We start from the raw sequence: 115,343 nt of genomic DNA, 5'->3' as shown, positions 1-115,343 counted from the left end.
AGCGGGTATGGTCGTAGCCTTGGCATTAATACCAGAAGCTATTGCTTTTTCTATTATAGCCGGAGTTGATCCGATGGTAGGGCTATATGCGTCATTTTCTATTTCCGTGGTAATTGCTTTTGTTGGCGGTAGGCCTGGAATGATTTCCGCTGCAACTGGTGCAATGGCATTACTAATGATAACCCTCGTAGCGGATTACGGGCTAGAATACCTACTCGCTACCACTATTTTAACTGGTATACTTCAAGTGATTTTTGGACTTTGTAATTTGGCCAGATTCATGAAGTTTATCCCACGCTCAGTGATGGTAGGCTTTGTAAATGCATTAGCGATTTTAATCTTTACCTCTCAATTAGACCATTTCGTTGATGAAACATGGATTATGTATACATTAGTAGCATTAACTTTAGCTATTATTTACCTTTTACCTTTGTTAACTAAAATTGTCCCATCGACTCTAATAGCAATTATTGCAGTAACTGCTATTGCAATTTCAATGAATGCGGGAGTACGAACAGTTGGAGATATGGGAGAGCTAACACGTACGCTTCCAACCTTTTTACTTCCTAATATTCCATTGAATTTCGAAACGTTAACAATTATTTTTCCTTATGCGCTAGCATTAACAATCGTTGGCTTATTAGAATCCCTATTAACTGCTTCTATTGTTGATGATGCAACAAACACGGAAAGTAATAAAAACAAAGAAAGTCGTGGTCAAGGAATCGCAAACATAATAACTGGTTTTTTTGGTGGAATGGCAGGCTGCGCTATGATTGGACAATCTGTTATTAATGTCAAATCAGGTGGTAGCGGTCGGTTGTCGTCATTAGTTGCTGGTGTTTTTCTAATGTTCCTTATCATTGTACTCGGAGATGTTGTCGTACAAATACCAATGGCTGCACTTGCTGGTGTTATGATAATGGTTTCGATTGGAACATTTGATTGGAGTTCTATTAAACACATAACTAAAATACCTCTTACCGATACCGCAGTAATGGTTGTTACAGTTGGTACAGTCCTTTTTACACATAACTTAGCATACGGTGTGTTAACAGGAGTCGTCTTGAGTGCAATCATTTTTGCAGCTAAAATATCCAAGATAGAAGTCTTTTCTGCAACATCTGGCGATGACCAAAGCCGTGTCTATTTTGTATATGGGCAATTGTTTTTTGCTTCTGTAACTGAATTTATTACACACTTTGAATTTAAGGAAGATCTTAAAGAAGTAACTATTGACCTAACCCACTCTCATCTGTGGGATGACTCCGCAGTTGGGGCGTTAGATAAAGTAAAAGCAAAATTCGAACAAAATGGAACTAAAGTTCAATATAAAGGTTTAAATAGAGAAAGCTCTGAATTGTTCGACAAAATTGGTGGCTTAGGATCAGGACATTAGAACATCACATGAACAAATTAACATTAATAAGGAGAGTATCTAAATGTTTAAACAATTGTTAGTAGCAACAGATGGCTCTGAACACTCTAAACGGTCACTTGAAAAGACTGTTGAAATGGTTTCAAATTATAAAGAACAGGTAACGATTGATTTATTGTATGTTGTCGGGGGTCAAGTATCAAAAGCTGATGTGTTAAAGTATGGAGATTCCGATGTTGCAAGCTTAAAACGTAAAGAGCTAATGAAGGACACAGAAGACTATTTGAAAGCAGAAGGAATAGCAACAAAAAGTATTGTACTACACGGTGAACCAGCCCCTACCATTATTGAGTATGCAAATGATCACAATTATGATTGCGTAATTGTAGGAAGTCGTGGTAAAAATCAATTACAAACAATGGTTTTAGGCAGTGTAAGTCACAAGGTCGTTAAATATGCTAAAGCACCGGTTTTAGTCGTTAAATAAACATGCAACACCAGCCACCACTATGGTGTACAACAAATCATATGTAAAGAGGTTCGAAGACAGTTATGACTTCGAACCTCTTTTTTACATGTAAATGATACATAATTAATTAAAAGTCAACATAATTTTACATTTTTAGCATATATGGTAAAATCTTTAATTATACTCTGGAGGAATTACGCCATGAATATCTATCACGCGCAAATAGAATCAAGTCCTATATTAAAATTCATAATGAAGTATCGTTGGTTACTATATGCTTGTATGGCTCTTTCTATATATTTGGATAGCATTCTTTATTATGAAAGAAGCTTATTAATTATTTATACAATAGTCATGTTACTCTTGGGATTGATTTATAACAATAAATGGATCCTCTTACTCCAAAGTGGATTAGTTACTACTACGCGACTTATCGTCATTCCCGAAAGCCTACCATTTTTTGAGTCTTTCTTCTTATTATGGTTTACCTATTTCATGATTGGTATTGCTACCTCAACACTTGTATCTAATTATGTGAGCCAACAAAATTCAAATATTCAATTAACTACAACCCTTGCTAAACTATTAGATTCAAGAGATCCCTATACCGCAACACATTCGGAAAATGTAGCATCCTATTCACAAATTATTGCAAAAGAATTAAATTTACGTAAAAAAACACAAGAAACAATTTATATCGGTGGCCTATTACACGATATTGGTAAAATTGTAATACCCGAGATAATTTTAAACAAGCCAGCAAAACTAACGAAAGATGAGTTTAATGTAATAAAACAACATCCACAAATCGGATATGAAACTTTAAAACATATAGAAACATTCAAAGATAATGGCATACTAGATATGGTTTTGTATCACCATGAACGTTATGATGGCAACGGATATCCTCATAAGCTAAAAGGAAACGAAATACCACTAGTTGCTAGAATAATGGCAGTTGCTGACGCTTTTGATGCTATGACATCACGAAGAGTATATCGGGATGAACGTGAATTTAGCAGAGTAATTGAAGAATTAAAAAACAACAAAGGCAAACAATTCGACCCGAATATCGTAGATGTGTTCCTTTCTTTTATTCATAATAATCGAGAATCATTTAATAAATCTAAAACGATAAGTTGATTTTAACTCCTTCGCATATTAGTAAATGGGTAGGGTAGTTCTTGTCTTATTTAAGGAAATACATATCACAGTTTTATCTTATAATTATCCTTTGATTCTTCTTTCAAGTTATACGTTCAAATTACGTTAGAAAATGTTTATGTTTAATCACAACAAATCCTTGTCATAAGTAAGAACTGTTGCATGTTAAAATATTCCAATAGGTAGAAAATTAAAAAACCCTTGCTGTAAGCAAGGGTTCGTTTGTTTTGCATCATACCTGAAATCTTAAAGCTTGAATCTTTTTATTAGTTCATTTAAGTCTTCAGCTAATTTAGACAACTCACTAGAGTTATCTGCGACTTCTTGCATAGAACGGCTTGTCTGTTCTGATGCTGCTGACGTCTCTTCTACTCCAGCAGCTGATTCTTCGGAAATAGATGCTATTTCTTGAATAGAAGCATTCATTTCTTGACTACTAGATGTAATCGTTGATAGTTTACCAGTTATCGTTTGAATCTTATCTGCCATATCTTTTACAGAACTATTTATTTCTGCGAAAGTCTCACCTGTTGACTGAATTTGAGAAGTACCTTCTTCCACTTCTTTATAACCATCTTTCAGTGACTCAGTAACTAAACTTGATTCACTTTTTATATTCCCAACAATCGTTGTAATGTCAGTCACTGATAAAGAAACCTGTTCGGCAAGCTTACGAACTTCATCGGCTACTACTGCAAATCCTTTACCATGTTCTCCAGCTCGAGCAGCTTCAATTGCAGCATTCAACGCCAAAAGATTTGTCTGATCAGCGATATCCTTAATTACACTTACCAACTTAGAAATTTCCTGTGATTTAGTATCTAATCCCTGTACCTTTTCAACTGCAGTTTTCACAATTTGATCAACTTTGTTCATCTGACTAATCGAGGTCTCCATAAGTTGACTACCTTGTTTTGTCATACCAAGAACCTGATTGGATGAATGATATACTTGCTCGCCATTATCATTAGCATCACTTACATCATCAGCAAAAGTTCCCATTATTTCTGAAAGCTCTCCCGCACTGTTTGCTTGAGATTCTGCACCAGATGCTAACTCTTGCATTGTAGACGCTACTTGATCTGATCCTAATTTAACTTCATTTGCAGATTGTGTTAACTCTTCGCTTTGACTACTTACCGTGTCTGATATAGCCGATATATTTTGAATCATTGAACGAAGACTTTCAGTCATCTTGTTCATCGCAAAGGCAATTTGTCCAATTTCATCCTTTGAATCATAATTAATTTTATTAACTGCAAGGTTACCAACAGCTATTTGATTACTTACTAGAACTACTTCCTTTAAGTTTTTAGAGACTTTCCTACTAATAAGATATACTAGCAATCCACCTATGATAATCGATATAACCATAGAGACAAGCAAAATGACAAGGGTGAACTTTTGATTCTCTTCTGCTTCGTTTATAGAAGCTGTTCGCTGTTGTAAAACTAGTGTACGCAGTTCATTTAATAATGCTACTGCCTCAGTTTGGGCCTTATTGGCCTTCAAAGCCCCGACAGCTAAATCGCCCAAATCACCTTTGTCATCCGCTTCTACCATATCTTGTAAAAATAACTCATTTAATTGATTATCTATTTCCACTATTTGTTCAAAAAGAGACTTTAACTCTTCTGTATTCATATCTTCTTCCACTTCTGTTACTAATTGATCAAACTTAGCTTCGTCTTCTTCATATTCACCAACTAATCTGGATAGTCGATCTTTTGAAAAACTAAATACTTTGTTACCTTTCGATTGAAGTAAAGAGCCCATCTCGGTTACCTTAACTGCATTATCTCCACCGTTTTCCATATTTTCAATACCATGTCCAACATCAACAATAAGTTTAGAAACTACTGCAGTAGATATACCAAATAAAATAAACACAATTAGTAATGTAACACCGTATTTCTTACCGATACTAAGATTGTTCATTTTCAAGTCGTTAATATTAAGATTTTTCAGTTTTTTTAATTTCAACTTTTTCAACACACTAACTCCCCCTCATATCTTTATCTATATTACTAACCCTTGCATTACTTTTATTATGAATCATCTCCTGCTAAGTTTTGACATCAATTAAAAACGGCTATCCATAATATAGGATAGCCAACAAGATTAATAGTTCATTAAACTCAGTTTGGTAGCTAGGCAGTCATAGCATAATGGATGCAACATCCAACCTTAGACCCTGAGCTTTGCGTCCTACTTTTTCAAATAGTTTGCCTTTTCAACCATAATTTATGAAATTTTATGTATCTTTTTTACCATTTTTTTATAATACACTAAAAGGAAAAATCTTTCAATAACATATCAGAATATGTAAAGTTACTTATCATCAATTACGAAGTTATCTGTTTGAAAACTCTTTGCTAATCCTATGACCACCCTATGCATATCTACAGCCAAAATCGGGAAATGAATTATAACAAAGCACATATTGGGGGTTTTTATTATGAAAAAAATACTTTTTATTTCTTTGTTGCTATTGGGCACTATTGTCTTATCTAGTTGTGGGATGTCAGAAAGTGAAGATGAAGTAGAAACTAACAATAATCAAACTGAAGAACAGCAAGATGAACTACAAAATAATCAAGAAGAAAATAATGAATCTACTGAAAATACTAGCAACGAGAAAGAAGATGGTAATAGCAATCGACATGAAAATACCGATAATACATCAGAAGAACAACCGAATCTAAATTCTAATCATTCAGACGAGCAAAACACAAACTTGTTTGATAAAGAAAGAGCTGAAGTTGTACTAACTGATTATAAGGAAGCTTTTAACAAAATAATTAACAACACAACTGATAATCAAATGTTACTGGAATTTGGAACAAAACAAGATCTTGTTGAACACTTTAAAGACTTTATGTCGGAGGATTTAGCACAATCTATGACAGACACGTATTTCCAAGAAAAACAGGATGGATTGTATATAGTACCAATGGATGCGCCAATATTTCTACAGGAAGAAGAACCGTTTGCCCTCAGTAAACCTGATGATGAGACAGCAACGGTAGTGCAGGAACGGAAAAATGAATTAATGGGGCATGTAAAAGTCGAGTACACATTAACTAAAAATAATGATTCCTGGGTTATTGATGATATTAAGACAACCGAATTAGACTAAATATAATAAAAAGTCTCCTAGATTAACAGGAGACTTTTTTAGATAGAGCACAATAGCTGAATCGAACTATTTTAAAACCATATCATTATTTACAGCTATGGAACTGTACATATAAAAACCAGTAATTCACAGTAACTAATTTAATTTTAACGGAACTTTAAATACTGCGCCCTCTAATTCTACTACTAAGGTATTTATGTTGTTATTAATTTCTTCTTCACTAAAAGAAAATACTATATTCCCTTGAATATTTCCCTTAGAAGAATTATTAAAATCTATTATATTTTGATCTTCGCGGTACACCACATCCGAAGATAAAGCCTCATATGGAGTTATGTCTTCAGATGTTTCACTTTCAATAAGAAAATTAGTATGATCTACTTCAGCATCTCCTATATTCATTGATATGTCTACGGTGATAGCTTTATGTCCATCTTCAAAGGTTAAATCCATTTCCTCGCCATTTTCCACCAATACTAAGCGATCATAAATTTCAAATCCTTTTACTGTGAGGGAAGTTTCTTCAACCTTTAGTTCCTCATTAATTTTGCCACTAACAGCTTCCTCACCACATCCTGCCAATACTAAACTAGTAAAAAATAAAAATACCATTAACCAAGCAACATTCTTTTTCATTGAATTGATCCTCATTCTTTTATTAAATTTTTAATACTGCCAAAAAAATAATAGTTAACTTAGAAACTAACTATTATTGTATAGCCTTCAATAGTACTACGTTAGAATGTAATTTTTACTACAGTTTATTTGGACAGAAAATAAATTAATATAACCAGTATGGATATTAAGTGTTCGTCGTTACTAACCAATTAGGTAAGAATCAATATGAAACAATATGGTAGAGTCTACTTCTACTTATATATGGAGCATAGCGGGATCGAACCGCTGACCTCTTGCGTGCCACGCAAGCGCTCTCCCAGCTGAGCTAATGCCCCGAGTATATTTCTAATAACTTGTTAACTTGAATATTATAATTTAATAATATTATTTAGACAATATTATTTAAAAATAAACATCGGGATCACATTCTAAAAATAGATCCCGATGTTTTTTGATTAGTTAGCCATTTCTTTACCGCGAAAACTAAACAAAGAAGCAATTATTAATAATATAATTACCTCTATAGTAACAAATGCTGTTCCCCATAGATCACCAGAGACATGATTACCGTCAAGCATGCCTCCAATATGTGAACTCATATTATTAGGAAACCAGATAAGTACATGTGAAAATACTTGATTAATAATACTCATCATAATAATTGTTGCAATTGTGACAAACAGCACTAAACCAGGAACCTTAAATAATGTATTAAAAAAGATAGTAATGGTTACTACCAAACTGAGCCACAACCCATAAAAGAATAGTACTTGTAAAAACGCACTAAAGGATATCTCTCCAAATAATAAGTTCACATAATACCAGCTTGCAAACATACCAATGATAAATGAGATCCACACTAATACAAGTTTTTCTGCCCATTTACTCGTAATATAAGTAAGATAACTAACAGGTTTTACTAGGACAAGTTCTGCCACTCCACTTCTTCTTTCCCCTGCTATTACCCCCATCGTAATCGCAACAATGACAACCACGCCAAACATACTCATTTCACTTAGACTCATCATCATTGCAGCAACCGGTGAAACATCTGGTATTTCAAAGACCGTTCCATCAGGAAGACCACCAACAGCATCTAAAATTTTTGGCATATAATATGTTGTAAGGGGATCCATAATAGCAATTAGAATAAACACAAGTGGTACCCAAATCCATTTAAAATTTCGCCAATCTTCCAGCATTTCTTTAACGAATATTGTTTTCCATTGCATTAGTTTTTCACCACTTTCATAAACAAGTCTTCGAGAGACGTTCGACTTATCTCAAATTTCGTAAGTGGCAAGTTTTCTTGACTTACCTTTAATAATATATCTTTTCTAGCTTGATCGATGTCATCCACAAGCAGTTGAATCTCATTACGCTCTATCAAGCTTTCATTCACAGAAGGAATAGATTTTAGGCTACTCAAATAATTATCATTGCTATCACCGAACGTCAAATTTATTTTTGCAGTTTGATGCTTCGTACGCAAGGATTCTATTGAACCCGACTCTACAATTTCTCCTTGGTGCATGAGCAGCAAATCGTCACTGACCTCTTCCGCATCACTTAAAATATGTGTAGAGAATAGAATAGTTGTTTGTTCCTTTAACTCTTCCATCAAATTCAAAACTTCTCTTCGGCCAATTGGATCTAGTGATGAAACTGGTTCATCTAATATGATTAAGTTTGGTTTATGAATCATTGCCTGAGCAATTCCAAGACGTTGTTTCATCCCACCTGAGTATTTTCCAATTCGACGATTACCCGCATCTGCAATCCCTACACGTTTTAATAACGAATTCGCTTGGTCAGAGGCTTGCTTTTTTGGTAAATTAGCTAGTTGACCCACATAAATTAAAAATTCCTTGCCTGACATCCAATTATGAAATACTGGATACTGTGGTAAATAGCCAATATGCTCTCTAATGTCACCATTTTCTTTCATTCCTTCAAAGGTGACAGATCCTCTTGAAGGGTTTAATAGGCCTGATAACATTCGCAATGTTGTTGTTTTCCCTGCTCCATTTGGTCCAAGTAATGCAACACACTTACCTGGATTCAATTCAAAATTTAACGCTTTGACTACATCTTTCTTGTCAAAAGTCTTTGTAAGCTCATTTACTTTAATGACCGACATCCTAGTTTTGCCTCCTCCCAATGATAAAAAATAATATTGGACCTATGATACTAATAAAGATAATTAATAGTAGCCATAACCATTTTGGGCCGTTTGTTTCATCCGTTTTGAACCAAGCAATAATAGCAACAATTGCTAAAATTGCCTCAATAATAAGAAGTGGTGCAATAATTGCTAAATCAATACCTAAAAGCTCCATTTCTTCACCTCCATATTTAGAATGGCCTACTTGTGTATGAATGTAGAAAAAATTTAATGATTTCTTTATGATTTGTTTTCTATGATAATTATCAAACCTTCTTCAACCATCACTTTTGTTCTACAACTACTATAACAGTTCATTATACATATACTATAACAAATCTGTTATACTTTGTATATAACAATAATATGTTTTTGAAATCCTTAATTAGTTGAGTCAATTTCATAATCACCTTATTCAGTCATCTATGACAATATTGTTGGAGGTGACGACAAAATTTGTTTTATGAAATTGATTTAGTAGCAATAGAAATCTATAAAGCGCACATAAAAAAGGCTTCACTTTTATAAAAAAGTAAAGCCGATTCAATCTATGAAGCACGCGCTGATTTTGCAGGTACATTGTATAGTAATAACCAGGAGGCTAGATATATTATAATCCCAATTACAAAAGCAATAAGATAATGGTTCACACTTGGGTTAAGAGCTAAATTTCTAATCAAGTCAAATAAATCACCAGTAGCTACTGTAATAATCATCGTTAATGCCAACAAACCAATCATTATATAACCGCCAATTAAATCATATTTATGAAAAACTAGCCCAATAAAATAAAGGCAACTTATTAACAAAAAGATAATGAAGACATCGATGACAAAACGATAAATAATAGAGCTATCTTCACCTAAAATCATTGCCGGGTGGAGAAGTGTAAAATTACTTAGGTTTAACCATTTAGTAAAAGCCATAATAATGGCATGAACAATTGTTTCAAGAAAAGCCATAATGAATGATACTACAAGGAAATAGACTCCCGTTGCAACAAAATAGTTTTTTCTCGTCCCTCCCATTTTTAGCGAAAATGATAAACTTTCCCGAACCGTCAAGAAACCTAAAATAGCACAATAGATATAGATCGCTCCTGAAACAGCTAAATAAAATTTTCCATTTTCAACATTTTGTAAATAATAAGTGGCAATTAAAGAAACAACAATAACTAGGCTCATTATCGTCCAAAATATGAAAAATGAATATCGTGAATCTGTAGCAAAGAAATATAACATCGCTTTTACTTGTCGTTTCACTTTACTCCTCCTCCTTGTTTAGAAGTAAGATAGATCATTAGCTTTTGAATTGGTACACCTTCTACGTCAAATCCTTGTTCACGTGCCGCTTGTTTGTTTGCATTTAATACGGTTGCCGTTAACATACCTGCAAACTCCTGTTTGTTTACTACCTTTTTGTTAGCGATATAGGCTTCCACTTTAGCCACAGGTCCAGAAACTGAAAAACAACTTTCCCTTAATTCATCCGTATCATCTTTAACAATTAATTTTCCACCTTCAAAAATCAGTACTTCTTCAAAAAGTAGACTGACCTCATCAATTAAATGGGTAGAAAAAATGATTGTTCGTTTGTGCTCTTGATATTGTTCCACCAATACCTCATAAAACCTGTTTCGTGCAGATGCATCTAAACCAATATATGGTTCATCAAACATCGTAATTGGCGCTTTGCTTGCGAGTCCAACAATGATTCCTAAAGCAGACTCCATTCCCTTAGATAAGGTTTTTACCTTAACATTTAAATCGAGTGAAAATTCATCTATTAATTGAAAAGCCAATTGATTATCCCATGTAGGATAAAACATGGAAGCAATCGTCAGTACATTTTTAACTTTTAAATCTTTTTTGAAGTTGTCTCCTTCTTTAATTAGACAAATCGACTCTGTTATTTTTTGATTATCAAAAGGTGTCTGACCATTTACTAAAACACTGCCATTAGTTGGCAATAATAAGCCAGCTAATACCTGCATAAACGTCGTTTTGCCAGCGCCATTTCTTCCTAATAATCCGTATATCTTTGGTTCTTCCAATGAAAAACTAATGTCATTCAAAGCTATTTTATTCTTATATGTTTTCGTGAGGTTATTTGCTTCAATTATCATCAGATTTCTCCTCCTTCATTAACATTTCATTTAACTCTTCCTTCGTTAAATTAAGTTTTTTCGCCTCTGTTTTAAGTGGAATTATATAATTGAAATAAAAAGCATCCTTTCTTTTCTGATATAAAATTGTTTTCGCTTTTTCTGACACAAACATACCAACACCTCTTTTTTTATAAATAACACCTTCGTCAACAAGTTGGTTAATACCCTTTGCGGCAGTCGCTGGATTTATTTTGTAATAGTTAGCAAACTCATTCGTTGATGGAACGCGTTCACCTTCAAGAATAGAGTGATTAATAATCATATCTTCTATTTGTTCTTTGATTTGTTGAAAAATCGGTTTACTGTCATCTAATGAACTGTTCATCTTTACCACCTAACTTCATTGGTTAATTACTTATGTAACTAACTATATAACCAAGTGAATTTCAAGTCAATATATATTTTTAGATAATACAAAAAAGAACGTGTGATAAGTTTACTATCACACGTTCTTTAAATTTTTGATTATGGTTCATTTTTACCTTCAGTTGCTATTGAACTGACATTTTCACCCACGTAGTATTGGTAATGTGCAACAACGAAATGACCCACCAGATTTAATGATTTCATTGAATTCCACTTCAATGATATCAAAACCTAACTTTTCCATTTCTTTATTAACTTTCTTATTTTCTGGCATACTTATTATCTTCTTATTACCAATGGAAAGTACATTGGTTCCCAAGGTGAATTGTTCTTCCTCATTCACTTCAATTAAATCATATTCTCGTGACAATATATCCATGTCTTCTTTTGTTAAGGCTTCTGGGTAAACGAGACCGACATTTGGGCCGATAACATTAAAACAGCAATCTAAGTGTAATATTCTTTCTGCTATCGGAAGAAGTTTCACTTGATGGCTTGGTAATAACGCTTTTAATGCATCAACAGCTTCAAATGTTGTTCGATTACTAATTCCTACCCAAACTGTATTATTATCGACAATAACATCTCCACCCTCAATCGACTTTTGAACTAAGTCTTTATAAGGAAAGTCATGTTGTTTTAAAACAGCTCTAAGTTCTCCTATCTCTGGTACTCGAACGTCGCTTCCCATCGAAGCAGTGAAGAGTTGATCCCCAAGACAAAAGCCAATATCTCTAGTAAAGACTTGTTCATGTAAATCAGGTTGAGATCTAATTCCAATCACGTCAACGCCATTATTCTGCATTACATTTACAAATTCATTATGTTGCTCTGTTGCAATATTTTCATCGATATTTTCATTCTGATAATGTTTTTGTGTTTCATTGATAATCTTCCCTATTTTCATATATTCTGGAGAACAGACAATTACTTTTTGTAAGGTATCATACTCATTTTGACAAGATACTTCTTGTAGACTTTCCCGCGGTTCTATTGACACGGAAAAAAACCTCCCTTTAACTTGTACAATTTCTATCTTCTTCTATTATAGCAAAGGCTGGTAATAAAGGCATAATTAACTGATTTCCCTTGATATAATCCGGTCTTTACCAGCTACATCAACGTGATAAAAGTAACCATCTGTACGAATAACAATATCACCTGATTTAGCTGTTGAATATATTGTTGCACCAACATCTAATAGCTTATCTATCGTTGTTTTAACTGGATGGCCATAATCATTATTTATACTGTAAGACAATATTGCTTTTTCAGGTTTAACTTCTTTTAAAAATGAAAGCGAACTAGATGTATCGGAACCATGGTGGCCCACCTTTAATATTTCTGCATGTATGTCATAATCCTCTATCATTTCTAATTCCTGTTTATTTTCGACATCGCTCATTAACAAAAAATCAATTTGTTTATAGTTTAATAAGAATACCAGAGAAGATTCATTATTGTTTTTTAAAAAACCAAAGCTATTCAGTACTTTTAATGTAATATCCTTATCCAATTGTTTGACATCATTTTTCCGGGCAATTTTCACAGGTATATTTTGTTGTTTGATTTGTTGTAAATATCGGAAATACGTTTCGGTATGATGTAATTTACCACTATCCAAAATCAAATCTACTTCAAAGCTTTCGAGCACCTCCACCAGACCACCAATATGGTCAATATCTGGATGTGTGGCAACTACTAAGTCAATATCTCTAATCCCCTCTTGTTTTAGATACTTAACTAACTTATCTGATGAAGATGGTGGCCCGCCATCAATTAAAACTTTCTTCCCATTTGGTGTTTCCACTAACATACTGTCCCCTTGTCCAACATCAATAAAATGAACTTGTAATTGTTGCCCATTCTCAGTATTAGAACCATGTACTTCACGTAGTGGTGAGAATACTACTAAAACCACTAAAAATATCCAGGCGAGTACTTTAATTGTTATATTACCTTCTAACACGAGACACCCGCTCCCATTTCCATAAGAATCTGCTACAACTCTTTTCACAGTTTTTCTTTAGCTTCTCATTTTAATGTTGAATTATGAATACGTACTATTAGAAATTGTTGACAGTTCGATTTAATCTTATATAATATCCTTTAAAAGTTGAGGAGGAAGCCGCATTTGTTTATACATCGTATTGATCAACATCTCTATTTAAAAATATTAGATATAAGTGATGCTAATGATTTATTTGAATTAACAAGCCGCTCAAGAGCACACTTGAGAACCTGGTTACCATGGGTGGATGAAACAAAAGATGTCGAAGATTCGAAAATCTTTATTCAATCATCACTAGAAAGATTACCAAAAAATAATGGTTTCACTACAGGAATCTGGTACAAGAATGAGCTTGCTGGAGTTATTAGCTTTCACGAAATCAATTGGAAAAATCATTCCACAAGTATTGGCTACTGGCTTGGAGAAGGTTTTACTGGAAATGGAATTATGCTTAGATCAACAAAAGCACTAATAAAATACGCTTTTAATGAACTTAAATTAAACCGAATTGAAATACGTTGTGCTACAGACAATATCAAAAGCAAAGCAATCCCAGAAAAATTAGGTTTTGTCAAAGAAGGTGTACTTCGTCAAAGTGAAAATTTACCTAGTGGATTTGTTGACCATTTCGTCTATGCCATTCTTAAAGAGGATTGGGAAAATAGAAAAAACCCTTGATTATACAAACATAATCAAGGGTTAACTTTTATACTTTTTTAACTACTATATCATCATTCATTACATCTACGTGAATCGTTACAATATCTTCCTCATCCAAAATTAAATCGGTAATTCCGTCTTCTACTTTGTCTTGAATCACACGACGTAATGGACGTGCACCGAATCTTGGGTCATAGCCTTTATCTGCCAAGTATTGTTTGGCTGGCTCAGAGACTGTAATACTATATCCCTCTTCTTTTAAATTCATCTCAAGTTCAGTTAGCATAATTCCCACAATTTTAATTAGATCATTTTGTTCCAATTCATTAAATGGGATAATCGCATCAAAACGGTTCAAGAATTCAGGTTTAAAATAAGCACTTAATGTCTCAAGTGTTGATATTGCATCATTTTTGCTACTATTAAATCCTACAGTTATTTGCTTATCTCCAGTACCAGCATTACTTGTCATAATAATAACAGTTTCTTTAAAGCTAACCATTCTACCATGACTATCCGTTAAATGCCCATCTTCCATGATTTGCAAGAACATGTTTTGCACATCTGGATGTGCTTTTTCAATCTCATCTAAAAGTATTAAACTATATGGGTTACGACGAACTCGTTCTGTTAATTGGCCAGCTTCTTCATGACCTACATAACCTGGAGGTGAACCAATAATTTTGGAAACGGAGTGTTTTTCCATATATTCACTCATATCCAGCCTTATCAATGATTCTTTTGTTCCGAATACCTCTTCTGCTAAGGATTTAGTTAACTCTGTTTTACCAACACCTGTTGGACCTACAAACAAGAATGAACCGATTGGACGGTGTTTCGATTTTAGTCCTGCGCGACTACGACGTACTGCTTTTGATACTTTTCCTACCGCATTGTCTTGACCAATAACCTTAGCTGACAGATTACTTGCTAAGTTTTTCATTTTTGATTGTTCATCGGATTGAATCTTTCTTACTGGAATACCCGTTTTTTCTTCGATAATTAGTTGGATATCTTCTAATCCTACAGATACTGATGGCTGTTCACTTGTATCATTTAATTTCTTTTCAAGCATTAATTCTTGATGTCTAAGATTGGCTGCACGCTCATAATCTTCTTTCTCTGCAGCTTCTTGTTTTTCTTTTGCAATTTCATCTAATCGTTGTTGTAAACTATCGGTATCATTTTCGGATTGAATTAAATTCAATCTTGAACCCGCTTCATCCATTAAATCAATTGCTTTATCTGGTAAGAAGCGGTCTTGCAAATAGCGTTTCGATAAAGTTACAGCACCTTCAATAGCTTCTTCTGTATAGGATACTTTGTGATATGCTTCATACCTTTCTTGTAATCCTTGTAAGATTAAGATTGCTTCATCTAATGAAGGTTCCTTAACCATTATTGGTTGAAAGCGTCGTTCTAGTGCTGCGTCTTTTTCAATTTGACGATATTCTTTTAATGTTGTAGCACCAACTAACTGTAATTCACCTCTAGCTAACGCTGGTTTAAGAATATTACCTGCATCCATTTGTGAACCTTCTGCAGTTCCAGCTCCAACTAATAAGTGGATTTCATCTACAAAAAGAATCACATTTTTTCTTTCTTGTAGCTCAGTGACAAGCTGCTTCATTCGCTCCTCGAATTGTCCTCTTATGCCTGTATTTGCAACGAGTGAAGCAACATCTAAAATATAAATTTCCTTATTTAGTAACTTCGATGGTGCATTTCCTTCTACTATTCTTAATGCTAAGCCCTCCGCTATAGCTGTTTTACCAACACCAGGTTCACCAATTAGAACTGGGTTGTTTTTATTTCTTCTATTTAACGTCTCAATTACACGTTTCACTTCTTTTTCGCGACCAATTACTGGATCTACTAGACCTGCTTTAGCAGCATGTGTTAGATTTCTACCTAACTCGTCCAGCAAACCACCATTACCTTTTGATGCTTGTTTATTACCATTGGCTTCTTGAAATCCTGCTGGACCACCAGCACCAGTAAAGAAGTTATTAAAGTCCATTGGTCCTTGCTGATTTGAAAAGAACCCTGATGGATTTTTAGTATGCTTTTGTATTTCTTCAAAACATGTATCACATACATGTAATTGTTGAGTTTTTTGATTAAATCGAAGGGTAACATTAACATTAGCTTCACGAACACCACACTGTTGACATTTCATATTCGCTTCCTCCTTCTTCAATAATGTATATGTTATAAGATCAATTTTGACTTTGACTATATTTGACCTTTGACTACATTATAATTTGACTATCTTTGACTTTCAAGTATTTTGATTAATTTTTTTGAATCTAGTATATTTTTTTATAACTTCGCTTACTACCAAGTCTCTATGAAAAAGCCTAGTTTCACTTATACTATCGAAAAAGAAAGTTAATCATTTTTGATAGTATAAAAAAATACCAATTCATGAAAATCACTCGTCATGAATTGGTATTTTATATTGGCTGATTTCTGCGCTAACGACTTCAAAAGGTATCAGTACTAATGCTAACAAAATAACTAAAATCCAGGCTAGTTCCTTTAACACGAACTACTCCCCCTAATGAATTCTTTTAATCTATCATAACATATGATTAGCTTAAAAGACGAAAAAAGGCAAATTCCCTCTCATTTCCATTACTTTGTTATTTGTTCTTTTTGTCTCAATTCAATTCTACGAATTTTTCCTGAGGATGTTTTTGGTAATTCCTCTATAAACTCTATTACTCTCGGATATTTATATGGTGCAGTTGTTTGTTTTACATGATTTTGTAATTCTTTTATTAAATTATCTTTGCTTGAATCAATTGTTTCCTGCAGTACAATGTAAGCTTTCACTACATTACCTCGTATTTCATCTGGACTTGCTACGACTGCACATTCTTTTACTGCTGGATGTTTTACTAGAGCATCTTCCACTTCAAATGGTCCAATCGTATAGCCAGAGCTAACAATAATATCATCACTTCTACCCTCGAACCAAAAATATCCTTCTTCATCCATGGACGCTTGATCACCAGTAACATAATAGTTTCCACGTTGCGCCTTTTTCGTACGTTCTGGATCTTTATAATATTCTTTAAATAGAGCCGGTGTATCTAGAGGAATTGCAATGTCTCCTACTTCACCAGTAACTACTGGATTACATTGATCGTCAATAAGATGAACTTCGTTACCCGGAGTCGGCTTACCCATCGAGCCTGGTTTCACTTTCATCCCTTTTAAGAATCCTAACAATAAAGTGTTTTCCGTTTGTCCATAACCATCTCTTACCGTAACATTAAAATGATTCATAAACGTATCGATTACTTCCCTATTTAAAGGCTCTCCCGCAGATACTGCACTATGTAGTTCGGGGAGTTTATATTCATTAAGATTGTCCACCTTAGCCATTAGACGATATTCTGTTGGCGTACAACACAGTACATTAATTTTATTGGACTCGAGTAAACTTAAGTATCTTTTCGGATCAAATTTACCATGGTAAATAAATCCGGTTGCCCCTGAACCCAATACAGAAAGGAGTGGACTCCATACCCATTTTTGCCAACCAGGCGCAGCAGTTGCCCAAACTTTGTCCCCTTCACTTATACTCAACCAATTTGCGGGAGCAGTTCTTAGATGTGCATAACCCCAAGCATGTGTATGTACGACACCTTTAGGGTGACCAGTGGTACCGGATGTATATGGTAAAAAGGCCGTATCACTACTTTTTGTTTGAACAGTTTCTAATTGATCCGAACTATTTGCCATTTGTTCATCTAAATCGTTCCAACCATCAACTTTTTTCCCGACAGAAAATGTAATCAATTCATCTAATTGCTCAATTTCATTAAACTGGTTCGCGAATGGATAGTAACTAATAATTCCACTTACTTCCCCATGTGTTATTCGGTATTGTAAGTCTTTTGTCCGTAACATTTCGGAACTTGGAATTAATACAATTCCTGCTTTTAGTGCAGCAATATACACTTGATAGGTTTCGATTAGCCTAGGCATCATCACCAAGACTTTATCACCTTTTTTTAACCCATTCTGTTTAAAAACATTGCCTATTTTATTTGCGTTCTTAATCAATCTCTCATACGTTATTTCTTCTGAATTACCTTGATCATCCTGCCAAATTAAAGCTTTTCTGTTAGGGTCTTTAGCGAATTCTTCCATTTCCATTACAATATTATAATTTTCAGGGGCAATTAAATCCTCTTTTTTCAATGTGATCACCCTTTTACAAGTTAGTAATAGGTCCCAACTTTTAGTATCAGGTCCTAATTACGTAATTATAACAGGTTTATAATCATCAGTGAAGAAATCTGCAAGTAATCCTATTACAATAGAAGTTAGAAACAAAAACTATTATAAATTCGGAAAGCATATTTTTTATTAGTATGTTATGATAAAACCAAATAAGGAGGGATTAATGATGAAACAAAATCAACTCCATGTGACTTTAAACAAAAAAAAGCTTACATTAACTGCACAACAGATGACCTTTTATAAACAGAGCAAGATAGTCGAGGCTAGAGATTCTAATCATAATTATTATTATTTGTTTTTCTATAAAAATGATTATATAAATGGAACAAGCTCCAATCAGATAGGAATTAATTCATACGTACACCGTGCCTTTACACATGGTATTCATATGGATGGAGAGCATCCATTAACAGTCGCGCTAATACGTCAACATGACTCCTTCCATTTACAAACCTTTAATCAACTATTCAAAAAGTTACAACAAAAGTACACTGAGTTAGAGACCGCGTTAATCTTCACTTTTTTTGATTCCTTCACCGCGCAAGATTCCATAAAGAAACTTCTAAAAAAAACCTATTATCAGTACCGCAGAAATGGGCAAATGCTTGCAGCCTTTCAATTATTACTTATATACATACATCATGATAAAAAAGATAGCTTTGCACAAGACATGATCAATAATATGCAATTCCGTTCCTACCACCAATCCTATGAAAACTTAAATCAAGTATATATAAAAGACCCTTTACAATTTGAAATAGTTAGCTTTGATAATTTAAAAAATAAGAAGCATGTAAACTTACTTCTTGAGTTATATAAAAAACAACAGCGCTGGATTGATGAACTTGCATTAAGAATTCACTTACTCAACATTGACTATTCATCTGAAAATTTTGCGATTATTCAAGAGATGATTACATTATTTAACGAGGAGGAGCAAACAGATCTATTACAATTGTTATCAAAGCAAGCGGATAATAATCCAAACTTACAAGAAACCGTCTTAAACCATTTAATTCACTCAGGTAGACATAATGAAGCGGTTGACCTTGTAATGACATCTGATTATCAACCAAACAAACAACAGCTTGAAAGTATTAAGATAAGTATAGAGAAGGCAGACCCCTCAAACCTTACGCCGTTAATCAATAATTCAAACGAGCGGTTGCTTCAATTAGTTTCTAACGATCATAAAACACTAGAATCTTTAACAACAGTTTTTGTCTCATCTTTTTTGCGAGAGCATAGTTTAGATACTATCCTCCAATGGTTTTCTCCATATCGCAAGGCAAAAATCCATCTTCCTATTGAGCAAAAGTTATTAAAAATGCAAACGCTCGAAGATGATCCCGATCAACAGTATGCGCTTGGGCAATTATATCTAGAATTTCATCAATTCGAAAAGTCCGTTGACTGCTTTAAATGGGAAATGGAATTAAATCCAAGTGATCCAAAACCAGTCCAGTCATTAACAAAAGCGCTTAACGAAATTGGCAATAAAGAAGAAGCATCTGCTTATCAACAGTTGCTAATTCAAATGCAAAAAACATCATAAAATTATTAACTCCATTACTTCTTCAATTAGGAATGGGGTTTTTTTGTGTATTTCCTGAGCAATGGATTATCCTTATCAAATGAGGAATGCAAATTTATTCCTCAATACGTTTCATAATAAAATCAATCATTAAAACTAAATCATAGCTATGATATACTATGTGCAATCTATTAAGAAGATGGACAGGTGATATAATGGACAAGAAATTTTATGCGATTATTGATATTGGCTCCAACACAATGCGATTAGTAGTATATCTCCAAGAAAAAGCAGGTCGGTTACGAGAAGTAGAGAATGTTAAAGCAGTAGCACGATTACGGAACCATCTTGACGATGATGGTAAGCTCTCTGCCCAAGGAATCCGCACCTTAACTCAATTCTTACATGGTTTTAAACAAGTGACAGACACTTATCAGTTAGAACAAATCGTTTGTGTAGCAACTGCAACGATTCGCCAAGCAACAAATCAAGATGAAATAAAGTTGGTTTTAAATAAAGAAGTCGGCTTTACCATGCGCATACTTTCTGAACACGAAGAAGCATTTTATGGTTATCTAGCAGTAGTTAACTCCACCTCCATTACAGAAGGAATTACCGTTGATATTGGTGGCGGGAGTACTGAACTCACTTATTTCAAAGATAGAAAACTAATTCACTCCCACAGTTTTCCTTTTGGTGCACTGACATTAAAGGAATTTTTTACAAACGAAAAACCGAAGGAAGATGAATGTGTAAAATTAAATCTGTTTTTACGAGAACAATTTGATTCACTTCCTTGGATTAAAAATAAAAACATACCACTAATTGGTATTGGAGGAAGTGCCCGTAATTTGGTTCAGATCGATCAAAACATTAAAAAATATCCATTAGCGGGGCTTCATCAATATAAAATGCAAGCAAGTGATATTATCCAGATAGGTAACTATTTAGCTAGCTTACCTTTTAGTAAGTTACAAAAAGTAGAGGGACTTTCAAAAGACCGGGCTGATATTATCATCCCTGCTATTGAAGTATTTCAGTGTTTATATCAAACCATGCAAGCCGATAGCTTCATTTTAAGTAGAAAGGGATTAAGAGATGGCGTCTTTTATGAACAATTATCTAAAGACTTAGGATCTTTTATATTCCCTAACGTTCTTGAAGATAGTATTCAAGAGTTAATTAACGACTACGACTTAAATCCTAGCCAGATAATTCACGTTCAATATCTTACGAGAAAAATGTTTGCTTATCTTGAAGAACAAGGAATTGGTTCTTTAACTTCAAAAGACTGGACTTTACTAAAACGAGCAAGCTATGTATTCAACCTTGGAAATTATATTGATTCAGAATCAAGTGCTCAACATACCTTCTATCTATTAGCTAATCGCACAATAGATGGTTTATTGCACATGGAAAGGTTAAAGTTAGCACTGATTGCATCCTTTAAGAATAAAACGGTTTTTAAACAATTTATATATCCATACAAATCTTGGTTCTTAAAAGAAGAACGAAAAAAGATACGTTTTTTAGGTTCCTTACTAAAATTCGTTTATTGCTTAGATGCAACAAAAAGACAAGTTGTTCAAGATTTTGAATGTGAATCCACACAAGACAATATAAAGATAACGTTGTATTGTAATCAAGATTGGATGCCAGAAGCATATCAAGCAGAAAAACAAAAAAAACATTTTGAAAAAACGGTTAAAAAGAATATTGAGCTTCAGTTTGTAGATAACAGACAAAAATTTACAAAAACTTAACATAAAAAGTATAGACTTGAATAGTATACCTAGTAAGATAGATAAGAGAGACTATCGACAAAGGATGATAGGGGATGTCAATATTAGACAAGGCAAAGGATTTAGACAATCCTTTATATTACAATAATCGTGAAATTAGCTGGTTAGACTTTAATAAACGCGTATTAGAAGAGGCATTTGATAACAATAATCCACTGTTAGAAAGATTTCGATTTTTAGCTATATTTACTTCCAACTTAGATGAATTTTTCATGGTACGCGTTGCCGGACTAAAAGATCAGGTTAAAGCTGGTTTTAATAAAATGGACAACAAATCTGGATTAACTCCAAAACAACAACTCGAAAGAATTTCTCAGCTTAATCATCAATTAGTTGAAGAACAATATAATGCGTTCGATCAAATGCAAGACCCTTTAAATCGTGAAGGTATATCGATTTTATCTATTGATAGTTTATCGCACCATGAACTAGCTAAACTAGAAGAGTATTTTGATGAACATATATTTCCGGTATTAACACCAATGGCTATTGATGCCTATCGACCTTTTCCTATGCTTTTAAACAAATCACTTAACATTGCAGTAGTGTTAGAAAAACAAGATGATTACATTGATTTAAAGCGAAAAACAGCAATTGTACAAGTACCAGCCCTTTTAGATAGATATATTAACATTAATGATAATAACGAATACGTTTTCCTAGAGGACCTTATCGGTTTTTTCATTCATAAGTTTTTTAAAGGATATCAGGTACTTTCTATAACTGAATTTCGGATTACAAGAAATGCCGATATGACTATTCACGAAGAAGGAGCAAGAGATCTTTTAAAAGAAATTGAAAAAGAACTTAAAAAAAGAAAATGGGGTAGCGCTGTTCGCTTAGAAGTACGAAAGGAAAAGTATGATCAGAACATTGTTGAGTTTTTACTACATGTTTTGGAAATCCATAAAGGAGATCTATACTACATTAAAGGCCCCTTAGATTTGAGTTTTCTTTTTAAATTTTACAATGATTTATTTATTGATCATGACCACCTCGTATTTCAAACGTTAATACCCCAGGCACCACGTGATATAGAGCCCAAGGAAAGTGTATTTGAAGCAGCCAAAAAAAGAGATATTTTCTTACATCATCCATATGAATCGTTTGTACCTGTCATTGATTTGGTGGTAGAAGCAGCTGATGACCCTGATGTATTAGCAATTAAACAAACATTATATCGTGTGAGTGGGGATTCTCCTATTATTGCAGGATTAAAACGCGCGGCAGAAAAAGGTAAACAAGTAACCGTTCTTGTGGAATTAAAAGCTCGGTTTGACGAAGAAAAGAATGTTCAGTGGGCTAAAGAGTTAGAAAAGTCTGGTTGCCACGTAATCTACGGAATGAACGCTTTAAAAACACATAGCAAAATTACCCTGATTGTGCGGAGGCGCTTTGGTAAGATAGAACGGTTTGTTCATCTAGGTACCGGAAACTATAATGACCAAACAGCCAACTTTTACACGGACATGTCCTTAATTACTACCAAACGTAAATTTGGTGTAGATGCAACTAACTTTTTTAATTATTTAAGTGGGTATACCGAAACACCTAAGTTTCATCATATAGCAATGGCTCCTTTTGATATTCGAAGTAATCTAATAAAATATATCAATGATGAAATTCAGTTCCATAAAACCAATGGAAATGGGCGAATTATTGCCAAAATGAATTCATTAACTGACAAACCCTTAATTAAGAAGTTTTATGAAGCTTCTCAAGCTGGCGTTAAGGTAGATTTAATCATCCGTGGTATCTGCTGTTTGCGACCAGGAATAAAAGATATTAGTGATAATATCCGCGTTCATAGTATTGTAGGCAGATTTTTAGAGCACAGTCGAATATATTATTTTCATCACAATGGCGAAGAAAAAATCTTTTTATCATCAGCAGATTTAATGACAAGAAACATGGTGAAACGAGTCGAGATATTGTTTCCTATTTATGAAGGTGCTATTAAAAGTCGTATTAAAAAGACACTGTTAATTATGCTTCAGGATAACGTGAAGACCCGAGTTCAACTTAACAATGGGAACTATCGTCATATCTATCCCGAATCTGATAATGAAGTGATTGATAGTCAGATGGTTTTATATAACATGGCCTATCGCTTATTAGATGACGAGGAATAGTAATACACTCTAACATTGAGTAAAGCCTTTGCCGAAATAACGGGCAAAGGCTTTTTACATTTACATACCAAATATTGATTTTGGAATCATATCTTTTAATACTAACTCGTCAATACTTCTAAAGGAATAGCCTTGTTTACGGAGGTCATCAATAAGGTTTTCTAGAGCTTCTGCATTATCTTTTGACACCGTGTGTAAAAGAATTACAGCACCTGGATGTATTTGATCTATAACTTGTTGATAAGCTTGTTGCCAACCTTTTTGACTGTTCGTATTCCAGTCTACAAATGCCAACGACCAGAACATGTGAATGTAGCCTAATTCATTAGCCCATTGGATTGTATCTTCATTAAAGGCACCTTTTGGTGGACGAACATATTTCATTGAATCCTGTTCCGTAATGGAAGCTACCTTTTCTTCTAAGGAAGCTAACTCTTTTTCTAATTTTTGCTTCGTTAAAGACGTAAAATCAGGATGATGATTCGAGTGGTTTCCAACAATATGCCCCTCATTTACCATTCGTTTTACTAAGTCAGGTTGGTCATTAACGTAATGTCCCGTTACGAAAAATGTAGCAGGAACTTTCTTTTTCTGTAATACGTCGAGTACTTTTTCAGTGTATCCTTCTTCATAGCCATTATCAAAAGTTAAGTAAACAACCTTATCACCTGACTTATCTAAATAAAAGCCACCATTTTCTTCAAGAATATTACCATACTTACCGACTTCAGGCGGTTGATGATTGGTGCCTTTTTTAAATCCCCATCCATAGCTTTCTGCTTGAACTGCAAACGGAAAGGATACCAATATCAATAACAGTATTAACACATAAACAAAATGTTTCTTCATCATATTATCACCCAATTTTTTCTCTTATTTTCTCTGAGTGAAGATGATAATATGCAAAAACAATACAATAAATTAAAGAATTAAAGCAGCAACCCAACCGAATAAGAATAATGGAATATTAAAATGCAGAAAAGTTGGTACACATGTATCCCAGATGTGATGATGTTTTCCGTCTGCATTAAGACCTGAGGTTGGACCTAACGTACTATCTGATGCCGGTGAACCAGCATCACCCAAAGCACCAGCTGTTCCAATTAAAGCAGCAGTAGCTAACGGTGAGAATCCTGCAGCAATACAAATAGGAACATATAAAGCAGCCAAAATTGGTACGGTACCAAATGAAGAGCCAATTCCCATTGTAATAACTAAACCAATAAGCAGTAACGTAAAAGCAATAAGTGGCTTGTTAGTACCTAATATATTCATAGACATTCCGACCAACTCATTTACAGCACCAGTTTCTTTAATAATGTGGCCAAATCCTGAAGCTACTAACATAACAAATGCTATAGTTCCCATCATCGCCACACCTTCACTTATGACGGTGTCACCTTTTTTAAACGGTACAACAACAAATATAAACATAAGTATAAGTCCTGTTAAAGCACCTAAAATTAAATTTTCTGTAATTATTTGTACTACTAAAGCAGCGATAATCGCTACAATTGTTAGCAAGTGCTTCACATTAAACTTCGGAGTAACACTACCTTCCTTCATGTTAACCACTTCATGGTCGGTGTTACTTATTGCTTTATCTTTACGATACGTGATAAAAACAGCAATCAATAGACCGACAATCATTCCTGAACCAGGAATCAAAAGCGACAAAGCTATTTCATTGACCGTAATACTCATTCCATTATTCTTCATACCTTCTAAAATCGTCTCATGAAACAATAATCCAAATCCAGCAGAAATCATTATATAAGGCGCTTTTAGTCCAAATGTCAATGCACTAGCAACTGCTCGTCGATCCAATTTCATTTCATCAAATATTTTAAGTAACGGTGGAATTAAGATTGGAATAAATGCAATATGCACCGGTACAAGGTTTTGCGACAACGATGCAATCCCTGCAATTGCTAATACTAACATCGCCTTTTTACCTGTCAGGATCTTGACAAGTGAATGCACCAGTAAAGTGGTAATTCCTGTATAACTGATTGCAACTGCAAAAGCACCTAATAGGATGTAGCTAAGTGCTGTACTAGATTGTCCACCCATACCAGCTACAAACAAATCCACGGAATCAATCAAGGATAAACCGGACATCAATCCTGCAGATAATGCTGCGATAGTAATAGCAACAATTACATTAACGCGTAACAAACTTAATACTGTCATAATAAGAACAGATATAATAACTACCCAAGCCATTTTATGTTGCTCCCCTTCAAAGTTTTATCTATGTTTTACCTCTATAACACTTTACCATGATAAAGTAGTGTTATAAAAAAATCAACCGGTAATTTCTTACCGGTTTTATAATCGAAGAAGAAGTGACCGAGAAACATTTTTGACTACATGAAGCACGTGGGTTTTCTTTAAATACTATGAGAAATATTCATCAATAATGTCTCTTTTTCAATGTAAATCTGCTTCTAATTTCTCAATTATTTCGATTAAGCTGTCTATATCTTCCACAGATGTCTTGCTTGGGTCCAGGCTCTCTAATTGTTCTAGAAATCCTGATAATTGCACTTTTAATTGGTCTATTTTCGCTTGTTGTGTCATCGGTTTACCCCTTTAATTAAATGATTGTATGAATAGTTTAACTCTAACGATAACAGTCTATCTAAGACACTAATCTACAAGAGAATAATACAAATAATACACTATTCATCCTATAAGAATTTATGATCTATGTCTAGGCTTCCCATACTCTGATTATTTTTATCATATTTAGAAATACGGATTTTCTATTCTTATATTAAATCATAACTGCCCGTTAATTCGATGAATAATGCTATAATAGGCACTCAGTATTTCTTTTTAGGAGGACAAAAATGACAGTAAATGAAGTTATGGAGCAATATGTTAATCCAATTTTCACTAACAAAGTATCCCTCATTATTATAGGAGCATTAATAGCCTTTTTATTTGTTATCTTTTCTAAAAAGGTGATTAGTACTTTTTTTGGAAGAACTAATTTCATTGATGAAAAGAAAGAACGAACAATCGAATCTATGCTTAATTCAATTATAAAATATATAGCTACGTTCGGATTCATCATCTATCTATTAGGTATATTAGGAATAGAGGTCGGAAAAATACTGGCTGGTGCCGGGGTACTTGGTATCATTCTAGGATTTGGTGCACAGAGTCTAATTAAAGACTTATTGGCTGGTATTTTCCTTTTGTACGAAAAACAACTCCACCAAGGTGACTGGATAAAGGTGAACAATACATATGAGGGTGTTGTAGAAGATATTGGTCTGCGATTCCTAAAAATTCGCGAGTGGTCTGGAGTATTAGTTACATTAAGCAATGGGCAGATTACAGCGATTGAGAATTACAATATGGACAAGATGCGTGTAATCGAAAATATCACTGTAAGTTTTTATGAAGATCCAAAAAAGGTTTTCTATTTATTAGAGAAAGTTTGCGTTCGGTTAAATGATGAGTTAGGTCATTATTTATTAACGGACTTAGATGGGAAACCACTTGAGCCTTTCGCCCTTTTTGGAGTATCTTCGCTGAATAATCAATTCCGCGGGTATCAATATACAGTCACTGGTTTTTGTGTTGACCATTTCTATTTTACTGCTGCTAAAGAAACAAGGAGAATTATTGCCGAAACCTTATTTGAAGAAAAAATTCAAATGGCAGAACAACATATCGATATGAGACAATCAGAATCTAAATGATGAATAAGAAAAAGCCCAAAAGGGGCTTTTTTAATTACTTTAGGTTAAAAGAAAAAGAAACATGATCTTGAATAGGTATCCAAGCTCCAATACCCTGTTTTGTAACATTTCTTATTTCAATCTCTTTCTTGGATCCTTTTAATTTTATATATACTTCACCAAATGTGACTTGACCTTTTTCACTAACTGCTGGAGCGTATGCATCTAAGTAACCCATTTTCTTAACCGGTATGGCATATGTGTTATCTTTTTTTGTATTTTTTCCTACAACTGTTTGAAAAGATAACGGTAAATCTGTATTTTCTTTTGCATTTAAAATTAACATCTTTTTAATTTGATCAGGGCTATCTATTTTTGCTGTTAATCCACCTTTTACATGCTTCTCTTCTTCTTGATTATAGCTCATCGTTTTTTGATTATTACCACCAATGTTGTTCAATTGATTTGTATTAATTTTTTGGTATTCCCAATTTATATTTGTTTCATCTGATTTGTAACTTAACGGCCAATGGCCCATATAAATCATACCACGGTAACCAATGGCAATTGGTGAAGGCTTCAAAGATGTTTCGTTCAACATTTTTATCAAATCAGGATTTTCAATTTCAATATCTGCCTCTTCAATTAATTCTTCAACTAAATCACTTGCTTCTAGAATTATTTCATCCTTTGTAGAATTTGGATACGTATTTTCTTTTGAAATATTAAGTACATGACTTGGTATTTTATTATGATCCTTTTCTTTAGGCTTAGCTTCTTTAGCACTTATTAATAAAGGAGCATTCATACAAAGTATAATAGTCATAACTATTGCAACCATTTTTTTCATGTGTCCCAATCCCTTCCTAATTTTTTATTAGTATTTTCGGGACGTTAGAAAGTTATTCAACACAATAGATATTAATCATTTTGTATAGCTTCAACTGGCGTAAATTTATTTAACATTTTTTTAGCAAATGGTTCAAACAACTGAATAACAGGCCCTATACATAGTAAGATGATAAATGTACCTATACCAATTGGTCCACCAAGTAAAATAGCAAGTAATAAAGCAAATACCTCTGTAATAGTTTTGGCTGTTAGCAAGTTTATTTTAAACCTTTTTTGAAGAGCAACCATTAAACCATCAACTGGGTTTAACGATAGTTTTGGCTGCAAATATAGTGAAACTCCAAAACCTAAAATTACTATTCCGACCATAAGTGAAAGCCCTTGAATCAAGAAGCCTTCTAAGTGCCAGTTCGTCATTACAATCAATAGCCAAAAATCGATCATAAAACCAATAACAAATATGGTAATTAAAGAAAATAAGTCTGGACGTTCTTTACCAATTAGTGCATTAACAACCATCAAGATAACACCCATGATTATAACCCAATTTCCCACAGTGAGGCCCGTTAACGAGGATAGACCAACATTTAATGCATCCCAAGCCCCAGCCCCTAAATCTGCTTTTATTGTCAATGAAATACCAAAAGAAAGTACAATCAAGCCTGTTACAAAAAATAAAATTTTCGTTTTAAAATTAATCATATTCCAATCTCCCCCACTTCAAATCATTACACTCTTTTGTAAAACTGCACAATTATCTCTAATCTTGTATTATGTACTTGGATCACCCAACTACTTAATAAAAGGCACTTGCCACTTGCCGTATACTTTGTTGCTATTATGTCACCTTTGATACAAAGTTTGCACTAAGTTTATCGTAACTTCCTTGCACCCTTTCTGAGATGAGTGCAAAATCTAACGCCACGGAAAAACAGTCCCTTTCCGGGGGCAGCACCTTAGCCTCTTCGCTAACAAAGACCATTTCCTTGAAAAAGAACAATACTTTTTCTGCGTGCGATGTCATTTCACTGGAGCTTTCCTTACCCTGTGGGGTTTTCGGAAGCTGCTCTTACCCCAGGACAAATGTTTTCGCTGGGGCGAGTAATCGCAGTCCCAGGAGCTGAAGATCCACTCAGAAGCGGTTTTTTTCTGAGTTAGTTTAAGCTGTGTCTGCGGAAAGAGAGTCGATTTTGCTTGAGGAGCGGGGCAAGTGCTCTAGTACAGACTTTATATTAATTTATGTCTAAAAGTTTTTTAACAACAATAAAAAAGAGCCACCTTATCCAAAAAGAATGGCTCTTTCATTTTATCGACTAAGCTCTATGGATTCAAGACTTTCCTCAATTAGAATGCTCTTTTCCACCGATCTAATCATTGAACAGTTTTTTCTTGCCACCGCCAAATTTTTGTAAAGCTTATCATCATCTAAGTGTCTTCCTTTAACTACATAATGCAAACGAATTTTTTCAATTCGATTAGCCTCTTCCGCGTTTCTTTCCACTTCAGCTGTTAAAGTAAAATCATCAAGGTCTACTTGTTGCTTGTTTAGGATTTTTCTAAATACAGAAGCACTACAACCAGCAATGGACGCGACCATCAGTTGATAAGGACGAAATCCGTCATCTTCATTCCCTGATATTTCTAACAAACCATACGGAAGTGATGTACGAACACCAGATTCATTTAAAACAAATTCCATTTTATCTACTCCCTTTTTAAGTATCTACTATCAATCTTACCACTTTTCGTTAAGGTCTAACCTAATGTTTAAGTAGCAAGCATGGTACGCTTTATGTTTGACCTTTTTCACCTGTCATATTACATTGTTATTATTGTTTAAAAGTAAAAGTTAAATTTGGTAAAAAGTGTAACACAATATAAAAGAATGTTGGAGATACATATGAAAAATTTTAGATTTTGGATTTTAGTTAGTATTGTCGCAATATCTGGTTTTAGTCAAGGAATGTTACTTCCATTAATTGCAGTTATATTTGAAAATAGTGGTGTATCATCCTCATTAAATGGGATTAATGCTACTGCATTATATATCGGTATAATAATTGCTTCACCTTTTATGGAACAACCTTTACGTAAATTTGGTTATCGGTCCATTATTATATATGGAGGACTTATTGTTGTCGTATCCTTAGCATTATTCCCTATTTGGAAATCCTTTTGGTTTTGGTTTGTTCTAAGGCTTTTGATAGGAATTGGTGACAATGCATTACATTTTGCCACACAGACATGGATTACTTCTTTTTCACCAGAAAATAAGCGAGGTAGAAATATTTCGTTATATGGTTTATTTTTTGGTATAGGTTTTGCTATGGGTCCATTGATGACCCCTTTAGTTAATATTAATGAATCGATACCATTCATCGCTTCCTCCATACTATGTTTTATTGGTTGGGTTTTCTTATTTTTCCTTAAAAATGAATTCCCTGATAATGAACAAGGGATTGAAATCAATTCTTTCATGAGAACTGCAAGTCGTTTTAAACAAGCATTAAAATTTGGTTGGATTGCCTTTTTACCACCCATGGCTTACGGTTTTTTAGAGTCTTCACTAAATGGCAGCTTTCCAATATACGCCTTACGTATTGGTGTTGAAGTTGGAAATGTTTCGTTACTGTTAACGACATTTGCTGTTGGTGGAATCATTACTCAACTACCGCTTGGAATGTTAAGTGATAAATATGGTCGCAAAGCCATCCTAAAACTCGTATTATCAATTGGATTTACTAGCTTTTTCATCGCAAGTTTCATGGAACAATCGTTCCTAGTACTTTTTATATGTATTCTTATTGCAGGAATGGCAGTTGGCTCAACATTTTCACTCGGAATTTCTTATATGACAGATTTAATGCCTAGAAATTTATTGCCAACAGGAAATCTATTATGTGGGATTGCGTTTAGTTTCGGAAGTTTAGGAGGGCCATTTTTTGGCGGTTTCTTTATTCAATATTTTGAAAAGGTCAGTTTCTTTCACATTCTCAGCACTTTACTATTTGTTGTGCTTGTCATTCTGTTATGTAAGCGAGGGGACGGTCCGAGCACTTCTTTTTTAAAATAAAAGAGCAGGCGCCTTGCACACCACTATGGAAAGTACTGAATCTGTACATAGCTGTTTCTGCATTGCTATCCACACCTAAAAGATTTTATAATTTCCTGTTTATAAAAAAAGGAAGCATAGACCTATGCTTCCTCTACTTCTTGCTTTGTCGGCATTCCTTCTTGCGCTCCGAACTTTGTTACTGCAAGTGCTGATCCGGTGACCGCAAATGCCACTATGTTGGCAATCGGCCAATCTTGTGATAAACCATATGCTAAAGCAGCATTAAATGCGTCTCCGGCGCCAGTCGTGTCCACAACTTGATTCACTTTATAAGCAGGAACTATCATTAATTGATCTTCACACCAATAAGCACAGCCTTTTTCTCCTAACGTTACAATTAACTTCGTTTGATGCTTATCATGCCACTTTTCAAATACCTTTTCTAAGTTCTTCTTATCGAAACTAACCTTCGAACCAACAAGGACTTCTAATTCGGTCTCATTAGGAGTAATATAATCTACTAATTCTAAAAGCTCATCACTTAACTGTGTTGCTGGTGCAGGGTTTAAAATTGTTTCCACTTGATTCTTCTTGGCAATCTTCAGTGCAAAAGCAACTGTCTCAAGCGGTATTTCTAACTGCATGAGTAAAATATCCGCTTGTTCCACTAATTGTTCTAAAGATTGTAACTGGTTAGGTGTACATTCTCCATTTGCCCCTGGAATAACGATAATACTATTATCATTAGGTAAATGAACTATATTAGCTATTCCAGTAGGAACAGTTGAAACAGTACTGATATAATTCGTGTCTAGATTATATCGCTTGAGTTGCTCAGTGATTTGGTTACCGAACATGTCATTGCCAACAGCACCAACCATCTGGACTTTGCCACCTAACTTCTTAATTCCAACAGCTTTATTCGCACCCTTACCTCCTGGTAAATATAAAACATGCTTTCCATGAATCGTTTCACCTGGAAGCGGAGCTCTATCTGCGGAAACAACAACATCCATATTTAGGCTACCAAGAACAACAATCTTCTTTCCCATCCAAGCACACCACTTTTCTTCATATTTATACCTAGCTTACATAACGGCTAAACCTTTTTTCAAGTCTTTCTTGGAATGCAGCAATTACAATACACAAAGGCCAGTAGATAAAAGCAATCAATAAATACATCGTCATATAATCAAACGTACTTCCACCAACAATTTGTGCTTTTTGAAATAACTCTGGTACCGTAATCACGGCAGCAAGTGACGTGGCTTTTACGACATCTAAAAATACGTTTGTTAATGGAGGTAAAGCAATTCTAGTTGCTTGAGGCAAAACTATCCGTATTAGCGTGTTCCAGTAATTAAACCCTAACGCTTTAGCTGACTCCCATTGCCCACTCGGCACACTATTTAATGACGCTCGGTTAATTTCAGCTATATAAGCAGCGCTATTTAAACCAAAGCCCATGACAGCTGCTGTGTACCCACTTAGTTCAATACCAACGACAGGCAAGCCATTATAAAGAATAAAAAGGAAAACTAAGATTGGCGTTCCTCTCATGAACGATATATATAATCGAGACGGCCAACGTAATAAACGATTTTTTGAACTACGCCCTAAAGCTAGAAATATCCCCAAGGTTAAACCCATGAACATCGCTACAAATGAAACAGCAATGGTCATCGGTAAGCCACCTAATACAAATGGAAGACTCCTAATTGCAAGCTCTACATCAAAAAGGTTTCCAAAATCAAAACCATTAACATCGATCTCAAACATCTCTTCTCACCTACAGCTCAAGTCCTTCAATTTCAACCACTTCTTCTTCTGGCTGCTTAGAAGCATCTTTCCCACCAAAAAATTGTTCTGATAGTTCCGTCAACGTTCCATCTTCGCGCATTTCATTTAGAACTTCGTTGACTTTCTCTGTAAGTGTATCAGAACCTTCAGGCATTACTATTGCTTGTTCTGTAGGATGAAATCTTAAGTCTGGGTGAAGTACGATATTAAACTCTGGAAAAGCTTCTAATGCAAGGCTTTGTAAATAGTAATCATTGATAACTGTGTCCGTTCTACCATTATCCACATCTCGTAGGTACGTATCATTTGTTGCATTTCCGTATGTCACCACTTCAGCTCCATAGTGTTCAGCAATTTGACTAAATACGGTCGTTGCTCCTCCACCTGCTTTTTTACCCTCTAAATCTTCAAGCGAATCAATACCTGAATGATCTTCTTCCCTTACAATCATCGTAGTGTAAGAATATTTATATGGATCGCTAAAAGAAAACTGTTCTTTTCGTTCCTCTGTTACTTCGATATCGTTAATAATTAAATCCACTCGTCCATTTTTCAAAGACGCAAACATCGTGTCTATACCCATTGTTTCAAAAGAAAGTTCTAAATCTAAACGGTTAGCTATTTCTTTCATTATCTCAACATCATAACCTGTTAATTCTTTTTTTTCTTCATCATTATAAAAAGAAGTCGGATACAATGTTCCAGATGTGCCAACCACTATTTCACCAGCCTCTTTAATTTCATCCCAATATTGTGATGATACATTATCAGTTGATTGTTCTTCCTGACTATCTTCCCCAGTACCACATGCCGCTAATACAATCAAACCAATGAACAGTAGTAATAAAAACCCCTTTTGCTTCATTATATACCCACCTTATTTTTATTGTTATATATTTTATACCCTCTAAAAGATAACAGTTTACAGTTATCATTTCAACACTATTACTCACTGTTACTAAATTATTTACTAACTGTTATATAAATAAGGATTGTAAATATAACAGTAAATTCATTATTTATATTCCTTTTAAGATGGTTTTATTTTCCCCAAAAAAAATTATGCTTATAGAGCCTAATAAGATGACTAAGTATTGACGGATATAAATACTATGATAATATAATATTTAATACTAGATTATAATAACTATAAATAAATAATAATGATTATTATTCTCAAATCAGCTAATAAACCTGAAAGAAAAGATTTTACGCGAATGATTAACATTATCAATTAATAAAGGAGGTTGATTTACTTGTCCACACTTTTAAGAATTATTACAAAGAATGATTTTCAATTACCAAAATTTCCAATTATATATATCAAACTATTATCTAAACATAGCGAACTGATAGCTGCCATCTTAAGCGGAGTTCTCATACTCATCGCTTGGATTTTAGAAGGGAAAATACACGATACATCTTGGGTAGCCCTAAACCTTACCGCATTTACAATTGGTGGTTTCGCAAAAGCAAAAGAAGGTTTAGAAGACACCATTGTTAACAAACAACTTAATGTCGAATTGCTTATGATTTTTGCAGCAATCGGATCAGCATCCATCGGCTATTGGACGGAAGGCGCTATTTTAATCTTTATATTTGCCTTGTCTGGAGCTCTTGAAACCTATACCATCAATAAAAGCGAACGAGAAATATCTTCCCTGATGAACTTGCAACCAGAAAAAGCATTACGTGTCTCTGGCCAAAAAGAAGCATGGGTTGATGTTACTTCATTAATAATTGGAGATCGAATTTTAATTAAAGCAGGAGAACGTGTTCCAGCTGACGGAATAATAACCAAGGGTAGTTCTTCTATTGATGAAAGTGCAATAACTGGAGAATCTATTCCGGTTGAAAAAAACAAACACGATGAAGTTTTTGCCGGAACAGTCAACATAAATGGTAGCTTAACTGCAGAAATAACAAAATTATCGAGTGAATCATTGTTCCAAAAAATCATTAACCTTGTACAAACTGCCCAGAGTGAGAAGTCACCATCCCAACTGTTCATTGAAAGATTTGAAAGCAGCTATGTCAAAATTGTTTTAATAACTGTTGGATTGATGATGTTCTTACCTCATTTCTTATTTGGATGGAGCTGGACGGATACTATTTACCGAGCAATGATTCTTCTAGTGGTCGCTTCACCTTGTGCCCTAGTTGCGTCTATAATGCCAGCAACACTATCCGCTATTTCTAATGGTGCAAAAAATGGTGTTTTATTCAAAGGCGGAGTTCACATTGAAAATCTGAGCAACATCAAAGCAATCGCCCTAGATAAAACAGGAACTCTAACTATCGGTAAACCAGAAGTTACTGATACTTATATTCATCCTGATCATCATGAAAGTGATATTTTAGGGGTCGTAAGAGTAATGGAAAAAGAATCAAATCACCCTTTAGCTCAGGCAATTGTAAAGTTTTGCAACGAAAAAAATATAAAAGAACCGTTTGAGATTAACGAGATGAAAGACGTAAGTGGTAAAGGTATAACCGCTATTATTAATGATGAGGACTGGAAAATAGGTAAAGCTGACTTTATTGGCGAGCATGCATATCAATTTGCTGGTAACCTCCCATCACAATTGGCTAGAGAAGCAAAAACACTCGTTTTTATCGCTAAAAAAAATGAAGTTGTGGGTTTAATTGCCCTTAAGGATTCATTACGTGAAGATACAATTGAAGCGATTAAAACCTTAAACAATTATGGGATCCATACCATTATGCTATCTGGAGATAACTCAGATACTGCTAAAGCAATAGCTAAAGAAGCAAATATTGATCACTATATAGCAAATTGTATGCCAGAAGATAAGGTAACTCACATTAAAGAATTACGAAAAAAGTATCAAAATGTAGCCATGGTTGGAGATGGCATTAACGATGCACCTGCACTAGCTACAGCCAATATCGGTATCGCTATGGGTGCAGGATCTGATGTAGCACTTGAGACTGCAGACATTGTACTCATGAAAAATAAATTAACAAAAATCGCGAACGCAATTAAATTGTCCACTAAAATGAATAAGATTGTTAAGTATAATATTATTTTCTCTATTAGTGTTATTGCAGTTTTAATTGCAACAAACTTTATTCAAGTATTAGACCTTCCATTAGGTGTTATTGGACACGAAGGAAGTACAATTCTTGTTATACTAAACAGCTTACGCTTGTTAAAGTCCTAAATATTTTGTAGACACAGAAAAACAGCTGACCTCTTATTGTCAGCTGTTTCTTTCGATTCTGCGCAGTTTCATGAGTGCATTTATTTCTCCACCTGTAATAATGATAATTCCTGAAATAAAAAACCATATCATTAATATAATCACACCACCAAGACTTCCATATGTCGCGGAATAGTTCCCGATCGTGTTTACATATTGAGAAAATGCCAGGGATACTAATTGCCAACAAATTGTAGCAAAAATTGCTCCAATAGCAACATCTTTTATATGGACCTTTTTGTTTGGAGCCAATATATATAAGGCTAATAATACAATAAAGAATACAACCGATGAAATTACCCATCTTAATGTGTCCCAAACACTCATAAACCCTTCTGATAATCCAATAAATGAAAATAAATAAACTCCTATCATTTTTCCGAATATTGGTAATAAAAAGGCAATAATTATTACAATAAGCATGGCAACAGTAAGAACAATTGCTATCAGTCTCGATACAATAAACGATCGATCTTCCTCCACATTATATGCTTTGTTAAAGGAACGCATAATGGCATTAATTCCATTCGATGCTGACCATAATGTTCCTATAATGCCTATCGATAATAATCCGCCATTCCGCTCATTCGTAATTTGGGTTACATTTTCATTAATCAACTGCACTATTTCTTGAGGAGCATAGGTTTGAATGAATTCAATTACATTTATTTCCTCGATTGGGAGGTAACCAATTAAAGTAAATAAAAAAATCATAAATGGAAAAAGTGATAATAAAAAGAAATAGGCTAATTGAGCAGCTAGACCAAAAACATCATCGTCCATCGTTCTCTTAAAAAGGTGCTTTAAAAAATCTAAGACGTTCCTCATAGCCTCTCCTCCCCTTTATTCGATACGACTACTCTTCACAACAGTTATATTTTCCTCTTCGTCTACATTACCATAAGCATCAATTATTTCTTGAAGCTGAACTAGAACATCTACTGTACTATTAATTGCTTTGGATAATGACCCAGACAACTCTTCATAACCATTGCGCACAAAATGAACTCCTTCAGATGGATGTTTCATGTAATAACTTGTAGAACTACAGGTTGTTTGTAGTTTATTCCATACTTGAGTTCTCGTGTTTCGGTCTAATAACGTTGCCAACCCTCCAACTGCAGCACCAATTACTATTCCTTTTAGGAATTTACTATCATTACTCATGTGTCCACTCCTACCTAGATTAAATTGTTTTTCTGCTTTATTTCTTTCATTAATTGTTGACATCCCTCATGGATCAGCTCATATGTATAGCTGAAATTGTTTGTGAAATATGGATCAGGAACATTAGTTTCTTTAGGATTGGTTACAAAGTCCATCAATCTTGCAACAACAACACCATCATATGTGTCTCTAACCTTTTTTAGGTCATTAATATTCTTTTCATCCATCGCAATAATATAATCAAAACCATCCCAATCTTTTTTATCGACTTGACGCGCCTTCATTCCTTGATATGATATTTCCTTCTCATCAAGTAAATTTCTTGTTCCTTCATGTGGAGGATTCCCAACATGCCATCGACCTATTCCTGCTGAATCAATCATGAATTCACTTTCAAGTCCCTGTTTTTTTACTAAATCTCGAAAGATAGCTTCTGCCATCGGAGATCTACAAATATTGCCTAAACAAATAAATAAAACTTTAATCACGTTTTAACCACCCACCAATTTTTACTATTATAATGTTACAACCATTATACAAGACATATAAGAAATTATTAAAAGAAATGAATTATATAAAATTAGTGACACAATAAGCTATAATTTGTCATTGACTTTTCAGTAAAATTTTCGGAAAATTAAAACAATACATGAAGGGGGTAATGCAATGGGAAAAGATAGTAAATTAATGGAAATAATTAGTCAGATAAGTGGGTACGTCTGGGGTCCACCACTATTAATTTTATTAGTAGGTACAGGTATTTACTTAACGATAAGGCTTGGATTTCTACAATTTCGCATGTTGCCCTATGCGTTGAAGCTAGCATTCAGTCCAGCTAAACAAGATAAAAAGGCGGAAGGTGACATCAGTCATTACCAAGCATTATCGACCGCAATGGCTGCAACAATAGGTACTGGTAACATTGTAGGTGTAGCTACAGCTGTTGTGGTAGGTGGACCGGGTGCCGTTTTTTGGATGTGGATTACTGCCCTGGTCGGAATGGCTACAAAATATGCGGAAGCTATTCTAGCAGTAAAATATCGTGTAAAAAACAGCAAAGGTGAAATGTCTGGCGGTCCCATGTATTATCTTGAAAAAGGGCTTAATGCAAAATGGTTGGGTGTTTTGTTTGCCATTTTTGGTTCCATTGCAGCATTTGGAATAGGTAATATGGTACAAGCCAACTCCGTTTCTGATGTAGCGAATAGTTCCTTTAACATCCCTACATGGGTTACAGGCGTGGCATTATCAGTAATTGCTGCATTAGTTATCCTTGGTGGTATTAAAAGTATCGGTAAGGTCACAGCCTTCTTTGTACCTATAATGGCAGCTTTCTATGTCATTGGTGGACTTATTATTATTATTCTAAATTTTGATTTAGTACCAACTGCTTTTAGCACTATCTTCTCTGATGCTTTTACAGGAAGTGCTGTTGGTGGAGGACTATTGGGAACGGCTATCCGATATGGTGTGGCACGCGGTGTATTCTCCAATGAAGCAGGTTTAGGATCTGCTCCAATTGCCGCCGCTGCAGCAAGAACAGATTATCCAGGTCGTCAAGCACTTGTATCAATGACACAAGTTTTCATTGATACCATTATTGTGTGTACCATAACAGGCCTTACTATTGTAATGGGTAACCTTTATGCAGGGGGCTTAAATGGTGGAGAATTAACTTCTGCATCGTTTGAAATGTTTTTAGGTGGCACGGGACAATACGTGGTAACCATCGGAATTATACTTTTTGCCTTTTCAACACTTGTTGGTTGGTCTTATTATGGCGAAAAATGCTTTAGTTACTTATTTAAAGACAATGCCATCATCTATTACAGACTTGCGTTTATCTTATTTATTTTCGTTGGATCTATCGCAAGTTTAGATGTCGTGTTTGGCTTTGCAGATATCATGAACGGTTTAATGGCATTCCCGAACTTAATTGGCCTTCTTGGTCTATCCGGAGTAGTTGTCGCTGAGACAAAACGGTTCATGAAAGTGGCACAAGAAGAAAAAAGACAAGAAAAATTACAAAAAGCTGCAAGTTAGATAATAAAAAGAATACTATATAATCAAAGACAGAGGCTTATCTAAATTCCTTTTTATTAAGGATGATTTAGATAAGCCTCTTTCTCTTTAATAATTATAATTTTCTAATTTCACTATCGCTAACAATTAACGCTTCAATTTCATCCGGCGGTACCGGTTTACTAAAATAATACCCCTGATAATAATCACAACTCTGTTCTTCGATGAATTTTAATATGTGTGGTTCTTCAACGCCTTCCGCCACAACTTTCAATCCAAAAGTATGAGCTATCTGAATCATTGCCTTAATAATTTCAGCGTTACTAGATTCAATCAAAGAATTTTTGATAAAAGATTGATCAATTTTCAAGTGATTTATTGGAAACTTCCGTAAGTAGCCTAATGAAGAATAGCCTGTACCAAAATCATCAATAGACAAAGATATCCCCATTAATCTCAGTTGATTCATCGTACGGATACAGTCTTCTGTATTTTGCATGACACTATTTTCTGTTATTTCTATTTCTAAATATTCAGGATTCATTCCTGTTTCATAAACAATAGTCTTCACTTTTTCTGCAAAATCAGACCGTTGAAGTTCGATTGCAGAGACATTGACAGCAATATTAAAAGGTTTTAGTCCTTTTTCCACCCACCTAACATGTTGCCTGCATGCTTCTGTAATCACCCATTCACCAAGCTGAATAATTAACCCCGTCTCTTCAGCAAGAGGAATAAACTCACTAGGTGGAATATACCCTTTTTCTTTGTGGAACCACCGAATCAAGGCTTCGAATCCTATTATATCGCCTGTTATTACATTAATTTTAGGTTGATAATGTAATACAAATTCATTTTTATTAAGGGCCCTATTTACTTCCCCTTCTAATAAAAGCAAGCTATTATACATTTTGTTCATTTTAGGTGTATAGAATAATTTACTATTCCTTCCATTTACCTTCCCATAGTGGACTGCAATACTTGCATGATTAATTAATTCATCTGTTAGAATACCATCTTGATAAAAATTACTAATCCCGATAGAGGATGTAATAAAAAATTCCTTTCCCGCCACAGAGATAGGTTTTTTTATAGCGTTTATCATTTTGTCACTAAGTTCATCAACTTCTTGATAGGACCCTTTAATGATTGCGATAAATTCATCGCCACCATAGCGATATAAACTACCTTTATCATGAATTACTCGTTGTAAACGTTCGGCTATCACCTTGATTACTTTGTCACCTGCAAATTCACCTAATGAATCATTAATATATTTTAACCTGTCTAAATCACACAATAAAATAGAAAAAGGGTTATTTCGGGTAGATGTTTCGGTTAATTTTTCGATATCTTCCCGAAATTTAGTACGATTCGCTAAATTGGTTAACGGATCATTATGGGACAAATACTCTACTTGCTCTTCAGCTTGTTTCAATGAAGTGATATCTACAGCAGACCCAATAACTTCCACAACCGTTCCATTTTCCATTATCGGTGAAAGCATTACATATAGATACAAATCAGCAGTCTTAAAATTAAATGTTACTTCCTCACCCTGATAAACCATATCGAGTCTTTCTTTCGCATATAATGATTTAATTGGTTGATCAAGTAAATAATCAGTCGTCAAACCAATTTTTTCGGCTAATTTGCCTTCCACCATTGTAAAAATATATCCATCATCGCTTGTCTTTTTTACTCGAAAAACAAGGTTCATTAGTTCTTTCAATACACGATGATAGTCGTTCTGCAAAGCTTCCACTAACTGAATCTCCATTAGCTTCTTTTCGGTAATATCTGTTCGAAAGGCAATAAAAGAAAAAGGAGCTCCTTCATTATTTAAAATAGGGACAATAGTTGTTTGCAACCAAATTAACACGCCATCTTTACGTTTGTTTTTCACTTCTCCATTCCAAACCTTACCAGAAAGGATGGTATTCCATATGTTTTCAAAAAATTGTTGGTCATGATATCCCGAATTTAGTACACTATGGTTTCGATTCAACAATTCATCTTTAGAAAAGCCAGTCAATTCACAAAAATGATCATCAACATATGTGATAGCTCCATTTAAGTCCGAGACTGTAATTGTAGTCGATTGACTAACCGCATAGTTTAGATCTTTATATATTTTGAATTGTTCATCTAAGTAGGTTTTCAAATTGGCAAACGCTTGATCCATACCTTCGTTTTTATCTGTTTGTTTAAGTTGAAAAAACAAATGATCCAACTTGTTTTGATCGAAAATATTTTCTAAATTAAATAGTGTCATATGCTATTCACCTTTAGCTAGTATTAGAAAGCTTTTTTAACAGTATAACTAAATATATAGATAATAAAAAGATAATATTATTTATATCGACAATTATCGCAAGCTTTCAAATGTAAAGAATAGAGATTTCTTTTACACATTTTAATTTAGTAGTGGTTCTATACATTCTTTACAATCATTTTTGGCAGAGTTTACTATATCACTAACATTATAAGCATCTAATTCTTCTATTTGTAAATTTTCAATAAAATCATGCATGTAAGAAGGTTCTCTTTTAATAGGGGTAATCCAATCATCTTGTTTTTCTTTTGGTAATATTACCGGCATTCGTTCGTGAATTTTTCCCATGAAATTATTTGCTTTTCTAGTAAGAATGGTACATGTGAACAATTGTTGATCATCCAATTGCCATTTATCCCATAACCCAGCAAATGCAAATACTTTTCTGTTCTTCAAATAAATTCGTTTCGGTTGCTTACTACTTTCTTGCTTTTTCCATTCATAAAAACTATCTGCAAGGATAAGACATCGCTTACTAGCTAATAACTTTTTAAAGCTTGGCTTCTCATGTGCGCTTTCACTTCTTGCATTGATTATTTTATATCCTATTTTAGTGTCCTTTGCCCATGATGGAACTAAACCCCACTTCAAATAACCAATTCTTTTTGTATTTCCATCATGTATAATCGTTAACACTTTTTGTCCAGGAGCTATGTTAAATCTTGGTTGGAAATCAGGGATTTCACCTTCGATTCCGAATTCTTGTAATATTTCTAATTCACTCACACTCATTGCAAATCTGCCGCACATAGTAATTCACCTTCCATCTCAAAACTTGATACTCCCATTCAAAGAGAATAATGCATTGCAAACTCTGAACTCATTAAAAAACTCTTCTCATAAACATCATTGCTTCAAAGCCGTCGAACTGGATAGAAACTTTGCACTAAGTATTCTTAACTTTTATGCAATGATAACTGAGTGGTAAAAGTCCGTTCCGGCAGAATACTACGCTTTCCACGGACACGGCTTCAGCTCGTGGGACTGCAATTACTCGCCCCACCCTAAAACATTTGCTGTTTCCGGACAAGGAAAGCGAGTGTTTTTTCATAGCTCTAGACCAATACTCATCTTGTAAAGACAGAAGAAAATCATACTAAAGTTAGTGCAGACTTTATATTTTATCTGTCGTAAACAACAATCTTTTAGAAGACAGCCATATTAAAAAGCTTACACACTTAATTTGCTAAGTCTTTTCACTAATGATTTGCGTAGAGAATTTGCTATTGTATCTACTTTCAATATTTGTTGAATTCGGTTAATATCTGCTTTTTTATGAAATAACGTCCCAAAAATAAAAGCTATACTTATTTTGTTAGGTTCTTCTTCTAACAGTTTAAGAGTATCATCATTTGACACATAGCCCTCCTTAAGAACACGGAAATAGTAACCGCTATAACCGGTTTCGGTTACAACGGCAGGTATATCCTTCACACGATGTATTTCAGCAATTTTATAGCATGGTTGCCTAGGTTGTGATACCTGTACAATAGCTTCTCCAAGTGAATATATATTACCAGCAAATACAGCATGTTCCAAAAGCCCTACAATAGTAATATTTTCACCAAATGCAGGTACCGAAAAATTCTTATTGTACCGATTATTCCAATAAGAGTAGTGTTCAAATGGATACATTAAAAGTGCTTTTTCTTCACCACCATGGTTTTTTAAATCTGCCTGTCCATCCCCCTCGAACCCATGTTTAGATAACCAAACTGAATCCGTTACAGCATGTTTAACAAATCCTGTGTTTAGTTCTCTGTTATTTATTTGATATGTTTTAGGCTGACCAATATTCAGTGATAATACCTGGTATTCCATATAAAATACACTCCTCAGTAAGAACTTTTTATGTAAAATATTATTTAATGACAATTCTTGTGTAACATCTATAAATCATATTATATATATTAGTAAGAGTTATTAAAACTTTATAGTTTAAATGAATTTATAGAGATGTTACAATTGCATCTGCATAAAAGATATAATCAGAAAGGATGATAGGGATGCATGTAGGAAGTAAAGGTTGGTATGTGGAAGAATTAAAGAATATCGGTGTTCGTCAAATCGAGGGACACAAAATTGAAAAGTATAAAATTCACGTGCTTGCAAACCTATTAGAAGAAAAACAAAATTAAATAATAATTTCAAAAGCGGGGAGTGAGCTTCCTGCTTTTTTTAAAGCAAAGATTTTTCTCACCACTACTTCTTATATATAACATCCTACTCAAATAATATCTTAAAATTTGCAATAAACAACTAATCCTTTGTATTATTTAATAATTGAATAGAGAATTTAGGTTATCTTAATAATAGAATTACTTTATGATTATCTGGTTCCATTTATTACTATTTACTCTACCCCCATAAATACAATGCATAATGAGAAAAGCTATAAATAAAGTAGAAATTTTACACCGATGGAGGAACTATCATGTTTTCAAACGCAGAGATCGGAATTGATTTAGGAACTGCAAATATTTTAGTCTACACAAAAAACAAAGGTATTGTACTTAATGAACCTTCTGTTGTTGCGATAGATTTAAGAACCAACCAAGTTGTCGCAGTTGGAACAGAAGCTAAGGAAATGGTTGGTAAGACCCCAAGACACATTGCACCCATACGGCCCTTAAAAGATGGTGTAATAGCTGACTATGATATCACAGCACAGATGTTGAAAGAAATATTAAAAAAAGTAAGTAAGAAGATTGGCTCATCAATGAGAAAACCGACTGTGGTTGTTTGTACCCCTTCAGGAAGTACATCTGTCGAAAGGCGAGCAATTCATAATGCTGTTAAAAGCTTTGGTGCTAAAGAAGTTCACTTGATTGAGGAACCAATAGCTGCAGCGATTGGTTCCGACTTACCGGTAGAAGAACCAATTGCCAATGTAATTGTTGATATTGGAGGCGGTACAAGTGAAGTTGCCATTATTTCATTCGGCGGAGTTGTTACATGCCATTCGGTAAGAACTGGTGGCGACAAAATGGATGAAGAAATCATTCAATACATTCGCAAAAACTTCAATATTCTCATCGGGGTACGTACTGCTGAAAATATTAAAATGGAAATCGGATATGCTTTAATCGAACATGATGAAGCTTCCATGGAGGTGCGCGGGAGAGACCTTTTAACTGGATTGCCTAAAGTAATCACAGTAACTTCTACTCAAATTCAACAAGCTATTAGAGAATCTTTGGAGTCAATTTTAGAAACAGTTCATACTACATTGGAGAGTTGTCCACCTGAATTAAGTGGAGATATCGTTGATCACGGCATTACTTTAACAGGTGGTGGTGCATTACTTAAGGGAATGCAAGAATGGTTAGCTAATGAGATTTATGTTCCTGTACATTTAGCACCAAACCCATTAGAGTCTGTAGCTATTGGTACTGGCCGTTCTTTAAAAATGATTCATAAATTACAAAAAGCAGTAAAATAAAATCAGAAACCTTACTCTATTTTCCGAGTAGGGTTTTCTTGAATTGGGTTGGATTTTGCTTTCAAAAAACATAACAGATTAATGTATCAGGTAAATCATGCACGTTTTTGAGCGGACATAGTGTCTTGAACAAAAGCGCAGGGCGCCTTGCTCACCCTAGGGCAATTAAGACAGACATCTATGTGGTGCTCTTTACCACAAAGATGTCTGTCTCGGGTAGGCGCTGTAGCTGGACGTGTCACATGCAATAGTCAGTTATCCACAGGACACTAAATCTATAATTTCCTGCTTCAAAAAAGGTGAATATTAATGTATTTGTATTCACCTTACACACAGGGAACAAGGAAATGTTTTTTCAATATAAAACAAAGAATTATAGATATCATAACAAGTTATGGTACATTGGAGGATGAGTTATATCATACCTTTTTGAACAAATAGACACGACTTGAATCAAATTAGCGACAAAATAAATCACATTCTTAAGAAGTTGTGAAGAAAGTAAGTACCATTTAGAATGGAAACAACTAAACCAAGAAATAATACACAATTGATTACAAAAAAGAAAATATATCAGTTTTTTTGCTCCACACAATATATATTTAGGTTTAACGCTCAGCAGGAGTGGAATCATTAATTAAATCACCTTTTTTGTGTTACAAACTTAAAAAATGGACAAATTATAAAGAGAATTCAAACTAGTAAATGTGAGGATTGAACATATGAAGACTGCCACACTATTCACATACTTTAAAATAGTAAATTTTATCGGTACCCTACCTGAGAATATAAACCAAATACATGTTGATTCAAGAGATGTTAAACCTAACAGTATGTTCATTTGTACGCGTGGATTTACAGTTGATAGCCATGACTTCTATCAAGAAGCTATTGATAATGGTGCTACTGTAATAGTAGCGGAAAAACCGCTTGACATCGACTTAGATAAAACAGCTTTAGTAATCGTTAAAGATACATATAAAGCAATGGCCCACATTGCTAATAAGTTTTACAAAAACCCTTCCTCTCAATTAAACGTAATCGGTGTAACAGGGACAAATGGAAAAACAACGGTGACAACACTTATTCACTCCATGTTACAGAAAGCAGGCCAAGCAGCAGCACTTTCTGGAACAATAGGATTAGAAATGCATGGTGAAAAATACACGAGTGAAAATACAACATGCGATATTTTAACAAATCAAAAATTTTTAAATAAAACATTAGCAGAGAATGTGCCTAATATGGTCATGGAGGTTTCCTCACATGGTCTTTGTCAAGGAAGGTTGTGGGGGATTGATTTCGATATAGTTGTTTTTACAAACCTAAGTCAAGATCATCTTGATTACCATGATTCCATTGAAGAATATGGTTATGTAAAAGGATTGCTTTTTGCCCAATTGGGACAAGATTTAAATATGGATAAATATGTTGTGCTCAATCAAGACGACCCTTGGTTTGAAACATACAGCTATTGGTCCCCCTTCGAAGTAATTTCTTATGGTATACACTCAGATGCTGATTTCTCGGCAAAGAATATTCGTTATCAAGAAGATAGTACATTATATACCTTGCTGTCCCCAGAGGGCGAGTATGAAGTCCAAACACAATTACTTGGGGAATTTAATGTTTATAATTCTTTAGCTGCAATTGCTTCGTTATTCGCAAAAGGATTACATGTAGCTCAATTAGTTGAATATTTAGTAGATATTGGACCAATCAACGGAAGAATGGAAAAAGTTGAGCTTGATGTTCCAGTAACATTATATATTGACTACGCTCATACTTCTGACGCAATAGAAAAATCAATTGATGCCGTGCTTCCCTTTAAGAAAAGGAAATTGATTTTCCTAGTTGGAACAGGCGGGGACCGCGATTCTTTCAAAAGGCCCGACATGGCTGAGAAAGCATCTGTTGCAGATTATGTGATTCTTACCATCAATGACCCAAGAACAGAAAATCCAGAGAAAATACTTGCGGATATGGAAAAAGGAATGTTGCATGATAACTACAGAGCGATTGCCAATAGAAGTGAAGCTATTGCGCATGCTTTAGATATAAGTGAACCTGGTGATATCATTGTTTTTGCTGGTAAAGGTCAAGAAGATTATCAAATTATCGGTAACAAAAAACTACCGTATAGTGATTTCGAGACTGTTTGTGAAAATGCTATTAAAAAATATAAAAATTAGAATCAATGTTCTTTTATTGATTCTAATTTTTTTCTTATCCTTATTTACTTATCAAACGTTTGATTAATCATATTTTTCAACATTACTTTTATATTTCTAGCTTTTTTAACAGAGTTTTCAAAGCGGTTACTTCCTCAGTTGTTAACGTTATACCTTTCCCCATTTTCTCATGATCTGGTGCCCAATCTCGTAAATCATATTTGGGGTCACGGCCGTTCCAACTGACTAAATTCAGCTCTTTGTTCCAACCTTTTGCAGATTCCGATATAATACCTAAATGTTCCACTATTTCATACTTAAGTTCCGCCATATTATTAACCTCCTGGTATTAATTTATTTCCTTATTCATTACAAGGCATCACATTCTTTCCTAGTTAAGACATATAGGAATAAATCTCTCCCCCTCTTTTTTATTATTTTCTCTCTACTCATCCCAATCCTAGTGGCAACTTTAAGAGAAGAATTATTTTGGGGATCAATTAAGGAAACCATTTTTTCTACTCTCAACGTGTATAGGCCATAATCTCTGCATGCTTTAGCAGCTTCGGTGGCATAGCCTTTTCCCCATTCTTTTTTAACAAATAAATATCCTATTTCCATTTCAACACGTTCATCGACTTTTTGCGGAACTAATCCACATTGACCTAGAAAATCCCCAGTTATCTTATTTTCAACAACCCACATTCCAACTCCAAAACGCCTATAGTTATTTAGTGTCCACACAATCCACCGGATAGTTTCCTCTTCATTCTTCACTTCTGGATAGAATTTCATGGCAATTGGGTCGGAAAAAATCATCATAAGATTTTCTACATCGCCCATATGCATCTCTCTAAATAAAAGTCTCGGAGTCTCTAAAATTTTCTCCATAGGTCCCTCCCGAATTATAAAGGATTGAAAGCACTACTTCCCTCATTCAATATGTTTCACTTGGAGAACATACCTTAAGTAGATTTTCAAACTTTTAACTTGGTCTTTCACCCTTGCTTTATCGGCACCTACTGTCATTGATAACAAATAAACAGCATCATTTGTATTTATAATCATTAGTGCTATCGCTTCTGAACTTTGAACTGGATGAAACTCTTCTCTTTTAACTCCAGATTCAATCAAACCTGCAAACAATTTAATGTACTGGTCCACTCGGTCTTTAAAAAACTGAATTCTCTCTTTTTCTCTCCATGTCATGACCAAGTATTCGTAGGCTACAATTCCAAACCCTTCACGCACATCGTCATAAGCACTTCTCTCGAGATCATCAAGATATATCAATAGTGCATTCCAGTACGATTTCATTTGCATAAGATTTTGAAAATACGCTTCAAATGATTGATCATTTTCTGCAATAATCGCCTTATACATTTCATCTGTCGTAGAAAAATAGGAGTAAACCCCACCACGACTCATGTTTGAAGCGGAAACAATATCACTCATTGTTGTCGCTTGAAATCCTTGTTTAATGAATACTTTTTTTGCTACATCTAAAATTTCACGGCGCCGTTTTTTTTTGTGCTCCTCCGTTACTTTCGGCAAAAACATCCCTACTTTCCAAATGTTGCTTTCTGAATAGTGCTCCGAAGCCAACAATGATTAATGACCCGCCAGAAATGAAAAAAGTAGCCTGAACTCCTATTATTTCCGATAGTATCCCACCACTGACCATTCCTATAATCGTCGCAAGCATCGTTATACTATTTATTGTTCCGAAAACTCTTCCACTTAATTGTACAGGAGTTTCCTTTTGTACCGCAATATTAAATGGAAGAATCACTGCTGTGAAAGCAATGCCAATGATACAAAACAAAATAGGTAATACAATTGTTATTGCTAACTGTGATAATTCCACTATAATTGCCGCTCCTACAATCCCAACACCAACAATGGATACCCCTAATCCCATTGTGGTAGGTAAAGAAATATTTAAATTTCGTTTACTTAATATAGCTGACATAATAAACATCCCCGCACCACTAGACGCCATCGCATAACCAGCAATACGTACTGGGTCACCCTCAATCCCACGTAATAATATCATTATTTGACTATCAGCAATTTGTAAAACCAATAGACCACAACTTAACCCAATTAAACCAAAAGTTAATGAAGGAATTTGTTTTAAATGAACATAACCTTCTATTATTTGATGGAAGATTGATCGCCTGCTATATTGTTCTTTCTTTTCTGCTTGCTGATACGTACTATTAGTTACTCCTAATAGGAATACTGCTGAAATAACAAATGTTGCAGCATCGATAAAAAATGCAATGTTTACTCCAATAAATGATACTAAAATACCACTTAGCGTTGGTCCAATAATTTTACTGCTATTATCAATCATCCCACTAATCCCCATTGCTTGTTGTATATCTTTTTCATGAACAATCTCTTTCAGCTTTCCATTTTTGGCTGGTACAAACAATGATGCAAACGCACTTTTAATTAAGAGTAATAAATAAATCTGCCAAAGCGAACTTGCTACAACAAATCCCAGTACCACCAAACACCGAATTAAATCAGAGATAATCATGATTCTTTTTCGATCAAATTTATCAGATATAGCCCCAGCAAATGGCCCTAATGTAATCATTGGGATTGCAATACAAACCATCACTCCAGAGACCCCAATCGGTGTTGTATCCCATTTGATAGCAACTAATGCGAGCAGCGCAAGTATATCCAACCAATCTCCTAAACTCGAAACAATTTGCGCACCGATTAAATGCATATACTGTTTATTCTTCCATAACTTATTTTCGGATTCTTTACCCATCAATCATTCCCCCTCCAACATTTTATTACGCGAATAAAAAACGACACTGTTGTCATTTAATATAAATGACAACAGTGTCGTTTTCAAGTTAAATTTGAATTTTTATGAGAAGTCTTTTAGTTTGCGATGAAAGCTGGATACATTGTAAGATGTACAATGCTACTATTTACAATCATGAAATCACTAAGAAACAGGAGGGATAGGATGAAGAACCCTTACTTTTTACTAATATTTGCAATGATGCTGTATGCTGGAAACCTACTCGTTGGGAAACCTGTATCAAATGAGATTCCACCGATTACCTTAACTTTATTTCGGTATCTTATAGCTTTATTAGTAATTATCCCTTTTGGTTATCGGGAATGGAAAAAAAATAGAGTGCTATGGCGAAGAGAATGGAAGGCTTTAATCAGCTTAGCAGCAACCGGACTCGTTTTATTTAATATACTCGTCTATCTAGCATTAAATTACACAACATCTGTCAATGCTGCCATTGTTGAGTCCTCAACACCTGTCTTTGCTCTACTGATAGGTTTTTTCGTTTTTAAAGAGTATTTTACAAAAGTACAATTAACTGGAGTTATACTGTCTCTTACTGGGGTATTTATTGTTATTACTAAGGGGATCGATTGAAGTAATCTTAGGGCTTTCTTTTAATCCTGGGGATATCATCATGCTCTTAGCTATGCTTACTTGGTCTATCTACTCCATTTTAATCAAAAAACATACATGGAAGTTCCCAACCTATGGTGGTTTACTTATTATGTCCGTCATTGCCATTGTCATATTGATTCCACTTGCCGCTACGGAATCATCACAACTAAGCGCAATTACCTGGTCACCTACTATTATCATTGGGCTTATCTATTTGGGAATATTTCCTTCATTAATTGCCTTAATGGCATACAATAAAGGTATTAGTGAAATCGGACCATCTAGAGCATCGATATTTCTGAACTTAATTCCAGTTTTCACAATGCTAGGAGCAGTCTTATTTTTAGGGGAAAAAGTTACATTATTACAATTTGCAGGTTCATTTCTCGTAATCACAGGGGTTATTATTACAAATAGAAAGAGAGCCGCTGCACTTGTTGGAACACATCGCGAGGCTAAACAAGTTAAGTGAACTCAATATAGATGACAACTAAATGCGAACTGAAAACCTTGGCTTGTCAGGGGCTAGGTTCGCGTATTTCTCCCCTACATCCGTTACGTTGAATTGTATCTGATTATAGAAAGTTTCCGAGGCAGACACTTTTAAATCACTAATATCTTTCCGACAAATAGAGCATATCCAAAGGCCCTTTCTGTGACAACTAAAAGATAACTGATAGCAATTGTTACATGTTTTTTTATACATCCTTTTTCCCCTCCTACTAAATTCCGAATAGCCATAATCCATGTAAAACAAATGTAATCGTATATAAAACAGAGGCAGACAATACTAATCCTTTGATTAATTTCGTATTAGGAATTCTTGCCCATATAACTAACATGACAAGAAACATGGAAAGTAGAATCTTTACAGTTATAAATAATTTAGGGCTCAGTTGATACAAGTTGCCCATTAAAGGGTTTAACTCCGATACATACGAATATTTCAAACCATAGAATGTGAAAATTCCATCCATTAAATTTAGAATGGCTAAGTAAACAAATAATCGAAGCAAATTCACACACCGCCATCATTCTCAATAAAGAACTATAATATAAAAAAACTCTTGATACTACCATGAGAGTTTAGAAGATTTTTTATCAAAAATGTTTAAAACAAACGTGTGAATATGAAAGCATTCTTATATGAAATATATACCAAAATAATCAGTATTAAAACCTCCAAATCCGTCCGAATTTCTTAATTGAGAACAACATGCGCATTTTTACTTGTTTTTGCACTCTTTTACTTAAAATATTGTATTTTTTAAAGAACTAATTGTTTTATATAATGAACAAATAACCCTATTGGAAATAATATAAGTTAAAGTAAGGAGCAGAGGATGATTGGAGAAAGAATCAGAAATACGAGAAGAAAAAAAGGTTATTCAATTACCAAATTAGCCACCTTAGCTGGTATATCAAAATCATATTTAAGTTACATCGAACGTGATATCCAGCAAAATCCATCTCTACAAGTGTTATCCAAAATAGCCGACACACTAGATACGTCTATTGAATACCTGTTAGGTGAACAACATGAACAATACACCTCCTTACCCAAACAAGATCCCCCCATAATGGACGAAGAATGGGAGTTGCTATTTAAAAAGGCAATTGATCAAGGAATGAGCAAAAAAGATTTTCTTGAGATCCATGATTTCATTAAATATAAAAATTGGATGTCTTCTAAAAAATAACTATAGGAGGATAAAATGGAACGCACGAACAATACAGGGCAGTATATAGACAAAGAATGGATACTGTTAATTGCATTAGCAAAGCACATGGGGATGACAATTGAGGAAATCCGCTTTTTTTTGAAAGAAATGGAATCACACATGTAAACACACATAAAAACATGCATAAAATGGCGGTTTAGTACAGGTTAGTTTCTAGTGTACAAACATTGAGTTTCGCAATGTTTGTACACTAGAATTTAAGTCCATTTGAGTAAATCTTTTTTCTCAATACTATTCTTAAGTAATGCTTATTTTTCAGTATTAACTTTCTTTAAAAATCCATTCAGCTAGTGTCTCAATCGAGTAAGTAGGCTGTATATCTATAGAAGTTAATTGTTCTTTCGTTGTTACACCTGTAAAAACTAATACAGAGTCAATTCCAGCATTAATTCCAGCGAGAATATCTGTATGATAATTATCCCCAACCATAAGCGTGTCTTCTTTTGCTGTGCCTAAAACATCTAGTGCCTGTTCAACAATTATAGACTCCGGTTTACCAATAAACTTAGGCTCTACTCCTGTAGTTACTGAAAGTACAGAAATTAAAGAGCCAGCTCCAGGTAAAAAACCTCTTTCTGTTGGTAAAGCAATATCACCATTGGTAGCCACAAATCTTGCACCGTTTCTAATATTTAGCGCTCCACCTGCTAACTTTTCATAATTTATTGTTCGATCAAGTCCCATTACAACAAAGTCAGCACCCGTTTCTACTAGCTCTAAACCACTTTCCTCTAATGCAGATAACAAACCTTCTTCCCCGATTGGATAGACACGAGCTCCTGGCTTTAAATCAGCTATGTATTTAGCTGTTGCCATACTTGTAGTAAATACATGTTCAGTAGTAGACGGTACTCCCATATTATTTAATGTTTCTGATACTTTACTTGGATGTTTTGTTGAATTATTTGTTAGAAACAAATAAGGTAACTTTCTTTTCTCTAATTCTTTAACAAATGTTATTGCTTCTTCAATCTTTTCCGTCCCTCGATAAACGGTTCCATCTAAATCAATTAAAAAACCACTGTATGCTCTCACTTTATTACCTCCAAATATCAAGTTTTACTTGTATTTCATTTGTTATTTTTTGAACAAATGGTACTATAGTAAATACAATCATTAATAAAAATTATAAACTTTTTGGACATATGATGTAAAACAGTTTATCAACTAGTGCTCTCATGATATTGTATAGTAAGTACAAAAACTTTCATGAATATTCATAAGAAACTATGTTTTTAGAATAAACTGAATAATTATGTCCCTATTAAAACAGAGAAAGGTAGTTAAGCTTAATGACAACAAATAGTCCTAAATCAATTATTGTTATTTTTGGTGCCACAGGTGACTTAGCAAACCGTAAATTATATCCTTCCATTTATAGACTTTATCGGAACGGTAAGCTGTCCGAAAATTTTGCAGTAGTAGGTGTTGCTAGACGTCCACTTACGAATGAAGATTTTAGAAATAATGTTAAAAAATCTATCAGCCACTTTGAAGACAAAAGTATCGATCCTGATGCATTTGCTTCACATTTTCATTATCACCCGTTTGACGTGCAGGATTTAAGTTACTATCAAAGTTTAAACAAACTTCTAAATACGTTAGATGAAAAACATGAAACAGAAGGCAATAGAATCTTTTATTTAGCAATGGCTCCTAATTTCTTCGGTACACTTGCAACAAATTTAAAGTCTGAAGGATTAACATCAACGAATGGTTGGACAAGACTAGTAATCGAAAAGCCATTCGGACATAACTTTAAATCTGCAAAAGAGCTAAACGACCAAATACGTGAAGCCTTTACTGAAGACCAGATATATCGTATTGACCACTACTTAGGTAAAGAAATGGTTCAAAATATTGAAGTTATTCGTTTTGCTAATGCCATGTTTGAACCACTATGGAACAATCAACACATCTCTAATATCCAGATAACATCAAGTGAAGTCCTTGGTGTGGAAGACCGCGGCAGATACTATGAATCTTCTGGTGCTCTTCGAGACATGGTACAAAATCACATGTTGCAAATGATGGCATTATTAGCAATGGAACCACCAATTAAGTTAACGCCAGAAGAAATTCGAAGTGAAAAAGTAAAAGTGCTACGCGCATTAAAGCCAATTACAGAAGAAGATGTTGAAAAATACTTTGTTCGAGGTCAATATGACAGAGGTATTTTAAATGGTGAAGAAATAAATGGTTATCGCGAAGGTAATTCAGTGGATCCAGAATCAAATACAGAAACATTTGTCTCTGGTAAGCTTCTAATTGAAAATTTCCGTTGGGCTGGTGTTCCTTTTTATATTCGTACTGGGAAAAGAATGAAGAAAAAGTCTACAGAAATCGTTATTCAATTTAAAGACTTGCCTATGAACTTATATTACGATAAAGAAGAAAATATTCACCCTAACCTATTAGTTATTCATATCCAACCTTATGAAGGGATAACCTTGCATTTAAATGCAAAAAAGGGAGAATATGGTTCTACGTCTACCCCGATTACCTTAAATTATAATAATAATGGAAGCAACGATAAAATGAATACACCGGAAGCATATGAAGTATTGTTAAATGATTGTATGCGTGGTGATTCCACTAACTTCACACATTGGGATGAAGTTGCACTATCTTGGAAATTCGTTGATATTATATCTAATGCATGGGAGAACACGAAAGCTGAACAGTTCCCTAATTATGAGTCTGGATCTAACGGCCCTAAAGAATCTGAGGCATTACTTGAAAATGACGGGTTTAATTGGTGGTCTGTTACACCGGAAGAGGAATAAAACCTAAATAAAGGAGGAAATATGTATATGAAAATGTATGATATTTCTTCATCCGTGTATGAAGGAATGGCTGTATGGGAAAACCTACCTGAAGGACAGCCTACCTTCACTCGAAATACAAATGAACATATAACAACAACAGATATGAACTTTAATCTTCATACGGGTACTCATATTGATGCACCGCTACACATGATTAATGATGGTGAAACTTTTGAAACGATACCATTAGAAAAACTAGTAGGGCATGTAAAGGTATGTGATTTAACAGCCGTAGAAGATGGAATTGGTAGAGAAGATTTAGAAGGCCTTGATATCCAAGCGAATGACTTTGTACTCTTTAAAACAAAGAATTCATATCACTCTATGGATTCATTTGATATTAATTTCATCTATCTTAAAGAAGATGGCGCAGATTTATTGGTCGAACGTGGTATTAATGGGGTTGGAATAGATACGCTTGGCATCGAGCGTAGCCAACCCAAAAACCCTACGCATAGAAAATTATTTAACAACAACATCATTATTGTCGAGGGGCTTCGTTTAAAAGAAATCAATCCTAATGTTTATTATATGGTCGCTGCACCAATGAAGCTTGTCGGAACAGAAGCAGCCCCAGCACGTGTTATACTCTTTGATGATAAGCCGTTTTAACCTAAAAAAAGCGCCCCGCAAAATTAGCGGGGCGCTTTTTTCTTCACTTATTTTATTTCATCCATTCTGTATGGAAAGTACCTTCTTTATCTATACGTTGATACGTATGGGCACCAAAGTAATCACGTTGTGCCTGAAGAAGATTCGCAGGTAAAGTCTCTGTGCGGTAGCTATCATAATAAGCTAGTGCACTAGAGAATGACGGCACTGGAATTCCACGCTCAATTGCTATAGCAAGTACCTTACGTAAAGAAGTTTGGTAGCTCTCTACAATCTCCTGGAAATAAGGATCTAATAAAAGATTTGTTAAACCAGGGTCACGGTCATATGCCTCTTTAATATTTTGTAAGTATTGTGCACGAATAATACATCCACCACGGAAAATCATTGCGATATCACCATAGCGAAGATTCCAATCATACTCATCAGAAGCTGCACGCATTTGCGCGAAACCTTGTGCATAAGAGCAAATTTTACTCATATAAAGCGCTTGTCTTATCGCTTCAATTAATTCGTCCTTATCACCTTCAAATGGTGTTTGTTGAGCAGAAGGCCCCTGTAGTATTTTACTTGCTTTTACACGTTCTTCTTTCATTGCTGAAATGAATCTCGCAAAAACAGATTCTGTAATAATTGGAAGAGGTACACCTAAATCTAATGAACTTTGACTTGTCCATTTTCCAGTACCTTTTTGTCCTGCTGTATCTAAAATAACATCTACCATAGGTTTTCCAGTTTCTTCATCTTTCTTTGTGAAGATATCTGCTGTGATTTCAATTAAATAACTATCTAATTCACCTTTATTCCACTCTGCAAATACTTCGTGTAACTCTTCTGCACTTAACCCTAGTACGTGTTTCATAATAAAATATGCTTCAGAGATTAATTGCATATCACCATATTCAATCCCGTTATGGACCATCTTGACGTAGTGTCCAGCTCCATCAGGACCAATATATGTAGTACATGCTTCCCCATCTACTTGAGCTGCTATGGATTGCAATATCGGTTCAACAAGGTCATATGCCTCTTTTTGTCCACCAGGCATAATAGAAGGTCCTTTAAGAGCTCCTTCTTCCCCACCTGATACACCAGTACCAATAAAGTGGATACCTGTTGTTTCTAACTCTTTATTACGTCTAATTGTATCTTGATAGAATGTATTTCCTCCATCGATAAGAATATCACCTTTGTCAAGATGCGGACGAAGCTGTTCGATCGTTGCATCTGTTGCAGCTCCAGCTTTCACCATTAGCAAAATTTTTCTAGGCTTTTCCAATGAGTCAACAAATTCCTCAATTGTTGAAGCACCAAAGAAATTTTTCCCTTTTGCCTCATTCTTCAAAAAATCCTCTGTTTTTTCATAAGAACGATTAAAAACAGATACGGAATTCCCTCTACTTTCTATATTCATTGCGAGGTTTTTTCCCATTACAGCTAAACCAATAACACCTATTTGTTGTTTTGCCATTACCATTTCTCCTTCCAAAATCATTCCTTTATCCATCATACGTATAAATGGGATTGATAGCAACTTATCTATATGGAATATAGTATTAAATTACTTTCATTATACATTTATACTTCAGGGAAGCACACTCATTTACATGCCAAAAATCGTTACCACGATAGCGTTCACTACTTTTTTCACACACACTTTAAGACTCACGTAGTTCCAATTGAAAGTTTCCCTATATATAAACTTATTACAAGCTTACATACCCTGCAAGTAAAACCCCTTTTTTTTCAGAAATATCTGAATCAAACAGTTACATTTTTAATACCCAGTGCTTAATTGCTTGAGCAACACCATTTTCTGTATTTTTACCAGTTACCCAATCTGCAGCCTCTTTTACTTGCTCCTGCGCATTCCCCATGGCAATCCCTAATCCAGCAGCTTCAATCATTTTTATATCATTCAAACTGTCTCCAACTGTCATTACTTCGTTTAACGTTATTCCAATATGTTCACACACTTTTTCAATTGCCACAGCTTTGTTAATACCTACTGCATTTACTTCAATGTTTGTTTGACTAGAATTGCTAACTTCTAAAGTACTATGTTTTGCCAGTTCATCAATAATCACCTGTTTTACGGATGGATTATCTGTATCAAATCCAAATTTCAACCACTCGTGTGCTTCTAACTGATCAGGAAGTTCACCTCTCCAAATTTGGTTTGTTGAAGTCATCCATGCGTAGGTTTTATATTTTTTATGTAATTGAACAAGCATTTCCACCAGTGACACATCAATAAGTTGTCGATCTACAAGTTCACCAGATACCTTCCAGATCTCACTCCCATTAACTGTAATAAGATAGGATGATAATCCAAGCTCCTTTGCATATTTAGAACAGGTGGAATAATGTCTACCAGTAGAAATTATTACTTCTACTCCCTGTTGGCGTGCAAGTTCTATCGTCTTACGATTAATTTCAGAAATTTCTTGGTTTTCATCTAGCAGTGTCCCGTCTAAGTCTAAAGCGATTAGACGAATATTCTTATTTAACATATATTTAGCTCCTTTCCAAGGGTTATTTATTAAACGAATAGCCAATTACTCTATATTTTACTATATCTTTTAACACTCTTACACATAATATAATGCATTCGTATCTGGGTTAGTATTTTTAAAAATTCACAAGGAAGATTCACTGAGATTTGACATATGTAAATGTTTATAATATAATACATTGATACTTCGCCATAAGAAGTAACTTGAATCACTACAAGGTAAAGATTTCTGGCATTCTGCCATGTTTTATAGAAACACTTATTCACACTGGATCGGCTTCGGAGCCGTTAGGACGTAAGAGAGGTAGGGCTTATGTCGTTTAGGTTAAAAAACTAACCAGGTGGAACACGAACCGCGGCGGTTTATATAATTGAAAAAATAAATTTAAATTTTTACACTTGTGAAACAACAAGTTACACAATAAGGGTACCCCTAAAGGGGTACCCTTTTCCAATATTTCATATTCTCCTTACCTGTCGGTTGGGCTTACAATAAATAGAATCACACTTATAGCACGATCAAAGTCCCAATCAACAAATATATCAATTACTTTTGCACTTAAATATTCTCCAAAATGACTATTATTATGTAGGAGTTTTTTCTCTAATTTTCTTTTTGTTAACTTTAATATTTCTTGATGTCCATCACGAATTAACTGTTTTTCTATATTAACCAAGATTCCATTTCGTATAAATAGAAAGGTCCTTGAATTGAGCATGTAAGAGTTAAGTTCGTCTGGTACTCTTTCTGCGACACGGCTAACGTGTGTTATTTCATTGTCCATCTCTTTTTTTCCATTAAATGTTATTTGCAATGGATGCTCACTCTTTGTTTCCCCGAACCAATGCAGACAAACATTGCATTTTTATTATGTATCGCCCAATCATAATAAAATTCTTGAATTTCCATACCTGTAATTTGAAAAGTATTGGTTTTTATTTCTGGAAAAGTTGTCATTAATAAATCTCTAGTCTCTTCAATAAAGGAATAATTTTTTTGTGTTAATAACACCTTTTCCGGTGGTGATATAAACCCTCTTATGTAAACTATTAGATACATATCGTAAATGGAGACATGAACGGCTTCCGGTCCCTTACCGAAATTGTCACGGAGAAACTTGCCGAAAAAGTTGCTTAATTCGGCAGTTTTTTGAGTGTTCCATCAAATCGCCTTCAATTCTTTACGGTTAACTTCTAGTATGTCGCAATTAAAAGTATTTATCGGTAAATTTTACCACTTGGACGATAAGTGCAATATCCTTATAATAATGGTAGGTGAAGGGAAAGAAAGCCATTCGCTAATAAAGGGGATTTTAATTAATTGTACTTTTTGAGTGATAACTTGTTGGTTGAAGCGTATATCAAGGCTGTTACTTTAGAATACAACGAAGATTTTATAATGATTTTGGAAAATGAAATACAACTAAGGGGAATTAACCTTGAAGAGGTTTTAAATCGTAGTGATTAAGGGTACTAGTCTAGCATACGACAATTAATCTGTTTCTTGATGGTTCCTTTAAATTTGTGCGAATGGCTTCTCCCTTCATCCATAATGAAGAAATCATTCCATCCACCTTACCTAATTATTTCAAGATCTCGATTAATCATTTCTTTTTTTAACAGTTCAATAAAGTCTTCATCAAGTTTAAGTTCTATAGCCTTTTGATAAGCCGTTGCAAGTTTTTCATTACTCAAAGTTTCAAACACAACAAATCACCTCATTAAATACATTAAATGCATCAGTCTTTCTAAGGATTACTTTCCAATCAATCATTACCTATTTAAACAATATAAAAAATCTCCCCTGTAACGAAGGGAAGGCCAGTAATTAAGTATATATTTCGTTGATGAAAAATTACGAACCAGAGACACCTATATGAATAACTAGCACACTTAACTTAAATCATACAATAATATTTATAGTATTTCAATATCATAAAAATAATATCCACAGTATCTTCGGTTGTTAATCAATTGGAGGTATATTCTTATTAGAGGTGAATAAAGGTATGCCCAAAACAGAACTAGCAAAAGTTATTGGTGAACGGCTGAGAGCGTTCAGGAAGAAACAGGGGTTAAGTCAAGAAGAATTAGCTCACTTAGCTTCTATCCACCCTACTTATATCGGACAGCTTGAACGAGGTGAAAAGAACGTTACAATCGACACATTAGAAAAAATCACAAAAGCCTTACATATATCCTTAGAGGAACTGTTTCGTTTTTCACCTTTAAACAACCAACATGATGATACAATTAACCAACTTCAAAAACACATATTAAATATTAGTGAACAAGATCGCAAAAGGTTGTTAACGATAATTGACGTCTTACTTGATTGGAGAAGCAGGGAAGATAAAGAACAACTTAACTAAATTGAATAATCGCTTTTATCATTGTTATCAAACCACGAATAAACTACGACTATCCAGTTAAAAAGGTTTCATTATAATCGTTTCCCAGATTAAACAAACACGATTTCTAACCTACTAGAATAGTATAACAATAAAACAATTGCTAAGAAATCCTCCAAAATACACAGAATTTTGGTAAATAGTATAGCATAGGTTTATATTTTTATTGACGAAAAGTTCCTAAACTGTTACCATTCCTTTATTAATTGAATATAGTTGGCATGCGATGATAGTTATGGTTGAAACTATAACCGGAGCGGCTTCTGGAGAGTCCGTAAATGAACGGCGCCGAAGGATTCACAATCTCAGGCAAACAGGACAGAAGATATTTCATGAAGATATAATCATTTTCTTCCCTGTGAGATTGGATTAACTCCAATCTTTTTTTGTGCAAAAAAACTATAACGAAATCAAATAAAGTTCTGCAAATAAGGAATCATAACTAGGTAATTAGTCGTTTATAATCTAATCTGTGAGGTGATGAGCATGCAAAAGCGTGCAGTAGTGAGTGTTGTCGGAAAAGATCAAATTGGAATTATCTCTAAAGTGACAAATGTTTTAGCTGATAACCACATGAATATTTTAGATATTAGCCAAACCATTTTGCAAGACTTTTTTACCATGATGATGCTAGTCGATGTGACTGAGTTAAATGACTTAGAAGAACTACAGCAACAATTTGAAGCTCTAGAAAACGAACTTAGTCTAAAAATCAGCATCCAATTAGAAGATATTTTTCAAGCTATGCACCGCGTTTAAAAAGGAGGAATAATATGTCGATTGCCTTTACAGAAATCCAAGAAACGATGCGAATGGTCCAAATGGAAAGCTTGGACATCCGAACTGTCACAATGGGAATAAGTTTACGTGATTGTGCCGATTCTGATTTTGACAAGATGAACAAACGAGTTTATGAAAAGATTACTTCCTACGCAGGGAACTTAAAAACAGTGGTCGAGCAAGTAGTAAAAGAATATGGAGTTCCAATTATCAATAAACGAATTGCCGTCTCACCGGTTGCGGAAATACTCGGTAATGCTACTGCTGAACAAGCTGTTGAAATAGCAAAAACGTTAGATAAAGCTGCACTCGATTTAGGGGTGGATTTTATCGGTGGTTACTCCGCCCTAGTACATAAAGGTATATCAAAAGGGGATCAAGTTCTACTCGATGCATTACCAGATGCTCTAAGCAAGACTAGTCGCGTCTGTTCTTCGATTTCAGTTGCCACAACTAAGACAGGAATCAATATGGACGCTGTCAAACAAATGGGGAATATAATAAAAAAAACAGCGATAAAAACGAAAGACAGTAATGGAATTGGTTGTGCAAAACTCGTTGTTTTTTGTAATCCTGTAGAAGACAATCCATTTATGGCTGGCGCTTTTCACGGCTCAGGTGAAGGAGAAGCAGTAGTCAGTGTAGGTGTAAGTGGACCTGGTGTTGTTTTAAACGCTTTAAAAAGATTTCCAGATGCAGACCTCGGGCAAGTTGCTGATATTATTAAAAAAACAGCCTTCAAAATTACAAGGGCTGGTGAGTTATTAGGACGAGTCGTGGCTGAACGACTTCATGTACCTTTTGGAATTATGGATTTATCATTAGCTCCAACAAATGCTCTTAATGATAGTGTAGCAGAGATATTAGAAGAAATAGGATTGGAACGGGTTGGAACACATGGCACGATTGCTGCATTAGCACTCATGAATGATGCTGTCAAAAAGGGAGGCGCAATGGCCAGTTCCTATGTTGGTGGACTTAGCGGTGCATTTATTCCTGTCAGCGAAGACAACGGGATGATACGAGGGATTGAGGACAAATCTTTAACACTTTCTAAGCTTGAAGCAATGACCTGTGTTTGTTCTGTAGGATTAGACATGATTGCTCTTACTGGTGATGTGAGCCCAGAAACGTTGGCGGCCATTATCGCTGACGAAGCAGCAATTGGAATGATTAATAAGAAAACAACTGCAGTAAGGGTTATACCTGTTGTTGGTAAGCAAGAAGGCGATACAGTCGAGTTTGGAGGTCTTCTAGGTCGAGCGCCGGTGATGGGTGTTAACCCGTTTGGATCAGACAAATTTATTAATCGCGGTGGTAGGATTCCAGCTCCATTACAAGCATTAATTAACTAAATCATTTTATTTATTAACTATAACATACCCTAGTCCTATTCGGTATGTTGTAGTTTTTTTATGCTTTTGTCTGCATGAGTACTTTTTATTTATCACAGTTGATAGAAAGTCCGCAGTAAATTTCTTGATTCTATCTAAGACGAATGCTAAATCCAGTGCTACTTCAATCATCCATCATCTAGGAATGAGTGGCACAAAAAGGTTAAGAATACTTAGTCCAGACTTTATAGTATTTTAGTCAACAGCCTTTAAGAGAACACCCTTTTTATACTCCATAACATCATTGAAGGCAATCTTCAAAATAATTTTTAAATAAGACCTAAGACTTATTTAAAATACACCTCTAGCTCATTATAAACTTCATGCTTCCCCTATATGATACTTATTAGGAAGCAAATTCACTAATTAACCAAGTTATTTCATCTACAAGTAAATACATAAGAAAATATGCCAGGGTTACTAGATTTTCTAAAAAGTTGGAGGGAATTTTAAAAATGAATATGGTTAAGTTTCTTGTTCAGAAGAAAATACTAATCGGTTTGTTAGCCGTTTTAGTCGTAATGATTGGAAGTTTTAGTGTGTTAAAGCTTGATAAAGAACTAATGCCACCGCTCGATTTTGATGCAGCTTATGTATCAATCAATGCTGGTGATGTATCCACAATTGAAATCGAACGCACCATTACAACGCCACTCGAAAAAGAATTGCTTGCTATTAAAGGGGTTGAAGACACTCAATCAACTACTACGGTTGGTAATAGTTCAATCCAATTATCCCTTACACAAGGCCAAGGTGATGAACTCATAAAAGAAGTAGAATCGGTTGTTCAAGCTAAAACTACCGAAATTTCTAGTATAAAAGATTTCGAGACAGGACTAATTGGCACAAGCCAAAGCTATGATTTTTATATGGTTGTATCTGGTGGGGATATGGATGAAATGAGTACCTTTGCCAAAGATACGCTCGAACCAAGGTTAGAAGATTTGCCCGAAGTCCGTGATGTAGCACTGATGGGCACGCTTGAACATGAGGCTGTCATTGAGTTTGACCGAGAAGCAGTTGTGGAAAGTGGTTTAGATATTTCACAAATAATTACAATGATACAACAATCTAATACAGAAGCTACGGTAGGAAGCATTACCACTAAAGAAGAGTCATCCTCCTCTTTGCGGTGGCAGACAACACTAACTTCTTCTAAAGATATCGAAGACGTTAAGCTAGCCACTTCGACTGGCTTTATTGAGCTAGGCGATATTGCAACAGTATCTATACAGCCTTTAGAGAGTTCCTCCTCTGTATGGAAAGATGGAAATAAAGATTTAGTATTTGTTCAGATAGGTCGTACTTCTGACGCTACACAGATCGAAATGGCGCAATCTGTCCGAGAAGAAGTCCAGCGCATTCGCGATGAAAATCTAATAAACAGTAGCTATGAATTAGATGAAATGGTCTCGCAAGCTGATTACGTTCAAGATTCTATTGATGGTGTCACAACAAACATATTAATTGGTAGTGTGATTGCGATAGTCATTCTCTTGTTATTCTTACGTAATATAAGGGCGACGATCATTGTTGGGCTTTCCATCCCTACTTCTGTCCTATTAACCGTTACCGTGATGTGGCTTTTTGACTACAGTCTAAATATCCTTACTCTTATCGGGCTTGGACTTGGTATTGGGATGATGGTTGATTCTTCTATTGTTATATTGGAGTCTATCTACCAGAAAAAAGAACAGGGATTGAAGAATTTAGAAGCCGTTATTACAGGAACAAAAGAAGTTGCAACAGCAGTAATTGCATCGATGCTTACAACAATCGTTGTATTTCTCCCGATAGGAATGCTTGGCGGTGAAATGGGTCAGTTTATGATTATGCTTTCCATTGTAGTTGCCATTACACTAATTAGTTCTGTGATTGTATCTTTCTCACTAATTCCTGCGCTTTCGGAAAAGTTCTTAAAAGTAAAAGATACTAACCATAACAAACCAGAAGGAAAATTACTAAGGAAGTATGGTAACATAATTAATTGGGTCGTTAAGAAAAAAAGAAATAGTCTAGCTGTAATCGGATTGTTTTTACTAATTTTCGTTAGCTCTTTATTTCTAATCACTAAAATACCGATGACAATTATGCCGGATGTATTTAACCGTTATGCAGAAATTATGGTCAATGTTGAAACAGGTTTATCAAAACCAGACAAAGAAGCATTAATCAAAAAAATCAATCAAGAGTTATCGAAGATTGAGGATGTTGAAACCAACTATGTCATGGATGATAACGTGGGAATGCTATATTCGGTTATTAATATGACCACGGGCAATGACATAATAAAAGAACAAGAAGAAGTAAATGAAGAAATTTTTCGTACATTAAGAGCTCTTCAGGATGATTACCCAATAAAGAGCGTCCAAGGAACGATGAGTGGTGGGGATGGAGGATATCCGGTCCAAGTAAATATCGAAGGAGAAAACTTCGAGCAACTTAGTACCTTAGGTGAAGACTTCATGGAGGACTTATCCAATATTGACGGTATCGTTGGAATTAGTAGCTCGATAGACCGCACGTCACCTGAACAGCAGATTGAACTTAACCAAACTGAAATAGAAAAAGCAAACCTTTCTCAGCTACAAATGAAACAATATCTTGAACAAACATTTTTAAATCTACCGATAGGTGAAATGACTGTAGCAGAAGAAACTGTCCCGCTACTTGTGAAGTGGGATGATAAAATTGAGACGACTGACGAGTTGCTTACCATGAAAGTTCCCACGCAAACTGGAGAAACGGCATTAGGAAACTTAATAAGTCTTAAAACCGTTGAAACACCTAATGAAATAACCCATGTTGATGGAGAACGGTATATATCTATTTCAGCAGATATTGATGGCAAGGATCTTGGATCAATAAATCGTGAAGTTCAACAATTAATTAAAAAGTATGATTCTCCTAATGGATATACAATATCTGTCGCTGGCGATCTAGAGCAACAACAACAATTAATTCAAGACATGATAATTGTCTTAGCCATAGCAATTTTCTTAGTTTACTTTGTAATGGCGGTACAATTTAATCATTTAATCCATCCAATTATAGTTATGTCAGTCATACCAATGACAATTGTAGGGGTAATTCTTGGCTTATTTTTAACACAACAGGAACTTAGCGCCATGACAGGGATGGGTGTTATTATGTTAATTGGCATCGTCTTAAACAATGCTATCCTGTTAATAGATCGTACTAATCAGCTTCGTAACCAAGGATATCTTGTTGACAGAGCTTTGATAATAGCTGGAAAAGATCGTATTCGTCCGATATTTATGACAACCTTGACGACCGCTGGCGGTATGTTACCACTTGCATTAGCTTCAGGTACTACAGGAAATTACCAGGCTCCAATGGCAACAGCGATTATCTCAGGTTTACTATTTGCAACATTTATTACTTTATTGCTCATACCAGCCGTTTATCGCTTGTTTACCAAAAAGGATAAACAACAAATAGAACAATATGAGAACAATAGTGTTTTACAGAAAAAAACTGTATAAAACAAAAGACTCCCCATCAGTAATTCTTCTGATGAGGAGTCTTTTTGATTCGAAATGGATACAAAGATGACTAATAACCCTTTTACAAATATGCTTCAATTTGCTCCAGTGGTCTTAAAGCCATGGAACGATCTACATGAATAAAAGCATCATAGCGTTTCGATATAATCGAAGGAACATAATTCCCATACGATTCATATACAGGATTGTACACAACACCAATTGCACGATGACCAATGACTTGATTGAAGTAATTCCTATTTTGATCATCAAAGAGTATAAACTTATTAAAAGCACCTGCCTGATGCATTACATCTTCCCATGAACCCACTTCCGCTGGTGGGACAATCATCTGCTCAAGATTTACTCCCCATTTGTCCGCAGCAATCACAGTTCCTTGATGTGTACCAAATCCAACAATATAAACGTCTTTCTTTTCGTTATGTTCGCGTACAAGTTGACCTACATTTACCATTCCTTCCGATTTCATATCGGTAGCAGATGCGTCACCAACATGTGTATTGTGCTCCCACACAATCACCTTTGAATTTTCACCATGATAATTTCTAATTTCATTTAACGTTTCAACCATATGGTTATCACGGGTGTTCCAAGAATCCACATCACTTTTCACCATTGTTCGGTAGTACTCTTCTGCATTTTTTGCTACAAGTGCATTCATTTTTAGATTTAAATCACTTTCTAGATCATCACTATATAACTTTTGATTGGACCTTATCGAAGCAAGTAATTTAGCCACTTCTTCAACACAGTCTTCCGAAAAAAAAGAAGATGAAATAGCGTATTGGTCTTCCTGTCTGTTAAAAGGTTCAAAACATGCGAATGCCTTCTTAGCAAGCTCTAAATCAGCCCCTAAAGGTTCGGTTTTTTTCAAATACTTGATAATTTCATCTATTGATTCCCAAAGACTATAGACATCGATTCCATAAAAGCCAACTCTTGTATCCTTATACTGATTATAGGCTTTCAACCAATCGATAAATTCAACCATTTCTTCATTTGCCCACATCCATGTTGGCCATCGTTTGAATGCTTTTAATGTTTCCTTGGCATTTATTTTATTACTGTTTCCCTTAATATAACGATTGACTGCTTGACTTGCCGGCCAATCACCTTCAACAGCAACAATCGAAAATCCTTTTTCTTCAATTAGACGTTTAGATAGCTCTGCTCGTATCGAATAAAACTCAGAAGTACCATGACTAGATTCGCCTAACAACACAATCTTTGCATCGCCAATACGATTGATTAATGGTGTCAGATCCTTTATTGTTTGAAAGGGTTTGGCACTTTCTTGTATAGCTTTATTTATATCCATTTTTAAACTCCTTATGATTATTGTTTATACTCTGCGCTATATGAGTTATCACCAGCGTGAACAGACAATAACGTATCTGCATAACCGACAAGTCGATTAATTATTTCATCACAAATTGTATAGACAAGTGGATGAAGTTCCGAATTAAAAATTTCAGGGTCATCAAAAATTACCGTCGTATTGATGAACACATCTCGATTTCAAATAAGTTATAATGTACAATTGCTTTTCCTGCTGCACCACCTAACTTAGGCTCCTTGTACCTTGGGAGAAATAAATACCATTCCTCCACTGTAGCAGATCTACAATTTTTGGTGAACGTAATCCATTACCCTCTTTTTCAATTTGGTCTTCTAATTTATGATTAACTGTTTCAACAATTTTATCAGCCATTTAAACACCCTTTTTGCTACTTACTCTCTCCAATTTGGTCAATATTACTTTGCATCTTTTTCTAAAGAGGATACATTTTCCACAAATTATTGTTCATACTACATTTGAGTTGAGATAATCTTGATATGCAATGGATGTGTTATTCAGTGTCAATCGTAAAACAATATAATGAAAAAACATACTTACTTATTGCTTTATTCTTATTAGCTTTATTTCTCTCTCCTCTCTTCCTATTAGGAGAGGACGCTCACATAAGAGTTCACGATAATTTAGATTCCAATCTTGCTTGGTATAAAGTCTTGCATGAAAGTGGTGAAACGTTCGGCGAATTAGGAGCAACTATTCCGCAAGTTATTAATGGGTTACCACGAAATACTTTTGGTACAGAATGGAGTATTATTGTTTGGCTACATGAATTATTCCCTACGATGACAGCTTATGCCTTAAGTCAGGCTCTTACTAGAATGGTTGCATTTTTTGGTATGTATCTTTTACTTAGAAAACACTTTATTCGTGATCAAAGAAAAGCGCTAATTCGTGTGGGGGTTGCACTTGCATTTGCATTTACTCCTTTTTGGCCATCAGGGATGCTAAGTACATTAGGACATCCCTTAGCTCTATGGGCGTTTTTAAATATTCGTTCAGGAGATTTGTCTTGGAAAAATTGGATTACGCTTGGATTAATTCCTTTATACGCTAGCATTGTTCTCGGTTTTTTCTTTTTTTTAGCGGCCGTCTCCCTATTATGGCTTTATGACCTTCTTAAAAAGAAAGAATGGAATTTAGTTTTTTTAGCTAGTATAGCCTTTATGACTATAGTTTTCTTGGCAATTGAATATAGACTTGTCTTCTCTCTTATCACCGAACATCAACCAATGCACCGAACGGAATTCATTTCATCTAGACATGATTTACTGCATTCGGTGGATTTATCAATAAGGAATTTTTTCCTTGGTCATACACATGTGATGACTGTTCATGCCATGATTATTATGCCAATCCTGTTTCTAACGCTTGGACTCCTTTTATTTAGAAAAAAACAACGGATTGAAAAACTATTTATATTTCTATTCATATTAAACTATGGATTGTCACTTTGGTATGCTCTTTGGTTCAACGAATTCTGGACACCATTAAAGGAAAGATTTGATTTATTAGTAACTTTTAACTTTGCTCGCTTTCATTTTTTGCGCCCACTCGTAATTTATATGAGCTTTGCTATCGCATGTTCGATTTTATGGAACATGGGAAAAAAGTGGAAAGCAGTTGCTACCGGTGTTGTTATTGCTCAATTAATCGTTCTAATCCCTTTTAATGAAGAAGTACATTATGGAATCTATCATAAGACACCATCCTTCCGAGAATTTTATGCAGAAGAGCAATTTAAACAAATTAAAAACTATATTGGTACCTCCCAACAGGAATACCGTGTAGCTAGTATCGGGCTTCACCCAGCAATTGCGCAGTATAATGGGTTTTACACACTAGATACGTATAACAATCTATACCCACTTACATATAAATATAAGTTCAGGAAAATAATAGCGAATGAGTTAGAAAAAAATTCTGGGTTAAAACGATACTTTGATGAATGGGGTAGCCGTTGCTATCTTTTTGTCGATGAACTTGGAAAAAAGTACAATTATAAGAAGGATTCAGACAAGAAGATTAAAGATTTAGATCTAAATATTCAGGCTTTTAAAGATATGGGAGGGAGCTATATTTTCTCCTCCGTTCCAATTATAAATGCAGAAGAAAATAACTTATTTTTGGAAAAAGCTTTTGACCATTCAAATTCAGCTTGGAAAATATATCTTTATAAAGTAAAACTTCCGTCAGTATAACCAAACCATTTTACGAGGAGGTATGATTTTGAATAGAACACAACCTCATTTAACGATTGTAATACCTTGTTACAATGAACAAGAAGTTTTAAATGAAACAATAGATCAACTAACACTTGTACTACATCAACTAACTCTGGAAAAGTTACTAGCACCCAGTAGCAAGTTATTGTTTGTTGATGATGGCAGTATAGACAACACCTGGAAAATCATTGCTAGATCAAGTACCAAAAACAAATATGTTACTGGCCTACGGTTAGCACGTAATGTCGGACACCAAACAGCATTATTAGCTGGACTCGAGCGAGCGCAAAAAGACTGTGATTGTGCTATCTCTATTGATGCAGATTTACAGGATGATATATCTGTTATTCGTGACTTTGTAGAGAAATACCAAGACGGGTATGAGGTTGTCTACGGTGTACGCCATAGTAGAAAAACTGATACTTATTTCAAGCGAACAACCGCACAGTCATTTTACAAATTGATGGGTAAGTTAGGAATTAACTTAGTTTATAACCATGCAGATTACCGACTAATGAGTTGTCGTGTATTAAAACAATTAAGCAAATATAGGGAAGTGAATTTATTTTTAAGAGGAATTGTACCTATGATTGGATTTAGGTCTACTGAAGTACTTTATGATCGTAAAGAAAGATATGCTGGTGAAACTAAGTATCCACTTAAGAAAATGCTTTCTTTTGCTTTTAATGGTCTCACCTCTTTTAGTGTAGCTCCGATTCGTTTCATTACAATGATAGGTTTTACCTTGTTTTTTCTGAGCGGGATTGCAGGTACATATGCTATTATACAGAAACTGTTTGGAGTTACTGATGCTGGCTGGACTTCATTGATGATATCCATTTGGTTTATTGGTGGGTTGCAACTTATGGGAATTGGAATTATTGGCGAATATATCGGTAGGGTATTTATGGAAACGAAAAAACGACCAAAATATGCTATAGACGTTGATTTATATACGAATAAGGACCCACTTTCTTACTTGAAGCCAAAAGAAAACCAAACCTTAAACGCTAAAAAAGTGCAATGGAAGCGTTAGGTTAGCTTTTATGATTTTTTCTCGCTTTTTGTTAGTAGGAATAATCAATACTTTTGTTGGACTAACTACCATGTACATTTTATTATATACAGGTATGTCTTATTGGACGTCAACTGCTTTAGGTAACGCTGTTGGTGCCTGTACAAGTTATCTATTAAACAAGACGTTTACTTTCAGGAGCACACTACCCGTCCAACATACTGTTATCCGATATTTAGCAGTGATTTGTGTTTGCTACGTAATCGCATACGCTATAGGAATTCGCGTCGCAACACAGATTATTCAATCTATAGCTGAGGTTCCTCTACTTTATGTAGAAGACATTGCTATTTTAATCGGTGCTGCTATGTACACTTTATTAAATTACTTTGGACAAAAAAGATTTGTTTTTTTGAAATAGAAAGGCACCTTTTGGAAACAAGGGTTTTTCTTGTTTTGAAGGCACTACGAGATTTTTCTCTCTAATAGCAAATCTCCCTCAAGCCTATACTTGAGGGAGATTTGCTGTATCAAGATGCTTTCTGTTGTTGATATTCGTTCTCGGAATCACTTTCTTTATTACTATTTGGAACAATGTTAAAAAGAATATTTAATAGTATAGCCGTCATACTCCCTGCGACAATTCCACTTTCAGTTAGAATACGAATACTTTCAGGTAGATTTGCAAAAATCTCAGGAACAACCGTGACCCCTAACCCCAATCCTAATGCGCATGCTACAATTAGTAAATTTCCTTGTTGGTTAAAATCAACCCGACTTAACATTTTAATACCATAGGCTACAACCATACCAAACATTGCTATAGAAGCCCCTCCTAATACAGCCGTAGGAATCAATGTCGTTATTGCTGCTACTTTAGGTAAAAGACCTAAAACAACTAAAATCGTACCAGCTGCAAAAATTACATTCTTTGTTTTAACACCTGTTAATTGAACTAAGCCAACATTTTGTGAATAGGCAGTGTAAGGAAATGCGTTAAAAATTCCACCTAACACGATAGCAAGACCCTCTGCACGATACCCTTTAGATAAGTCTTCCTCTGATACTTCCTGCTCAGTAATATCGCCTAATGCAAGATAGACTCCTGTGGATTCAATTAAACTAACAATCGCAACTAAAATCATCGTTAAAATAGCGGAGATTTCAAAAGTCGGCACCCCAAAATAAAAAGGTTTTATCATGTGAAACCAAGAAGCCTCCCCTACTTCCGTGAAATCTACCATACCAAAAAAGTAAGCTGCAATCGTTCCTGCAATTAATCCAAGTAAGATAGAGATTGCTCGTACAAAACCCGTAGCAAATTTGTTCAATAATAATATAAATGCAAGAACACCAAAGGATAAAAGTAAATTACTTGTACTCGTAAAGTCATCACTTCCTTGCCCACCGGCCATATCTTGCATTGCAACCGGAATAAGCGTTAACCCAATAATAGTGACTACTGAGCCTGTCACAACAGCTGGGAAAAACTTATTCAATTTACTAAAATATTTGGAAATTAAAACTACAAATAAACCAGATACGATAATGGAACCATAGATAGATGAAATACCATGTTGACTACCAATTGCAATCATTGGACCAACCGCAGTAAATGTACAACCTAGCATGACTGGTAACCCTATGCCAAAAAATTTATTCTTCCACACTTGTAGTAGTGTTGCTACACCACACGCTAATAAATCAATAGATATTAAATACGTTAATTGTTCAAAGGTGAGATTGAGTGCCCCACCAACGATTAATGGTACAAGAATTGCACCTGCATACATCGCTAATACATGTTGCAAACCAACCGACCAAGTTTTTATTGCATTGTTTCTCACACGTGTTTCCCCCCTGTATTATCTTTTCTCTATATGTTTTGTATTTGTCTCTTTGGTGCAAAATTCACTTTTCCATCTTTTAAGGATTCGATTCTAGCTAAAGATTCCAATCGATAACCTTTAGCAATAATTTCATTTGCACCAGGTTGGAATGATTTCTCTATTAATATACCTATTCCACTAACTTTTGCCTTTGCTTGTTCCACAATACCTGCTAACCCAATCGCAGCCTGACCATTTGCCAGAAAATCATCTATAATTAATACATGATCACCCTCGCAAATGTAATCTTTGGAAACCGTGATTTCATTAGATTCTTGCTTCGTAAACGAATAAACCGTAGAAGTATATAAATCCGTTGTAAGTGTCAATGACTTTCTTTTTCGAGCAAAAATCACAGGCACATTAAGTTCAAGTCCAGTCATAATTGCAGGGGCTATCCCAGATGATTCAATTGTCAATATTTTTGTGATTTTTTCCGTCTTAAATCGAGCTGCAAATTCCTTGCCAATTTCTTTCATAAGCACTGGATCCATTTGATGGTTAATAAACGCATCCACTTTTAGCACGTTCTCATTAAGTACAATTCCTTCTAACTCGATTTTTTCTCTTAATAGCTTCATAGATGTTATCGACCCCTTCTTTATATTTAATAATTTTCTAAACTGCCTTCATCTTCGTCAACAAGTAATGCTCTAACTGGCTAATCCCACCCTTTTTTCTATAAAAAAATCTCAGGGCGCCTTGCTCACCCTAGGGCAGGCAATTAAGACGAACATCTATGTGGGGCTCTTTACCACAAAGATGTTCGTCTCAGGTAGGCGCTGGAGCTAGACATCTCCTAACTTTTATACTTTCTTAGCTACAAAAAAAAGAACATAAGCCTACTATTAAAGTAAGCTCATGTTCTCCTGAGAAAAAATAAACGTTCCCGATTAAAGAGGAAAGTTTTCTCATAAACATATGCATGCTTACTCGTAGTCAGACCATTTAAGGTAGTCCGGTAGATACTCGCAGGCCGTATCCCTGCTATTATACGAGTTTGATATATTTTGAAAGTTATGCCTTAGGTTTTCTAAGATATATTGCATTATAACGGATAATACAACAATTGAAAACCTCAAACTTAATCTTGAATCTAAGAATAATAACTATATTCCTAATTTATCACGGATTCTAGTTCTTCTATATTATTTATTTTATCTGCGATTTGTTTTTTTGCTCGGAATACTCTAACTTTAATCGTAGAGGCTTTAACACCTAATAGATGAGCTATTTCATCATATTTAACAAAATAGAAAAAATGAAGGATAAGCGGTAATCTATATTTCTCATCGAGTTCTTTGATACAAGCAATTAATTGCTCACTCTCCATTTTATTTACTAAATCTTTTTCTATATTACTAGAGAAACCTAATAATTGATTTGGATCTTTTATTAGCAAGGTAAATTTATTTTGCCAGACTAATTGTTTTCTTCCCATGTCTCTTGCAGTATTTAGTGTAATCCTATACAACCAAACATAAAATGTTGTTTCATCAACTTGGTTAATGAACCGGTACACTTTCACAAAAACTTCTTGAACCAAGTCAGGAATATCATCATAAGGAAATCTAATGGACAGAGCATATCGCCGAACAATAGGGCTAAATTGATCAAATATTTTTGCGAAAGCCTCATCGCAGCCTTCCTTCGCTTGCGTAATTAAATTATAGTCCACCATACAACATATCCCCTATTTTTTTCATCGTTTTACATATTTTAACATAAAACTACACTAGAAAATTATTAATATGAAATAAAATGAAGTAATTTTTAAATTTAATCAATTTCAAACAATTTTGTCGTCACCTATGACTAAATAAGGTAATTATGAAATTGACTCAATTAACTATGTACTGGTAGCATTCCTTTGTGCTCACCCTAGGGCAATCAAAACGAACATCTATGTGGTAAAGAGCAGTAGGCCCTGGAGCTATGCATCTCCGATTTTTTAAAAACTTCTTTAGCTCTAAAAAAAACAATATCCCTAGGGTTAATATAAAGTCTGTATTGTTAACTAATAGCTTTTCAACTATAATAAGGACTGAAATAAAACTTTAAAAAACGAAGTCAACATTTATGGTATAAAATTATGCTAGGATTCTTATTTTGATATTTACCGTAATAAATGGAATTAAAGTGAGGTATTTTTATTGAATGAACTAAGATCAGATCACAGAAAGCAAAAAAAGTCGAAAAAATTGAAAAAGCGGATTATTTATTCCGTGTTATTAATCTTTGCTATCCTATTAGGAGCTGGTATTTACATATTCTATCAAGCTATGGATGCAGCAAATGATTCTTATGATAGCTTAGATCGTCCTGGAGAAAAATCCGAACGGAGAGAGGAAGCTGTCACAATTGGGGATGATCCGATATCCATCTTGCTTATCGGTGTCGAAGATTATTCTTCTGGTGGAGAAAACGGGCGTGCTGACACGCAGATTGTAGTAACTTTAAATCCTAAAACGAATAAGATGACAATGACCTCTGTTCCAAGGGATACACGTGTGGAATTTACTGCAGAAGAAGCAACAGAGTTACATGCTGGTTTTCACAGAATCAATTCCTCTTATACTTATGGATCCATGTCCGGGTATGGAGCGAACAAATTAACTGTAGAAAAAGTTGAGGATTTGCTTGATATTCCGATAGATGAATATATAACTGTTAATTTTGAAGGCTTTAGAGATATTGTTGATTCACTAGGTGGAGTGACAATAGACATTAAAGAAGGATTTTGGGAAAAAAACATTTACAATAATAATGAGAAAGTATATTTTACACAAGGTCCTTCGGAATTAAATGGAGAAGAAGCCCTGGCATTTGTACGCATGCGTAAACGAGATGTAAACACAATTTATCCTCGTGATGAGAGACAACGCCAATTTATTCAAGCAACCATAGACCAAGCAATTTCAGCAGGTACTATTTTTAAAGTTGGTGAAATCACTGACATCTTAGGGGAAAATGTAGAGACTAGTTTAAAAGCATCTGAGATCTATGCTTTACAAAAAGCATACTCTTCCATGGACGCGTCTGAAATTGAAACATTTGAAATTGAGGGTGAAGACAATAGAGTTGATGGGCTCTGGTATTTTATTTATACAGAAGATGGATTAGCAACAGCTTCTAGTCAAATAAAGCAAGAGTTAGAATTAGAAGATACTACAACGAGCAATACTACGGAATAAACATCTAAAAGGGAAGATGATATTGATATCATTTTCCCTTTTTAATTTATTTTTCTAAATATTATTTATTTTTCTAAATATTATTAAACCTTTGAACCCCTGTCATATCCTCACTTAAATCCCAAATTTTTTTTGCTGAATTTTTATCATATGATTTCTTGGAAGAGTCTATTGGACGCTTCTTATAAAAATATTTTCCTGTCACACCATTTACATCATTAGAGGTGGCAAGGTATATGGTGGTGGCAGCTCCTTCCGCTGAAGTCTGAAAAAATGGCTTTAGTAATTTAGTAATATAAGTGCCGAAACCAGTTTTTCTATTAATGCCCATATTAGTTGCTACCGCTCCAGGATGCAGGCAATTAGCTGTAACTCCTGTCCCTTCAAGCTTTTCAGCTAACTGGTATGTAAAAAGAATATTTGCTAATTTGGCTTGTGCATAGGCACGCCAAACCGTATAATTTTCACTTAAGTTTACATCTTTAAAATGAATTTTCCCTATCTTATGTGCTCCTGATGCTACATTAATTATTCTTGCAGGTGCACTCGCAATCAAGACTTCAAGTAACATGTTAGTTAAAAGGAAGTGACCAAGATGGTTAACTCCAAATTGCAATTCATATCCGTCTAAAGTTTGATGCCGCCCAGGGATGACAACACCCGCATTATTAATTAACACATCAAGCCGCTGGTACCTTTTCTTAAATTCCAAACAAAAGTCAGCTATACTCTTATGTGAACCGAGGTCACAAACCATTAACATAACAGAATCATTTCCACTTTCACGCTTCACCTCATCAAGTGCTAATTTTCCGCGTTTTTCACTACGACATAACATTACAACTGTAGCACCCGTCCTAGCAAGAGCCATCGACGTTGCCAAACCCATCCCAGAATTCGCACCTGTTACAATAACGACACTATTCCTATCCATCTTTTTCCACCTTTCTCGCGTCTAACTTTAATCTATAATCATGAAGAAGCAGGAACCTCTGTTGGTCCCCGCTTCTTTATTAACTTACATCCAATCCATTATGAAAATGGACTTGATTTCTGCCAGAATCTTTTGCCTTGTATAAGGCTTCATCAGCTTTACTAATCAATTCATGAACAGTATTCCCGTCCCCAGGGTATAACGCAACTCCAAAGGAAGAGGTAGTTTGGAACACATAATCGTTTATCCTCCACTCTTCTTTTAAAGAATCACAGATCCTTTTTACGATTAACTTTGCTTCATCGACACTATCTAAGGTCGTTAACAAGATGACAAATTCATCGCCTCCGATTCTAGCTATCATATCGGTTAACCGAAGATTACTTTGGATTCTTTTAACAAAGTGAATAAGTAAGTCATCACCGAAATCGTGTCCTTTTGTATCATTTATATGCTTAAAATGATCTAGGTCCAGGTATACAATTGCAACCTGATTATCTTTTAAATCAGCCTCGGTCATAGCCTTTGGCAGTTCTTTCATAAAGAAGCGTCGATTGGGAATATTTGTTAAGTAGTCATGGTAGGCCATTGTCTCTAAGCGAGTTTCATATTTCTTACGATCAGTAATTTCACGCGCTGCGGCAATGACATGATCTATTTCACCATTATCTTTAAAAACACAAGACCAATTCACTTCAAACCAGACATAATGACCAGTAACGTCTTGGCATCTGAATTCTAAATTCTTTCTAGATATTTTATGAATAATCATCTCTTTAAAACTATTTCTCACCAGTGCATAGTCACTAGGGTGAACAATTTTCATTATGCTTTCTCCAATAAACCCCTTACCAAGATATCCCAAAATATGTTCAAAAGAAGGGGAAAGATACTGCATATTACCCATTCTATCTAATATAACAATAATATCCTTCATATTTTCCGCAATTAAACGGTATTTCATTTCACTAGCTTGCAATATCGCCTCAGCTTTTTTTCGTGCTGTTATATTACGACTTACTATAATCAGGTGATTCGGTTCTCCTTTATCATTAAAGACAGGGGTTTTAATAACTTCCCATGTTTGCAATTGTCCATCTGGTCCACGAAGTGACTTTTCAACTTGCAAAGCAGAACCTTTTTCCCATGCAAGCTGATCTGTTGTTAAATTATATCGAAAAGCTTCTTTATATTTTGGACTGAATTCTATTAAATCTTCATCCGTTTTCCCTTGATAATCGCATCCTTGAAGTTCGTAAGCATCAAGAACTTGTTTATTAGTTACTATCCATCTACCCTGCCCGTCCTTTAAAACAATAAATTCTTGGACCATATCGATTAACAAACGTATTTGTGGTTCATTATCCTTCAGAACCAATAATTGATCAGATAAATTCATTGTATATCCCTTCTATCTATAATCGATATTCGATTATTAATCATATTATAAACTTAATTATACCACGCATAATTAGATGAAATTTACACTATTCTCAGAATTTAAAAAAATATAGCATCTGTTTATAAACAGGTCTTTTACTTCAACAAGAGAAGCAGATACAATTTGATCTACTTCTTTGATTAATAAAACTATTAAACTTTTAATTTATTTATTTCAGCATATAATTCACTAGCCAAGTTGTTTAAGTTTTTGGACGATTGCGCTATAACCTCAGTTGACGCAAGTTGCTCTTGTCCCGCTGCTGATATTTCTTCCGTACTAGCTGCAAATTCTTCCGCTGTCGTAGATGCATTTTCTATTTGGTTTGATATCATTTTCGATTTTGTATTAATCCTTGTCACACCACTTGCAGTTTGTTGAAAGCTTCTGACAATTTGACTATATGTATCCTTAATTTTAATAATTGCTCTTCTGTAATCGTTAATGTGCTAAAACTCCTCTTCGATTAAACTTTCATGCGCTAAATCAGAAGCACTTAACTTAAAAACATTTTATACAGGAAAGCTTAAAAAAACCTTAAAGCTGTATATCTTTTAGATAATTTAAAAAAGCCTCCAATACTTTGAAGGCTTTTCGTTTAATTCTATAGAATGGCTATATTTTCAACCTGACATCGTACTTTATAAAACAAGACTATAATCGAACCTTCTTTACCTGTGAAAGTTAATTTACGCAACCTTCTTTTCCCTAAGCGTCGATCAAACATCGCAAATGCCTTTGTTATGTTATTCTCTGATTCTAAGGCTTCTTCTATCGATAAGTTATTATATTCCATGAAAACTTTATATAAATCGTATGCTTGAAAAGTCTCTTTTTTCAATAAAAATGAATCTGCATTTACAGAGGCCTCCACCAATGCTTTTCGTTCAAATGTGTGAAACCTTGTTAAAAGATCGACGTTGGTTGGAATAGGCAAAAGCTTTCTCTCACTTTTTATTTGCTGATATATCTTTTCATGCTCTATATTATAGATCATATCTGAAGCACTTAAGATCTCTTGTTTATCAAACATAATCCAAACTCTGCTTGGTTGATCATGAAACTTCCGATAGACTGTTGCATGGATTTGAATACGAGATTGTAATTTTTCACATAGAAAGCTTTCAAGCATTTTTTTCGTTTTACTCCATTGCAAGTAATCTTCCTCCTGGTAAGTTATTTTGTCATCAATAATTCTCTTAACTGAATAGTTGACTTAGAAGTCGTCTTATACGTAACTCGCTCTTCATCAACTATGTACATTAGCGTGCTAGGCTCCTCATCTTCAGCTAACCATAAATGAATTGGATGCCCAGGGAAACCTTCCGCATACTCTACTAATATATCAAAATCAGGAGTACTATTATTAACATCCACCTTTTGCTTTACTGCTGTCCTTATAACAGTTTCCAATGCTTCAATCGATTCTTTATCAGTTAAAGAGATGATTGTATTCGTATTGATGTTGCCAACCTCATTGCCGGCGGAGACGTTTATCACTTCTATTTTTTCATCTAATAAAACCATTGTTTCCCCAGATATCTGACAACCCACAATTACAAATAACACTAAGAATATCAGTAAGCAATACATAGTTTTCATCTTTCTCTCTCACTTTCAAGGGTTTTGTGAAAATCTTATTTCTACTGCGCTTTCTATGTCCATGATCCAAAATATCCTTACATATTTTGTAAAGATATTATACCACTGGATAACAAGAAAAACAGTTGTATTTCTATGACGTCTCTATTATTCACATTTTCTAAAGTTATTTTAATTAATGTTTTTCTTTTAGAATTGAATAGGCTCCACTAAACATCGCAAATAACAACCCTGTAATCGGAAATACAATCCAATTAATATGCCATTGATTAAATACCAAACCGCTAATCAAGAAAATAACAACGGCTAGTGGCCAGATTATGGATGCAACTGCACCTATAATTCTATTTTCTTCTTGCTTGTATTTTGAAAATTCATCAATCCTCAAAAGCTTCTTATAACTATCTCTGATTGTCCCGTAATAAACAAAAATATAAACAGCAACTGCAACCATACATAAAAGAGCTACCACACCATAAACTGATGCACCGTCACTATAAATGGAAGTAATAAACAATATAATAGGTGACAAAATACATAAAGCAACACCAATAATTAATGATATTGTAAAAGTTGACTGGAATGCTTCATTTTTTTGTCTAAGATACGTTTTGGTGTTGGAAGTGACTTCTACACCGTCTTCAATATACTTATATTTTTCCATCTTCATTCCTGAGTATATAAATAAACCTACTGCAATGGCTATAAGTATGAAAAATGGAACTAATCCAATAATACTTCCTGCTTGTTCTGAAACACCAACAATTACGTTATCCTCGACTAATTGTGAAATTAAGACTAGTTGTGCTGAAGCTATAATACACATAAAAACGCCAATACCAATAACTTTTCCGAATTTTTCACTTGCCTCTAAATAATTATTTACTTCTTTATCTGTGATAATAGTTGGGAGTTCTTCCTCATTCTTATCTACAGGAATATCAAATTCATGAATCAATTCATCAATATTACCGAATTCAGAAATGACGATACCAATTGCCTCATTTTCTGTTTTTCCATCTCTTTTAAGCTCATGATACTTCTCTTCCATATTAGATAATAATTCTTCTTTTAATTTCCGCATTTCCTCTGTGTTTGGTAAACTTGCAAACATATTTTCTAAATAATTATTAATTGTTTCCACTTTAATTTACCTCCTTTATGAATCGGTTAATTACTTGTTTTGTTACTTCCCATTCCACACACTTTTCCTTGTAATAATCAGTTCCTGCTTTTGTAATTCTGTAATACGTCCTCCTTTTTCCAAACGTTTCCTGCTTATAAAAAGATTCAATATAACCATTTTTCTCTAAGCGATTGAAAGCAGAATACAATGTTGTCTCTTTGATAATGTATTTTTCATCCGAGAGTTCTTTAATTTTTTTCGAAATCTCATATCCGTAAGACTCATTGTCTAATAACATATAGAGAATAATCGTATCGTTATAACCTCGGATAACATCACTACTAATCAAATATATTCTCCTTTCGGTTTCAATTAGTTTTTTACTTTATCTGTCGTAGTAATATTACTATACCACAATTACTACGACAGATAAAGTAGTTTTCAATTTATTTCCTGTAAATTATCCACACATTCCATTTTTTTAACATCTACGAATAGTTTTTCTTTTCTTTTTTTGTTATCATAGACAACAATTACTCTTGCACTGATTTATTTTGAACATATTCGTACACATTTGGTCTTGTTGGTGAAAGACAAGCCAACCTCAAAGCACACTGTACATCATAAAACATACAGATATTCTCTTCATGGTTTTCATTTTGTTATTTCTATAATATTATGAAAACATCAAACAAAATTCATTAAACGTTCCAGAATAATGGTAGCCATTACAAATTATTTGAAGGGATTACTATTAGGTCATAGAATATAATATAATAGTTATAGATAGTTAGTTATAGAAGGAGGAAATGGCTTTGACAGACTTAAACACATGGAATAAATCAGAATTAAGCGAACTCTATAAGAAATTAGATGCGAAGTATACAGAAGTAAAGGGCAGAAACCTATCTTTAGATATGTCTCGGGGAAAGCCAAGTGCTGAACAACTAGACTTATCAATGGGATTACTTGATATATTAAATTCCGACTCTCCAATACATGTTGAAGAGTCGATAGACGCACGTAACTATGGATCGGTAGATGGTTTAATCGAAACAAAAAAGTTATTTGGACAAATTCTTGATGTTAATCAACATGAAATAATTGTTGGTGGAAATTCAAGTCTCACCATTATGCACGACGCCGTTTCCCGTTCTTTACTTCTCGGTACAGTAGATAGTACTACTCCTTGGGGGAAATTACCTAAAGTTAAGTTTCTTTGCCCAAGTCCAGGATACGACAGGCATTTTGCTATTTGCGAGTTACTAGGCATTGAAATGGTAACTGTTGATATGTTAGAAGATGGCCCAGATATGGATACTGTTGAAGAGCTTGTTAAGAATGATGAAGCAATCAAGGGTATTTGGTGTGTACCGAAGTATAGTAACCCTGAAGGAATCACCTATAGCGATGAGGTAGTCGACCGACTTGCCAAAATGGAGACAAAAGCGAATGACTTCCGTATTTTTTGGGATGATGCTTATACTGTGCATCACTTAACAGACGAGCCAGATGTATTAAAAAATATCTTAACCGCTTGTAAAGATGCTAACCATCCAAATCGCGTCTTTATATTTGCTTCCACTTCAAAAGTTACCTTCCCAGGTTCAGGTATTTCTGTGTTGGCTAGTAGTGAAGAGAATATTAATTTCATAAAAAAACAAATCGCTACACAAACAATTGGCCCAGACAAGCTCAATCAATTACGTCATGTCCATTTCTTAAAGGACCTAGAAACAATTAAGCAACACATGAAGAAACACGCTGAAATTATTAAGCCGAAATTCGATATGGTACTAGAGGTGCTTGAAAAACAATTAGGCAAACAAAATATAGCTTCATGGAATGAGCCTAATGGCGGCTATTTCATAAGTCTAAATACACTAGATGGTTGCGCAACAGAAGTAGTAAAGCTTGCTTCTGAGGCAGGTGTGAAATTAACTCCAGCCGGGGCTACCTTCCCATATGGAAAGGATCCTAGTGATAGAAACATCCGGATTGCACCTACATTCCCAACATTAAACGAGCTCCAAACCGCTATTGAAGTACTTTGTTTATGTATCCAACTAGTAAGCACAAATAAATTGCTGCAAAATCAATAAAGCAAAGACCTGATTTGTTCCTACAAATCAGGTCTTTTTTTTATTTATCTACCTTTATATTTGTTTAGATTAATTTAGTACAGGGAACAAATCAAAAAACTTATTATGTTTTTGGGAGGATAACTATGTGGTTAAAACACAATTTTTTCAAATATGGAACAGCCATTGCTTTAGGCTTATTAATCATCTACTTATTAGGCGCTGTGCAGTTCATTGTTGATCCAGTAATAAAATTCATTACTACGCTTTTCTTTCCCTTACTGTTTGCAGGATTTTTATATTACATATTAAAGCCACTCGTTCTTATGATTGCAAAAACAAAATTTGTCCCTAAAACATTGGCAATCTTACTTGTATTTTCTATTATAATCGGTGGGTTTATTCTGGCAGGATTTACGGTTGGTGGAACAATTGAAAACCAAGTAGTACAATTCGCAGAAGATGTTCCATCTATTATAGAAAAGAATCAAGAACAAACAAAAGAAATTATAGAACAAAATAATTACGGTCTATTTTCTTATGAGGAAATGAAACAAAAATTATTCACCTACGTAGAAAGTTTAAGTGAAAGTTTAACGAATAATGTGACAAGCATTATATCGACAATCACAAACTTTGTAACAGTATTAGTTATTGTTCCGTTTATCTTGTTCTATTTTCTAAAGGACGGTCATCGGTTATTACCCTTTCTTTTGAAATTTTTACCCGAAAAGCATAGGGATGAGGGGAAAAGAATACTAATAGATATCGATAAAACACTATCCAATTATATTGGTGGACAAATGATTGTTGCATTAGTAAATGGTATTCTCATGTATATTGGATATTTAATCATTGGATTAGACTATGCCATAGCATTAGCACTTTTTGTAGTCATTACTGCTGTAATTCCTCTTATCGGACCAGTACTAGGTGTTCTTCCTGCGATTATCGTTGCTCTTATCATGGATCCGTTCATGATTGTAAAAATCTTAATTCTATTAGTCATTGTCCAACAACTAGAAGGAAACTTTGTGTCTCCCCTTGTCATTGGAAACAAACTTTCCATTCATCCATTGACTGTTATATTACTTTTACTAGTTGCCGGAAGTATTTATGGGCTCATTGGTGTTTTAATAGCTGTTCCAGTTTACTCTGTATTAAAGGTAATTACAAAAAACTTATACAGGTTCTATCGCCTTAGAGAAGGGACATAGGGACAGGCTTAATGTCCCTATCCCCTGTATTTAGTTCTTCTTTTCACATTTTAAAAAGTCCATGCTACCAGTTCTGCTTAGTGATTACGGTTTACAATATAATTTAAAAAGTGCTTAAGAAACGTCGTTTTTAATTGGATACCTTGTAATGCTTCGATAGCAAGACAGTAGTGCTCCCACATTTCTTTTTTTGCACCCTCAGAACCAAGAATGGACACAAATGTTGAATTATTATTTTCTGTGTCTTTTCCAATTGCTTTTCCGAGTGTACGAAGATCTCCTTCTAGATCAAGTAAATCATCCTTTATTTGAAAGGCAATACCAGCATGATAAGCAAATTTTTTCAGAGCTTTCATTTCTTCATCGCTTGCTTCGGCAAGAATTGCAGGCATTATGAGGGAAGCTTCAAAACCTAGACCTGTTTTATAAAAGCACATCGAATTTAATTGCTCAATTGACAATGGTACTCCTTTGGACTCTAGGTCCATCGCCTGTCCTTTGCACATCTCTGCTGCCACTCGAGACGAGTATTCAATTAATTTAAGCACATTTTTAGAATCAAACTGTTCTAAAGTTGTTTGTTCCCAAGTAGCCTTCTGTGTAAGATAAAGACCAGTTAACTCTGCGATGGCAATGTTATATACCTGATGAAGGGTAGGACGACCTCTACGAACCGAAGCATTATCTTGTGCTGGCAAATCATCGAAAATTAGTGACGCTGTATGCATATATTCTAAAGATCTTAAAAGTGGTGCAATTACTGAGCTATTCAATCCATATTCCTTTACACCAATGACCCAAGTAACGATTGGCCTCAACCGCTTTCCGTCACCTTCTAGACTATAGTTTGCAGCATTCATAATCGGATCGCTCGATAATGACTCATCCTCACTTTTTGATATATATAAGATGTTATTGACCTTCTCTCGTACATTCTCAACAACACTTAAAAATTCTTCTTTATCTCTTTGTTCATTTCTTAAAATGGTAACTATATGATCTCGCATTAATTTATCCAAAAAATCTACATCATCAGCTTTACGAACCATCCGTTGAATAAGACGGTTTAACTTCGAGTTTCCAAATGAGAACATTTCCATAACTTCCTTGTACTTCTTAGCTCCCATTTTTTCTTTAAACCGTTTCAAACCATTGATTACGCGGTCCAATATTACCTCACAGGTTTTTATATCAGAGTGGTAAACATCATGAACCAAATAAGAAATAACGGTCCAATATAATTCAAACGGATTGATTAGATCAGGACGACTATCATGAAATTTCATATAGTATGTATAAGGGGTCACAGATTCTTCCTTCATATCGTCAAACATATCTGTGAAATCATCAGACAGTTGATTGTATATTCCATAAAAGAACGTTCTATCTTCAAAACCCTTATCCTTAGGAGCATTAATTATGGATCGAACAATTAACCGTGAAGAAGATGATTTTAAAATAATCGGTATATAAAGATCTTCATTTGTATAATGAGCGTTGGATAATTTCTTTAATCGATCCACTTCCTGAGAATGAAAGAACACATAAGACTGTTCAAGGAATGATTCTACTGTTTCCGGTTGCTGGTGTTCCTTTATATATTCAAAGGCTTCCACGAGCTCTCCATGAATAAAATGAATCAAGTTAGCATTCCTTCCCGTCCACTCACCTAAATCCGACACAGAACCTGTAATTAATGTAGTACGTATGAAATTAGAATATTTCTCTTTCTCTTCCACAGATAAGACATTAGCATCGAGAAGATCATCGATAAAGGGATAGGTTAAACCGTAGGAATAACCTAATTTAATTGCTTCATCAAGTTTCTTCGTACGTTCTTCTGCAGAGGTCTCATCATCCATCTCTTCAAATGCGTGCATGACTACCCCACCAAGGGTTTTAATAAGTTTTCGTTGGGCATGCTCAGCATCCATCCCATTTGGAATATTGAAAGCTACTGTTTTTAACTTGTTTATCACCCATAAAATAGATGACTCAACACCTTCTTTCTGGGCCCAGCGATACAAGCCAGCCATGCTAAAGATCTCTGTATTTTCTCCTCGGTCGTTAGTCAAGTGATCCTTCAAGTCTTCTACGACATTTCGAACCCTATCCTGTGTAAAAGATGAATCTAAGTCCTTTCCTAAATCTCTCATATATATATATGAGATGCTGCGATCTAGATATTTATCCAGCTTATCTGTGCGATTTAGCCATTGAATATAACCGTGGTACCCAAGAGTACTAGAATTTCGCTTTTCGCTAGAAAAAAAAGATATTAATGCATGACGATGATTAATATGATTGGATTTCCATGATTGTATATCTTTTGTAAGTGTAGAAACAAAAGATTTTTTTACGAACTCGTCATGAAGCAAATCAAAATATTGAGCCGCTTTCTGTTCAGCTAACAGATAGCTATCATTAGCCTTCTTTATTAATTCTTCCATACTACACTACCCCTACTTAATCTTTTTATGAAAACGAAACTATTAATCTGTGATTGTCCCTTTAGAAATACAGATTACACAATATTATTAGAAGTATATGTGAAAATTTTCTAATGATTTCAAAAGAACTCTGTATAGCTCTTTTTATTTTATCATTATAAGCTTTATGTATGAATAGTCTTTGAGACGAATCACACGAGTCTCTGATTTAGTTCAAAACTGTTGAATTGAGTTTTCCACCTTGCTATTTCTATGATGAATATGAAAGCGTAGGTGCTGAATCTGGACGTGGCTGTTTCTATATAATAGCTACATTCAGCAATTTCTTAAATTTCATAATACAATTAAAATAGGGACAAGGAGCCTGTCTCCTTGTCCCTAAGATTAACGATATTGGTGAAGTTTTTCACCCTCAGCAGCCATCCACTCATACTGATGAAGTTTTAATTTGAATAAAGTAATTGGGTCGCGATGGATTTCAGGATTTTCTCGCATATTACTTAGTAACTTTTTATTTTCTTCAATTTCAACATGGGTTTCTTCTAACGTTCTATTCAATACTTCATATGGATTCTTATAAAACATGCTGATATCCCATTCCAAAGATGTTTCGAATATTTCAAACTGCTGCATAAATTGCTTCGTAATGGATTCAGCTATTCCACTATAGTCTTTACTTTCTATCAATTGCTTATATTTATTATGGAGCATTTCCTTATTTTGTGGTATGGCTCCAAACAGTTTCCCTGCACTCTTTAATAGCAGCTGTGAAGGTGTAGAACGCATGAGTATATTAACTTTCTCTAACTGTATGGTTCTTCTCGTTAGCCGATCAGCATCTCTTCCCCAATCATCCAACACCTTATCATCATATTCCAATGCGATTTTTTCTTCACCGTATAAGTGATTAAAACTGACGCTCATTTCATCTAAATATGTCTGACTTTCTTGAAATTCTGCTTCACTTTGCTCTATCCATTGTTGAATCTTTTCCCTAAAACTAGGTAGAACCGTGTTTTGTAAATAATCATTCATTCGTTTATTCATTTCATCATTCAGCTCGATATGAATTTTACCAAATTCACTTTCCTCTGTGACGAGCTCTGAGCAATTACGGAGCAACTCCGGAATCTCTTGCCTCAATTCTTCGGCAATTTGGTCTTTAATTTTACCAAATGAATTTTTAATAATTCGTACTTGCGTTTCTTCCATATCACTCAATTGATTAATCGTTCCTTTAAGTTTCGTAAGAATATCTTCATCCCATTTAATCGTATCAATAAATGAATTTTCCATCTCAACTCGTTTTCCGAGCAGAAAGTCAATCGATTCCTTAATGTAGTATAGAATACTATTCATACGAGTCTCTTCAAGATCGTACTGATTCTTCGATTTAATGAATGTAGACAACTCGTTTAATAAACTATCACTCTCATAATACTCTGAAAAAGAAAATACCTTTGCCTCTTTAAAATAAGTTTTAATTCGCACTTTGGTTTGCTCAACTAGCTCTAGAGCCTCCTGGCTATTCGCTTGTAAGTCCATCTTACTTAACAGAAAATCAATAGGTAAATCTGGTAGTTGTTCTTTTATTCTAATAGCAATATCGAGCTCCTTACCGGTCAAAATGGAGTTAGCATTCAAAACAAACAACATACTATCGGCCAAATGGAGATACTCAAATACATCATTTCTTATTTTCCCATGATTTGCGAGGTCCGGAGTATCAATTAAGGCTAGCTTATTTTCATGCAAGAAAGTTATGGGCATCTTACAACGTATATATGTGTGCGCATCTTTTGTTGAATTTTTAAATTGATCGAAATCAGTTATATTTGTCACCTTATCGTCGGTGACGGCATGTATTTCAGCTTCATCCGCATCCTTAAAAAGAATTGTTGCTGAAGTTGAATCTTCCAAAAGTTGCTCGTTAAGCAATGTATTAACAAAGGCAGATTTCCCATTCATTGCTGTCCCTGATATAAGTAGATGGTAAGAATCAAAATCTACTACTTCTTGAATCATCCATTCAAGACGTTCACTCAAAGCTATCTCATTTACCTCCGCCCATTTGCCAATAGACTTGAATAAACCAAGTACTAATTCCAACATATCCGATTTTTTTGGTGACTGATTTAGTAAACCTTCAGCTTGATTAACGACAGAAGCTTCTATACTCGATGGGAAAATCTCATTCCAAGCCAGTATTGCCGATGAAGAGATTAAGACATCTGAATCGGTAGCTAACTTCATCCAATTGACTAAGTGATTAGGTATAATATAGGAAAACTCTGTTATTAGATACTGTCCATTAATTAACTCAAAGTATGTTTCGTTATATTTTAATGAAAGATTCTTCCATGTATAAGAACGTTCCTGCTCGATATTTAGAAGGAGATGGTTAATCTCTTTTAGCCAGGAAAAATACAAATCATTTTGTTTATAACTATTCCAAAATGTAATAGTAAGGCGTTCAAAATGAACAAGGTCGATATGATATAATGCCAGCAAAGCCTCACTAAAATAGTTCGGTTCAACGACTACTGTGTGCCCTTCTTTTACATACGCTTCTAAAAAACCAAACCACGATAGTGACTCCGTGCGAACGGCTTCATTAACCGCTAGTTCCACCGCATTTTTAAAATCATGGTTGTCCTCAAAGAATGTTCGTGCCATATCGGTAACATCGGGATAGTCCGGATTTAAATCAACTGCTTTTTTAATAGAATCAGCAGCCATCTCAAGATCTTCGAATTGTATGTATAAAGAAAATAACTGCAAAAGCACTTCGGTCTTTAAGACATCAGAATCTGTGTCAATTTCCTTATAAATGCCCTCAGCAATTGCAAGCTGATTTAATTCGTAATGGGCATCCGCTAAATTCATCTGTGCCCATGGCTTTAACTCGTCATTCAGAATGTTTTTCCACTTAAAAATAGCCGCTTCGAAATCTTTATTTAAATAGTAAATTTCCCCTTGTGCAAAGCGAATGTGCGACAAATCAATGGCTTCATTCTGTTGCTCTATATAATATATTTCACCCAAGGCTTTGATTGGTTGTGTATTTTCATTACCTTCCATAAAGGTCTTATAATAGGATTTACTGATTAGTTGCTTCTCTAGTGTCATCTTGAAACCCCCACAATACTAATTTAGAAGTATGAATATCAGTCCCTTAACAATTATATAGAAAAGCCTTTAGTTTTTTTGCTAATCATGATCTTATAAATTGTCATTTTCGTCAAGATTCATCCTCTATCCTTATATAGTAACAAACATTGACCAAACAAAATGTTTCATTTCCTTTTCATTTCTTTTTCATTTCTAACAGGTATCTTCCCATGTTCAAAGATTGATAAAGTAATTATTATATTCGCACGTGTAAAAGGTGCAAATCCTTCCTACTTTTAACATGTAATAAGTCAATTGTCACGTGTATTAATTACTGTTAAGAATCCCATTCTTTGGTATTTCCATTTGAAAGTGAGTACCCTCTGAACTACTTTGTACCACATATATATTTCCCAGATGTTCAATAATCGTCTTTTTAACAAATGGTAACCCAAGCCCCATTCCAGCTTCACTGAAGGAGATAAATGGATCAAAAATAACTTCCCAGTTACCTTGAGGGATTCCCTTACCTGTATCGTGTAAATGAATGACAATACTTTCTTCAATAACCTCCGTACAAATCACGATTTTTTTATCTTCTCTTTCTTCTGGCATTGATTCTACGCTATTTTTTATTAAATTAATAAATACTTGTTCAAGATTTGCCTTGTTGACATATGCCTCAAGTGGTTGATAATTATTAGTGAATTCGACTTTCACATCATGCTCATTCAGCATCTCTGATAAAAAGGCAATAGAACGATTAATAATCAATTCTAAATTCTCTTTTTTTAATGAAACCGCAGAGAATTCGAGATAATTTTTATAATTATTAACCAGTCCTTCCAAATGGTCAGACGACTCTTGAATCATCTCCAGAGCACTCCTACCTTTCTCAGATATATTTTCATTTTTACCAAGTAGACTGGAGAATCCCTTAATTATTTGATTGGTATTTTTAACCTCATGGATCAAACTCCCTGCTAGATTTCCTGTATAATCTAACTTTTTTTGCCGCTCCATCAATTGATAATAACTCGACTTCATATGTGTATTCATTTTTATAAACTCATGTACAATCAAAACCGAAAATATAATAACACCAATGCTACTAGATATAACACCCATTTCAGGGAAAAAGTTCAGAAAACCCGATACGATTACGATAATAGAATACATGCAAAAAGCCCTTAGAAAATTCCTCATATTAGAATTAATCATTTTGTTTGTTGCCAAAAACACTAGTATCATAAGCAGGACAAAGCCGCACATGTGTAAGAAGTATGCCCAATGCATCGAACCATATAAAGGGAAGTAATAGTCGATAGGTAAAAAGGTTGTTCTACTCATATTTAAACCTTCGATACCTAACGATGACCAGTTTATGAAGTAAATAATACTACTCCAAACAATTAGAAAATAAAGAACCTTTTTATCGAAAATTCTAATTAAAATCTTCCACCCCCAATTATTTTCCTTTAATAGGGTAGGTTCATTTTTTATTATAATATGCGCTATGTAAAAGACGATAGGAACAGAGAAAGTCGGCCCAATCCGAAACAACTTAAATAGAACAAGAACAACCTCTTCTGATAAGACATCTGCAAAATACAGTATTCCTACATCTAACTGCCAAATCGCTACTAACAGCATATAGATACATAAAGCCGTTGACAATTTAGATTCTTTATATATACTTTTTAAACTTAGGGCTAAAACCAAAGGCATAAGCCCGATCGTACAGATTAACAATCCTATAATCATACTATTTACCCCTCTTATCCTTTAAGAGTAATATATATCTAAATAATTATAACAGTAATTTAATAGAATAATTTACTTTTAATAAAAGAAAGTGAAAAGTGAAAAGTGTCTGCAATATCAACTATATTTTATTTTTTTCATTAAACTATTTAAATCAAACATTTAAGTCTGTATCTAGAAAAGCTAAAATGTTGTTAATCGAGGCAGCAGAAAGGAAACAAGACACTAAATAAACTTTTCTGCTTATGCAGTTAAAATTGTTACCAAATAACTACAATTTTCAAAAAATATAATTGGTTACAAATGAAATCAATCTAAAATATCTTTTTTTACTTTTTTTGTCATAAACTTCACATATATTACAAAATACGGTAGCAATTACCTATATCCAAAAATAGGTACTATCTATTATATTCTACTTATGGACTATTTTTGAAAGAGGATAATACATGGAACAAAAATTGCGAAAAGAATTAATTTATAATGAACATCTTATAAGTAAAATCGAGTTTCTTAGAATTAGAATGATTGATTCTGGACTCAGATATGGATTAGCACACCCTACAACAGTGCGTCTTAGTCAACAACTAGACAAATTGATGCTTATTAAACAAAAAGAAATAAAATGATGAAACTTTGATTTACCTTGATTCTATAGTTTGTAGCTGAATTAATAGAGCTACTAACTAGTTTTCTAATTAAGAATCAAGTATGTTAGTCTGTTTTCATCTTATTATTGGGGACAACGCTATGGAGAAATGGTAGATTCTCATTAATTAAACACTTACTGTTAAAGAAAGAACCACTTTTATAAGTTATTCTGACGTCAAGTTATGTTAAGAATTCCATTTTTGGGCATTTCTATTTGAAAATGTGTTCCCTCTGAACTACTTTCTACCACATATATATTTCCTAGGTGTTCGATAAGTGTCTTCTTAACAAATGGAAGTCCTAGACCCATTCCTCTTTCATTATAAGATATAAATGGATCAAAAATACTTTCCCAGTTCCCGCTAGGAATCCCTTTCCCTGTATCTTTTAAATGAATGACAATACTTTCCTCAATAATCTCTGTGGTAATCTGAATTTTCTTATCTCTTCTATCTTCCGGCATTGCTTCTATACTATTTTTTATTAAATTAATAAATACTTGTTCGAAATTCGTCTTGTTGACATACGCATCCAATGGTTGATAATTATTAATAAATTGAATTTTCACACTATGTTCATTGAGAATTTGTGATAAAAAGTCAATAGATTGGTTAATTATCATTTCTATGTTCTCTTTTTTTATTGAAACAGAAGAATATTTCAGATATTCCGTGTAATTATTAGCCAGACCCTCCAGATGTTCCGAAGATTTTTGAATCATTTCGAGAGCACTTTTACCTTTCTCAGACATCATTTCATTTTTATCAAGTAGATTTGAGAACCCTTTTATTATTTGGTTGGTATTTTTCACCTCGTGGATTAAACTCCCTGCTAGATTACCAGTATAATCCAACTTTTTCTGTCTCTCCATCAATTGATAATAATTAGACTTCATATATGTATTCATTTTTATAAATTCATGTACAATCAAAGTTGAAAAGATGATAACGCCAATGCTACTAGATATGACACCCATTTCAGGGAAAAAGTTAAGAAAACCCGATACAATCAAAAAAATAGAATAAATGCAAAATGCTCTCAAAAAATTCCTCATATTAGAATTGATCATTTTTCTTGTTGTCAAAAATACGATAAGCATTAAAAGGACAAAGCCCAACATATGTAAGAAATATATCCATGACAATGAACCATATATCGGGAAATAATGGTCTATATGTAAAAAGGTTGTCCTACTAGTACTTAAGTTTTCGATGCCTAATGGTGTCCAATTTAGAAAGTAAACAATCCCACTCCAAACTATCAAAAAACAAAAGATTTTTTTATCAAAGATTTTAATTAAGACTTTCCAAACCCAGTTATTTTCTTTTAATAGCCGTGGTTCATTCTTTATTATGATGCATGCGATGTAAAATACGATCGGGACTGAGAATGTTGGTCCAACCCGAAACAACTTAAATAGAACAAGCGCAGCATCTTTTGATAATAAATCTGCGAAGTACAGTATTCCTACATCTGCTTGCCAAATTGCTATCAAAAACATATAAATACATAACCCTGTAGATAATTTTGATTCTTTATATATATTTTTCATACTCAGAGCTAAAACCAGAGGCATTAACCCTATCGTACAAATTAATAATCCAATAATCATAGAATTCCCCCTTTATTATTGTTTACTTTATATAATCATACTTTTTTATATAAGCACAAGCATTATTCCCACCATATCCATGATTGGTGATTGCAACTTCTTTCACTTCTTGATAAGTTGTTTCCCTTATAATATTCATATTTTCATACCCTTGTTTGTTTGTTCGAATCGTTGGAGGTATAAATCCATATTGGATACTTAAAAGGGAAGAAATGACTTGTAAAATACCAATGGAACCAAAAGGATTTCCGTACATACTTTTAATAGAGGTGTAAGGGATTCTGTGTTCAAATAACTGTTTAGAACATTTTTCCTCTATTTTGTCATTAACTTGAATTCCAAGTGCCTGACTATTAATGTAATCAGGATTTCGATTTGTTGTTATTTCTTTTAAAGCTTTCAACATTTGCTCACCTTCAATATCCAAAGAAAAAATATAATTTCCATCATTATTTGAAATTACGTCCACCACCTCACCTTTGATGTGTGCTTTCCTTTTAATTGCATCTTCTTCTCTTTCCAAAACAATTACACCTGCAGCTTCTGACATAGCAAATCCAAGACTTCTTTCACAAAAAGGAACTGCCCCTAAATTAAGTTCTTGATTAAGTGGAAGAACCTTCGTTTTTGTAAATGCATATGTTGTCGCTATGCTTATTGGGCTATCCGTTCCACCTACGATTGCTACATCAATTTTACCGCTTTTCAAATAAAGCAAAGCATCCTCTATCGCTTCCATACTGGCTGTACAGCCTGTTGTGATTGTTTTTACAACACCTTTCACATCAATAAAATGAGCAATAGAAGCAGTAATACTGTGCATGTTAGCATAATGAGTAAAGGTGATTGGTATTTTTTTATAATTACCATCATTCGCTTCTTTTATTGTATTTTGATATAGTTCTTCACCAGATGCGCCTAAGGAAATTCCAAAGAAGACACCAATTCTCTTATCTTCTATATCTATATTTGCAGAATTCATAGCCTCTTTTGCAGCCACTATTCCTAGTTTAGTCACTCTGGGTAAGCGATTTATTTTTCTATCTAATTCATACTGTTCGAGTCCTTCTTTTACAAAACCGACTATATTCGTTTCATTATTAGGACCAGCACATTCCACAATCTCAAGCGAACAAACTCCCTTTTCTAAATTAGATACATATTGTTCAATATTGGTTGTGTTTGGAGCAATAACTCCGTAACCTGTACATACTATTTTCATTTGTTGTTTCTCCTCAAATAGTAATTTATACCTAAATTTAGTAGAACTAATTTCTCATTTTTATTTACAATAGATAATATTATTATACAAAAAAATAAACAAAAAGACTCATTTATTCTAAATTTAATATAAAAGAGAGTAAGTATTTGATGTTATAGTTACACCTAGTTGTAATGATTTAGATGGTGGAATTATTTCAGGAAAAACTACTTCGAAGTAAATATTGATGTATTTAAAAGAGATATATGAAGTATTCTTTCTATTGAAAATCTCCAGTTTTGATAACCAGAGTTCTTATTAATTTGAGGTAATAAATAAGTAGTGGAATTACAATTATTATAATGAACAAATTTAGAGTGATTTTATAGGATACAACGCAGCAAAATACCATAAAAAGTCTGTAAATCCTATAGCTTTAAATTGAGTTGCATTTTTATGGGGGGAGTCTAACTTTGTGAAAACTAAGTTCCATGAAAAAGACAATAAATTTGGGAGGTTTATTTTCAAGAAATCTATAAATTATTTACTTGATTAAATACCTTTTCTCACAAAAAACATTCTCATAGAGCTTTTTCCTATTAACTATCTTATGAAATAGAAAAAGATATCTTCGTCGAATTTTTTACTAACATATCAATGTGTAATAGAATCGCATGGTTTACACTATTTTTATGTCTTAAAAACATCCCAAACCTCTTGCTTAATTTATCATATATCATTATCACTTCTGTAGAGTAGGAAGCGGTGTAATCTTACATTCCAACAAGGGCATGATAAACTATTTTCCTCGACGAGAATGAATTTCATTTTGTTTTCCGAATTCGATAGCCCATCCTATTCAAGAAACTCTTCTATGGTATTAAAACATAAGCAAAAGGAGGGTATCACTAAAATGACACCCTCCTCATTAACTAAGGCTGAACAATTCCTACCCCAGCATATTGCGTAACTACTGATTTTACATCATTAACAGGTGTTAGCGTATAATTATACGGAACTGTATAATTTGTGGTAGAGGTCGTTGGCTGACTGCCAGAACTGTTTGTATATATGTTATTAGCAACATTCCAGTAACCTGGGGAACTACTATACCAGGCACCTAAAGGATCCTTTGAATTTTCAAATACATTATTCTCGACAAGCAGTTCAGCACCCATTCTAGCATTAATCCCTGTATCAATAATCCCTTCAAAATAATTATTATACAAATGACCTTCGCCATAACGGAAGCTAGGAACACGTGAATTTAAATCTTGAAAATGGTTATGATGGAACGTGATGTTTCGATCATTGCTATCACTATCAGATGATCCCATTAACATCGCCTTCCATCCATCATGGACATAGTTCCAGGAGAATGTGATATGGTAAGCATCACGTTTCACATCAAATAATCCATCATAATAGTCTTTGTCCACATTTAAGCTTGCATAAAGTTCGTTATGATCCACCCAAATGTTGTTTGATGGTCCCTCGATACTAATGGCATCCTTGTCACCAGTGTACACTTCATGAATGGTGAGATTTCGGATTATAATGTTATCCGCTCGCCACACTTTAATACCTATTCCGTCAAGCTCCCCGTTTGTACCAACACCTAATACAGAAACATCTGATACATCTTTAATATTGATTTTGCTGTCAGATGTATTGCCAGGCGTAATTGTACCATCAACATAAATAGTTAAAGGAGTATTATTATCTTTGTCCTTTAATGCCTGAACTAGCTCTTCACCAGTTTGAACAGTTACAGTATCCCCACCAGATCCGCCAGTCGTTCCTCCGTTTTGAGTGGAAAAACCTGTCATATCGAAATTAGGGGTGCTTGCAGAGACAGTTTGAAGCGACAAACAAAATAATAGTGTAACAAATAGACTGAGAGACAGCGACCTAAACAAATTCTTTTTCACTTTTTCCCCACGTCCCTTTCAAAAGATTTTTGATAATATTTAGGACTGACGAAGATGGAATAAAACATCACCCCTCCCTTCTCGTTTCTCACTTAAACCTTAACACGAAAACGCTTTCTTTTTAGTAATCATTTTCCCATATATTGGTTATTTTTTATATTTTTTACCATATTAAAGGCTTAAAAAGGATAAAAAGTCTATAAAAATAGTTGGGATAGTTAGCCTTTGTAGTTTTACACCTGAGATATTGATTATTTTCTATATACAAATCCAGATTTTATAGATTAATAATTTGAGAAAGTTTCCTCCTTTTCTTTAGCTCTTCACTATTAAGTTCAGCAAGGAAATAAGTTTTTATCAAATATACAACTATACGACTTCGATATTTAGATAGATAATAAACCAATAATAGCTCCTGTAACAACTTTTTTATATGTATAGTAGGAATATTACTAAGTTCTATTTTACGACCAAATCTACTTTCTCCTAATTATAAAATATTATTAAAACACTAGCTTCTAAATCATCAATCTTATCAGAAGTATAAGCCTTCTTTAAAAAAAACTGAGAGGAAGATTTCAACAAATTAATGATAGTTGAATCTTCCTCCTCAGACTTTTTTGTTAAGACAAGCCTTAATTGCGAAGATTATATTATAAAACCTTCAGACAAACCAAATAAACGAGAGTACTTCACCATTTTTTTCCTATTTTCTCATTAATGTACGATTAAATCATAAAAGATTAGTCATTCTCTGGTTAGAACAACCTTAATACCTCGGCCATCCATTCGAATCCCAATATAAGTCATTAATTAATAACCTTGGAGCTCCATCATTATTTGCATCATAGGCATGTCGTACAATAATATTGTTATTATAGACATCTTGATGCCCTGGTCCAATCCACCTGTTATTTCCAGCATCCAAGATGGTGCCTCCACCATTTAACATATTAATACCGTTTTTATCATAGTAAGGACCCGTAATATTCTCAGATCTTCCGTAAGCAATTTTATAATCACTATCTACACCTTGACAACAGTGATCAAAAGAAACAAATAAGTAATAGTAACCATCTTTATAGGTGATATTAGGAGCTTCGATAGCATGATCAGAAACGTTAGGTCTTGCGGCAATGGAATGTATTTGTCCCGTTGGTTTCATTGTGTTTGAATCTAATTTTGTTAACTTGATTCCACTCCAATAAGAACCAAAGGAAAGCCACGGTTCTCCATTTTCATCAATAACCAAATCTCCATCGATTGCATTGTAGTTGTCTGAGGTGGTTGAACGTATAACTAAGCCATCATCTCTCCAGTTACCAGAGTTGATACTTTCTGTTGAAGTTAAACCTATTAGTGAGTTGTTAGAACCAAATGAGGAAACAGAGTAGTAAACCCAATACCTTCCATTATAATATTGAACATCGGGTGCCCATTGATTACTTTCATGGTTTGGAACATACCTACTCCACCAGGAAAGAGGTTCCGGAAAAATTACAGGTGTTGCATTCCAGTTTGAACCATCATCCGATCGTAACACGCGAATACCATTTTGATTAACCTCTCCTGTTCCAAAAGCCCACCAAGTATTTCCTTCTTGAGTAATAGAAGGGTCATGTAACATAGTATCGCCTGTTACCTCCCAAAAATCAGCTGATGCAATCGGTACAAGCATTAGGAGCATCAATGTGGATAATAATAACGTCTTCCATACAATTGTTTTTTTCATTAAATTCTCCTCCTTTATATTTTCGTTTCGGAAACTTACTAAACCTCCTTTCCTATAGTTAACAACATATTGTAAGCGTTGTCAAAACATTGTGCGTACAAGTTGTTTTGTAAAGAGACAATATTGTTTTGACTAGAAAATGGTTTTACACACCATAAAACAGTAAAACTCAGTCAACAACAAGACAAGATCGTCATTCTTTTTGAATAACTGAAAATCATTGGATAAAATACACTGCACTTACTATATATAAAAAACCTTTACAAACTAGGTAGTATTTCTTTACTACTGTAAATACGGTACGGGGGCCTTTGAAATTTTTTTCCTTGGACTTGTTTAGTCATGGATTGATTTTCCCTTCTTAGAAATCCAAACATTTTTATGATATATAACTAAGGATTATTGTTATGTAATCCTTACTTCCATTTAGTCTCTATATGAATCTTCTAAATAAACACTGCTAACCCTTAGTTTAATAAGCAGCATCTAACTTTAAAAGGTGCACTATTTAAGTGGAATTCTGAAGAGTTTTGATTAACCAAATCTTTCACTGAACCTGAGCCCATTAGTTTACCTTTATTAATAATTAAAATTTCTTCACATATATTTTCTATTTACTAAATGAGAAAATAAAAAGAAGAGTTTTATTCTTTACGCAAAGAGCAATTGATGCCTAGCTGCAGTATAGTATAATTTTAACAATATTTACATAAGGTTAAGAAATTACATTTACTACCAGACATTTTTGTAATACTATTTTTTATTATGGCCCTGGAGAGAAAGTAATCTCAACAGGAAATAAGGATGCAAAAACAGCAAAGAAGTTATTAACTGATAAACGTTTTGACAAAAAGGATAATAGAAAGTAGGTATTATTAAATTGGAAAATAAATGGTTTGTCGTGAATCTTTTATATAAATCTATTAATTCAGGTCAACAGAATATTCCTATAGAGCTTAAAGAAGTAGATCATAGTGAGGAAGAAGTATTTGAAGAACGACACTACTTAATTAGAACATCGAATCGAAAAAACGCTGAATTAATAGGTGAGGATATAGCAATCAAAAATGAAAATAAATATAATAATATTTATGGTGAACAGGTTTTTTGGAAATATGAAAAATTTCTCGAATGTTATGAGGTTATTGATGAGTTAGACAGTGGTGCAGAAATTTACTCACGCCATATCATATCTGCAAAAGGAACTACTACTAACGAGATAATTAATAGGTTTTTTCCTGAAGATTAAATGAAAGGGCTGGGCTGACACATAACTAGCCAGAAATAACAAAAAAGATTTTGGTCTATAAACAAGGATTACTTGATTCATGTTATACTCTTTACACATAAGGATACCTCCGATAGTTATGGTGTGGTTACTTTAATTTTATCAGATGGTATCCTTTTTTTACTTATTTAAAATACAAACTATAAAAATAAAAAAGTGGCACCCACCAATTATAAATTGGAAGGGTACCACTTTTTTATTGCCTTATACTGAGTCTTGTCCCAGCCTATCGTTATTCTTCAGTGTCCTCATTTTTATCAAGTAAATCTATATCGACACCATTTTTTTCCCTTTCTTCTTTAAGCTCATAGTACTTTGCAATGATTCTTTTTCCTATATTATGATGAACAGCGTATTGGCTCTTCGATGGTTTATTTTTAGGTACGACTATCGCAAAAGCTACTTCTGGATTATCGTATGGAGCATACCCAACAAGTGATAAATTTTCTGTTTCGGTTTCATATCCATCATCATATTGGAGGTTTTGAGCTGTACCGGTTTTCCCAGCTACTTTGTATTTTTCATAACCTTCCCATGGACCTCTTGCCGTCCCTTGTGAACCATGAAACACATTGATAAAACCTTGTTGGACTCTTTCCAGATACGTATCATCCATCGAAACCTTATTTAAGACATCCGCATTTTTGCTCTCCACAACTGGTCCCAACTCTCCTTTTTCTGGTTCTGGTTGTCGTATTTCATTGACCAGATGTGGGCGTATTCTGTACCCATCATTAGCAATAGTGGACACATATTGAGCTAATTGCAAGGTTGTGTACGTATCATATTGACCAATGGCAAGGTCTAATAATTTACCTGCAATCGTATCTTGTCCTACCACGCCAGTAGCCTCATAAGGTAAATCAACTCCAGTCTCTCCGCCTAAACCAAACTGATTGAAATAATTTCGCATAGTTTGGAAAGAATTCCAGTCAAAGCCACGTAGAGGTTGATTATATTGGTAATCTGCACCACTCATTCGTAAAGCAATATTAAACATATATACGTTTGATGACCGTTCGATAGCTTTTAAGTCAGTAGGTGATCCTAAATAATCTGAATAGGATGATTTTTCAGGTGTCCCTGCAATTTTAATAGCTGTATCTTGTATTGATTCTCCAATATGAACTACTCCTGAATCATATCCCGACAATAGAGTAGCACCTTTTACGGCTGAACCTGGTTGGTGTGCATCATAGATGACCCGGTAGGAATGATCCTTGTACTCTCCATCCTCTCGATCATAACGTACACCGGACATTGCTAAAATTTCGCCCGTCTGTGGATTCATCATCGCAACAAGGGCATCTTCTAAATATCCATTATTATTCCTACTCATTGCCGTTTGCAATTCTTCTTCTACAATCTGATCCACTGCAATTTGGAGTTCCATATCCATTGCTAATACTAGGTCATTTCCGCTTTGACCTTCCATCACTACCTCAGAACCAACAATTTCTTCCGAATTATTGATAGTGAATTGAACTTTCTCTTTTTTTCCTCTCAACACACTTTCATATTCTTGTTCTAGTCCACTGGTACCTACACGATCATTACGACTATATCCATGTGTTAAATAATACTCTCTATTTTCAAATGGAATCCCTTCATCAGCGGTTGTAATTCCCCCAATGAAACTAGCGAACGTATTATCGAATAGTGGTTTCCGTTTCCAGTCAGTCGTAGCATCAATCCCTTGTAATTCAGGTAAATGTTCTGCTACTTGTGCATATTCTTTTTCTGTTATCCCCTCATTCACCACTATATGTGGGGTAAGTTCAGACGCTTGATCCAGTTCTAGTTTAATGGAAATAATGTTTAATACTTCATCGGTCCATTCAATCGCTTGTAAATCCTCTTGCGTGATTCTTTCGAGCATTAATTTATATTGTTCACCATTTTCCAATTCCTCTAGCTCTTTTTTAGTTAGTCTACCTTGTGCTTCTTTCGTGTTTAATAGATACCAATATTCTTTCTTGTCTCTCTCGCGGACATTATCAGTTAACTCTTTTTTGTCTTTTAACACTGTGATGTATTGACTAAGTTTTTCGGCTAAATCTAAACGGTCCATGGCAGACTCACCGTTTTTTGATGGAGTATAGGTAATTGCTTTGACAGGATCATTATCTAATATTAATCTTCCGAATCTATCAAACATTTTCCCTCTAGGCACTGGTTTAGTAGATGACGTATTATCTGTCTTATTAATCTTTTGTTGTGCTTCTTCTCCATTTAGTATTTGAACGACTCCAAGTTGAAAGATTAACAAGGAAAATAGGGCGAATACAAAAATAAATAATATATTTAAACGAAAGGGTATCTGTATTTTTTTCTTCTTCTTCAATTGATTCACCCCTTTTTTTACAATTTCTAACATCACTATACACCTTTTAAGAGGAAATTTATAACATTATTGTACTAAATTACAAAGAATATTTAAAAATAAATGTTAAATCTCCTTCTGTTACTTGTAAGTACTTCTAATCTACATTGTTATAACCTATTTAATCACTTTAATCTAATAAACTAGGACGGATTATTTGTCTGCATTTGAGACCATTCATTTCATCCACACTGTTAAAAAATAAATTTCTAACCCAAAGGCCTCTCAGTATTATTGAGAGGCCTTTTCCTTCACCATCCCAATTACTATACCATCATTTCTATTATTATTATTTACCTTGTAGTTGATTTAGTATCATTTTAAATCATCGTCTTCTGACATATCATTTAATCTATTGGATTCCACCAGTTACGAAGAGAATCAAATCCAAATTCAATCTTTTTGGCAAGAGTTATGGCGTTTAAATGTTCCTCTTATTCAAGATCCCTTCCACAATTACAAACTCACATCTTTCCTTACCATGCTCTGCGATTTGACGAATAAAATCAATGGAAAGGTTCCCTTCTCTATCGTGAACCTTCAACATTTCTCGGCGTACTGTATCCCGGGAAACTAAAAGTCTTATTAGATTAATATTTATCGGATTATTAATAATTACTGATTGGAAATCAAAATGAATTAAATTTGCTCCTACGTAAAAAAAGAACAAGCTATGTTTAGCTCGTTCTTTTTTTATGGTTATTATAAAATTGATAATCCAACCATAGAAATAATAGGGATAGCTGACAGTAACGCTATTCCAATAAAACATAGTGAATTTATTGAATTCCTTGCTTGATTTGACTGTTTCTCGTATCCTATTATATCTCTTCTCGCAGCCCACACATTGATTAACGCAATGGATTCAACAAGTAAAATGATAACTAGCGGAATAATTATACTTATTTCTTCTGTCACGCTTTCCATTTGAATAAATGCAAAAACAATTAATATGATTGGCACTGATTCCGCAAAAGCAACATGAATAAAAAATTTCGTAAGCTCCTGTTTAATAGAATCTGTGCTCACTGACTGACCTTGTTCTAACTTATTGCCAACTTTCTTCATCAAGTTTTTAAATGCCATTAATATGCCGAATACGCCTATAACTGTAGCTATAGCAAATAGCCATGCTGGGTTCATCATAACTTCCTCCTTTAATTCTGTTTAATCCATATAGGTCAATTATATTTACTCAAACCTGAATTAAAACAAAGTCTTATACTATAATATACATACCTATTAAATATCGAAAATGTTTCATTTTTTTCACTCTTTTTTCTTCAATTTATTTTTCATACTACGTCCAATTTCAAATATATAACCAGTTTACTGTAATTTTTATATAAAATGTTTCGTCTTATAAATAGAAAAGGTTATTCAGGAGGAGCTCCATGAAAACAGAAGCAGAGGTGATTACCAAATGGTTTGATACTTATATAGAAGATATATAATCCTTTTTAATTTATTATAGTGGCAGTGCAAATGTAGATGACCTGGTGCAGGAGCTATTTGTAGGATGGATAGCGTTATAGAATTTATGAGAGCTCTAGGGTCTGGTTTCGCTTAATAAATCAAAGAATACTTTTTAAAGTCCTTTACATTAATTTTAAAAAAGAGCAAATTGAGGTGAAAGAATGATAAGAAAACTAACTGTAATAACCACACTACTAGCTGTATTCTTTTTAGCAGCATGTCAAAATGAACCAGAAATAACTAATGAAACCGAGGTTCAAGAAGACGAAAACAAGCAATCATCCGCTCAACAGGATATGAATGAAGTTGAGTCTTCTCCATTTTCCTATGGTGCAGGAGTGAAAGGGGGACAATATGGCATTACTTTACAAACAGCTTACTCTAACTTTAATGAAATAGAAGAGAGTAATTATCCCTATATGGTAACCGCTGTTGTTGACGTAAAAAATGTAACCCAAGATAAAGAGTTAAATCCAGGAACGATTGCGTTTACATTATCAAGTAAAAACCAAGATGCGTCTTACCAAGGTGTATTACCAGAAAATGTGAACCCTTCAGACCTAACATTAGAGCCAGATGAAAACATCTCGCTCCAAGTTGTTTTTGAAGTAGAATCTATAGAAGAAGATTTTATTGTCACAGCTAGTATATTTAATGAACAAGAAATGGAAGCTCAATGGAAATTAGAAGGTTTAAATACTTTTCAATAGAACAAGCTCTCGATAATCTATCGGGGCTTTTTCTTTATATGGACCACCCTGACTATGGGGTGAGGAAACTCACTGTATTGCAGAAGAAATTTCGTACAAAAACCTGCAATCAAGCTGCTGACAGGTAGTAAAGAGCTGCATTTTATAGCCAAACTTTTTAATCAATATTAATTAGCCAATTGAAAATGTAGTTACAATACTTTCACTCTAGTTCTATTCTTCTCTCTCTTACCGGTGTCTTGCTGAAGAGAGAGTATCTTTGTATCGACTTCTTAGATCGAACGACATTGTCTAATTAAAGGGCGTCTTATAATAGTGAAACATTACACTAAAGATATTCGTCTATATAAGTTTAAAACACTATCTCTTGAGAAAGGTAGGTGCGATTTATGGAAATTCAATACGATTTACAACCAAAAGACATTTGGGCTACTACCAAAAACTCTCGCATCTTTTCTGAAAAATTGAGAGTTAGACTTTCCTATGTTCAATTTCTATTTTGGCCATTAGGAATCTATCTTGTCCAAGTAATTTTCTTATTAACTGATTCAGTTCCTGTATCTTTCGCACTCACATATCCAGTTTTTTACACTTTTATTGGGGCGTTTGTCATTGGTCCTCTTCTGCTAGAACTTCTTTTCTATGTCCAATACAAACGTTTTATTTCCAAACCTAAAAACCTTCATAACAAAAAGATTGTATTTCAGAAAGGGGGATGTGAGTTTACCACTCAAGAAAAAACTTTTTTATGAAATGGACTGATGTACATCAGGTTATAGAGGATGAGTCCTATTATTTTATATACATAAGTGATAGTAAGTGTTTCACTATACCAAAGGCTTGTATGGATGTAGATACGAATGAAGTGGTGAAACGAATACTTGGAGAGCATGTCATACCGTATATACAGCATCATTCTCAACCAATTTCGAATACGCTAGTAAAAATAGGTGTGATTTTTATAATTTCCATTTTGGGGTTATTGTTATTTGCTAGGTGGCTAGACAACTCTATTTATATATTGGAGCAAGATGCATATGACCTATTTGTTGGCATCGAAAACAATGCGAAATTAGATGAATTAAGTAATCTGACGTTAAAAGAATCTGTTATACTAAATGAAATACAACAGGTGGAACGAAAGGCATATTCCATCTCTGGTAAAAATCAAAAGCAAGCTGAATTAGGAAGAATAGAGGGTCTCCTTTACCATGCAAATGAACTCTTAATCGACAGAGATAAAATAAAACGAATTTTTTCTAGAGAAGAAGGTGAATACTGGAAAATAAATAACATCTCCGTCGAATACGTCTCGGATTATTTTATGACTATTTCTTATGGAAACCTTGGAGCAAATTCTCCAGAAACCGAAAGAAAAGTAGACTATCTAAAAATTGAGGCTCATATGGTTTCAAATGAAAATGCAGATATTCTTTTTAAAGAAGAAGAGCTTATCAAAGATACTCCCACAGATTTAACTGAAGATAAAGAAATAGGAATATATGGGACATTCTATCAGCTACATGAAGGTGAATCGCCGACAAACCCAAATGGAGAGACAATAGGAATAAATGACATTGCAGACATATATATTTTAGTACAGTGGAAAAATAAAATGACTGATGAATTACAAGAAGAAAAGATAGTATTTGTCCCGTAGCGAGGGAATACTTGTAAACCACCAGCATTTACGATATTTTACAGATCTTCTGTTCTTCTGAATTAGAGAAACACGACCTTCTATTCTGGTCGGCTTTAAGAATTATTATTTGGTAGCCTGTTGAAACCACTCCGTAGAAGGGTGAAAAGAGGATTCCTTGAGGTTTAAGAAGATGCTTCCTTTTTCACGATTGATTCCTTGAAAAGTGTTGTAACCACCATAATACTAACTTTTGCAAAAAAATTAATTCCAAATTCCTCCCTTTTTAATATAAAAAACTGTTATATGGTATGGTATTATACATACTAACATAATAAATAAAAGCGTTTTCTTATGTACTTCAGTAGATTAAAAGGAGGTAGTTTAAAATGAAAGAAAAAAAACGGAAATCATTAGGATGGGGAAGTCTATCATTACTCTTATTTCTCATAGGTTTATCACTTTATAATGTCGTATTGAAAGAAAGGGGCCAATTGGAGATATTATCCTAGATTATTTTAATATTAATTTATCAAGTGTTGTGTTCACTATTTTATTTTTGATTTGGGCTGTAATTCTTGGAAAGAAATATAAAACCCATCTGTTTGCAAAGATTAGTGTTATTCTTTCTCAAATTTTCTTAGTTCTCTATGCTATTACATTCATTGCAATGGGCATTGAAAGTTTAATTAACATATTATTCTAAACAACAGATTTTCTCTCCGATATCTTAGTAGTTTAAGAGGTACCACAGAGTCATTTTTTACTAATAGAAAAAATGAAACCCTTTACAACAAACAACATGCTATCATATAAATAAGATCCCCCGTGATTTAAACACGTAATTTCTTAACGTAGCTTGATCGAAGCAAGAGGCTACTCGCTTAAAAAATATATTTAAAAGAGAATCCCCCTTTAACTTTTTCCGAGCGTGCTTTTGGGTGGTTTTCTTTTTAGATTTTTCATTTTGTTTCCTCTCACTCATATTCTCTATTCCTTCCTACGTTTTCTGAAAAATGCGACCAACTCAAATGGGCCATCTCATCAGAATTAATTACCTTACAATTCTCTCATTTTTCAACCGTAATTTTCGTCCATCTCTATCACTTAGCTCTTTTTATTACAATCTTATCTTCTAATATAGGTATAATCGGGTGCCTTTCAATCATTTTTTTAGTTAGAGCCTATTGGAGATAGTTTACTCTTCTTGACTGTTAAATCGGGGCCTGACGTTCAGCGATAATAATAACCTATTACTCTCACCTACCCATCTCACCCTCAAACCCGCATCACATCAACATTCTCACTTGCCCCTCTTTTCTCCATAAAAATAATAACTTACGATTTCTTATACTTTTCCTCTCACTTTTCTCATTTTTTTTCACGCGTTTCTATTAATACAAAAAAATAATAACTTACGACTGACCTTGCCTCATGCCTTGTTCGAATAGGATTCGGCTGAGGTTTGCGAGAATGTTATCATGCTATTCACAAGTTTTTATTCTCACTTTTGGTCGATTTCGTAAGTTATTATTAGTATTAATTCGTTGTTAATTTTGGGTTACAACCTTAAATGTATCTCAGCAACGGCTTCCACATGACCTGTTTGTGGGAACATGTCGACTGGTTGTACTTGTTTTGTTTCATAGCCACCATCTTCTAAAATTCGAAGATCTCGAGCTAAGGTTGACGGGTTACAGGATACGTAAACAATACGTTTTGGCTTCATTGTAATCATCGCCTCTAATAATGCCTCGTCACAACCTTTTCGTGGAGGATCAACAACAATCACATCTGGTTTTAATCCTTGAGCTGTCCACCAAGGCATTATTTTTTCAGCTTCACCTACATAGAACTCTGTATTTTCAATATTATTTAGCTTAGCGTTTTGCTTTGCATCTAAAATTGCTTCTGGAACAATCTCAACACCATATACCTTCTTAGCCTTTTGTGCTAAAAACAAGGAAATTGTTCCGATTCCGCAGTAAGCGTCGATTACCGTTTCTCCACCTGATAAGTTAGCATATTCAAGAGCCTTATCATATAATTTCTTTGTTTGTGGAGGGTTTACTTGGTAAAAAGATTTTGCTGAAATTGCAAATTTTATATCACCAATCGTATCGTAGATATACTCTTCTCCCCACAATACTTTTGTCTTTCTACCTAAAATGACATTCGTTTGTTGTTTATTTACGTTTTGTACAATTGATTTAATTTGCGGATATGTTTCATGTAATTCCTTCACAAACTCCTCTTGATGGGGAAGTTCTTCCGTTCTCGTTACAATTACAATCATTGTTTCTTCTGTTGCTTGTCCTGTACGTACCATAATATGACGCAAAACGCCCCTATAGCTTCTCTCATCATATGCTGTAATACCAAGGCGATCAGCCATGCGACGGACTGCTTCAACCATACGATCATTTATTTCTGCAGTAATGACACATCTATCCATTCCTTCAATAATTTCATGGCTTCTTTTTCGGTAGAAGCCAGTAATTAGCTCACCATGTCGATAACCCACAGGGATTTGAACTTTGTTTCGATAACGCCATGGATCTTCCATTCCTATGGTAGGATGAACAGGAATATCTTCAATATGCCCAATTTTCCGCAACGTGTTTTTTACTTGGTTTTGTTTCATTTCTAGCTGCATGTTATAGCTCATATGCTGGAGCTGACATCCCCCGCATTGCACATATACATCGCAAGGCGGTTCGACACGCTCAGGACTTACTTCGTCAATATGTAATAATTTACCGAATCCAAAGTTCTTTTTCACTTTGATTACTTTAACCTTTGCTTTTTCACCTGGAAGTGCAAACGGCACAAATAAAGGGTAGCCATTCACTTTGCCAACCCCATCACCTTCATGCGTAATGTCTTCAAATGTAAGTTCAATCGTTTCATTCTTCTCTACAGGTGGTTTTTGTTTCACCATAAACATCCGTCCTTCATATCACTTGTGTCAAAAGCTTATCATAATTGTTGATGAAAGGAAAACACCAAGAATGCGACTCACTTCTTGTTATTATTTAACTAATTTCCCGGGAAATATGTGTGAATTTAGCGATTTATACGATGATGATTCGATTATATTTTCATTATCTAGATGCACCTATCATTTTATCTAGAAATACTTATATATTCGACACCAAAAAAAATGACTTGCATTACATAACAATGCTACATTTCGTTGAATAAGAAAAGAAAGAAGATGAAGCATTGTTAGCTATCTTCTTTCTCGTTATATTTTTCAAATTCAATAGGAACAAAATATTCAATGTGTTGACGTAAATTAGTAAAATCACCTGGTAGCAACCCACCAAATTCACCATCGACATTTAATTGCATTTTTTCTTCTGTGTGGACGATAATTCGTTTTGCCCTTGTATAAAAAATACGTTCATCCTCTAAGTGTGCTCCTCTTAATGCAAGAGATGCAATCCGAACAAACTCTGCTAGGTTCGCTTTTCTGAGGATTAAAAGATCAAACAATCCGTCTTCCATAGATGCGGCTGGCGCTAGTTTTTCAAAACCACCTACGGAGTTTGTATTTGCAACAAGGAATAACATGATTTCATCTTCAAAAAACTCACCATCATATTCTATTTTTACTTTTGTTGGGCGAAGCGATGGAAGCATCTCAATACCTTTTAAATAGTATGCTAATTGACCGAGTACCGTTTTCAGCTTACTTGGCACTTCATAAGAAAGCTCGGTCAATTTTCCACCACCTGCAATGTTCATAAAATATTGATCATTCACTCTCCCGATATCTAGAGCTCTAATATTATCACTTAAGATTATATCTACTGCTTTATGAATATTTCTAGGTATTGAAATGGCACGAGCAAAATCATTTGTTGTACCTACTGGAATAATCCCTAGCTTCGGACGGTTGTCTCGTTCGGCTATACCATTAATCACTTCATTGATTGTTCCATCGCCTCCAGCTGCGACAACAACGTCAAACTCCCTTTCAACGGCGACTCTTGCAGCCTCTGTTGCATCACCAGTAGCTGTGGTAGCATGTACCGATGTCTCATAACCAGCTTTTTCGAAACGTTCTAGGACATTTGGCAATTCTTTTTTGAATAGTTCTCGTCCAGAAGTTGGATTGTAAATAATACGGGCACGTTTCATAGGTCTCCCCCTATCTTCTTCATAGGCTAAACAATTCTATTCTACATCATAGTCGTTTTGTTAGAATTTGAAAAGTCCAGATATTTATTTGAATGGGGACTGTTCAAGTGAACAGCCCCCCTAAGCAAATTACATTACCTTTTATTCATCTCTTCTAAAAGAATCTTGTTAACCATAGGTGGATTTGCTTGCCCTTTCGTTTCTTTCATTACTTGTCCAACAAGGAAGCCTAGCGCACGATCTTTACCATTTTTGAAGTCAATAATCGATTGCTCGTTTTTATCCAAAATTACAGATATAATCTCAGTTAATTGTCCTTCATCAGAAATTTGAACAAGTCCTTTTTCTTTAACAATTTTTTCAGGGTCTCCACCTTTTTCAACAAGTTCAGAAAATACTTTCTTAGCCATTTTTGATGAAATCGTTCCATCTTCAATAAGTTTAATCATTTTGGCTAAACCTTCTGGAGTTAATGCTAAGTCAGAAAATTCTAGTTGTTGTTTATTCATATAGGCAGAGACTTCACCCATCAACCAGTTAGATGCTTGTTTCACTTCAGCACCTTGACCAATCGTTGCTTCAAAGAAATCAGACATTTCTTTGTTGTTTGTTAATACCATTGCATCATATGCCGGCAATTCTAATTCATTTATATATCTTTGTTTACGAGCGTCTGGTAGTTCTGGAATTTCTGCTCTAATTCGTTCCTTCCAAGCTTCATCAATGTATAGTGGTACCAAATCCGGTTCAGGGAAATAACGATAATCATCCGATCCCTCTTTAACACGCATTAGTAGTGTTTCTTTTGTTTGCTCATCGTAACGTCTTGTCTCCTGAAGAATTTCTCCACCAGCTAACAACACCTGCTCTTGACGCTTTTCCTCAAACTCTAGCCCTTTTTGAACAAAGGAAAAAGAATTTAGGTTTTTAAGCTCAGCTTTTACACCAAATTGTTCTTGTCCAATTGGGCGAAGTGAAATATTGGCATCACATCTTAGTGAGCCTTCTTCCATTTTACAATCAGAAACACCAGTATATTGAATAATATTTTTAAGTTTTTCTAAATAAGCGTATGCTTCTTCTGGTGAACGCAAATCTGGTTCAGAAACAATCTCAACAAGCGGTGTACCTTGTCGATTATAATCTACTAATGAATAGCCATCGTTATTGTGAGTTAGTTTACCTGCATCCTCTTCCATATGAATGCGAGTAATTCCAATCTTTTTCTTTTTCCCGTTAACCTCTATTTCAATCCAACCATTTTCTCCAATCGGTTTATCAAATTGTGAAATTTGATAGGCTTTTGGATTATCAGGATAAAAATAGTTCTTACGATCAAACTTCGTATCTGTAGCAACTTCACAATTTAGTGCCATTGCAGCTTTCATCGCAAAGTTTACTGCTTCTTCATTTAGGACAGGTAATACACCAGGATAACCTAAGTCAATCGGATTGACGTTCGCATTTGTCTCCGCACCAAAGGCATTAAAACTTGGACTAAATATCTTAGAGTTTGTTTTCAATTCCACGTGTACTTCTAAACCAATGATTGTTTCAAAGTTCATTACCTGTCACCTCCTAAATTAGCTTTTTGTTTATGAAAGTCTGTTGCTTGCTCAAATGCATGAGCAGTACGATAGATTGTGCTTTCATCAAAATGTTTTCCGATGATTTGTAATCCAATTGGTAAGCCTTCACTAGAGAGACCACATGGAATCGACATTCCCGGCACTCCAGCTAGGTTTACTGGAATAGTTAAGATATCATTTGCATACATTGTTAATGGATCATCCACTTTTTCTCCAATTTTGAAAGCTGGAGTTGGTGTTGTTGGTCCGATTATAATATCGTAATCTTCAAACACTTTATCAAAGTCATTTTTAATTAATGTACGTACTTTTTGTGCTTTTTTATAATAAGCATCATAATAACCCGAGCTTAACGCAAACGTTCCAAGCATAATACGACGCTTTACTTCATCACCGAAGCCTTCACTACGAGATAGCTTATACATATCTAACATATTTTCTGCTTTTTCAGATCTGACACCGTAGCGGACACCATCAAATCTTGCTAAGTTTGCAGATGCCTCTGAAGAAGATAATAAATAATAGGCTGCCACTGCATAACGAGAGTGAGGCAATGAAACCTCTTCCCATGTAGCTCCCATATTTTCATAAACTTTAAGTGCGCTCAGTACAGCTTCTCTTACTTCTGGTGCTACACCCTCTTGTAAGTATTCTTTTGGTACAGCAATTTTTAATCCTTTAACATCCTGCTTCATTGCATCCGCATAGTTAGGTATATCGATATTGGCTGAAGTTGAGTCCATTTTGTCATGACCTACAATTGCTTGTAATAGGTGTGCATTATCCTCAACAGTTCGTGTCAATGGACCAATCTGATCTAAAGATGAGGCAAAAGCAACTAGTCCAAAACGAGATACTAGTCCATATGTAGGTTTTAAACCAACCACACCACAAAATGCTGCTGGTTGACGAATAGAACCACCTGTATCAGATCCTAGCGAGAAAAACACTTCGCCTGCTGCAACCGCTGCAGCTGAACCACCACTAGACCCACCCGGTACGTAGTCTGTATTCCATGGGTTTTTTGTCGGGACATAACTTGAGTTTTCAGTAGATGACCCCATTGCAAATTCATCCATATTTAGTTTACCAATTGTAACTGTATTTTGTGCTTCTAGTTTTTGAACAACTGTCGCATCATATAATGGATCATTAAAGTTATCTAAAAACTGACTTCCACATGTGGTTCTTAGACCTTTTGTTACAATATTATCTTTCACCCCAAGTGGAATACCAAATAAGGCAGACGCATCTCCACCCAGTTTCTCATCTAACTGCTTTGCTTTTGCACGAGCAGCTTCTTCATTTAGTGTCAAAAACGCATTTACTTGCCCGTCTACTGCTTGAATTCTGTTATAGGATTCAGAAACTAAATCACTAACAGTTATTTCTTTCTTATGTAATTTATCTTGTATTTCCTTCAATGTGTAATCAAAAAGTGACATCGTTCTACCTCCTTATTCTAGTATCGATGGAACACGGAACTGACCATCTTGTGAGTCTGGTGCATTCTTAAGTGCATCTTCTCTTTCAATCCATTTTTTAGGTTCGTCCTTACGCATTACATTCTTAAGGTCTAACACATGCGTAGTAGGTTCTACACTTTCCGTATCTAGATCATTTAATAGTTCTGCATACGTGATAATGTCACCTAATTGTTTCGTCATTTTTTCAACTTCATCGTCTGTAATTGCTAATCGTGCTAAATGTGCCACATGTTTCACTTGTTCTCTAGAAATTTCTGACATTACAATCCACCTCCGGATATTTATACGTTGCCTTTTTATTCGTTTCATTAAAAACAATGAAAAAAATTAACCTTATTCGAGTGCTAACAATACTTATGATAATAGCAAAAATTAAGTATAATTAGCAACTTTTACTAATCCATATAGGCTTAATTCTACCATGTTTAGTAGCATATCGAATAGTTCTTTTTTTAAAGTTTCTATTCCTATTCCATTATTACTTCAGTCTATCCTTTTTTCTATACATTCATAACGACTTCTGTTTATAAAAGATTGTCGTTGTTTTCCTTTTATATAAAGTCCGCAGTAAGTATTCTAAACTTTTGTTGAACTCTTTTCGGTGGCAAAGATGGTGGAGTCTTTATACTCCGTTCCGGCAGAATTCTCCCCTTTCCACGGGCACGGCTTCAGCTAACTCAGAAGGAGATCGCTTCTGAGTGGATCTTCAACTCGTGGGACTGCGGTTACTCGCCCCACCCTAAAACATTCGCTGTTCCCGTAGGACAAGGAAAACTACTTGAATCCACATCGCACGATGAAAATCGATTTATATTTTCGAGGAGTCTGCGCATTCTGCCTTCACTTTTAACAGTTCTCTTAATCTAGAGATAGATGTTATTTATATTTATTGGACTATTTTCACTCGAAAGAAAAATTCACCGAGCGAAGGAAAAATGCGACACTCCTTGAAAATACAGACCAATTTTCTGCGTGCGATGCATTGCTTCCATAGCTTTCCGTGGGCCTGCGGTTACTCGGCCCACCGAAAACATTTGTCCTCGGGGAAGAGCAGCTTCCGACACCCCACAGTGTAAGGAAAACTCCAGCGAAATGGCATCGCACGCAGAAAATGTGTTGTTCTTTTATACGAAAATGGAGGTTTTCAATAATTTTGGCGCAAAAAAGTACTCTCCCTAAAATGAATAAATTCATTTTAAAAAATTTGGCTATTAAAA

General features: G+C 34.4%; 100 protein-coding genes, 1 tRNA gene, 2 pseudogenes and 3 riboswitches (1 of these 106 running past the window's edge). Of the genes and pseudogenes, 38 read left to right on the top strand and 65 right to left on the bottom strand.

The features are described 5' to 3' along the window. From QQS35_RS15570 to QQS35_RS15560, 3 genes are all read left to right on the top strand, one after another. Positions 1 to 1,399: the 3' portion of a SulP family inorganic anion transporter gene (locus QQS35_RS15570; RefSeq protein ID WP_285933138.1), read on the top strand. The gene continues 50 nt to the left of window position 1, outside the view; the window shows 1,399 of its 1,449 coding nt (coding positions 51-1,449); the start codon falls outside the window, past its left edge; it ends in the stop codon at positions 1,397 to 1,399. A 43-nt stretch (positions 1,400 to 1,442) separates the two neighbouring features. Then, positions 1,443 to 1,865 (top strand): universal stress protein, encoded by a 423-nt coding sequence (locus tag QQS35_RS15565; protein WP_285933137.1) that lies wholly within the window; start codon positions 1,443 to 1,445, stop codon positions 1,863 to 1,865. Positions 1,866 to 2,048: 183 nt separating this feature from the next. Further along, positions 2,049 to 2,990, top strand: coding sequence for an HD-GYP domain-containing protein (locus tag QQS35_RS15560; RefSeq protein WP_285933136.1), 942 nt, complete (start codon positions 2,049 to 2,051; stop codon positions 2,988 to 2,990). 267 nt (positions 2,991 to 3,257) lie between these two features. Here the strand turns inward: QQS35_RS15560 and QQS35_RS15555 are convergent, their stop codons facing one another. Beyond that, positions 3,258 to 5,006 carry a methyl-accepting chemotaxis protein gene (locus QQS35_RS15555; protein ID WP_407933971.1) on the bottom strand — a complete coding sequence of 583 codons (1,749 nt, stop codon included), beginning with the start codon at positions 5,004 to 5,006 and terminating at the stop codon, positions 3,258 to 3,260. A gap of 147 nt (positions 5,007 to 5,153) precedes the next feature. Further along, positions 5,154 to 5,251, bottom strand: a riboswitch (cyclic di-GMP riboswitch). 218 nt (positions 5,252 to 5,469) lie between these two features. Here QQS35_RS15555 and QQS35_RS15550 point away from each other — a divergent pair. Then, entirely contained in the window at positions 5,470 to 6,150 is a 681-nt protein-coding gene (locus QQS35_RS15550) for a ribonuclease E domain-containing protein (RefSeq protein WP_285933134.1), read from the top strand. Positions 6,151 to 6,285: 135 nt separating this feature from the next. Here QQS35_RS15550 and QQS35_RS15545 read toward each other — a convergent pair whose 3' ends face one another. The 10 genes from QQS35_RS15545 to QQS35_RS15500 all read right to left on the bottom strand — a co-directional run bounded on the left by QQS35_RS15545 (position 6,286) and on the right by QQS35_RS15500 (position 13,434). Beyond that, positions 6,286 to 6,786, bottom strand: a complete 501-nt coding sequence (locus tag QQS35_RS15545) for a hypothetical protein (protein ID WP_285933133.1) — start codon at positions 6,784 to 6,786, stop codon at positions 6,286 to 6,288. Between the two features lie 244 nt (positions 6,787 to 7,030). Continuing rightward, positions 7,031 to 7,103, bottom strand: a tRNA-Ala gene (locus QQS35_RS15540). A 120-nt stretch (positions 7,104 to 7,223) separates the two neighbouring features. After that, positions 7,224 to 8,000: an ABC transporter permease gene (locus QQS35_RS15535; RefSeq protein ID WP_285933132.1), complete on the bottom strand. Its 777-nt coding sequence runs from the start codon at positions 7,998 to 8,000 to the stop codon at positions 7,224 to 7,226. Continuing rightward, positions 8,000 to 8,908 carry an ABC transporter ATP-binding protein gene (locus QQS35_RS15530; RefSeq protein WP_285933131.1) on the bottom strand — a complete coding sequence of 303 codons (909 nt, stop codon included), beginning with the start codon at positions 8,906 to 8,908 and terminating at the stop codon, positions 8,000 to 8,002. The genes QQS35_RS15535 and QQS35_RS15530 overlap by 1 nt, the downstream gene beginning before the upstream one ends. A 1-nt stretch (position 8,909) precedes the next feature. Then, the gene (locus tag QQS35_RS15525; RefSeq protein WP_285933130.1) at positions 8,910 to 9,107 is read right to left on the bottom strand and encodes a PLDc N-terminal domain-containing protein; all 198 of its coding nucleotides are present in this window, start codon (positions 9,105 to 9,107) and stop codon (positions 8,910 to 8,912) included. A 373-nt stretch (positions 9,108 to 9,480) separates the two neighbouring features. Further along, the gene (locus QQS35_RS15520; protein ID WP_285933129.1) at positions 9,481 to 10,194 is read right to left on the bottom strand and encodes a hypothetical protein; all 714 of its coding nucleotides are present in this window, start codon (positions 10,192 to 10,194) and stop codon (positions 9,481 to 9,483) included. Continuing rightward, positions 10,191 to 11,057 (bottom strand): ABC transporter ATP-binding protein, encoded by an 867-nt coding sequence (locus tag QQS35_RS15515; protein ID WP_285933128.1) that lies wholly within the window; start codon positions 11,055 to 11,057, stop codon positions 10,191 to 10,193. The genes QQS35_RS15520 and QQS35_RS15515 overlap by 4 nt, the downstream gene beginning before the upstream one ends. Then, positions 11,047 to 11,424: a GntR family transcriptional regulator gene (locus QQS35_RS15510; protein WP_285933127.1), complete on the bottom strand. Its 378-nt coding sequence runs from the start codon at positions 11,422 to 11,424 to the stop codon at positions 11,047 to 11,049. The genes QQS35_RS15515 and QQS35_RS15510 overlap by 11 nt, the downstream gene beginning before the upstream one ends. 183 nt (positions 11,425 to 11,607) lie before the next feature. After that, complete coding sequence (locus QQS35_RS15505) at positions 11,608 to 12,465, bottom strand: dimethylarginine dimethylaminohydrolase family protein (protein ID WP_285933126.1); 858 nt, start codon at positions 12,463 to 12,465, stop codon at positions 11,608 to 11,610. Positions 12,466 to 12,540: 75 nt separating this feature from the next. After that, positions 12,541 to 13,434 carry a ComEC/Rec2 family competence protein gene (locus QQS35_RS15500; protein ID WP_285933125.1) on the bottom strand — a complete coding sequence of 298 codons (894 nt, stop codon included), beginning with the start codon at positions 13,432 to 13,434 and terminating at the stop codon, positions 12,541 to 12,543. A 165-nt stretch (positions 13,435 to 13,599) separates the two neighbouring features. Here QQS35_RS15500 and QQS35_RS15495 point away from each other — a divergent pair, with 165 nt between their 5' ends. Next, the gene (locus QQS35_RS15495; RefSeq protein WP_285933124.1) at positions 13,600 to 14,154 is read left to right on the top strand and encodes a GNAT family N-acetyltransferase; all 555 of its coding nucleotides are present in this window, start codon (positions 13,600 to 13,602) and stop codon (positions 14,152 to 14,154) included. A gap of 28 nt (positions 14,155 to 14,182) precedes the next feature. Here the strand turns inward: QQS35_RS15495 and QQS35_RS15490 are convergent, their stop codons facing one another. Both QQS35_RS15490 and mbcS read right to left on the bottom strand, forming a co-directional pair. Further along, a complete protein-coding gene (locus tag QQS35_RS15490; RefSeq protein WP_285933123.1) occupies positions 14,183 to 16,315 on the bottom strand; it encodes an ATP-dependent Clp protease ATP-binding subunit in 2,133 nt (710 codons plus the stop codon). A 458-nt stretch (positions 16,316 to 16,773) separates the two neighbouring features. Beyond that, the gene (gene mbcS, locus QQS35_RS15485) at positions 16,774 to 18,351 is read right to left on the bottom strand and encodes an acyl-CoA synthetase MbcS (protein WP_285933122.1); all 1,578 of its coding nucleotides are present in this window, start codon (positions 18,349 to 18,351) and stop codon (positions 16,774 to 16,776) included. A 208-nt stretch (positions 18,352 to 18,559) separates the two neighbouring features. Between mbcS and QQS35_RS15480 the strand changes: the two genes are divergently transcribed. From QQS35_RS15480 to QQS35_RS15470, 3 genes are all read left to right on the top strand, one after another. After that, positions 18,560 to 19,948 carry a tetratricopeptide repeat protein gene (locus QQS35_RS15480; RefSeq protein WP_285933121.1) on the top strand — a complete coding sequence of 463 codons (1,389 nt, stop codon included), beginning with the start codon at positions 18,560 to 18,562 and terminating at the stop codon, positions 19,946 to 19,948. A gap of 194 nt (positions 19,949 to 20,142) precedes the next feature. Continuing rightward, entirely contained in the window at positions 20,143 to 21,690 is a 1,548-nt protein-coding gene (locus QQS35_RS15475; protein WP_285933120.1) for a Ppx/GppA family phosphatase, read from the top strand. A 74-nt stretch (positions 21,691 to 21,764) separates the two neighbouring features. Continuing rightward, the gene (locus QQS35_RS15470) at positions 21,765 to 23,861 is read left to right on the top strand and encodes an RNA degradosome polyphosphate kinase (protein WP_285933119.1); all 2,097 of its coding nucleotides are present in this window, start codon (positions 21,765 to 21,767) and stop codon (positions 23,859 to 23,861) included. A 60-nt stretch (positions 23,862 to 23,921) separates the two neighbouring features. Here QQS35_RS15470 and pdaA read toward each other — a convergent pair whose 3' ends face one another. From pdaA to QQS35_RS15455, 3 genes are all read right to left on the bottom strand, one after another. Continuing rightward, positions 23,922 to 24,710 carry a delta-lactam-biosynthetic de-N-acetylase gene (gene pdaA, locus QQS35_RS15465; protein ID WP_285933118.1) on the bottom strand — a complete coding sequence of 263 codons (789 nt, stop codon included), beginning with the start codon at positions 24,708 to 24,710 and terminating at the stop codon, positions 23,922 to 23,924. A gap of 72 nt (positions 24,711 to 24,782) precedes the next feature. Continuing rightward, the gene (locus tag QQS35_RS15460) at positions 24,783 to 26,087 is read right to left on the bottom strand and encodes a Na+/H+ antiporter family protein (RefSeq protein WP_285933117.1); all 1,305 of its coding nucleotides are present in this window, start codon (positions 26,085 to 26,087) and stop codon (positions 24,783 to 24,785) included. A 207-nt stretch (positions 26,088 to 26,294) separates the two neighbouring features. Next, positions 26,295 to 26,444, bottom strand: a complete 150-nt coding sequence (locus tag QQS35_RS15455; RefSeq protein ID WP_285933115.1) for an SE1561 family protein — start codon at positions 26,442 to 26,444, stop codon at positions 26,295 to 26,297. A gap of 272 nt (positions 26,445 to 26,716) precedes the next feature. Between QQS35_RS15455 and QQS35_RS15450 the strand changes: the two genes are divergently transcribed. Continuing rightward, positions 26,717 to 27,577, top strand: a complete 861-nt coding sequence (locus QQS35_RS15450; RefSeq protein ID WP_285933114.1) for a mechanosensitive ion channel family protein — start codon at positions 26,717 to 26,719, stop codon at positions 27,575 to 27,577. A 34-nt stretch (positions 27,578 to 27,611) separates the two neighbouring features. On the opposite strand, the gene QQS35_RS15445 is transcribed toward QQS35_RS15450, so the two are convergent. From QQS35_RS15445 to QQS35_RS15435, 3 genes are all read right to left on the bottom strand, one after another. Then, positions 27,612 to 28,406: a YfkD famly protein gene (locus QQS35_RS15445; protein WP_285933113.1), complete on the bottom strand. Its 795-nt coding sequence runs from the start codon at positions 28,404 to 28,406 to the stop codon at positions 27,612 to 27,614. Positions 28,407 to 28,477: 71 nt separating this feature from the next. Next, positions 28,478 to 29,110 carry a YczE/YyaS/YitT family protein gene (locus QQS35_RS15440; protein WP_285933112.1) on the bottom strand — a complete coding sequence of 211 codons (633 nt, stop codon included), beginning with the start codon at positions 29,108 to 29,110 and terminating at the stop codon, positions 28,478 to 28,480. 604 nt (positions 29,111 to 29,714) lie between these two features. Next, on the bottom strand, positions 29,715 to 30,107 hold the full coding sequence (locus QQS35_RS15435; RefSeq protein WP_285933111.1) for an OsmC family protein: 393 nt from the start codon (positions 30,105 to 30,107) through the stop codon (positions 29,715 to 29,717). A 201-nt stretch (positions 30,108 to 30,308) separates the two neighbouring features. Here QQS35_RS15435 and QQS35_RS15430 point away from each other — a divergent pair, with 201 nt between their 5' ends. Then, a complete protein-coding gene (locus QQS35_RS15430; RefSeq protein WP_331490795.1) occupies positions 30,309 to 31,481 on the top strand; it encodes an MFS transporter in 1,173 nt (390 codons plus the stop codon). Positions 31,482 to 31,603: 122 nt separating this feature from the next. Here QQS35_RS15430 and rbsK read toward each other — a convergent pair whose 3' ends face one another. From rbsK to QQS35_RS15415, 3 genes are read right to left on the bottom strand one after another with little or no spacing between them, the layout of a single operon-like run. Further along, positions 31,604 to 32,515: a ribokinase gene (rbsK, locus tag QQS35_RS15425; RefSeq protein ID WP_285933110.1), complete on the bottom strand. Its 912-nt coding sequence runs from the start codon at positions 32,513 to 32,515 to the stop codon at positions 31,604 to 31,606. A 31-nt stretch (positions 32,516 to 32,546) separates the two neighbouring features. Then, positions 32,547 to 33,242, bottom strand: coding sequence for an amino acid ABC transporter permease (locus tag QQS35_RS15420; protein ID WP_285933109.1), 696 nt, complete (start codon positions 33,240 to 33,242; stop codon positions 32,547 to 32,549). Positions 33,243 to 33,252: 10 nt separating this feature from the next. Beyond that, entirely contained in the window at positions 33,253 to 34,128 is an 876-nt protein-coding gene (locus QQS35_RS15415; RefSeq protein WP_285933108.1) for a transporter substrate-binding domain-containing protein, read from the bottom strand. 409 nt (positions 34,129 to 34,537) lie between these two features. Between QQS35_RS15415 and QQS35_RS15410 the strand changes: the two genes are divergently transcribed. Further along, positions 34,538 to 36,448, top strand: coding sequence for a heavy metal translocating P-type ATPase (locus tag QQS35_RS15410; RefSeq protein ID WP_407933974.1), 1,911 nt, complete (start codon positions 34,538 to 34,540; stop codon positions 36,446 to 36,448). A gap of 39 nt (positions 36,449 to 36,487) precedes the next feature. Here QQS35_RS15410 and QQS35_RS15405 read toward each other — a convergent pair whose 3' ends face one another. From QQS35_RS15405 to QQS35_RS15395, 3 genes are read right to left on the bottom strand one after another with little or no spacing between them, the layout of a single operon-like run. Further along, positions 36,488 to 37,315, bottom strand: a complete 828-nt coding sequence (locus QQS35_RS15405; protein WP_285933107.1) for a YihY/virulence factor BrkB family protein — start codon at positions 37,313 to 37,315, stop codon at positions 36,488 to 36,490. Positions 37,316 to 37,330: 15 nt separating this feature from the next. After that, positions 37,331 to 37,654, bottom strand: coding sequence for a hypothetical protein (locus QQS35_RS15400; protein ID WP_285933106.1), 324 nt, complete (start codon positions 37,652 to 37,654; stop codon positions 37,331 to 37,333). Between the two features lie 14 nt (positions 37,655 to 37,668). Then, positions 37,669 to 38,142: a low molecular weight protein-tyrosine-phosphatase gene (locus QQS35_RS15395; RefSeq protein WP_285933105.1), complete on the bottom strand. Its 474-nt coding sequence runs from the start codon at positions 38,140 to 38,142 to the stop codon at positions 37,669 to 37,671. A 178-nt stretch (positions 38,143 to 38,320) separates the two neighbouring features. Between QQS35_RS15395 and QQS35_RS15390 the strand changes: the two genes are divergently transcribed. Next, positions 38,321 to 39,697, top strand: a complete 1,377-nt coding sequence (locus QQS35_RS15390; RefSeq protein WP_285933104.1) for an alanine/glycine:cation symporter family protein — start codon at positions 38,321 to 38,323, stop codon at positions 39,695 to 39,697. Positions 39,698 to 39,791: 94 nt separating this feature from the next. Here QQS35_RS15390 and QQS35_RS15385 read toward each other — a convergent pair whose 3' ends face one another. The 3 genes from QQS35_RS15385 to QQS35_RS15375 all read right to left on the bottom strand — a co-directional run bounded on the left by QQS35_RS15385 (position 39,792) and on the right by QQS35_RS15375 (position 43,832). Then, a complete protein-coding gene (locus QQS35_RS15385; protein WP_285933103.1) occupies positions 39,792 to 41,951 on the bottom strand; it encodes a sensor domain-containing protein in 2,160 nt (719 codons plus the stop codon). Between the two features lie 141 nt (positions 41,952 to 42,092). After that, positions 42,093 to 42,761, bottom strand: a complete 669-nt coding sequence (locus tag QQS35_RS15380) for an SOS response-associated peptidase (RefSeq protein WP_285933102.1) — start codon at positions 42,759 to 42,761, stop codon at positions 42,093 to 42,095. A gap of 420 nt (positions 42,762 to 43,181) precedes the next feature. After that, the gene (locus tag QQS35_RS15375; RefSeq protein ID WP_285933101.1) at positions 43,182 to 43,832 is read right to left on the bottom strand and encodes an MOSC domain-containing protein; all 651 of its coding nucleotides are present in this window, start codon (positions 43,830 to 43,832) and stop codon (positions 43,182 to 43,184) included. A gap of 185 nt (positions 43,833 to 44,017) precedes the next feature. Here QQS35_RS15375 and QQS35_RS15370 point away from each other — a divergent pair, with 185 nt between their 5' ends. The 3 genes from QQS35_RS15370 to QQS35_RS15360 all read left to right on the top strand — a co-directional run bounded on the left by QQS35_RS15370 (position 44,018) and on the right by QQS35_RS15360 (position 47,645). Beyond that, a complete protein-coding gene (locus QQS35_RS15370) occupies positions 44,018 to 44,149 on the top strand; it encodes a YflJ family protein (protein ID WP_285933100.1) in 132 nt (43 codons plus the stop codon). 296 nt (positions 44,150 to 44,445) lie between these two features. Continuing rightward, positions 44,446 to 45,453 (top strand): rod-share determining protein MreBH, encoded by a 1,008-nt coding sequence (gene mreBH, locus QQS35_RS15365; protein ID WP_285933099.1) that lies wholly within the window; start codon positions 44,446 to 44,448, stop codon positions 45,451 to 45,453. 722 nt (positions 45,454 to 46,175) lie between these two features. Next, on the top strand, positions 46,176 to 47,645 hold the full coding sequence (locus QQS35_RS15360; RefSeq protein WP_285933098.1) for a UDP-N-acetylmuramoyl-L-alanyl-D-glutamate--2,6-diaminopimelate ligase: 1,470 nt from the start codon (positions 46,176 to 46,178) through the stop codon (positions 47,643 to 47,645). 88 nt (positions 47,646 to 47,733) lie between these two features. Here the strand turns inward: QQS35_RS15360 and QQS35_RS15355 are convergent, their stop codons facing one another. From QQS35_RS15355 to QQS35_RS15340, 4 genes are read right to left on the bottom strand one after another with little or no spacing between them, the layout of a single operon-like run. Next, a complete protein-coding gene (locus QQS35_RS15355) occupies positions 47,734 to 47,955 on the bottom strand; it encodes a YdbC family protein (protein WP_285933097.1) in 222 nt (73 codons plus the stop codon). A gap of 38 nt (positions 47,956 to 47,993) precedes the next feature. Further along, on the bottom strand, positions 47,994 to 48,515 hold the full coding sequence (locus QQS35_RS15350; protein WP_285933096.1) for a GNAT family N-acetyltransferase: 522 nt from the start codon (positions 48,513 to 48,515) through the stop codon (positions 47,994 to 47,996). A gap of 42 nt (positions 48,516 to 48,557) precedes the next feature. Beyond that, positions 48,558 to 49,178, bottom strand: a complete 621-nt coding sequence (locus tag QQS35_RS15345) for a TetR family transcriptional regulator (RefSeq protein ID WP_285933095.1) — start codon at positions 49,176 to 49,178, stop codon at positions 48,558 to 48,560. Continuing rightward, positions 49,135 to 50,415, bottom strand: coding sequence for an MFS transporter (locus tag QQS35_RS15340; RefSeq protein WP_285933094.1), 1,281 nt, complete (start codon positions 50,413 to 50,415; stop codon positions 49,135 to 49,137). The genes QQS35_RS15345 and QQS35_RS15340 overlap by 44 nt, the downstream gene beginning before the upstream one ends. 204 nt (positions 50,416 to 50,619) lie before the next feature. Between QQS35_RS15340 and QQS35_RS15335 the strand changes: the two genes are divergently transcribed. Beyond that, entirely contained in the window at positions 50,620 to 51,048 is a 429-nt protein-coding gene (locus QQS35_RS15335) for a DMT family transporter (RefSeq protein ID WP_285933093.1), read from the top strand. Further along, positions 51,023 to 51,541 carry a DMT family transporter gene (locus QQS35_RS15330; RefSeq protein WP_285933092.1) on the top strand — a complete coding sequence of 173 codons (519 nt, stop codon included), beginning with the start codon at positions 51,023 to 51,025 and terminating at the stop codon, positions 51,539 to 51,541. The genes QQS35_RS15335 and QQS35_RS15330 overlap by 26 nt, the downstream gene beginning before the upstream one ends. Before the next feature lie 250 nt (positions 51,542 to 51,791). Here the strand turns inward: QQS35_RS15330 and QQS35_RS15325 are convergent, their stop codons facing one another. After that, positions 51,792 to 52,085 (bottom strand): DUF5658 family protein, encoded by a 294-nt coding sequence (locus tag QQS35_RS15325; RefSeq protein ID WP_285933091.1) that lies wholly within the window; start codon positions 52,083 to 52,085, stop codon positions 51,792 to 51,794. A gap of 327 nt (positions 52,086 to 52,412) precedes the next feature. Here QQS35_RS15325 and QQS35_RS15320 point away from each other — a divergent pair, with 327 nt between their 5' ends. Continuing rightward, positions 52,413 to 52,769: a helix-turn-helix domain-containing protein gene (locus QQS35_RS15320; protein ID WP_285933090.1), complete on the top strand. Its 357-nt coding sequence runs from the start codon at positions 52,413 to 52,415 to the stop codon at positions 52,767 to 52,769. Between the two features lie 15 nt (positions 52,770 to 52,784). Beyond that, entirely contained in the window at positions 52,785 to 52,916 is a 132-nt protein-coding gene (locus QQS35_RS15315) for an anti-repressor SinI family protein (RefSeq protein ID WP_285933089.1), read from the top strand. A 156-nt stretch (positions 52,917 to 53,072) separates the two neighbouring features. On the opposite strand, the gene QQS35_RS15310 is transcribed toward QQS35_RS15315, so the two are convergent. After that, positions 53,073 to 53,846 carry a TIGR01457 family HAD-type hydrolase gene (locus tag QQS35_RS15310; RefSeq protein ID WP_285933088.1) on the bottom strand — a complete coding sequence of 258 codons (774 nt, stop codon included), beginning with the start codon at positions 53,844 to 53,846 and terminating at the stop codon, positions 53,073 to 53,075. Positions 53,847 to 54,103: 257 nt separating this feature from the next. On the opposite strand from QQS35_RS15310, the gene zwf reads away from it, so the two are divergent. Then, positions 54,104 to 55,597 (top strand): glucose-6-phosphate dehydrogenase, encoded by a 1,494-nt coding sequence (zwf, locus tag QQS35_RS15305; protein WP_285933087.1) that lies wholly within the window; start codon positions 54,104 to 54,106, stop codon positions 55,595 to 55,597. A 27-nt stretch (positions 55,598 to 55,624) separates the two neighbouring features. Next, on the top strand, positions 55,625 to 56,251 hold the full coding sequence (locus QQS35_RS15300; protein WP_285933086.1) for a cyclase family protein: 627 nt from the start codon (positions 55,625 to 55,627) through the stop codon (positions 56,249 to 56,251). A gap of 52 nt (positions 56,252 to 56,303) precedes the next feature. Here QQS35_RS15300 and gndA read toward each other — a convergent pair whose 3' ends face one another. The 4 genes and pseudogenes from gndA to QQS35_RS22940 form a co-directional block, all read right to left on the bottom strand. Then, positions 56,304 to 57,722 (bottom strand): NADP-dependent phosphogluconate dehydrogenase, encoded by a 1,419-nt coding sequence (gene gndA, locus QQS35_RS15295; protein ID WP_285933085.1) that lies wholly within the window; start codon positions 57,720 to 57,722, stop codon positions 56,304 to 56,306. A 298-nt stretch (positions 57,723 to 58,020) separates the two neighbouring features. Continuing rightward, positions 58,021 to 58,764, bottom strand: a complete 744-nt coding sequence (locus QQS35_RS15290; protein ID WP_285933084.1) for a Cof-type HAD-IIB family hydrolase — start codon at positions 58,762 to 58,764, stop codon at positions 58,021 to 58,023. Positions 58,765 to 59,236: 472 nt separating this feature from the next. Then, on the bottom strand, positions 59,237 to 59,581 hold the full coding sequence (locus QQS35_RS15285; protein WP_285933083.1) for a Na-translocating system protein MpsC family protein: 345 nt from the start codon (positions 59,579 to 59,581) through the stop codon (positions 59,237 to 59,239). Next, a pseudogene (locus QQS35_RS22940) lies at positions 59,572 to 59,907 on the bottom strand (DUF2294 domain-containing protein); the annotation flags it as partial. The pseudogene QQS35_RS22940 and the gene QQS35_RS15285, both read right to left, overlap by 10 nt. A gap of 180 nt (positions 59,908 to 60,087) precedes the next feature. On the opposite strand from QQS35_RS22940, the gene sda (QQS35_RS15280) reads away from it, so the two are divergent. Continuing rightward, the gene (gene sda, locus QQS35_RS15280; protein ID WP_285933082.1) at positions 60,088 to 60,234 is read left to right on the top strand and encodes a sporulation histidine kinase inhibitor Sda; all 147 of its coding nucleotides are present in this window, start codon (positions 60,088 to 60,090) and stop codon (positions 60,232 to 60,234) included. Between the two features lie 107 nt (positions 60,235 to 60,341). On the opposite strand, the gene sda (QQS35_RS15275) is transcribed toward sda (QQS35_RS15280), so the two are convergent. Further along, on the bottom strand, positions 60,342 to 60,473 hold the full coding sequence (sda, locus tag QQS35_RS15275) for a sporulation histidine kinase inhibitor Sda (RefSeq protein ID WP_285933081.1): 132 nt from the start codon (positions 60,471 to 60,473) through the stop codon (positions 60,342 to 60,344). Positions 60,474 to 60,775: 302 nt separating this feature from the next. Between sda (QQS35_RS15275) and QQS35_RS15270 the strand changes: the two genes are divergently transcribed. The 4 genes from QQS35_RS15270 (at position 60,776) to QQS35_RS15255 (ending at position 66,857) form a co-directional block, all read left to right on the top strand. Continuing rightward, on the top strand, positions 60,776 to 61,138 hold the full coding sequence (locus tag QQS35_RS15270) for a helix-turn-helix domain-containing protein (RefSeq protein WP_285933080.1): 363 nt from the start codon (positions 60,776 to 60,778) through the stop codon (positions 61,136 to 61,138). Positions 61,139 to 61,430: 292 nt separating this feature from the next. Beyond that, a riboswitch (glycine riboswitch) is annotated at positions 61,431 to 61,509 on the top strand. Between the two features lie 154 nt (positions 61,510 to 61,663). Then, a complete protein-coding gene (locus QQS35_RS15265; RefSeq protein WP_285933079.1) occupies positions 61,664 to 61,936 on the top strand; it encodes an ACT domain-containing protein in 273 nt (90 codons plus the stop codon). Positions 61,937 to 61,950: 14 nt separating this feature from the next. Further along, positions 61,951 to 63,312 (top strand): PFL family protein, encoded by a 1,362-nt coding sequence (locus QQS35_RS15260; protein WP_285933078.1) that lies wholly within the window; start codon positions 61,951 to 61,953, stop codon positions 63,310 to 63,312. A 494-nt stretch (positions 63,313 to 63,806) separates the two neighbouring features. Further along, positions 63,807 to 66,857: an efflux RND transporter permease subunit gene (locus tag QQS35_RS15255; RefSeq protein ID WP_285933077.1), complete on the top strand. Its 3,051-nt coding sequence runs from the start codon at positions 63,807 to 63,809 to the stop codon at positions 66,855 to 66,857. Between the two features lie 82 nt (positions 66,858 to 66,939). Here the strand turns inward: QQS35_RS15255 and QQS35_RS15250 are convergent, their stop codons facing one another. Next, entirely contained in the window at positions 66,940 to 68,196 is a 1,257-nt protein-coding gene (locus QQS35_RS15250) for an erythromycin esterase family protein (RefSeq protein ID WP_285933076.1), read from the bottom strand. Positions 68,197 to 68,213: 17 nt separating this feature from the next. Then, positions 68,214 to 68,589, bottom strand: a pseudogene (locus QQS35_RS15245) (hypothetical protein). Between the two features lie 125 nt (positions 68,590 to 68,714). Here QQS35_RS15245 and QQS35_RS15240 point away from each other — a divergent pair. The 3 genes from QQS35_RS15240 to QQS35_RS15230 are packed head-to-tail and all read left to right on the top strand — an operon-like array spanning position 68,715 to position 71,893. Continuing rightward, complete coding sequence (locus QQS35_RS15240; protein ID WP_407933970.1) at positions 68,715 to 70,433, top strand: DUF6044 family protein; 1,719 nt, start codon at positions 68,715 to 68,717, stop codon at positions 70,431 to 70,433. A gap of 28 nt (positions 70,434 to 70,461) precedes the next feature. Further along, positions 70,462 to 71,493 (top strand): glycosyltransferase family 2 protein, encoded by a 1,032-nt coding sequence (locus QQS35_RS15235; protein WP_285933075.1) that lies wholly within the window; start codon positions 70,462 to 70,464, stop codon positions 71,491 to 71,493. A 10-nt stretch (positions 71,494 to 71,503) separates the two neighbouring features. Next, positions 71,504 to 71,893, top strand: a complete 390-nt coding sequence (locus QQS35_RS15230; protein WP_285933074.1) for a GtrA family protein — start codon at positions 71,504 to 71,506, stop codon at positions 71,891 to 71,893. Between the two features lie 109 nt (positions 71,894 to 72,002). On the opposite strand, the gene QQS35_RS15225 is transcribed toward QQS35_RS15230, so the two are convergent. The 3 genes from QQS35_RS15225 to QQS35_RS15215 all read right to left on the bottom strand — a co-directional run bounded on the left by QQS35_RS15225 (position 72,003) and on the right by QQS35_RS15215 (position 75,042). Beyond that, complete coding sequence (locus tag QQS35_RS15225) at positions 72,003 to 73,319, bottom strand: nucleobase:cation symporter-2 family protein (RefSeq protein WP_285933073.1); 1,317 nt, start codon at positions 73,317 to 73,319, stop codon at positions 72,003 to 72,005. 29 nt (positions 73,320 to 73,348) lie between these two features. Then, positions 73,349 to 73,942: a xanthine phosphoribosyltransferase gene (locus QQS35_RS15220; RefSeq protein ID WP_285933072.1), complete on the bottom strand. Its 594-nt coding sequence runs from the start codon at positions 73,940 to 73,942 to the stop codon at positions 73,349 to 73,351. A gap of 335 nt (positions 73,943 to 74,277) precedes the next feature. Then, a riboswitch (purine riboswitch) is annotated at positions 74,278 to 74,379 on the bottom strand. Between the two features lie 99 nt (positions 74,380 to 74,478). Next, a complete protein-coding gene (locus tag QQS35_RS15215) occupies positions 74,479 to 75,042 on the bottom strand; it encodes an RNA polymerase sigma factor (RefSeq protein WP_285933071.1) in 564 nt (187 codons plus the stop codon). Positions 75,043 to 75,514: 472 nt separating this feature from the next. Here QQS35_RS15215 and QQS35_RS15210 point away from each other — a divergent pair, with 472 nt between their 5' ends. Further along, entirely contained in the window at positions 75,515 to 76,555 is a 1,041-nt protein-coding gene (locus tag QQS35_RS15210; RefSeq protein WP_285933070.1) for an LCP family protein, read from the top strand. Between the two features lie 73 nt (positions 76,556 to 76,628). On the opposite strand, the gene QQS35_RS15205 is transcribed toward QQS35_RS15210, so the two are convergent. The 7 genes from QQS35_RS15205 to QQS35_RS15175 form a co-directional block, all read right to left on the bottom strand. Further along, positions 76,629 to 77,489 carry an SDR family oxidoreductase gene (locus tag QQS35_RS15205; protein WP_285933069.1) on the bottom strand — a complete coding sequence of 287 codons (861 nt, stop codon included), beginning with the start codon at positions 77,487 to 77,489 and terminating at the stop codon, positions 76,629 to 76,631. 79 nt (positions 77,490 to 77,568) lie between these two features. Beyond that, positions 77,569 to 78,888 carry a diguanylate cyclase domain-containing protein gene (locus tag QQS35_RS15200; protein ID WP_285933068.1) on the bottom strand — a complete coding sequence of 440 codons (1,320 nt, stop codon included), beginning with the start codon at positions 78,886 to 78,888 and terminating at the stop codon, positions 77,569 to 77,571. 194 nt (positions 78,889 to 79,082) lie between these two features. Then, positions 79,083 to 79,292: a hypothetical protein gene (locus tag QQS35_RS15195; protein WP_285933067.1), complete on the bottom strand. Its 210-nt coding sequence runs from the start codon at positions 79,290 to 79,292 to the stop codon at positions 79,083 to 79,085. 242 nt (positions 79,293 to 79,534) lie between these two features. Beyond that, the gene (locus QQS35_RS15190; RefSeq protein ID WP_285933066.1) at positions 79,535 to 80,086 is read right to left on the bottom strand and encodes an SF0329 family protein; all 552 of its coding nucleotides are present in this window, start codon (positions 80,084 to 80,086) and stop codon (positions 79,535 to 79,537) included. A 20-nt stretch (positions 80,087 to 80,106) separates the two neighbouring features. Then, positions 80,107 to 80,532 carry a hypothetical protein gene (locus QQS35_RS15185; RefSeq protein WP_285933065.1) on the bottom strand — a complete coding sequence of 142 codons (426 nt, stop codon included), beginning with the start codon at positions 80,530 to 80,532 and terminating at the stop codon, positions 80,107 to 80,109. Between the two features lie 175 nt (positions 80,533 to 80,707). Next, entirely contained in the window at positions 80,708 to 81,676 is a 969-nt protein-coding gene (locus QQS35_RS15180) for a permease prefix domain 1-containing protein (protein ID WP_285933064.1), read from the bottom strand. 1 nt (position 81,677) lies between these two features. Next, positions 81,678 to 82,007 carry a PadR family transcriptional regulator gene (locus QQS35_RS15175; protein ID WP_285933063.1) on the bottom strand — a complete coding sequence of 110 codons (330 nt, stop codon included), beginning with the start codon at positions 82,005 to 82,007 and terminating at the stop codon, positions 81,678 to 81,680. A gap of 466 nt (positions 82,008 to 82,473) precedes the next feature. Here QQS35_RS15175 and QQS35_RS15170 point away from each other — a divergent pair, with 466 nt between their 5' ends. After that, on the top strand, positions 82,474 to 83,760 hold the full coding sequence (locus QQS35_RS15170; protein ID WP_407933969.1) for an aminotransferase class I/II-fold pyridoxal phosphate-dependent enzyme: 1,287 nt from the start codon (positions 82,474 to 82,476) through the stop codon (positions 83,758 to 83,760). A gap of 125 nt (positions 83,761 to 83,885) precedes the next feature. Continuing rightward, the gene (locus QQS35_RS15165; protein WP_285933061.1) at positions 83,886 to 84,956 is read left to right on the top strand and encodes an AI-2E family transporter; all 1,071 of its coding nucleotides are present in this window, start codon (positions 83,886 to 83,888) and stop codon (positions 84,954 to 84,956) included. Between the two features lie 77 nt (positions 84,957 to 85,033). On the opposite strand, the gene QQS35_RS15160 is transcribed toward QQS35_RS15165, so the two are convergent. From QQS35_RS15160 to QQS35_RS15150, 3 genes are all read right to left on the bottom strand, one after another. Further along, a complete protein-coding gene (locus tag QQS35_RS15160) occupies positions 85,034 to 87,406 on the bottom strand; it encodes a polyprenyl synthetase family protein (protein ID WP_285933060.1) in 2,373 nt (790 codons plus the stop codon). A gap of 384 nt (positions 87,407 to 87,790) precedes the next feature. Next, the gene (locus QQS35_RS15155; RefSeq protein ID WP_285933059.1) at positions 87,791 to 90,535 is read right to left on the bottom strand and encodes a dynamin family protein; all 2,745 of its coding nucleotides are present in this window, start codon (positions 90,533 to 90,535) and stop codon (positions 87,791 to 87,793) included. Between the two features lie 309 nt (positions 90,536 to 90,844). Beyond that, on the bottom strand, positions 90,845 to 92,281 hold the full coding sequence (locus QQS35_RS15150) for a sensor histidine kinase (protein WP_285933058.1): 1,437 nt from the start codon (positions 92,279 to 92,281) through the stop codon (positions 90,845 to 90,847). Positions 92,282 to 92,730: 449 nt separating this feature from the next. Between QQS35_RS15150 and QQS35_RS15145 the strand changes: the two genes are divergently transcribed. Then, a complete protein-coding gene (locus tag QQS35_RS15145) occupies positions 92,731 to 92,910 on the top strand; it encodes an aspartyl-phosphate phosphatase Spo0E family protein (RefSeq protein WP_285933057.1) in 180 nt (59 codons plus the stop codon). 197 nt (positions 92,911 to 93,107) lie between these two features. On the opposite strand, the gene QQS35_RS15140 is transcribed toward QQS35_RS15145, so the two are convergent. The 4 genes from QQS35_RS15140 to QQS35_RS15125 form a co-directional block, all read right to left on the bottom strand. Next, complete coding sequence (locus QQS35_RS15140; RefSeq protein ID WP_285933056.1) at positions 93,108 to 94,544, bottom strand: ATP-binding protein; 1,437 nt, start codon at positions 94,542 to 94,544, stop codon at positions 93,108 to 93,110. A 22-nt stretch (positions 94,545 to 94,566) separates the two neighbouring features. Then, positions 94,567 to 95,766 carry a beta-ketoacyl-[acyl-carrier-protein] synthase family protein gene (locus tag QQS35_RS15135; protein ID WP_285933055.1) on the bottom strand — a complete coding sequence of 400 codons (1,200 nt, stop codon included), beginning with the start codon at positions 95,764 to 95,766 and terminating at the stop codon, positions 94,567 to 94,569. A gap of 911 nt (positions 95,767 to 96,677) precedes the next feature. After that, on the bottom strand, positions 96,678 to 97,616 hold the full coding sequence (locus QQS35_RS15130; protein ID WP_407933973.1) for a pectate lyase family protein: 939 nt from the start codon (positions 97,614 to 97,616) through the stop codon (positions 96,678 to 96,680). 829 nt (positions 97,617 to 98,445) lie between these two features. Continuing rightward, positions 98,446 to 99,363, bottom strand: coding sequence for a glycoside hydrolase family 43 protein (locus tag QQS35_RS15125; protein WP_285933164.1), 918 nt, complete (start codon positions 99,361 to 99,363; stop codon positions 98,446 to 98,448). Between the two features lie 925 nt (positions 99,364 to 100,288). Between QQS35_RS15125 and QQS35_RS15120 the strand changes: the two genes are divergently transcribed. Next, on the top strand, positions 100,289 to 100,657 hold the full coding sequence (locus QQS35_RS15120) for a DUF4288 domain-containing protein (RefSeq protein WP_285933054.1): 369 nt from the start codon (positions 100,289 to 100,291) through the stop codon (positions 100,655 to 100,657). A gap of 271 nt (positions 100,658 to 100,928) precedes the next feature. On the opposite strand, the gene QQS35_RS15115 is transcribed toward QQS35_RS15120, so the two are convergent. Together QQS35_RS15115 and QQS35_RS15110 are read right to left on the bottom strand one after the other, a co-directional pair. Next, positions 100,929 to 103,073 (bottom strand): peptidoglycan D,D-transpeptidase FtsI family protein, encoded by a 2,145-nt coding sequence (locus QQS35_RS15115; RefSeq protein ID WP_285933053.1) that lies wholly within the window; start codon positions 103,071 to 103,073, stop codon positions 100,929 to 100,931. Positions 103,074 to 103,781: 708 nt separating this feature from the next. After that, entirely contained in the window at positions 103,782 to 104,225 is a 444-nt protein-coding gene (locus QQS35_RS15110) for a hypothetical protein (protein ID WP_285933052.1), read from the bottom strand. 491 nt (positions 104,226 to 104,716) lie between these two features. Between QQS35_RS15110 and QQS35_RS15105 the strand changes: the two genes are divergently transcribed. The 4 genes from QQS35_RS15105 to QQS35_RS15090 all read left to right on the top strand — a co-directional run bounded on the left by QQS35_RS15105 (position 104,717) and on the right by QQS35_RS15090 (position 107,416). Further along, a complete protein-coding gene (locus QQS35_RS15105) occupies positions 104,717 to 105,265 on the top strand; it encodes a hypothetical protein (RefSeq protein WP_285933051.1) in 549 nt (182 codons plus the stop codon). A gap of 389 nt (positions 105,266 to 105,654) precedes the next feature. Then, positions 105,655 to 106,017: a hypothetical protein gene (locus QQS35_RS15100; protein ID WP_285933050.1), complete on the top strand. Its 363-nt coding sequence runs from the start codon at positions 105,655 to 105,657 to the stop codon at positions 106,015 to 106,017. Next, positions 106,014 to 106,925, top strand: coding sequence for a YcxB family protein (locus QQS35_RS15095; RefSeq protein ID WP_285933049.1), 912 nt, complete (start codon positions 106,014 to 106,016; stop codon positions 106,923 to 106,925). The genes QQS35_RS15100 and QQS35_RS15095 overlap by 4 nt, the downstream gene beginning before the upstream one ends. 368 nt (positions 106,926 to 107,293) lie before the next feature. Beyond that, positions 107,294 to 107,416 carry a hypothetical protein gene (locus QQS35_RS15090; protein WP_285933048.1) on the top strand — a complete coding sequence of 41 codons (123 nt, stop codon included), beginning with the start codon at positions 107,294 to 107,296 and terminating at the stop codon, positions 107,414 to 107,416. A 1,049-nt stretch (positions 107,417 to 108,465) separates the two neighbouring features. On the opposite strand, the gene rlmD is transcribed toward QQS35_RS15090, so the two are convergent. The 5 genes from rlmD to gatC form a co-directional block, all read right to left on the bottom strand. Next, a complete protein-coding gene (rlmD, locus tag QQS35_RS15085; RefSeq protein ID WP_285933046.1) occupies positions 108,466 to 109,845 on the bottom strand; it encodes a 23S rRNA (uracil(1939)-C(5))-methyltransferase RlmD in 1,380 nt (459 codons plus the stop codon). Positions 109,846 to 110,132: 287 nt separating this feature from the next. Beyond that, positions 110,133 to 111,050, bottom strand: coding sequence for a diacylglycerol kinase (locus tag QQS35_RS15080; RefSeq protein WP_285933045.1), 918 nt, complete (start codon positions 111,048 to 111,050; stop codon positions 110,133 to 110,135). Positions 111,051 to 111,184: 134 nt separating this feature from the next. After that, positions 111,185 to 112,615 carry an Asp-tRNA(Asn)/Glu-tRNA(Gln) amidotransferase subunit GatB gene (gatB, locus tag QQS35_RS15075; protein ID WP_285933044.1) on the bottom strand — a complete coding sequence of 477 codons (1,431 nt, stop codon included), beginning with the start codon at positions 112,613 to 112,615 and terminating at the stop codon, positions 111,185 to 111,187. Further along, positions 112,615 to 114,084: an Asp-tRNA(Asn)/Glu-tRNA(Gln) amidotransferase subunit GatA gene (gatA, locus tag QQS35_RS15070; protein WP_285933043.1), complete on the bottom strand. Its 1,470-nt coding sequence runs from the start codon at positions 114,082 to 114,084 to the stop codon at positions 112,615 to 112,617. The genes gatB and gatA overlap by 1 nt, the downstream gene beginning before the upstream one ends. Positions 114,085 to 114,096: 12 nt before the next feature. After that, positions 114,097 to 114,387, bottom strand: a complete 291-nt coding sequence (gatC, locus tag QQS35_RS15065) for an Asp-tRNA(Asn)/Glu-tRNA(Gln) amidotransferase subunit GatC (protein ID WP_285933042.1) — start codon at positions 114,385 to 114,387, stop codon at positions 114,097 to 114,099. Positions 114,388 to 115,343: the final 956 nt, after the last annotated feature.

It is taken from the genome of Aquibacillus rhizosphaerae, from assembly GCF_030282825.1.
GTDB lineage: Bacteria > Bacillota > Bacilli > Bacillales > Amphibacillaceae > Aquibacillus_C > Aquibacillus_C rhizosphaerae.
This window is presented reverse-complemented; position numbering and strand designations above follow the sequence as displayed.

Excerpts from the sequence above, each read along its gene's own strand:
- QQS35_RS15150 (WP_285933058.1), bottom strand. The coding sequence starts at position 92,281 with ATGATTATAGGATTGTTAATCTGTACGATCGGGCTTATGCCTTTGGTT.
- QQS35_RS15545 (WP_285933133.1), bottom strand. The coding sequence starts at position 6,786 with ATGAAAAAGAATGTTGCTTGGTTAATGGTATTTTTATTTTTTACTAGT.
- QQS35_RS15095 (WP_285933049.1), top strand. The coding sequence starts at position 106,014 with ATGAAATGGACTGATGTACATCAGGTTATAGAGGATGAGTCCTATTAT.
- QQS35_RS15560 (WP_285933136.1), top strand. The coding sequence starts at position 2,049 with ATGAATATCTATCACGCGCAAATAGAATCAAGTCCTATATTAAAATTC.
- QQS35_RS15490 (WP_285933123.1), bottom strand. The coding sequence starts at position 16,315 with ATGAAATGTCAACAGTGTGGTGTTCGTGAAGCTAATGTTAATGTTACC.
- QQS35_RS15415 (WP_285933108.1), bottom strand. The coding sequence starts at position 34,128 with ATGAAGCAAAAGGGGTTTTTATTACTACTGTTCATTGGTTTGATTGTA.
- QQS35_RS15300 (WP_285933086.1), top strand. The coding sequence starts at position 55,625 with ATGAAAATGTATGATATTTCTTCATCCGTGTATGAAGGAATGGCTGTA.
- QQS35_RS15335 (WP_285933093.1), top strand. The coding sequence starts at position 50,620 with ATGAAGAACCCTTACTTTTTACTAATATTTGCAATGATGCTGTATGCT.
- rbsK (WP_285933110.1), bottom strand. The coding sequence starts at position 32,515 with ATGGGAAAGAAGATTGTTGTTCTTGGTAGCCTAAATATGGATGTTGTT.
- QQS35_RS15105 (WP_285933051.1), top strand. The coding sequence starts at position 104,717 with ATGATAAGAAAACTAACTGTAATAACCACACTACTAGCTGTATTCTTT.
- QQS35_RS15565 (WP_285933137.1), top strand. The coding sequence starts at position 1,443 with ATGTTTAAACAATTGTTAGTAGCAACAGATGGCTCTGAACACTCTAAA.
- gatC (WP_285933042.1), bottom strand. The coding sequence starts at position 114,387 with ATGTCAGAAATTTCTAGAGAACAAGTGAAACATGTGGCACATTTAGCA.
- QQS35_RS15080 (WP_285933045.1), bottom strand. The coding sequence starts at position 111,050 with ATGAAACGTGCCCGTATTATTTACAATCCAACTTCTGGACGAGAACTA.
- pdaA (WP_285933118.1), bottom strand. The coding sequence starts at position 24,710 with ATGAAGAAACATTTTGTTTATGTGTTAATACTGTTATTGATATTGGTA.
- QQS35_RS15470 (WP_285933119.1), top strand. The coding sequence starts at position 21,765 with ATGTCAATATTAGACAAGGCAAAGGATTTAGACAATCCTTTATATTAC.
- QQS35_RS15525 (WP_285933130.1), bottom strand. The coding sequence starts at position 9,107 with ATGGAGCTTTTAGGTATTGATTTAGCAATTATTGCACCACTTCTTATT.
- QQS35_RS15185 (WP_285933065.1), bottom strand. The coding sequence starts at position 80,532 with ATGAAAACTATGTATTGCTTACTGATATTCTTAGTGTTATTTGTAATT.
- QQS35_RS15315 (WP_285933089.1), top strand. The coding sequence starts at position 52,785 with ATGGAACGCACGAACAATACAGGGCAGTATATAGACAAAGAATGGATA.
- QQS35_RS15405 (WP_285933107.1), bottom strand. The coding sequence starts at position 37,315 with ATGAGGAACGTCTTAGATTTTTTAAAGCACCTTTTTAAGAGAACGATG.
- QQS35_RS15140 (WP_285933056.1), bottom strand. The coding sequence starts at position 94,544 with ATGATTATTGGATTATTAATTTGTACGATAGGGTTAATGCCTCTGGTT.
- QQS35_RS15160 (WP_285933060.1), bottom strand. The coding sequence starts at position 87,406 with ATGGAAGAATTAATAAAGAAGGCTAATGATAGCTATCTGTTAGCTGAA.
- mreBH (WP_285933099.1), top strand. The coding sequence starts at position 44,446 with ATGTTTTCAAACGCAGAGATCGGAATTGATTTAGGAACTGCAAATATT.
- QQS35_RS15430 (WP_331490795.1), top strand. The coding sequence starts at position 30,309 with ATGAAAAATTTTAGATTTTGGATTTTAGTTAGTATTGTCGCAATATCT.
- QQS35_RS15390 (WP_285933104.1), top strand. The coding sequence starts at position 38,321 with ATGGGAAAAGATAGTAAATTAATGGAAATAATTAGTCAGATAAGTGGG.
- QQS35_RS15290 (WP_285933084.1), bottom strand. The coding sequence starts at position 58,764 with ATGTTAAATAAGAATATTCGTCTAATCGCTTTAGACTTAGACGGGACA.
- QQS35_RS15200 (WP_285933068.1), bottom strand. The coding sequence starts at position 78,888 with ATGAATTTATCTGATCAATTATTGGTTCTGAAGGATAATGAACCACAA.
- QQS35_RS15445 (WP_285933113.1), bottom strand. The coding sequence starts at position 28,406 with ATGAAAAAAATGGTTGCAATAGTTATGACTATTATACTTTGTATGAAT.
- QQS35_RS15400 (WP_285933106.1), bottom strand. The coding sequence starts at position 37,654 with ATGAGTAATGATAGTAAATTCCTAAAAGGAATAGTAATTGGTGCTGCA.
- QQS35_RS15420 (WP_285933109.1), bottom strand. The coding sequence starts at position 33,242 with ATGTTTGAGATCGATGTTAATGGTTTTGATTTTGGAAACCTTTTTGAT.
- QQS35_RS15205 (WP_285933069.1), bottom strand. The coding sequence starts at position 77,489 with ATGGATAGGAATAGTGTCGTTATTGTAACAGGTGCGAATTCTGGGATG.
- gndA (WP_285933085.1), bottom strand. The coding sequence starts at position 57,722 with ATGGCAAAACAACAAATAGGTGTTATTGGTTTAGCTGTAATGGGAAAA.
- gatA (WP_285933043.1), bottom strand. The coding sequence starts at position 114,084 with ATGTCACTTTTTGATTACACATTGAAGGAAATACAAGATAAATTACAT.
- QQS35_RS15350 (WP_285933096.1), bottom strand. The coding sequence starts at position 48,515 with ATGGAGAAAATTTTAGAGACTCCGAGACTTTTATTTAGAGAGATGCAT.
- QQS35_RS15165 (WP_285933061.1), top strand. The coding sequence starts at position 83,886 with ATGTGGTTAAAACACAATTTTTTCAAATATGGAACAGCCATTGCTTTA.
- QQS35_RS15385 (WP_285933103.1), bottom strand. The coding sequence starts at position 41,951 with ATGACACTATTTAATTTAGAAAATATTTTCGATCAAAACAAGTTGGAT.
- QQS35_RS15255 (WP_285933077.1), top strand. The coding sequence starts at position 63,807 with ATGAATATGGTTAAGTTTCTTGTTCAGAAGAAAATACTAATCGGTTTG.
- QQS35_RS15340 (WP_285933094.1), bottom strand. The coding sequence starts at position 50,415 with ATGGGTAAAGAATCCGAAAATAAGTTATGGAAGAATAAACAGTATATG.
- QQS35_RS15515 (WP_285933128.1), bottom strand. The coding sequence starts at position 11,057 with ATGATAATTGAAGCAAATAACCTCACGAAAACATATAAGAATAAAATA.
- QQS35_RS15370 (WP_285933100.1), top strand. The coding sequence starts at position 44,018 with ATGCATGTAGGAAGTAAAGGTTGGTATGTGGAAGAATTAAAGAATATC.
- QQS35_RS15510 (WP_285933127.1), bottom strand. The coding sequence starts at position 11,424 with ATGAACAGTTCATTAGATGACAGTAAACCGATTTTTCAACAAATCAAA.
- QQS35_RS15135 (WP_285933055.1), bottom strand. The coding sequence starts at position 95,766 with ATGAAAATAGTATGTACAGGTTACGGAGTTATTGCTCCAAACACAACC.
- QQS35_RS15265 (WP_285933079.1), top strand. The coding sequence starts at position 61,664 with ATGCAAAAGCGTGCAGTAGTGAGTGTTGTCGGAAAAGATCAAATTGGA.
- QQS35_RS15115 (WP_285933053.1), bottom strand. The coding sequence starts at position 103,073 with ATGTTAGAAATTGTAAAAAAAGGGGTGAATCAATTGAAGAAGAAGAAA.
- QQS35_RS15460 (WP_285933117.1), bottom strand. The coding sequence starts at position 26,087 with ATGGCTTGGGTAGTTATTATATCTGTTCTTATTATGACAGTATTAAGT.
- QQS35_RS15145 (WP_285933057.1), top strand. The coding sequence starts at position 92,731 with ATGGAACAAAAATTGCGAAAAGAATTAATTTATAATGAACATCTTATA.
- QQS35_RS15435 (WP_285933111.1), bottom strand. The coding sequence starts at position 30,107 with ATGGAATTTGTTTTAAATGAATCTGGTGTTCGTACATCACTTCCGTAT.
- QQS35_RS15110 (WP_285933052.1), bottom strand. The coding sequence starts at position 104,225 with ATGATGAACCCAGCATGGCTATTTGCTATAGCTACAGTTATAGGCGTA.
- QQS35_RS15270 (WP_285933080.1), top strand. The coding sequence starts at position 60,776 with ATGCCCAAAACAGAACTAGCAAAAGTTATTGGTGAACGGCTGAGAGCG.
- QQS35_RS15125 (WP_285933164.1), bottom strand. The coding sequence starts at position 99,363 with ATGCTCCTAATGCTTGTACCGATTGCATCAGCTGATTTTTGGGAGGTA.
- QQS35_RS15455 (WP_285933115.1), bottom strand. The coding sequence starts at position 26,444 with ATGACACAACAAGCGAAAATAGACCAATTAAAAGTGCAATTATCAGGA.
- zwf (WP_285933087.1), top strand. The coding sequence starts at position 54,104 with ATGACAACAAATAGTCCTAAATCAATTATTGTTATTTTTGGTGCCACA.
- QQS35_RS15090 (WP_285933048.1), top strand. The coding sequence starts at position 107,294 with ATGAAAGAAAAAAAACGGAAATCATTAGGATGGGGAAGTCTATCATTA.
- QQS35_RS15380 (WP_285933102.1), bottom strand. The coding sequence starts at position 42,761 with ATGTGCGGCAGATTTGCAATGAGTGTGAGTGAATTAGAAATATTACAA.
- QQS35_RS15355 (WP_285933097.1), bottom strand. The coding sequence starts at position 47,955 with ATGGCGGAACTTAAGTATGAAATAGTGGAACATTTAGGTATTATATCG.
- QQS35_RS15440 (WP_285933112.1), bottom strand. The coding sequence starts at position 29,110 with ATGATTAATTTTAAAACGAAAATTTTATTTTTTGTAACAGGCTTGATT.
- QQS35_RS15230 (WP_285933074.1), top strand. The coding sequence starts at position 71,504 with ATGATTTTTTCTCGCTTTTTGTTAGTAGGAATAATCAATACTTTTGTT.
- QQS35_RS15480 (WP_285933121.1), top strand. The coding sequence starts at position 18,560 with ATGAAACAAAATCAACTCCATGTGACTTTAAACAAAAAAAAGCTTACA.
- QQS35_RS15360 (WP_285933098.1), top strand. The coding sequence starts at position 46,176 with ATGAAGACTGCCACACTATTCACATACTTTAAAATAGTAAATTTTATC.
- gatB (WP_285933044.1), bottom strand. The coding sequence starts at position 112,615 with ATGAACTTTGAAACAATCATTGGTTTAGAAGTACACGTGGAATTGAAA.
- QQS35_RS15535 (WP_285933132.1), bottom strand. The coding sequence starts at position 8,000 with ATGCAATGGAAAACAATATTCGTTAAAGAAATGCTGGAAGATTGGCGA.
- QQS35_RS15375 (WP_285933101.1), bottom strand. The coding sequence starts at position 43,832 with ATGGAATACCAGGTATTATCACTGAATATTGGTCAGCCTAAAACATAT.
- QQS35_RS15550 (WP_285933134.1), top strand. The coding sequence starts at position 5,470 with ATGAAAAAAATACTTTTTATTTCTTTGTTGCTATTGGGCACTATTGTC.
- QQS35_RS15250 (WP_285933076.1), bottom strand. The coding sequence starts at position 68,196 with ATGGATATAAATAAAGCTATACAAGAAAGTGCCAAACCCTTTCAAACA.
- QQS35_RS15450 (WP_285933114.1), top strand. The coding sequence starts at position 26,717 with ATGACAGTAAATGAAGTTATGGAGCAATATGTTAATCCAATTTTCACT.
- QQS35_RS15100 (WP_285933050.1), top strand. The coding sequence starts at position 105,655 with ATGGAAATTCAATACGATTTACAACCAAAAGACATTTGGGCTACTACC.
- QQS35_RS15530 (WP_285933131.1), bottom strand. The coding sequence starts at position 8,908 with ATGTCGGTCATTAAAGTAAATGAGCTTACAAAGACTTTTGACAAGAAA.
- QQS35_RS15240 (WP_407933970.1), top strand. The coding sequence starts at position 68,715 with ATGCAATGGATGTGTTATTCAGTGTCAATCGTAAAACAATATAATGAA.
- QQS35_RS15475 (WP_285933120.1), top strand. The coding sequence starts at position 20,143 with ATGGACAAGAAATTTTATGCGATTATTGATATTGGCTCCAACACAATG.
- rlmD (WP_285933046.1), bottom strand. The coding sequence starts at position 109,845 with ATGGTGAAACAAAAACCACCTGTAGAGAAGAATGAAACGATTGAACTT.
- QQS35_RS15220 (WP_285933072.1), bottom strand. The coding sequence starts at position 73,942 with ATGAAGCTATTAAGAGAAAAAATCGAGTTAGAAGGAATTGTACTTAAT.
- QQS35_RS15155 (WP_285933059.1), bottom strand. The coding sequence starts at position 90,535 with ATGACACTAGAGAAGCAACTAATCAGTAAATCCTATTATAAGACCTTT.
- QQS35_RS15320 (WP_285933090.1), top strand. The coding sequence starts at position 52,413 with ATGATTGGAGAAAGAATCAGAAATACGAGAAGAAAAAAAGGTTATTCA.
- QQS35_RS15215 (WP_285933071.1), bottom strand. The coding sequence starts at position 75,042 with ATGGTGGACTATAATTTAATTACGCAAGCGAAGGAAGGCTGCGATGAG.
- QQS35_RS15260 (WP_285933078.1), top strand. The coding sequence starts at position 61,951 with ATGTCGATTGCCTTTACAGAAATCCAAGAAACGATGCGAATGGTCCAA.